At 39.5% G+C, this 85,812-nt stretch carries 67 protein-coding genes and 6 pseudogenes; 40 read left to right on the top strand and 33 right to left on the bottom strand.

From position 1 onward, the window contains the following. The coding region (locus ACWIX0_RS03570; protein WP_454171999.1) for a HaeII family restriction endonuclease at nucleotides 1–742 on the top strand (742 nt) is incomplete at its 5' end. Nucleotides 743–881: 139 nt separating this feature from the next. On the opposite strand, the gene ACWIX0_RS03565 is transcribed toward ACWIX0_RS03570, so the two are convergent. The 11 genes and pseudogenes from ACWIX0_RS03565 to fliW (ACWIX0_RS03515) form a co-directional block, all read right to left on the bottom strand. Next, complete coding sequence (locus ACWIX0_RS03565) at nucleotides 882–2,111, bottom strand: hypothetical protein (RefSeq protein WP_454171997.1); 1,230 nt, start codon at nucleotides 2,109–2,111, stop codon at nucleotides 882–884. Further along, nucleotides 2,111–4,162 carry a methionine--tRNA ligase gene (gene metG, locus ACWIX0_RS03560; protein WP_454171996.1) on the bottom strand — a complete coding sequence of 684 codons (2,052 nt, stop codon included), beginning with the start codon at nucleotides 4,160–4,162 and terminating at the stop codon, nucleotides 2,111–2,113. The genes ACWIX0_RS03565 and metG overlap by 1 nt, the downstream gene beginning before the upstream one ends. A 143-nt stretch (nucleotides 4,163–4,305) precedes the next feature. Next, complete coding sequence (gene alaS, locus ACWIX0_RS03555) at nucleotides 4,306–7,737, bottom strand: alanine--tRNA ligase (RefSeq protein ID WP_454171994.1); 3,432 nt, start codon at nucleotides 7,735–7,737, stop codon at nucleotides 4,306–4,308. A 112-nt stretch (nucleotides 7,738–7,849) separates the two neighbouring features. Continuing rightward, nucleotides 7,850–8,341 carry a phosphatidylglycerophosphatase A family protein gene (locus ACWIX0_RS03550; protein ID WP_454172008.1) on the bottom strand — a complete coding sequence of 164 codons (492 nt, stop codon included), beginning with the start codon at nucleotides 8,339–8,341 and terminating at the stop codon, nucleotides 7,850–7,852. Nucleotides 8,342–8,617: 276 nt separating this feature from the next. Further along, complete coding sequence (locus tag ACWIX0_RS03545; RefSeq protein WP_454171992.1) at nucleotides 8,618–9,943, bottom strand: glucose-6-phosphate isomerase; 1,326 nt, start codon at nucleotides 9,941–9,943, stop codon at nucleotides 8,618–8,620. Nucleotides 9,944–9,994: 51 nt separating this feature from the next. Further along, complete coding sequence (gene gap / locus ACWIX0_RS03540; RefSeq protein WP_454171990.1) at nucleotides 9,995–10,981, bottom strand: type I glyceraldehyde-3-phosphate dehydrogenase; 987 nt, start codon at nucleotides 10,979–10,981, stop codon at nucleotides 9,995–9,997. Between the two features lie 46 nt (nucleotides 10,982–11,027). Beyond that, nucleotides 11,028–12,893, bottom strand: a complete 1,866-nt coding sequence (locus ACWIX0_RS03535; protein ID WP_454171989.1) for a glucosyltransferase domain-containing protein — start codon at nucleotides 12,891–12,893, stop codon at nucleotides 11,028–11,030. Between the two features lie 37 nt (nucleotides 12,894–12,930). Continuing rightward, nucleotides 12,931–14,208 (bottom strand): glycosyltransferase family 2 protein, encoded by a 1,278-nt coding sequence (locus ACWIX0_RS03530; protein WP_454171987.1) that lies wholly within the window; start codon nucleotides 14,206–14,208, stop codon nucleotides 12,931–12,933. Between the two features lie 82 nt (nucleotides 14,209–14,290). Next, nucleotides 14,291–15,955, bottom strand: a complete 1,665-nt coding sequence (locus ACWIX0_RS03525) for a UDP-N-acetylglucosamine--N-acetylmuramyl-(pentapeptide) pyrophosphoryl-undecaprenol N-acetylglucosamine transferase (protein ID WP_454172007.1) — start codon at nucleotides 15,953–15,955, stop codon at nucleotides 14,291–14,293. 24 nt (nucleotides 15,956–15,979) lie between these two features. Then, nucleotides 15,980–16,126 (bottom strand): annotated as a pseudogene (locus tag ACWIX0_RS03520) (glycosyltransferase); the annotation flags it as partial. A gap of 55 nt (nucleotides 16,127–16,181) precedes the next feature. Then, a complete protein-coding gene (gene fliW / locus ACWIX0_RS03515; RefSeq protein WP_454171985.1) occupies nucleotides 16,182–16,610 on the bottom strand; it encodes a flagellar assembly protein FliW in 429 nt (142 codons plus the stop codon). A gap of 263 nt (nucleotides 16,611–16,873) precedes the next feature. Here fliW (ACWIX0_RS03515) and ACWIX0_RS03510 point away from each other — a divergent pair. The 7 genes and pseudogenes from ACWIX0_RS03510 to ACWIX0_RS03480 all read left to right on the top strand — a co-directional run. Beyond that, nucleotides 16,874–17,524 (top strand): annotated as a pseudogene (locus ACWIX0_RS03510) (lipid II flippase MurJ); the annotation flags it as partial. A gap of 36 nt (nucleotides 17,525–17,560) precedes the next feature. Continuing rightward, complete coding sequence (locus tag ACWIX0_RS03505) at nucleotides 17,561–18,769, top strand: lipid II flippase MurJ (protein ID WP_454172005.1); 1,209 nt, start codon at nucleotides 17,561–17,563, stop codon at nucleotides 18,767–18,769. A 51-nt stretch (nucleotides 18,770–18,820) separates the two neighbouring features. Beyond that, entirely contained in the window at nucleotides 18,821–20,329 is a 1,509-nt protein-coding gene (cysS, locus tag ACWIX0_RS03500; protein ID WP_454172003.1) for a cysteine--tRNA ligase, read from the top strand. A 413-nt stretch (nucleotides 20,330–20,742) separates the two neighbouring features. Further along, complete coding sequence (locus ACWIX0_RS03495) at nucleotides 20,743–20,982, top strand: AbrB/MazE/SpoVT family DNA-binding domain-containing protein (RefSeq protein ID WP_454171983.1); 240 nt, start codon at nucleotides 20,743–20,745, stop codon at nucleotides 20,980–20,982. Nucleotides 20,983–21,024: 42 nt separating this feature from the next. After that, on the top strand, nucleotides 21,025–21,420 hold the full coding sequence (locus ACWIX0_RS03490; protein ID WP_454171982.1) for a type II toxin-antitoxin system PemK/MazF family toxin: 396 nt from the start codon (nucleotides 21,025–21,027) through the stop codon (nucleotides 21,418–21,420). 276 nt (nucleotides 21,421–21,696) lie between these two features. Further along, nucleotides 21,697–23,010 carry a DUF1698 domain-containing protein gene (locus tag ACWIX0_RS03485; RefSeq protein ID WP_454171980.1) on the top strand — a complete coding sequence of 438 codons (1,314 nt, stop codon included), beginning with the start codon at nucleotides 21,697–21,699 and terminating at the stop codon, nucleotides 23,008–23,010. After that, nucleotides 23,011–23,469, top strand: coding sequence for a PaaI family thioesterase (locus tag ACWIX0_RS03480; RefSeq protein ID WP_454171979.1), 459 nt, complete (start codon nucleotides 23,011–23,013; stop codon nucleotides 23,467–23,469). A 216-nt stretch (nucleotides 23,470–23,685) separates the two neighbouring features. Here the strand turns inward: ACWIX0_RS03480 and fliW (ACWIX0_RS03475) are convergent, their stop codons facing one another. After that, a complete protein-coding gene (fliW, locus tag ACWIX0_RS03475) occupies nucleotides 23,686–24,168 on the bottom strand; it encodes a flagellar assembly protein FliW (protein ID WP_454171977.1) in 483 nt (160 codons plus the stop codon). Nucleotides 24,169–24,707: 539 nt separating this feature from the next. On the opposite strand from fliW (ACWIX0_RS03475), the gene ACWIX0_RS03470 reads away from it, so the two are divergent. The 9 genes and pseudogenes from ACWIX0_RS03470 to ACWIX0_RS03430 all read left to right on the top strand — a co-directional run bounded on the left by ACWIX0_RS03470 (nucleotide 24,708) and on the right by ACWIX0_RS03430 (nucleotide 38,509). Next, nucleotides 24,708–25,892, top strand: coding sequence for a NifS family cysteine desulfurase (locus ACWIX0_RS03470; protein ID WP_454171975.1), 1,185 nt, complete (start codon nucleotides 24,708–24,710; stop codon nucleotides 25,890–25,892). Between the two features lie 193 nt (nucleotides 25,893–26,085). Next, on the top strand, nucleotides 26,086–27,066 hold the full coding sequence (locus ACWIX0_RS03465; protein ID WP_454149705.1) for an iron-sulfur cluster assembly scaffold protein: 981 nt from the start codon (nucleotides 26,086–26,088) through the stop codon (nucleotides 27,064–27,066). A gap of 60 nt (nucleotides 27,067–27,126) precedes the next feature. Beyond that, nucleotides 27,127–28,047: a type II restriction enzyme gene (locus ACWIX0_RS03460; protein WP_454171973.1), complete on the top strand. Its 921-nt coding sequence runs from the start codon at nucleotides 27,127–27,129 to the stop codon at nucleotides 28,045–28,047. 1 nt (nucleotide 28,048) lies between these two features. Continuing rightward, nucleotides 28,049–28,861, top strand: a complete 813-nt coding sequence (locus ACWIX0_RS03455) for a DNA-methyltransferase (protein ID WP_454171972.1) — start codon at nucleotides 28,049–28,051, stop codon at nucleotides 28,859–28,861. 205 nt (nucleotides 28,862–29,066) lie between these two features. After that, nucleotides 29,067–29,636: pseudogene (locus ACWIX0_RS03450) on the top strand (site-specific DNA-methyltransferase); the annotation flags it as partial. Nucleotides 29,637–29,678: 42 nt separating this feature from the next. Next, nucleotides 29,679–32,483, top strand: a pseudogene (locus tag ACWIX0_RS03445) (DNA methyltransferase). After that, nucleotides 32,473–33,474: a virulence RhuM family protein gene (locus ACWIX0_RS03440; RefSeq protein ID WP_454171971.1), complete on the top strand. Its 1,002-nt coding sequence runs from the start codon at nucleotides 32,473–32,475 to the stop codon at nucleotides 33,472–33,474. Before ACWIX0_RS03445 ends, ACWIX0_RS03440 begins: the two are co-directional and overlap by 11 nt. Continuing rightward, entirely contained in the window at nucleotides 33,471–36,434 is a 2,964-nt protein-coding gene (locus tag ACWIX0_RS03435; RefSeq protein WP_454171969.1) for a DEAD/DEAH box helicase family protein, read from the top strand. Before ACWIX0_RS03440 ends, ACWIX0_RS03435 begins: the two co-directional genes overlap by 4 nt. A 125-nt stretch (nucleotides 36,435–36,559) precedes the next feature. Further along, nucleotides 36,560–38,509 (top strand): ArnT family glycosyltransferase, encoded by a 1,950-nt coding sequence (locus ACWIX0_RS03430; protein ID WP_454171967.1) that lies wholly within the window; start codon nucleotides 36,560–36,562, stop codon nucleotides 38,507–38,509. 49 nt (nucleotides 38,510–38,558) lie between these two features. On the opposite strand, the gene ACWIX0_RS03425 is transcribed toward ACWIX0_RS03430, so the two are convergent. Together ACWIX0_RS03425 and ACWIX0_RS03420 are read right to left on the bottom strand one after the other, a co-directional pair. Next, nucleotides 38,559–39,854, bottom strand: a complete 1,296-nt coding sequence (locus tag ACWIX0_RS03425) for a TRAP transporter large permease (RefSeq protein WP_454171965.1) — start codon at nucleotides 39,852–39,854, stop codon at nucleotides 38,559–38,561. Between the two features lie 55 nt (nucleotides 39,855–39,909). Continuing rightward, the gene (locus ACWIX0_RS03420) at nucleotides 39,910–40,530 is read right to left on the bottom strand and encodes a TRAP transporter small permease (protein WP_454171964.1); all 621 of its coding nucleotides are present in this window, start codon (nucleotides 40,528–40,530) and stop codon (nucleotides 39,910–39,912) included. A gap of 245 nt (nucleotides 40,531–40,775) precedes the next feature. On the opposite strand from ACWIX0_RS03420, the gene ACWIX0_RS03415 reads away from it, so the two are divergent. The 3 genes from ACWIX0_RS03415 (at nucleotide 40,776) to ACWIX0_RS03405 (ending at nucleotide 43,695) form a co-directional block, all read left to right on the top strand. Continuing rightward, a complete protein-coding gene (locus tag ACWIX0_RS03415; protein WP_454171962.1) occupies nucleotides 40,776–41,687 on the top strand; it encodes a spermine/spermidine synthase domain-containing protein in 912 nt (303 codons plus the stop codon). A gap of 20 nt (nucleotides 41,688–41,707) precedes the next feature. Beyond that, nucleotides 41,708–42,541: a dephospho-CoA kinase gene (coaE, locus tag ACWIX0_RS03410; RefSeq protein WP_454171960.1), complete on the top strand. Its 834-nt coding sequence runs from the start codon at nucleotides 41,708–41,710 to the stop codon at nucleotides 42,539–42,541. A 98-nt stretch (nucleotides 42,542–42,639) separates the two neighbouring features. Beyond that, the gene (locus ACWIX0_RS03405; protein WP_454171958.1) at nucleotides 42,640–43,695 is read left to right on the top strand and encodes an SPASM domain-containing protein; all 1,056 of its coding nucleotides are present in this window, start codon (nucleotides 42,640–42,642) and stop codon (nucleotides 43,693–43,695) included. A gap of 187 nt (nucleotides 43,696–43,882) precedes the next feature. Here ACWIX0_RS03405 and ACWIX0_RS03400 read toward each other — a convergent pair whose 3' ends face one another. Both ACWIX0_RS03400 and ACWIX0_RS03395 read right to left on the bottom strand, forming a co-directional pair. Further along, on the bottom strand, nucleotides 43,883–45,859 hold the full coding sequence (locus ACWIX0_RS03400) for a penicillin-binding protein 1A (RefSeq protein WP_454171956.1): 1,977 nt from the start codon (nucleotides 45,857–45,859) through the stop codon (nucleotides 43,883–43,885). Between the two features lie 197 nt (nucleotides 45,860–46,056). Continuing rightward, nucleotides 46,057–47,508, bottom strand: coding sequence for a methyl-accepting chemotaxis protein (locus ACWIX0_RS03395; protein WP_454171954.1), 1,452 nt, complete (start codon nucleotides 47,506–47,508; stop codon nucleotides 46,057–46,059). Between the two features lie 160 nt (nucleotides 47,509–47,668). Here ACWIX0_RS03395 and fur point away from each other — a divergent pair, with 160 nt between their 5' ends. From fur to ACWIX0_RS03365, 6 genes are all read left to right on the top strand, one after another. Further along, nucleotides 47,669–48,127 carry a ferric iron uptake transcriptional regulator gene (gene fur, locus ACWIX0_RS03390; protein ID WP_454171952.1) on the top strand — a complete coding sequence of 153 codons (459 nt, stop codon included), beginning with the start codon at nucleotides 47,669–47,671 and terminating at the stop codon, nucleotides 48,125–48,127. A 415-nt stretch (nucleotides 48,128–48,542) separates the two neighbouring features. After that, nucleotides 48,543–50,543, top strand: coding sequence for an RNA polymerase sigma factor RpoD (rpoD, locus tag ACWIX0_RS03385; RefSeq protein ID WP_454171950.1), 2,001 nt, complete (start codon nucleotides 48,543–48,545; stop codon nucleotides 50,541–50,543). A gap of 24 nt (nucleotides 50,544–50,567) precedes the next feature. Continuing rightward, complete coding sequence (locus tag ACWIX0_RS03380) at nucleotides 50,568–50,870, top strand: hypothetical protein (protein ID WP_454171948.1); 303 nt, start codon at nucleotides 50,568–50,570, stop codon at nucleotides 50,868–50,870. A gap of 14 nt (nucleotides 50,871–50,884) precedes the next feature. Further along, entirely contained in the window at nucleotides 50,885–52,453 is a 1,569-nt protein-coding gene (locus ACWIX0_RS03375; RefSeq protein WP_454171947.1) for a phosphoethanolamine transferase, read from the top strand. A 109-nt stretch (nucleotides 52,454–52,562) separates the two neighbouring features. Next, on the top strand, nucleotides 52,563–53,753 hold the full coding sequence (locus ACWIX0_RS03370; protein WP_454171945.1) for a hypothetical protein: 1,191 nt from the start codon (nucleotides 52,563–52,565) through the stop codon (nucleotides 53,751–53,753). Continuing rightward, nucleotides 53,734–53,940: a hypothetical protein gene (locus ACWIX0_RS03365; RefSeq protein ID WP_454171943.1), complete on the top strand. Its 207-nt coding sequence runs from the start codon at nucleotides 53,734–53,736 to the stop codon at nucleotides 53,938–53,940. The genes ACWIX0_RS03370 and ACWIX0_RS03365 overlap by 20 nt, the downstream gene beginning before the upstream one ends. Before the next feature lie 28 nt (nucleotides 53,941–53,968). Here ACWIX0_RS03365 and ACWIX0_RS03360 read toward each other — a convergent pair whose 3' ends face one another. Together ACWIX0_RS03360 and ACWIX0_RS03355 are read right to left on the bottom strand one after the other, a co-directional pair. Then, entirely contained in the window at nucleotides 53,969–54,226 is a 258-nt protein-coding gene (locus ACWIX0_RS03360; RefSeq protein ID WP_454171941.1) for a hypothetical protein, read from the bottom strand. Beyond that, nucleotides 54,114–55,319, bottom strand: a complete 1,206-nt coding sequence (locus ACWIX0_RS03355; protein ID WP_454171939.1) for a hypothetical protein — start codon at nucleotides 55,317–55,319, stop codon at nucleotides 54,114–54,116. The genes ACWIX0_RS03360 and ACWIX0_RS03355 overlap by 113 nt, the downstream gene beginning before the upstream one ends. Before the next feature lie 323 nt (nucleotides 55,320–55,642). Here ACWIX0_RS03355 and purM point away from each other — a divergent pair. The 10 genes and pseudogenes from purM to ACWIX0_RS03305 form a co-directional block, all read left to right on the top strand. Continuing rightward, nucleotides 55,643–56,743, top strand: a pseudogene (gene purM, locus ACWIX0_RS03350) (phosphoribosylformylglycinamidine cyclo-ligase); the annotation flags it as partial. 101 nt (nucleotides 56,744–56,844) lie between these two features. Beyond that, the gene (locus ACWIX0_RS03345) at nucleotides 56,845–57,744 is read left to right on the top strand and encodes an SH3 domain-containing protein (RefSeq protein ID WP_454171937.1); all 900 of its coding nucleotides are present in this window, start codon (nucleotides 56,845–56,847) and stop codon (nucleotides 57,742–57,744) included. A gap of 28 nt (nucleotides 57,745–57,772) precedes the next feature. Then, nucleotides 57,773–58,750 carry a shikimate dehydrogenase gene (locus ACWIX0_RS03340; RefSeq protein WP_454171936.1) on the top strand — a complete coding sequence of 326 codons (978 nt, stop codon included), beginning with the start codon at nucleotides 57,773–57,775 and terminating at the stop codon, nucleotides 58,748–58,750. Further along, the gene (locus ACWIX0_RS03335; RefSeq protein ID WP_454171934.1) at nucleotides 58,747–61,323 is read left to right on the top strand and encodes an RNB domain-containing ribonuclease; all 2,577 of its coding nucleotides are present in this window, start codon (nucleotides 58,747–58,749) and stop codon (nucleotides 61,321–61,323) included. Before ACWIX0_RS03340 ends, ACWIX0_RS03335 begins: the two co-directional genes overlap by 4 nt. Nucleotides 61,324–61,439: 116 nt before the next feature. Further along, nucleotides 61,440–62,378: a YihY family inner membrane protein gene (locus ACWIX0_RS03330; RefSeq protein ID WP_454171932.1), complete on the top strand. Its 939-nt coding sequence runs from the start codon at nucleotides 61,440–61,442 to the stop codon at nucleotides 62,376–62,378. Between the two features lie 75 nt (nucleotides 62,379–62,453). Then, the gene (locus tag ACWIX0_RS03325; protein ID WP_454172001.1) at nucleotides 62,454–63,116 is read left to right on the top strand and encodes a methylated-DNA--[protein]-cysteine S-methyltransferase; all 663 of its coding nucleotides are present in this window, start codon (nucleotides 62,454–62,456) and stop codon (nucleotides 63,114–63,116) included. A 131-nt stretch (nucleotides 63,117–63,247) separates the two neighbouring features. After that, nucleotides 63,248–64,222 (top strand): aldo/keto reductase, encoded by a 975-nt coding sequence (locus tag ACWIX0_RS03320; RefSeq protein WP_454171930.1) that lies wholly within the window; start codon nucleotides 63,248–63,250, stop codon nucleotides 64,220–64,222. A 150-nt stretch (nucleotides 64,223–64,372) separates the two neighbouring features. Then, nucleotides 64,373–64,912: a DMT family transporter gene (locus tag ACWIX0_RS03315; protein WP_454171928.1), complete on the top strand. Its 540-nt coding sequence runs from the start codon at nucleotides 64,373–64,375 to the stop codon at nucleotides 64,910–64,912. Continuing rightward, a complete protein-coding gene (locus ACWIX0_RS03310; RefSeq protein WP_454171926.1) occupies nucleotides 64,909–65,226 on the top strand; it encodes an SMR family transporter in 318 nt (105 codons plus the stop codon). Before ACWIX0_RS03315 ends, ACWIX0_RS03310 begins: the two co-directional genes overlap by 4 nt. Before the next feature lie 22 nt (nucleotides 65,227–65,248). Next, a complete protein-coding gene (locus ACWIX0_RS03305) occupies nucleotides 65,249–66,541 on the top strand; it encodes an NTP/NDP exchange transporter (protein ID WP_454171925.1) in 1,293 nt (430 codons plus the stop codon). A 132-nt stretch (nucleotides 66,542–66,673) separates the two neighbouring features. Here the strand turns inward: ACWIX0_RS03305 and ACWIX0_RS03300 are convergent, their stop codons facing one another. The 15 genes from ACWIX0_RS03300 to ACWIX0_RS03230 all read right to left on the bottom strand — a co-directional run bounded on the left by ACWIX0_RS03300 (nucleotide 66,674) and on the right by ACWIX0_RS03230 (nucleotide 80,798). Continuing rightward, on the bottom strand, nucleotides 66,674–68,563 hold the full coding sequence (locus ACWIX0_RS03300) for a hypothetical protein (RefSeq protein WP_454171923.1): 1,890 nt from the start codon (nucleotides 68,561–68,563) through the stop codon (nucleotides 66,674–66,676). A gap of 303 nt (nucleotides 68,564–68,866) precedes the next feature. Then, nucleotides 68,867–69,277 carry a hypothetical protein gene (locus ACWIX0_RS03295; RefSeq protein WP_454171921.1) on the bottom strand — a complete coding sequence of 137 codons (411 nt, stop codon included), beginning with the start codon at nucleotides 69,275–69,277 and terminating at the stop codon, nucleotides 68,867–68,869. Nucleotides 69,278–69,299: 22 nt separating this feature from the next. After that, a complete protein-coding gene (locus tag ACWIX0_RS03290) occupies nucleotides 69,300–69,959 on the bottom strand; it encodes a hypothetical protein (protein WP_454171919.1) in 660 nt (219 codons plus the stop codon). An 82-nt stretch (nucleotides 69,960–70,041) separates the two neighbouring features. After that, entirely contained in the window at nucleotides 70,042–70,419 is a 378-nt protein-coding gene (locus ACWIX0_RS03285; RefSeq protein WP_454171918.1) for a type II secretion system protein, read from the bottom strand. Between the two features lie 18 nt (nucleotides 70,420–70,437). Continuing rightward, complete coding sequence (locus tag ACWIX0_RS03280; protein WP_454171916.1) at nucleotides 70,438–70,899, bottom strand: coiled-coil domain-containing protein; 462 nt, start codon at nucleotides 70,897–70,899, stop codon at nucleotides 70,438–70,440. 126 nt (nucleotides 70,900–71,025) lie between these two features. Next, on the bottom strand, nucleotides 71,026–71,883 hold the full coding sequence (locus ACWIX0_RS03275) for a hypothetical protein (protein ID WP_454171915.1): 858 nt from the start codon (nucleotides 71,881–71,883) through the stop codon (nucleotides 71,026–71,028). A gap of 63 nt (nucleotides 71,884–71,946) precedes the next feature. Continuing rightward, nucleotides 71,947–72,978 carry a hypothetical protein gene (locus ACWIX0_RS03270; protein ID WP_454171913.1) on the bottom strand — a complete coding sequence of 344 codons (1,032 nt, stop codon included), beginning with the start codon at nucleotides 72,976–72,978 and terminating at the stop codon, nucleotides 71,947–71,949. A 126-nt stretch (nucleotides 72,979–73,104) separates the two neighbouring features. Beyond that, on the bottom strand, nucleotides 73,105–73,305 hold the full coding sequence (locus ACWIX0_RS03265) for a DUF4006 family protein (RefSeq protein WP_454171911.1): 201 nt from the start codon (nucleotides 73,303–73,305) through the stop codon (nucleotides 73,105–73,107). A 9-nt stretch (nucleotides 73,306–73,314) separates the two neighbouring features. Further along, nucleotides 73,315–74,190 (bottom strand): cytochrome-c oxidase, cbb3-type subunit III, encoded by an 876-nt coding sequence (gene ccoP / locus ACWIX0_RS03260; protein WP_454171909.1) that lies wholly within the window; start codon nucleotides 74,188–74,190, stop codon nucleotides 73,315–73,317. Nucleotides 74,191–74,193: 3 nt separating this feature from the next. Continuing rightward, nucleotides 74,194–74,403, bottom strand: coding sequence for a cytochrome c oxidase, cbb3-type, CcoQ subunit (locus ACWIX0_RS03255; RefSeq protein WP_454171908.1), 210 nt, complete (start codon nucleotides 74,401–74,403; stop codon nucleotides 74,194–74,196). A 13-nt stretch (nucleotides 74,404–74,416) separates the two neighbouring features. Continuing rightward, nucleotides 74,417–75,103, bottom strand: a complete 687-nt coding sequence (gene ccoO / locus ACWIX0_RS03250; protein ID WP_454171906.1) for a cytochrome-c oxidase, cbb3-type subunit II — start codon at nucleotides 75,101–75,103, stop codon at nucleotides 74,417–74,419. A gap of 12 nt (nucleotides 75,104–75,115) precedes the next feature. Beyond that, nucleotides 75,116–76,585, bottom strand: coding sequence for a cytochrome-c oxidase, cbb3-type subunit I (ccoN, locus tag ACWIX0_RS03245; RefSeq protein WP_454171904.1), 1,470 nt, complete (start codon nucleotides 76,583–76,585; stop codon nucleotides 75,116–75,118). Between the two features lie 128 nt (nucleotides 76,586–76,713). Next, nucleotides 76,714–79,302: a replication restart helicase PriA gene (gene priA / locus ACWIX0_RS03240; RefSeq protein ID WP_454171903.1), complete on the bottom strand. Its 2,589-nt coding sequence runs from the start codon at nucleotides 79,300–79,302 to the stop codon at nucleotides 76,714–76,716. A 16-nt stretch (nucleotides 79,303–79,318) separates the two neighbouring features. Beyond that, entirely contained in the window at nucleotides 79,319–80,368 is a 1,050-nt protein-coding gene (locus ACWIX0_RS03235; RefSeq protein WP_454171901.1) for a hypothetical protein, read from the bottom strand. A gap of 169 nt (nucleotides 80,369–80,537) precedes the next feature. Further along, nucleotides 80,538–80,798 carry a hypothetical protein gene (locus ACWIX0_RS03230; RefSeq protein WP_454171899.1) on the bottom strand — a complete coding sequence of 87 codons (261 nt, stop codon included), beginning with the start codon at nucleotides 80,796–80,798 and terminating at the stop codon, nucleotides 80,538–80,540. A gap of 92 nt (nucleotides 80,799–80,890) precedes the next feature. Between ACWIX0_RS03230 and ACWIX0_RS03225 the strand changes: the two are divergent. The 4 genes and pseudogenes from ACWIX0_RS03225 to uvrB form a co-directional block, all read left to right on the top strand. Then, nucleotides 80,891–81,091 (top strand): annotated as a pseudogene (locus ACWIX0_RS03225) (DEAD/DEAH box helicase family protein); the annotation flags it as partial. A 70-nt stretch (nucleotides 81,092–81,161) separates the two neighbouring features. After that, entirely contained in the window at nucleotides 81,162–82,748 is a 1,587-nt protein-coding gene (locus ACWIX0_RS03220) for a DNA methyltransferase (RefSeq protein ID WP_454171897.1), read from the top strand. 6 nt (nucleotides 82,749–82,754) lie between these two features. Then, on the top strand, nucleotides 82,755–83,531 hold the full coding sequence (locus ACWIX0_RS03215; RefSeq protein WP_454171895.1) for a TdeIII family type II restriction endonuclease: 777 nt from the start codon (nucleotides 82,755–82,757) through the stop codon (nucleotides 83,529–83,531). 9 nt (nucleotides 83,532–83,540) lie between these two features. Continuing rightward, on the top strand, nucleotides 83,541–85,553 hold the full coding sequence (uvrB, locus tag ACWIX0_RS03210; protein WP_454171894.1) for an excinuclease ABC subunit UvrB: 2,013 nt from the start codon (nucleotides 83,541–83,543) through the stop codon (nucleotides 85,551–85,553). Nucleotides 85,554–85,812 lie beyond the last annotated feature (259 nt).

Raw genomic sequence — 85,812 nt, 5'->3', positions numbered from 1 at the left:
TATTTATAATCAATTCACAAATAAATATACGCAACTTAAAAACGCGCTTGCTTATTGCATAAATGCCGATAAAGCGACATTTCAAATCAAAGAATTTATCGATTTATTTTGGCGCGAAGCAGGACTAAAGCGTAGCATTGATAAAATCTATGAAATCATTACTTACGCGTTATTTGAAAGCATAACACAGGCATTAGAATTACAAATCAACATAGGCATAAATCCACAAAAACTCCCTTTGTTAGATGAGTTTGCTGATTTTGCAAAATCTGTCATTGGCATTAGTAGGGCAAATTTTAATATTACGCAAAAAGCGCGTTTTTATCGCGTAGGCGTTACAAATGCGGCAGATAGAGGGCTTGATATGTATGCAAATTTTGGCATAGCAGTGCAAATCAAACATTTAAGCCTTGAAACTGAAATGGCGCACAATATCACGCAAGGCGTGCGAAGCGATAAAGTTGTCATCGTTTGCAAAGACGCGCAAAAAGACATTATCGCCTCGATTTTATCACAAATAGGCTATGGTGTTAAAATCGCTAGCATTATCACGCAATCGCATTTGGTTGAATGGTATGAAAAGGCGTTGCGAGGAAAATATAAAGACTTGCTAGGTGATGAAGTGTTGCGTAATTTGCAAGTAGAGATAATGGAGGAATTTCCACCTACAAAGGATTTGCCTAGTATGCTGACAAGCAGGGGATATGAAGCATTGCCACAAGATGAGATTTTTAAAATTTAAAGGGAAGTAAAAAATAAAAATCACAGATAATGCGATTTTTGTCTGTGAGGCGGGCTTAGATAATTTAAAAACAAAAAGATAAAATTTTAGATTCTAATAACGCATACAAAGCAATCAAACTTCAAATACCATAAATATCCTAAAATAACACAGGCGAAGTATCCTTGCTAGCTTCATTTAGCACAAAAATTAGCCCCTCCGTGCTAATCCCTAGCACAAGGGCGAAATTAAATCGCTCTAGCTTTAGCATTTTTGGCAATTCATTTGATGAGTCATAGCATATCGCTTCTAGCTTTTCTCTGTCATTTTCGTCTTTTTGACTACTATCATTTAGATTCTCTTCACAAAGATAAAATCCTACTTTTGAATACCCCCCATATTCATCATTTTCATCGCTATTTTCATCGATTGGAGCAAAGATTTTCATCTCTTTTTCGCCTAAGATTCTAGGGACAAAAAACGCCAACTCGCCAAACTTTGCATTTTCTTTTAGATATTTTGCATAGCGCAAAAATATCTCTACGCTATGAGTTGGAATAGCGACTTTATTGCTTTTGCCAAGCGGGAGGATTTTTGCCTCTGGGGATAGCGCAATAGGCAGTAATCTCTCTAGTGGCGCAAAATCTCGCAACTCAAAAGATAGCTCATCGCCCTCTCTTAGACACAGCTCCACCACCGCTCCAAGCTCGGGGAGAAATACCGCAGGCAATGGAATCTGATACGCACTCACTTTGTGATAAAACTTGCTTTCAAAGATTTGATGAGGGGTGATAATATCAAGCGGAGAATGCTTAGGGTTTATGCAGGTGGTGTATTCCTCGATGCTTAAATCTGCTATGCCTTGTAATGAAGTGATGATTTTGCGAGGATTTTGCTTTACGATACCATCAAGTAGCTCTTGGATAGGAAGTCTTGCTTGCGTGGTGCTACTTAGGGGGCTATCTTTATTGGTAGCGTAGTGGCTATATCTGTTTGGTTCGCCTGCAAAATTACTTAAACAATCATCAAAAAACAACACTTCTTTTGCGCGGATTATCTCTTTTGCAATGCTGTATTGAATCTCGCTAAGCAAGATAATCTCTATTTTTTTGCCAACGAGCAAGTATCGCACTAAGCGGATAAGAGAATGCTGAATATTATCGACTTTTATCCACGCTACTTCGACATTTCGCATTTGTGCTTGACTATCAAACACCACGCCAAATGCCCCCTTTTCTAACGCCAAATCAATCTCATCTCTATCTAGCGCAAAAAACAGCACGCCCCTTTTGACATCTTCGATTTTTGTAGCAAACCCCTCAAAAGAGCCTATTGATGGCTCATTGATGAGTTGCCCGCAAATGATTTCACTCGCTTCAGATACTCTCACTAGCTTACCTTACTTCCATTTTTGCGTTTTTTGTCGATGCCTAGCAAAGACAAGCCGTTTTCATCTTTGCTAGCAAGTATCATTCCATAGCTTAGCTCGCCCATAAGTTTGGCTGGTTTTAGGTTTGCCACCACGCAAACTTGCCTGCCGATAAGCTCTTGTGCGTCATAAAACTGCGCGATACCTGATAGCACTACTCTAGGGCTAGATTCTCCTAAATCGATATTTAAGCGCAAAAGTTTGCTAGATTTTGGCACAGGAGTGCAAGATATAATCTCGCCTATTTTGATTTCTACTTTGGCAAAATCATCTATGCTAATTTGATTTTGGCTAATTTGATTTTGTAAATCTTGCAAGGTGGCTACTCCATCGATTTGTTGCCCTGCTAGATTTTGCGCTTTTTGAGCGTTGGTAGAATCATTTGTGCTAGATTTTGTATTTGATGTTGTTGCGTAGTTTTCATCGATTAGGAGTTTGTCGATTTTGCTAAAAAGTGGTGGCACTTTTTGCACGGATAAATCCCTAAACACCACATTTTCTTTCATCAATGCCTTAAAATTATTAGGCGAAATCTCCACGCTAAACGCACTTGCTATGCTTTGCATAGTTTTTGGCATTATGGGATAAAGAGCAAACGCAACTTTTAATAACAAGTTAGCAAGCAATGCTAAAAGCCCGTTTAATGCGTCTTTATCGCCGTTTTTGTGTAGATTCCACGGCTCATACTTCGCCACACTTGCATTAGCAAGGTGCAACACACGCCAAATATCCTCAATATAGCCTTTGATATTCATCTCTTCCATCTTAGATTCTAGCTCGGCAAAAATCGCGTTTGCTTCCTGCCATTCGCTCTTATACAGCGATTCAAAATCCTGTGATTTTATGCGCAAATCTGTGTATTTATCCGCGATTCCTATTAAGCGATTTAACAAATTGCCTAAATCATTACCAAGTTCGCTATTTATGCGCTTTAGCAATGCTTTTTGACTAAAATCCCCATCTTGCCCAAATGGTGCTTCTCTTAGCAAGTAAAATCGTAGATTTTCAATCCCATAAGCGCGGGCAAATTCGCTAGGATTTATGACATTTCCAAGTGATTTGCTCATCTTTGCCCCATCTCGTAGCCACCACCCGTGCGCATAGATATGAGAGGGCAGGGGTAGCCCCAAACTCATCAAAAACGCAGGCCAATACACCGCGTGAAATCGCAAAATATCTTTGCCAACGATATGCGTGGCGTCTTGCCAATACTCTTGCTTAGCCACATTAGAAGTTGCTACAAAATCTTGCTGATAAAAACCAAGCGCACTAATGTAATTAAACAGCGCGTCAAGCCATACATACGCTATGTGTTGCTTTTTGGGTATGGCAAGAGTGCTAGAATCTAGCCCATTTGGCACAGCGATTTTTGGCAGTTTGATTCCCCACTCAAAGCTAGTGCGCGAAATGGATAAATCTTTCAATCCTCCCTCTACAAAGGCTATGACTTCATTGCGCTTGTGAATGGGCAAAATAGAGCCTTTTTGATACCATTCTAATAGCCGTTTTTCATAACGAGATAGCGCGAAAAAATAGCTCTCCTCTTTGATTTTGGTTAGCGGTTTATCGCCCGGGCACTCTGGGCATTTGCCGTTTTCTACCCCCGTGTAGTAGCTCTCACAGCTGACACAATAATCCCCCTCATATTCCCCCAAATACACATCTTTGCTAGCACACATCGCTTCAAATACCTTTGCGACCGCGTGTTTATGATTTTCATCAGTGGTGCGTATAAAATAATCATACCCAATGCCTAGTTTATCCCACAAATCACGGAATTTAGAGCTTATCTCATCGGCATATTGTTTTGGTGTTTTATGTCTTGCTTTGGCCGATTGCTCGATTTTTTGCCCGTGCTCATCTGTGCCTGTCAGCAAAAAAACATCTTGCCCATTTAGCCATTTGTATTTTTTTAGCATATCAGCGATGATGGTGGAGTAGGTATGCCCGATATGTGGGACATCATTGACATAGTAGATAGGCGTAGTGATAAGAGATTTTTTGTTTGACATTTTTGTCCTTAGTTTTGTGATTATTTGTGGTTAGATTCTGTGGTTTTAGCCTAAAGCGTTTTGCATAAGATTTTAGCTAATTTTGGCGTTTTGTGCGTAAATGTCTTTTTGCAAAAATTTTGTTTTTTAGCTACATTTACGCGCTAGGCTAATGCCTTTTTGGCTATTTCTGTTGCTTTTTGCAAGGCGTCTTTTATTTTGGATTCTATCGCGTGAGAATCTACCCCCTCCATTTTCACTCCCGCTTGGGCGAAGTCATCTCTGCCCCCGCCATTGCCTCCCAAACTCTGTGCCACACTCTTTACCCACTCGCCCGCTTTGATGTTCGCATTTTTCACGCCCGCGACAAGCAAGATTTTGCCATCATTATATGAGGCGAGCAAAACTGCCACGCCATTTGCGCCGTGCTGATTTTTGGCATTATCCACCGCCTCTTTGAGCTCGGCTATGTCTGCGCCCTCGATACTTTGCACGATGAGTGTTATGCCATTTACTTGCTTAGCTTGCAAGGTTTTGGTGCTTAGATTTCCGCTTGCACCGCCATTTAAAGCCCCGCCCTTTTTTGCCATTTTCGCGCTTTGCTTGAGTTTGGCGATGGCTTCTATTATGTTGTTGCTTTTTAGCTCTAAGCGCGCTTGTTTGCCCTCATTGAGCGCGTTTTTAGCGTATTCATAGCCCGCACGCCCGCATACCGCTTCGATTCTGCGCACTCCGCTTGAGACACCACTCTCTTTGACAATGTAAAAACTGCCGATTTGCGCGGTGTTTGGCGTGTGGATTCCCCCGCATAGCTCGATAGACTCCCCAAAAGTGATGACGCGCACTTCCTCGCCATACTTCTCGCCAAAGAGCGCGCACGCGCCCTTTGCTTTCGCCTGTGCGATTGGCATTATCTCGCATTGTTGGGAATCCCCCTGCCAAATCCGCGCATTGACACAATCTTGGATTTGCTCGATTTGCTCGGCTGTGAGGGCGTTTGGGTGGGAGAAGTCAAAGCGCAAGCGCGTAGATTCTACCAGACTTCCTGCTTGGGCGATATGAGAGCCCAAAATCTCTCGTAACGCAAGGTGGAGCAAATGTGTCGCGCTGTGGTGCTTGGCGATTTCTGCACGCGCATTAGAATCCACATTTGCACAAATTGCCTCGCTTGCTTTGAGTTCGCTTTTGACTTGCACTTGACTAAGATTAAGCCCAAAAAACTTCTTTGTATCCACCACTTCTGCGAGAATCTCGCCACACCCACCGCTTTTTTTAGAATCCAAATGGGAAGCCCCCTCCCTTGCGGAGGGGGTTTGGGGGTGGGTTTTAGAAATATCAAAACTTTTATTGCTAGAGGATTTTACCCTCCCCCCTAGCCCCCCTCCGCAAGGGAGGGGGGGATTTAGTGTGCCTTTATCGCCTATGGGGCCGCCACTTTCAGGATAAAATGGCGTCCTATCAAGCATCACCCAGCCACTCTCGCCACTTTTGAGAGATTCTACGCGCTTAAAGCTAGAATCAAGCAACGCCAAAATCTTAGATTCTGCGCTCACGCTCTCATAGCCCACAAACGCATTTTCGCCAAATTCGCTTAAAAGCGCGTTAAAATCGCCATTTTTCACCTCATCGCCACTGCCTTTCCAGCTTTTCTTGGAGCGCGATTTTTGCTCGTTCATACATTTGTCAAACGCCACCAAATCCACTTCGATTCCGCTTTCACGGAGCATATCTTGCGTCAAATCAAGCGGGAATCCGTAAGTGTCATAAAGTTTGAATGCCACTTCCCCGCTAAAAATGTGCTTTATGCGCGTTGTCTTTTCGGTGCTTTTGCGGGAGTCTTCGCGCTTAGCTTCGGTCATTACCCCTTTGGTAACTCCCTCGCTTCGCGCTTGACAACCCACAAAATCCCTCGAAAATACTTCCGCTCGAGAATCTTGCTTGCTTGATTTTAAATCAGATTCTGATTTTTTGTCCTTTTTCGTGGTTTGCATAAGTTTTTGCAATTCCTCATTAAAGAGTTCCATTCCCGCTTCGATGGTCTCAAAAAACCGCGCTTCTTCGTTTTTGCATTGCTCCATTATCGCGCTTTTGCGCTCGAGCAAGTAGCCATAATGCGCGCCCATACTCTCGCACACTTCGCCCACCACTTCGTATAAAAAGGGCTTTTTAAGCCCCAGCAAGTAGCCGTGTCGCACTGCTCGGCGCAAGATTCTGCGAAGCACATAGCCTCGCCCCTCTTTGTCGAAATTTACCCCTTGCGCAAGCAAAAATGCCACGCTCCGTGAATGGTCAGCGATGACGCGAAAAGACGCTTGGGCTTTGAGCAATTCAGCTTTTTGCGATAAATCTGCAATGTTGTCATTTTGAGCGGAGCGAAAAATTTCTTTATTGTGCTTTGAGATACTTCGGGCTTGCGCTGAAGTATGACAATTTGATTCTTGCTTGGATACTTCGGCTAACGCCTGAGGAAGACAATGTGCGTTTTTCTTGTCATATTGAGGCTTTGAAAAAACCGAAATATCTCTATTGTTAGATTTTTGGGATACTTCGGCTACTGCCTCAGTATGACAAACCATTTTGTCATTGCGAGAATCCGCGCTAGCGGATTCGTGGCAATCCACCAAATCTCCGCCATTTTTACAATCCGCCACCTCATCATCGCGCACATATTTACGCCCTGTGAGATTTTCGATACACGCCATTAAGGGCGCGAAAAGCGAAGTGTCGTAATTATTGATTTTGCCCTCTTTGAGCGCATACACGCGCTCTAGCCCCATTCCCGTATCGATACTTGGGCGAGGTAGGGGGGTTCGCACGCCGTCTTTTTGCTCATACTGCATAAAGACAAGATTCCAAATCTCTAAAAATCTATCGCCCTCCCCACCGAAATAATCCTCGCTTCCGTTGAAATACCGCTCCCCTTGGTCGATGTAAATCTCACTGCAAGGTCCGCAAGGTCCTGTGTCGCCCATTTGCCAAAAATTATCTTTATCGCCCATTTTTTTGATTCGTTCTGGCGCGATATGCTCCTGCCATAGCTCGTAAGCCTCATCATCGCTTGTATGCACCGTTACATACAGCAGGCTTTTATCAAATTTTAAAACCTCCGTTACAAACTCCCACGCAAATGCAATCGCCTCGCGCTTGAAATAATCCCCAAAGCTAAAGTTACCCAGCATTTCAAAAAGCGTGTGGTGGCGGGCGGTGTAGCCGACATTTTCTAAGTCATTGTGCTTGCCACCTGCACGGATACATAGCTGTGAGCTAGTCGCACGCGGAGGCGTGGGCGTGGGAATCTTGCCCGTAAAAATGTCTTTAAACTGCACCATTCCCGCGTTTGTGAAAAGCAAACTGCTATCATCAGGCACTAAAGGCATAGAATCATAGATTGTATGCCCGCCTTGCGTGCTAGATTTTGCGCTGTTTGGGGCTAGCGCGCTAGAATCCGTGCTCGCGTGTATCGTGTCGCTAGATTGTGCGTTTGTCTCGTGTGCTTGAGATTTTGTGCCTAGTTTGCCTTGCTTGCTCGCAAAAAATTCCAAAAACAACGCCCGAATGTCCATTATGTCAGCTTTATCATTGATGCTATGTCGCATTAAAAACCTCGTTAAAAAATTGCACTAAATAATCAATAATCGTTCCATTATCCCTAAAATACGCATTTTGCTATGCAAAATCTACAAATCTTAATCAAAATTTTCACAAAATCTATAACAATCGCGCTAAAAAATCATTCCCCACCTTTGCGCTTTGTAGCACTACAAGGCTAGCTATCCCTGCGATTAGCCCTGCTAGAGCATCATCGCCTACTACGCCTAGCCCGCCTTTTGCTTCTTTATCGATTTTGCCAATGAGTGAGGGCTTGCATATATCAAATACGCGAAAAAGCACAAACGCACTTGCCACACCAAGAATGCTAATCTCAGCAAAACACGCGATAGATAGGGCTATCCACACGCCCACCACTTCATCGATGACTATCCAGCTTTCATCGTGGCAAAAGCCCTCTTTGTGCGCGTTTTGAGCCTCATAGAGATTTACTTGCTTTATGGCTAGCAGTCCCACAAAAATAGCTAGCAAAAAAAGCGTCTGCGAGGAAAAATATAAAATCGGCAATCCAAAAGCCACACCCGCTATGCTACCCATAGTCCCGCTAGCTTTTTTGCATTTACCCACCCAAAAAACGCTTAAAAACGCGATTTGGGCAAGATTTGTGGTGTTTGATTTTGCTGTTTGGTTTGTGTTTTTTTGTGCGGATTTGTTAGACTCATTTGCAAAATCCTTACTAAAATCCCCCCTAAAATCCTCCACAAAATCTGCGTTATTTTTTTGGCTAGAATCTAGCTTAAAATCTGCGTTATTTGCATTTGTTTTATCCTTACAATCGTTGTTAGATTTTGCGTTGCTAGATTTTGCTCTGATGGCATTATTTTGATGATTTGTTTGCATTATATTTCTTTGTAGATTTTACATAGCTTATGGATTTATAAATCCATCTTTTAGTCGCTTTTTGCCTAGCTCTACGGCGGGCTGGTCATAAGTATTTATGCCTAAAGCAACGCCAACAGCAGAGGTAAGCAACTCAAAATAAACTATCAAAGCCCCTACACTAGCTTCATTTAGCTCATCTAACACAATAGAATCTAGCGGAATCTCTCTATCCTCTAGCCCCTCTAGCGTTTCAAAAGTCGCCACCCTCTGCCTATCTAGCAATTCACTAAAATCTATGCCATTTGCAAAATCGCTAGATTCTATGGAGTGTAGGCTAAGGTTTGGGATTTTGGGCGGATTTGTGATTAGATTTTGACTTTTTAGCGCGTTTTTTGATAGGGACAAAAAAGTTACGCTTTTATCGGCTCTGCCCTCGATGATTAGCTGTAAAAATGAATGCTGATCAATACTGCCTATAAGTCCCACAGGGCTTAGCCCCACAGCTTTGCCCTGCGAATTTATCTTGCCTAAACTCTCCCCCCAAAGCTGCACAAACCACGCGTTAAACTCCCTAAAAATGCTTGAATACGAAAAAACCGTAGTGATAGGGTATGTCTCATAATGTTTAGCAAAAAAGCTAGCCTTTGTCAAAATATGCTCTTCTTTGCGTGCAAAAAACCCCTCCATAAACTCCCTAGCACCGCGCAAAATCTCGCTAATATCAAACCCTAGCAATGCCAAAGGAGTAAGCCCCACCGCGCTAAGCACGGAGAATCTACCTCCTACACTTGGATTGATTGTAAGGCATTCTACCCCCTCATTGCTCGCAAAATCTTGCAATGCCGAACCCTCATCAGTGATACAAAGCAAATGCTCTTTGTTTTGATAAGAATCTAGCAAGTCAAATCTAGCAATGACATATTTTAGCAAGCTAGCAGTCTCAATAGTGCTACCTGATTTGGAAATAACCATAAACAGCGTGGAATCTAGCGAAATATTTGACAAATCCTGCGGGATACTAAGCGCGTCTGTATGCTCTAAAAATATGATTTTGGGTGGATTTTTGCGCGAAGTTTTTAAATCTTGCTTGCTATCTTTGTAATCTTTTGCATAACGCAACAAATGATAAATCGCCTTTGTCCCAAGCGAGCTTCCGCCTATGCCGACTAAAACGATATTTTCTATGCTTGCTAGTAGCTCTTTTTTGCGCTTGCAAAATCTAGCTATATCCTCACACGCCCTATTTTCAAAAGGCAGGGCATAATACCCACTTACGCCATTTTCTCTCTCTTTTAAGATTTTGGCAAAAATCTCATTATTTGTCTTTGTGTCTGCGTGATTGTCATAAAAATTATGCGAAAAAACTAACATTTAGATTTCCTATTTTATTTGATTTTGTAGCGTTTAGAGGATTTGCAAAATCTAATGCTCCAACGCCCATAAAGTCATATCTACAAGCCTCCTTGAATACCCCATTTCATTATCATACCACGCAAGCACTTTGATAGATTTGCCAATGGCTAGCGTTTTGTCTGGAATGATGATTGCGCTATAAGGAGAGCCGATAAAATCGCTTGATACGCATTTGTCCTCATCTACAAATATGATGCCTTTCATACTAGAATCTTGCGCCTGCCTAAAAGCATTGTTTATTTCCTCTATGCTTGCTTCTTTGCTTAGATTTGCGCTCAAATCTACAAGGCTTACATCGGGGGTTGGCACGCGCACGGCAAATCCATTAAACTTGCCTTTTAACTGCGGGATAACAAGCCCAACTGCTTTTGCAGCACCTGAACTAGTGGGGATAATATTTAGCGCACAAGCACGCGCACGGCGAATGTCTTTGTGCTTTACATCTAGCACATTTTGGTCATTTGTATAGCTATGCACCGTTGTCATAAGGGCTGATTGTATGTCAAATCTTTCGTGCAAGATTTTAGCTATGGGTGCTAGGGCATTTGTCGTGCAGGAGGCATTTGAGATGACTTGCTCGCCTTTGTAGTCGTTATGATTTACGCCATAGACAAAGGTTGGGGCATTATCTGCGGGGGCAGAGATAATCACGCGCTTTATGTTGTCGCGCAAATGCACACTAGATTTTTCTAATGAGTTAAATTTGCCCGTGCATTCAATCACGCCACTTGCGCCAAAAGCTGAAAAATCTACATTTTTTGGCTCTCTATCGCTTAGGATTTTTACCTTTTTTGATTTGCCGATGGCTAAATGTGTCTCATCGACTTTGCTAGCCTCATAACCCCTATGCACAGAATCGTATTTTAGCAAGTGCAAAAGCGTGTCAATATCTGCGGTGGTATTTAGCGCGACTAGCTCTATGTCATCTCGTTGCCCGATGATTCTAGCGGCACAAAGCCCGATTCTGCCTGTGCCATTTATGGCGATTTTTTTCATAATCAATTCTCCTTAATATTATCTTGCTACGCGTTTTATATGAGTTTTACTTGCGTTTTTGCTTATTTGATTGCTTAGATTTTGCTTCCTCTAGTCGCTGTTCTTCTAGTTTTTCTTCTTGTGCTTTTAGCTTTTCTTGCTCTAGTTCTTCTTGATAGTCGTGCAAATACCGCTCCTTGCCCTTAAACTCAATAATCGTGCAATGCGGATAGACATCGATTTGATGATAGATATTGCTTACGCGCTTTAGTAGCTTCCCTGCGCTCTGTGGGATACAGTGCGGATTTTCAGCTAGTTTTTGGTGATCTTCATTATCGGGCGTTACAAACACTTGAGATTCTGGCACATCGCCCCAGCCATAGTGTTTCATCGCCATTCGCACCCAATACTTGCTATCGGTAATATCCACAAGCCGTTTCATTATGCGATTGTCTTTGGAGGAGTTTTCTACCACAGGGGAAGCAGTAACCCACCCTTTTATGCGATAGAGGTAGTTTTGGTAATCCGCTGCTTTTTTTGGCACAGAATTTACCAAATCATCTAAAAGCAGTGTAAAACGAAAATCTAAATATTTATTTTGGGCTGAAAGCGCGTTGCCATAGGAGTTGGCAAAAACAATCAGCGACCAAGAAAAAAAGCCAGCCACCACAGCAGATAACACAAAAAATGTCCTTTGAGCTGCGTTTCTTGTGATTAGATTTTCGCTATTTGCCCGTGCGATTTCCTCTCTCCTATGCGCCCAGCCTCTCCACGCGCTCACTACATACACGCTAATAGTCGCACTAAATACGCCTATACCGATAAACGCACGCGGACGGGTAAGTGGCTCTACAAGCACTAAATAAGTCCCATAAGAAAACACAATCCCAATAGCAAGCATACATATCGCTAGCAGGGCTGAGATGGCTTTATCTACCCTTGCTTGATATATGCTAGATAGCACAAAAAATCCCAAAACACCAAAAAAGCAGATTTTTATCCCGCTCCACCCAAAATCATTCCACAAATATCCCACATACATTATGATATTTTTGATAAATCCGTTTGGAAGTTCAGCTAAATGATACATTTCTGTGCTTGCTTGATCGTGAGCAAATGGGTGCATAATAAATAGCTTAAATACACCTAATGCAAGCAAGTAACAACACATTGACACGCACACAAAAATCAGTGTTTTTTTAAGCCCTGCGTTTGTTTGGTTTAGCATCAAAAATGCAAAAAATGATACTAAAATGATTTCTATCCCGCTACTTGCTTGATAAGTCATACACATACCAAGCGAGCAAAGAAAACTCACAGGAATATAGGCTTTGATATGGTGGATAAATACAAATGGTATCACGCTAAAAAGCACGGATAATGCCATATATGGAGAATCAAAGCGGAAAGATAGCTCCTCTAAAAAATACGGGGATAGCCCGATAGGCACAGAAGCGATAATCCCCATAACGGTTAGTCGCTTTTTGTTTGGGATTTCGCTAGATTCCCACAATCTATCTTCATTTTTCCATATAATCTCACGCACACTCCACACAAGAATCACCGATGCAAAGCTAAGAAACGCAATGGCTACAAGCTGTGTAAGGGGGGCAATATCACTAAGAGTAGTGCTCATGTGCATAGGAGTGGAGAGAAACCAGCTAATATAGCGCGAGAAATTATCCCATTCTTTATACCCGATAGCCGCACGACCTAAATCATCGATATAATACACATCAGCGCGGATAATACTCATAATGCCTAAAAGATAGAGGCTAAAGGCGATTAAAAAATATTTCCAAAATCCCTGCGTCTGAAAAAGGGCTAGGCTAGCGGTGCGAAACTCGCTAAAGATTTCAGCAAAGATCTTAAATGTAGGCTTTGGGATGGGCGATAGAGTTTTGGTAGATTTGTTAGAATTTTGTGAATCCATTTGTATCCTTTTTTGTGTTTTTGATTGTTTTTAATGCTTAAAAAAGCGCGCTTTTAGAGCCATTAGATTTTGGGGTGGAGTTTGCTTTATGCGGTTTATTATTGTCTCTCAAGCCTGCATTATCATCATTATCATCGTGGCGATTTTGCAAATGTCGGTTTTCAAGTATAAAATGGGGGCGAGATTTTACCTGCTCATAGATTCTAGCGATGTATTCGCCTATGACACCTAGTATGATAAGCTCAATCCCGCCGATAAAACTAATGATAACAATAAGGCTAGGGTAGCCAGCTACGGCATTGCCATAGATAATCGTATCAATAATGCGATATATCCCAAACACCACCGCAAACGCAGAGATGATAAACCCAAATACAAATGCTAATCGCAAAGGCATCGTGCTAAAGCTTACGATTCCTTCCACTGCGTATTTAAATAGCTTCCAAAAACTCCAGCTAGAGGATTCTTTAATATGCGGGATATACTCATACTCTAGCTTCTCGCGCTTGTATCCTACCCACGCAAACATTGCTTTGCAAAAGCGATGATATTCATTCATCTGCAAAAGTGAAGTGATGACTTCTTTATCCATTAGGCGAAAATCCCTCACGCCAGATTCGATTTTGACTTCGCTGATAAAGTTTGAAACCTTGTAAAACAGCTCGCTTAAAAAAGCGCGGATTTTGGACTCTCCTGCGCGAGTGGTGCGACAGGCGTAGATGACTTTTGTCTCTCGTTTAGATTCTAGCCAGATGCGCACCATATCAGTGATTAGTCTTGGTGGGTCTTGCAAATCCGCATCAAGCAATATCACGCCTTGCCCACGCGCTTTTTGAAGTCCTGCTAGTATGGCGGCTTCTTTGCCAAAATTGCGCGAGAAAGAATGGATATGGATTTGTCTTTTTTGACTTTCGTCTTTTTGGGTGGATTCTTGGGCTTTGATACTATCTAGCACTTGGAGTGTTTTATCCCTGCTTCCGTCATTTACAAAAATAATCTCATAGGGTAAAAATGCGCTTGCATTCGCATTTGCGCTACTAGAATCAGCACTAAAATCCTCCCTACCAAAATCTGCTTTAATAAAATCTGCAAAATCCCCGCTTAAAAGCGTTAGATTTTGCTCTAATAACGGGACAATGCCATTCATCACTTTTGTGATTTCTGCCATAAAAGGTGGCAGGGATATTTCTTCATTGTAGCAGGGGACTACTATGGATAGCCCTACGATTTGATTTTGGTTATTTTGGCTACTTGGGCTAGCTTTAGAGGATTGTTTGGCAGGGTTTTTTAAAGTATTTGATACATTGGTATTCATAGCAAACTCACATATATAAAATAGCTTCAAAAGCTTAAAATCGTAGAATTGTAATCCGTAGAAATAAACTAATATTAAATCCCTAATTTAGCGTTTCTAAAATCTCATCAATGATTTTTTGTGCGCCATTTTCTTTTGCTAGGGCGATAAGTGCGGTGGATATAGATTCTAGCTTTTTATTGTTTTTGGCAAAAAAATCAATATGCGTTAGAATCTGTTTTTCCATAGATTCTAGTTTTTGTGCGCTTTTTTCGCCCTTATCTTCTAGGACTACAAATCCTAGCTCTTTTGAAGTGAAAAATTCTGCATTATGGGCTTGATGATTGCTTGCGGCGTAAGGGTATGGGATATATATCATTGGCAAGCCTAACGCTGCATTTTCCCACACAGAGCTAGCCCCAGCCCTGCCTATGCAAATATCAGCCCTATTTAGTTTAGAGATAATATCTTTGCTAAAGCCAAAAATATCTATGTTGTTGCTAGAATCATTAGCCTGCAAATGTCCTTCTAAACGATAAGTTATGCCTAATTTTTTATAGGCTTCTTGTGTGGATTTTAGCTCATTTTGTCCGCATTGGTGGATAATGCTAAATCCTCTCTCTAAAAGCGTTTTTGATAATTTTATGGCTAGGGCGTTTATCGTGCGTGCGCCTTGAGAGCCACCGATAAAGGCGATGGTTTTGACTTCATCTCGTATGCGGGCATTTGCTCTTGCTTGGGTTTTGGTAGGGTATGCTATGTGATTTGCCCCAAATGAGCTAAATACGCATCTTGCAAATGGCGATAAAAGCGCGTTTAGCCTGCCTTTTATGGCGTTTTGTTCGTGGATAAAAAGAGGCTTGCCAAAGATTATCGCGCCAAAGCTAGCAGGCGCAGCACTAAAGCCACCTACGCTGATTACGGCTTTTATGTCGTGTTTTTTGAAAATGTGATAAATCTTTTTTAGGTTTTTTAGGTGAGAAAAAAGCGATAGGATTTTGCCTATACCGCGTTTATCAACCACGCCTGAAGTTTGCAAAAAATAAGTAGCTACAAATAGGGGGTTTTGCTGTTTTGTGCTATTTTTAGATTCTATGACATTTTTTGCGCTGTCATTAAAGGCAAATGCGTCTGCATTTGCGTGGCAAGTTATTTTTGCGACATTTGTGTCGGATTTTGTGCATTGTGCGTTATTTGTCATATTGAGCGTTAGCAAAATATCTCTGTTTTGGTGCAGTAAAAAACTTTCACTTCGTGTGCTTTGAGATACTTCGGTCGCTTGCGCCCCCTCAGTATGACAAGGTTTTGTTTGTGGATTGCTACGAAAATCCTGCCGATTTTCTCGCAATGACAGATTATCGCTAGTTTTTACCAACCCCCCTTGCCCCCCTCCGCAAGGGAGGGGGGAATTTGGATTGCCACGCGGATTTTGCAAATCCGTTTCCAATGACGATTCTGCATTAGATTCTAGGCTAGATTTTGGGCTAGATTCTAAGGTGGGTTTTTCCCTCCCCTTAAGCCCTCTTTCCGCAAGGGAGGGGGGACTTTTTTTATCATTTGTAGCCCTCTCCGCCACATTTTGACAATTTGGGAAGGGGGGATTATTATTTTCACTAAAATCAATATTGTTTTGACTAAAATCTATGCCACTTTCCCTTACAATTCTAGCATTTGCGGTGTGGCTGTGTAAGTTTTTTGGATTTTTTGGAATGTTAGCGGACTGCTCGTCCGTGCATTCCAAAAAATCCAAAATCTTACCACATTGCATACCCAAATACGAATTGCCATTGCTATCAAAACTACCAAACCATTGCCTATCTTGCCCATTAACAGAGCCCACATACACCACTTCTACCCCCCTCCTATTTAGCTCCTCGCCAAGTGCCAAAGCAATGGCTAAATGCCCTCCCGTGCCTCCACCTGTGATAAGCAATGCCAAATCTTATACCTTAATGATATTTTTCAATATTTGTGCGATATTTATGAGATGTGGCTTACGCGCCTTGTCGCATAAAAGATTTTAGGCTTTCTTTAAATCCAAAATCTGGATATTCTATCATTGATAGAGCGATTTGCCCTGCGGTTTTATTTGCTGTGTTAAACACAAGGGGAGCTAGAAAATTTACCATAGAATCCTCCACATTTCGCTGAAGCACGACAATGCAATACACCTCCAAACTAGAATCGTTTTTGATGTCTAGCAGGCTTTCTATATATTTTGGGATTACAAAGCTGTATTCACGCAAGGCATAGGGATTTACAAGCATCATTTCTATGTTGTGGGCGATTTGGTTTGTGCCATACTCATTGGCGATATTTTGGTTTGTAGCGATGATTTTAGAGAAATACTCATCGATTTTGACAAGATCAACACTTGTTATGTATTCAAATCCTAAAATAGGGGCTTTTATAGCATAGCGCATACAATCTCCTTAGTTTTTGTGTGTTTTTTGCGTATTTTTGGGGCTTTTTGTCGGGTTTTATGGTCTTGCATTTAGCAAGCGTAAAGCAAACTTTGTGCCTAATTTTGTTACCTAAATTTGCTTCAAACTTCTCTCAATAGAAAATCTACCAAACTATGCTATAATCAAGGCTTTTTTGATTTATGTCTTGCAAATTTGTATCTCTTAAGTTTATATCTTGCAAAGCCTAAATATGCAAAATCTAATAAGCCTAAAGGAAATTTGTGCTAAAAAAAGCGTTTCTAACCAATAGTAGCGGAATCCTATGTTCTCGTATTTTTGGATTTTTGCGGGATTTGAGTATGGCAAATATTTTGGGGGCTGGGATTTATAGTGATATATTTTTTGTAGCGTTTAAATTCCCAAATCTATTTCGCAGAATCTTTGGGGAGGGGGCTTTTACTCAGAGTTTTTTGCCAAATTTTATTGCTTCTAGCAAAAAAGGTGCATTTAGTGTGCTAACACTTAGTATTTTTAGCGGGATTTTGATTGTTTTAAGCCTTTTTGTTATGGTATTTAGCGGGGGGGTTACGCGGATTTTGGCACTTGGCTTTGATGATTCTTTGATAGAGATTGCAAAGCCTATTGTGACGATACATTTTTGGTATTTGCTATTAGTATTTTGGGTAACATTTTTTAGCGCGCTTTTGCAGTATAAAGGGCATTTTTGGGTAAGCGCGTATAACACAGCGTTATTAAATATTGCAATGATTGTGGCGTTGTTTGTCGCAAGGGGCAAAGATGAGCTAGAAATCGTGTATTTTGTAAGCTATGGAGTGATAATAGGAGGGGTAGCACAAGTGTTGTTGCATTTTTATCCGTTGTGGAGTCTTGGGTTTTGGAGGTTGTTTGTATGCGGGGTATTAGAACTAAAAAAAGCCTTTTTTAGCGTGGGCAATTCGTCTTTGGGTATGCAATGTGGTAAGATTTTGGATTTTTTGGAATGCACGGACACCAAGTCCGCTAACATTCCAAAAAATCCAAAAAACTTACACAGCCACACCGCAAATACTAGAATTGTAGGGGAAAATGGCATAGATTTTAGTCAAAACAATATTGATTTTAGTGAAAATAATAATCCCCCCTCCCCAAATTGTCAAAATGTGGCGGAGGGGGCTACAAATGATAAAAAAAATCCCCCCTCCCTTGCGGAGAGAGGGCTTAAGGGGAGGGTAAAATCCACCTTAGAATCTAGCCCAAAATCTAGCCTAGATTCCAATGCAAAATCGTCATTGCAAGCGAGCAATAACGAGGAGTGCGACAACCCAAAATCTTGTCATACTGAGGGTTTTACGCCCGAAGTATCCAAAAATGGATTGCCACGCGCAACAAGTTGCGCTCGCAATGACGCCAAAAAACAATCCCTAGCAAACAAAATCAAATCCGAGCTAAAAGCTTTTTTTACGCAATTCCTCCCTGCGATGCTAGGTAGCTCTACTGCCCAAATCGCCTCTTTTATTGATACGATTTTAGCCTCTTTTCTTGCTAGTGGCTCTATCTCTTATCTTTACTATGCAAACCGCATTTTTCAGCTCCCACTTGCTATTTTTGCCATAGCGATTTCTACCGCGCTTTTTCCTATGGTGGCAAAATCTATCAAAGCAGGGCAGGAAGCAAGCGCCCTAAAATCAATGAAAAAGTCGTTTTGGTTTTTGTGCTTTATGCTCCTTGCTTGCGCTATTGGCGGGGCAATGCTAAATCAACATATCATTTGGCTACTTTATGAGCACGGCAAATTTAGCAGGGCTGATACGATAGAGTGCGCGCTGGTGTTTGCGGGCTATATGGTGGGGCTTGTGCCTTTTGGGCTAGCGCGTATTTTTTCGCTGTATTTGTATGCGACTATGAGGCAGGCTCTTGCTGCAAAGATTTCAGCGATTTCACTTGGGATAGGTGTGGGATTTTCGCTTATTTTTATGCAGTTTTTAGGGGCGTTTGGGCTTGCTTTAGCGGGTAGTTTGAGTGGGTTTGTGCTTTTTTTGCTTACGATAAAAGCCTTTGGGTTTGCTAAGTTTTGGGGTATAATTGCAGATTCTAAACTTAGCGCGTTTTTGGTAGTATTTATCGGGCTTGAAGTGGCATTTTTATGGATATTTATATCATTTGTGCAGATTCCATAATGCCAAAATAGTTTTTTAGTTTATTTCTTAAAGGAAGCAACTACGATGCAAATATATTTTTATGATAGCAGGCAAAAATCTAAACTCCCATTTGCCCCCATAAAAAAAGGCAAAGCTAGAATCTATGTATGCGGTCCTACGGTGTATGATGATGCGCATTTAGGGCACGCAAGAAGCTCGATTGCGTTTGATTTGCTCCGCCGTGTGCTACTGCTAAATGGCTATGAAGTGTTGTTTGTCAAAAATATCACCGATATAGATGACAAAATCATCAAAAAAGCCCACACTCAAGGCATATCCATACAATCCCTAGCGGATACATACACAAAATCGTATGAAAAAGATATGCTAGCCCTAAAAGTCCTGCCTGCAGATATTTCCCCAAAAGCAAGCGAAAATATCCCACAAATCTCTAGCCTTATAAAAACACTGCTAGATTCTAGTGTGGCTTACACGCTAGAAAATGGCGATATTTATCTAAGCGTGCAAAAAGACGCAAAATATGGCTCTATCAGCACTCGCGGAGGCGATGAGGACGAAAATCTAGCGAGAATCAAAAACGACACGCACAAAAAAGATGAGAGGGATTTTGCCCTGTGGAAAAGCTACAAAGGCACAGATGATGAGGGGTATGAAAGTCCGCTAGGGCTAGGGCGTCCGGGCTGGCATATCGAATGCTCTGCAATGATAGAATCTAGCCTTGCATATAGCCTGCAAGAAAGCGCGGATTTTGCCATAGATATTCACGGAGGGGGGGCGGATTTGCTTTTCCCTCATCACGAAAATGAAGCAAGTCAAACGCGCTGTGCCACAGGGCGAGAAATCGCTAAATATTGGGTGCATAATGGGTTTGTAAATATCAATGGCGAAAAAATGAGCAAATCACTTGGCAATAGTTTTTTTATCAAAGATGCCTTAAATGCGTATAGCGGCGAGGTATTAAGAAACTACTTGCTTGGCGTGCATTATCGGGCTGTGTTGCATTTTAGTGAGGAGGATTTATTGGCTAGTAAAAAACGGCTAGATAAAATCTATCGGCTAAAAAAGCGCGTAAATGGCGTTTCAAACATAAAATCTAATGAGGCAAAATCTAGCGAAACAAAATCTAAAAGTGCGCAGGATTTGAGAGAGTTTGCCACAAAATCTAGCACAAAATCAATGGGCGATAAACATAACGATTTTGCAAAAAATATACTAGAAGCGATGAGCGATGATTTAAACATCTCAAAGGCTCTAAGCGTGCTAGAAGAAATGCTAAATAACGCAAATTCAAGCCTAGATAAAAATCCGAAAGATAAAAATCTAAAAGAACAGATTTTAGCAAATATCGATTTTGTGGAATATTTGCTAGGGATTGGCGGGGGCGATGAGGTGGAGTATTTTCAACAAGGTGTAGATGAGGCACAAAAAGCGCAAATAGAATCCAAAATCGCTAAAAGAGCGCAGGCAAAAAAAGATAAAGATTTTGCTTTAGCTGATGCTTTGCGAGATGAGCTAGCAGGGGAGGGAATCATAGTGCTAGACACGCCACAAGGTAGCGTGTGGGAAAAAATAGAATAAAATCTAGCTAACAAAGAGACAAAATCTAACCAAAATCTAGCGAGGATCTAGCTAAAAAATAGGCAAAAAGCAAGACAAAAAGCAAGACAAAAAAAGCAAAAAATAGGCAAAATCTCTCTAGCCGTTTTTATAATGCTATTTTTGTATCTCTTGTCTTTGCTCCCGTTTGCGTTGCGATACATTTAGCCACGATTTTAGTTATGATTTAACCACGGACACAAAGACATAAATAAAGACATAACGCAGTTTTCTAAAGGCGTTGTATGTTTGACATATTTCATATAAATAAACAATAATTTTTATGATTTAGTTAAATTTTTTAGTGTAGAATCGCCTCCCTAGCTTTACAAAAGCTAAGTCTAAAAATCGCTTTAGCAAGACTAAAGTCATAACTCTTATGTAAGGATTTAACAATGAAGCGCGTAAAACTAAAAAAACTTAGCAATTTTCTAATCGTTCGTATCCCTGATGAAATCGCCCAAGAACTTCGCTTAAGCGAGGATAGCGAGCTAGATATGTTTGTGCTAGATAGCAATGGAATCATAATGCAAAAACACCGAAGTATCGAAGAGATTTGCAGGGGGATAAATGAGGCAAATCTAAATATCGCGGGCGAATGGAGCAACTACAATACGCAAGGCAAAGAATGGTAAAAATGCCAAACAAACATAAAAAACATATAGGAGCATAAATCTATGATAGCCAAAAAATATATACCAGAATTAGGCGATGTGGTATCGCTAGATTTTATACCAAATGATGAGGGACAAAATCTTAACGAAGCCAAAGATTTTCCACAAGCACATGAAATCAAACCAAGACAAAGACTAGCAGTCGTGCTAAGCCCACTAAGCTACAATAAAGCAAGCGGACTTTGCGTGTGCGTGCCTATCACAAGCCAGATTAGGGATTATCCATTTGAAGTGCCTATCACGCTAAAGCAAAAAATGATGATTTTAAGCGACCAAATAAAAAGCATAGATTTTGCGCAAAGAAACGCAAGACTAATTGCAAAAGTGCATATATCCAAAATCTACCAAATCAAAAAACTACTAGCTAGCCTTTTAGGATTACAATTCGCGCTAAATTAAGTCATTTTAATCTATATTTATTTGGTTTAATCCATATTTATGGCGCAGGGGTGGGGGTGCATAATTTTGGTTAGATTTTAGATTGATTTTGGATTTATTTTGGGCTACCAACACCCACCACCACAACAACTAAACACTTTAATTATCCCTAAATTTATGCAAATCTTTTATAATTGCAAATCATCGCTATTTAACGCAAAATCTAATACCACAAACGCAAACCTCCAAAATTGTAAAAAAATCTAAACAAAAATCTAAAAGGTAGCAAAATCTATAATGCAAATATATGATAAATATAACTTGCTTAATGCCAAACCTATCCCGCCACTTCTATCTAGGATTAGCGCGCTAAGCGAGATTTTCCCAGATGCGTATGAATACAGCTACCAAGATGGCATACGCATAAAAATCCCTGATATAAAATCTAATCTTGCAAAACCTACGCTACAAAAAACAAAATCTAGCATAAAATCTACTTCAAAAACCACCTCCAAAATGTCCTCAAAATCCACCCTCGTAGCAAAATCCTGCGACAAAAACACACAAAATCCATACTACGCGCTAGAATCCCTAGCCCTAGATTTGCGCTCGTGGCGAAAGGGACCATTTTTTTTGGGGGATTTGCATATCGATAGTGAATGGCAAAGCTTTATCAAATGGGATTTATTACTGCCACATATATTAAAAGAAAATCTCCTAGAAAACGCTATCGTAGGCGACATAGGGTGCAATAATGGATTTTACCTGTTTGCGATGAGTTTGCATAAACCGCGCTTATTAGTGGGGTTTGATCCTAGTGCGTTATTTTTTTGTCAATTCTGTTTTATCAATCATTTTTTGGGACTGCCAATTTTCTATGAGCTTTTGGGGGTGCAGGATTTGGGCGAATACCTAGCCGATCCAAAAAACGCGCTAAAATCCTGCGTCTCAAACACTGCAAATATCATAGCAAAATATGCTAGCAAGACTAGCAAAAAGCCTGTAACACAAAATCCTGCCACAAGGGCAAAAAATCCAAAATTTGATGTGCTTTTTTGTCTAGGTGTGCTATATCATAGGGCTGATGTTTTTAGCACGCTAAAATCACTATCAAACGCGCTAGATTCTGGTGGGGTGGCGTTTGTAGATACGCTTGTGGTGGAAATGCAGGATTTTTTGGGAGAGGGATTTTTGGAAAAATATATTGATGAATGTTTAGATGAGGTGTTTTTATGCGAGCGGGGGGGCAAATCCTCTAAGTCAAATAGCGCAAAAAAAATAGCGCAAAAAATCGCAAAAAATGCCACAAACAAGATTTTAGACAATCTCTCAAACACGGAATTTGTGCTTTGCCCTAAAAAAAGTTATGCTAAAATGCCTAATGTATTTTTTATCCCAAGTGTGAGGGCTTTTGAGGGGTGGGCGCAACGATGTGGGTTTGACAAAGTGGAGCTGCTAGCCATAGTGCCTACCACGACAGATGAGCAAAGGCACACCAAATGGATAACCTCTCTAAGCCTAGAATCTTTCCTTGATAAAGAGGATTTTACAAAGACGATTGAGGGCTATCCTGCGCCAAAAAGAGCGTATTTTAAGCTAAGGAGAAAATAAATGGCAGATGAAGAAAAAGAAGAGGAAAAAATCGATAGATTATTCCCTGATGAGCGCGTGATAGGCAATGCTATCAATGTGCATTTTTGTGGCGAAATGGAGGAAATCAGCAAGGACAAAGCCACAGTAGTGCTAACCACGCGTGAGGATATGGAGGTAGATGCGGGTATCACACACACAGGGTTTGTCCATAGCGCGGCGGGCTTTGCAGCACTATGTGCGATAAATAAGAAAAACTCTATCATCATAGGCTCTGATGTGAAGTTTTTAGCCCCTGTGGAAACCAATCAACGAGTCGAATTTAAGGCAAAAACGCTAGTGGGTGATATGCGCAAATGCGAAGTCAAAGTCGAAGGTTTTGTGCTAGATATTAAGATTTTTGATGGGCTTTTTTACATTGTTATTTTTGATAAAAAGTTATTTAAATTGAAGCTAAAAGAGAACGCGGAGCAACCGTAAGGTTGAACGGCAAGGATTTTGCAAAGCACGGGAATCGTAGATTTTAAGTAGTTTGTAGGATTTATTAGATTTTGCTAAATTGCTTTTTATCTGCGGAGTTTATATGGAAAGTTTGATATAGAAGTCTATGTAGATTTTGTATTTTATACGCTGTTTTTCGCTATTTTTTGATGCGCTTTTTTAGGTTTTTGTGGGCTTTATGGCGTGGGGGAGATTTTACTTATTTTTACTAGATTTCTTGCTAGATTCTTGTTTATCTTTGCTAGTTTTATTTTTTTGCGAATCGCTAGAATCATCATTTGATGGTTCTTCGTCCTCTTTATACCATTTTGAGATAGGCTCTGCTATGCCATAAGCTGGGTATTTGAAGCTATCTAGGACGATTTGTGCCATCGTTTTATTGTCAAAATTAAACACAAGTGGGGCAAGGAAATTTATCGTAGAATTTTGGATAGGCGTTTGCATTACCATAATATTGGCAATAAGGATATTTTTGGAATTTTTTAAATCTAGCAACAACTCCATAGCCACAGGTACTTCAAAATCATATTTGCGCAACGCAAAAGGATTTATCAGCACAAACACAGGAGCTGTGCCATTAGTATTGCTTAGTCTCATAAAAATATCATCAATCTTATCCAATGTCATTTGTGTAACATCTTCAAAACCTAAGATAGGAGATTTTATATCGAAATCCATATCACACCTTTTTATTGTAGTCATATTTTTGGGCTTAGATTCTAAATTTTAGAATCGCACAATTTTTCATTATGTAAAGTAAATTTGTCGTTTTTAAATCAAAGATTCTATCCAATTTTGGCTATAAAATCAATTTGTTAGGCAAAATTTTAGTGAATTTTTCCTGATTTTGTGTTTTTTGGCAGTGTTGTTATGGCTTGTGAGTTTCTCATAATCGCACCATTTATGGTAAAAAATCTTATTTTAAGGCACAAAATTTTGACTACACATTGCAAAATCTGTGCTACAATCCGCGCAAAATCAACTAAATATTAAAGTTTTCTTAAATTACGCCGTTATTTTTTGCGATATTTTTGGCTATCAAATGCTAAAAAAGTAGCAAGAGGGCATATTTTAAGATATGTTTTTTTTATCAAGTGGATTATCAATGATTATGGATATTTTGCAAAAACTAGCCTTTATCTATATGCCTAGCTTTGTGATGAGATGCCTTAAAAAGCCTTAAAAAGCTAGCAAACATTAAGCAACAAAGGAATGCAATGAAAAGAATCTACCTAGACAACAACGCAACAACAATGATTGACCCAAAAGTCAAAGAAGCTATGGAGCCATTTTTCCTCGAGCATTTTGGCAATCCAAATAGCCTGCATAAATTTGGCACAGAGACTCACCCAGCCATAGCCGATGGACTTGAAAAAATGTATGCAGGGCTAAATGCAAATGATGAAGATGATATTATTATCACTTCTTGTGCGACAGAGTCGAATAATTGGGCACTAAAAGGCGTGTATTTTGAGCTAATCCATAATGGTGGCGACATAAAAAATAGCCCAAAAAACCACATTATCACTACCGAAGTAGAGCACCCAGCAATCGGTGCGACTTGTGATTTTTTGGAATCATTGGGGGTAAAGATTACGCGCCTGCCTGTCAATAAGCACGGAGCAATCTTTGCAAGCCAAGTCGCAGACGCTATCAATGACAAAACCGCATTAGTTAGCGTAATGTGGGCAAATAACGAAACGGGGGCTATTTTTCCCATTGAGGAAATCGGCGCGATTTGCAAGCAAAAAGGAGTGCTTTTTCACACCGATGCGGTGCAGGCTATCGGCAAAATCCCTGTGGATGTCCAAAAAGCTAATGTAGATTTGCTAAGCCTTTCAGCACATAAATTTCACGGACCAAAGGGCATAGGTGCGCTATACATTCGTAGGGGTGTGAATCTCACGCCCCTACTTCACGGAGGAGAGCAAATGCGTGGACGCCGAAGTGGCACGCTAAATGTCCCATATATCGTGGGAATGGGCGAGGCTATGCAACTAGCAAATGATTATTTAGGATTTGAAGAGACTTATGTCAAATCCTTGCGTGATAAGCTAGAATCTGGTTTGCTAGAAATCCCTGATGTGCGCGTGATTGGCGATATTACTCATCGTGTGCCAAATACGATTTTAGTAAGCGTCAAAGGCATAGAGGGCGAGGCAATGCTATGGGATTTGAATAAAGCAGGAATTGCGTGTAGCACGGGTAGTGCGTGTGCTAGCGAGGATTTGGAGGCAAATCCCATAATGGTAGCCGTAGGTGCAGACAAGGAGCTGGCACATACTGCGATTAGAATCTCGCTTAGCAGGTTTAATACTGAAGAGGAGATAGTTTATACGCTGGAGGTGTTTAGGAGGGCAGTAGATAGACTACGCAATATTTCTAGCTCCTATGGGGCTTAGATTTTGTGCTTGTCTTTTTGTGATAAATTCGTCTTTGGGTAGTCATTTTCACAATCTACTCACTACGCTTCACTGCGGCGTATGTCTAATACGCCTCATTCGCGCAAGCGAGTAGATTGCAAAAAGCAATACCGCAAATGCTAGAATTTTGAATAAAACAAACAAAACTACCACAACAACAAAAGGATAAAAAATGGCAAAAAATGACTTAATCGGTGGTGCGTTATGGGACGCATATAGCAAAAAAGTAGCACAACGAATGGACAACCCCACACATTTGGGCGTCATCACGCAAGAAATGGCAGATGAAAAAGGTGCGAAGCTAATCGTTGCCGACTATGGCGCAGAATCTTGTGGCGATGCGGTGCGGCTCTATTGGCTCGTGGATAACGATGATACAATCATTGATGCGAAGTTTAAGAGCTTTGGCTGTGGGACGGCGATTGCAAGTAGCGATATGATGGTAGAGCTATGCCTAAACAAAAAAGTCCAAGACGCCGTGAAAATCACCAATATCGATGTGGAAAAGGCACTGCGTGATGACCCCGATACGCCCGCTGTGCCCGGGCAAAAAATGCACTGCTCGGTAATGGCGTATGATGTCATCAAAAAGGCTGCAGGAATGTATCTAGGCAAAGATGCGGAGGATTTTGAGGACGAAATCATCGTGTGTGAATGCGCGCGCGTTAGCCTCTCAACCATAAAAGAAGTCATCAAACTCAACGACTTAAAAACGGTAGAAGAAATCACGCAATACACCAAAGCAGGCGCGTTTTGCAAATCCTGCATAAAAGAGGGCGGACACGAGAAGAGAGAATATTATCTCGTGGATATTTTAAACGCCGTGCGCACTGAAATGGAGAGCGAAAAGCTCAAAAATCAATATGAAAAAAGCCAAAGTGATGGCGCGAAATTCTCCGATATGACAATGGTGCAAAAGGTAAAAATGGTGGATAAAGTCATCGATGAAAATATCCGCCCTATGCTAATGATGGACGGCGGAAATATGGAAATCCTCGATATTAAAGACACAAGCGATGGGCATATTGATATATACATTCGCTATATGGGGGCGTGCGATGGGTGCGCGAGTGCTGCCACAGGCACGCTCTATGCGATAGAATCTGTCTTGCAAGAGAATCTAGATTCTAGTATTCGCGTGATGCCGATATAATCGCGCATTTGTGAGAAACCACACCCAAACAAGCAAAAATACACGACTCTAAGAGCAAATATGCAATCTAGGACAAACAAAAAACACGCTGTCTTGCTTGATTTGTATAATCATTGCGAAGCACAAAATGATTTTGTCTTTCACAATGATTTGGTTAAAGATTACGCCAAAAAGCATAATTTTGGGAATCCATTTGACGCCACAAAGCTAGATTCTAGTGAGAAACTCCCGCGCTTTTTTAGAGAAAATGACATTTGTCTTTTGCATTTAGGTAGCGGGAATCATAAATTTATCAAAGGCATAGATAAACTCTACCACGCATTTGAGCCGATACAAGAAAACATAACTTGGGACTATCAAAAAGGGTTGCTAGATGAGTTCAATGATAGCGAAAGCAATGTTTTAAGTATGGCGAATAACTATCACATTTTGCATCATTTTTTATTTTTTGATGAGTATGAGCCAAAAAAATATTTTAAAATTGTAGAAAAATCAATAAATAATTACTATAACTCAATAAACAATAAAACAAGTATAAACCATATAAATGTCATAGTTGATACCAATGATAAATGGCATATTGAATATCATATATTTTGTGATGGCACAAGAACATATTTTCCTCATCGCACAAATACAGATTTAGAATATTATTTTGACAATGAAAAAATAGTTGCAAAAAATCAACAAATAGAAATCGACTTGACGCTAGAATATAATGGCACAATCGGCATTTTTGAAGCAAAAAATGGCGAACCAAAAGATTTTAATGTGTATCAAATTTATCACCCATTTTTGTATTACACAAACGCGAATCTGCCGATTAAAGAGATTATTTGTTGCTATCTTACGCGCAATGAAAATAGCCTAAAACTTTGGGCTTATACTTTTGAAAATCCGTTGCAACTTGATTCTATTAAGTTTATAAAGTCTAGGGAATATATTTTAAAATCACACAAATATATTCCAAAAAGGGGTTAATATGGAGTGGAATAAAATCTACAATGACGACACGATTAAAATCCTAAAATCCCTGCCAAATGATTGCTTGGATATGATTTGGGGGGATCCTGATTATAATGTCGGCATTGATTATAATGGGAGCAAATACACGCAAAAATGGGAGGATTATATCGCGTGGTATAGCGAGTTAGCGAGCGAATCTTTGCGCGTGCTAAAGCCTAGTGGCAATGCGTTTTTTATGAATTATCCCAAACAAAATGCGTATTTGCGTGTGAAATGCCTTGATAGTTTGGCTTATGATGTGAGCGAATATGTGTGGGTGTATAACACAAATGTCGGGCATAGCAAACGGCGTCTCACTACCGCGCACCGCTCGATTTTACACGCCACAAAATCTAAAGACAATCATTTTTACAAAGACAATATCGCCCTACCTTATCAAAACCCCACCGACAAACGCATAAAAGCGCGAATGGAGCGGGGCGAAAAGGGGCGAATGCCTTACTCGTGGTTTTATTTTGATTTAGTCAAAAATGTGAGTAAGGATAAAACCTTTCATTCCTGTCAAATTCCGAGTCCGCTAGTAGAAATGTTTATCAAATCTTGCACGAACGAGGGCGATAGTGTGTTTGTGCTATTTGGCGGGAGTGGAGGGGAGATTTTATTGTGTGAAAATCTCAAACGCAAATGGCTAAGCTGCGAGCTACATAAGCCCTACTTTGATATGATAAATGATAGGCTAAAATCAAATGGCGCGATTAAAAATGAATTTAGATTACCAAACTTTGTGCGCCAAATTCGCCCAAACAACGCAGAACTAAGTTTGTTTTAGGCGTTTGCATTATCCACAACTTCTAGCGCAAAATCGACCTAACAACGCATATTAGATGACTTAATCCCAAAAATCATAAAATAAATATTCAAAAATTTTTGCAAAATCTAAGTGTGTTTGTGCCTAGCCATTATAAAAATACAAGCAAAATTTAGCTATGATTTTGCGATATTTTATACTGATTTGGAAGTATTAAGGCGGGCAAATGGACTACAAAAAGGCGTTTTTTAGTAAGTTAGAGGATTGCTATCTAGGGGCAAAGATAAAGAGTGCACAAAATAGCATAACCCAAAATAGCACAAATGCAAGTAATGGCAAGGCAAATGCAAACAGCACAGCAAGTGGCGCAAACACAAGCACTGCGCAAAGTGGTTTTACAAACTTACTCCACATTAAAGCGCAGTATTTTGCGCATATCAAAGCGCATTTGCAATCGCGTATAAATGAGCTAGTGGGCGATGATAGCATAGAATCAAATGATATTTACAACAAACTCTACACATTTTTTGATAGCTACCTAAATGAGACAGGCACACCGTTTTTTACCGATACGCCGATTTACAAAAATATCTATGCCAAAATTTATAGCAACTCCAAAGACACAAGCCTTTTTTACAAAACCCAAAATCTCTACTATGTCAAAAGCGACACGCTCTATCAAAGCCTTACTTTGCAGGACAATGAGGGTAGATTTAGCATATTTTTTGACGCGAGTGAATATAGGCAAAATGCCGATAACAACAAAAGCAAGGTGATTTTTAAGCTAGATTCTATTGATACCCACCCCCTAACCCCCTCCGCACAGGGAGGGGGAATAATGGGCGAATCTTCCGCAAGGGATGGGGAAACCCAAAATCCTAGCGAATCTAGCACAAATGAAAATCAAATCCCCCAAATCGCCATAAAAGTAACCAACCAAAAAGATTTATTCCCCGATTTTCTTAATGTTTTCAAAGCAAATTCTAATGAATTTAGCGATGATTTCATAAAAGCACTAATTGACAAAAATCTATTGCCTAAAAAGCCCACCGATTCGCATTTAGAATCCCTAAAAAAGCTCTTTTCAAGTTACAAAAAGCAAAATGAGATAGATTTCTTTATCCACAAAGACGCGGGAGGATTTTTAAAAGAGCAGTTTGATTTGTGGATGTTTGGCTACCTTTACAAAGACAGCGCGTTTCAGCAGTGGAATAATGTCGCAATCAGTCGTTTGCAGCAAGTCAAAAACCTAGCTTATGAAATCATAGATTTTATCGCTAGATTTGAGGACGAGCTAAAAGCTATTTGGCTAAAACCAAAATTTGCCAAAAAGACGGAGTATGTGTTTAGCATTGAAGTGATTTTGGCAAATGCTTATAAAGATTCTCCATCTAATGCGGAGGATTCTCTCTTGTCCCCCTCCCTTGCGGAAGATTCGCCCATTATTCCCCCTCCCTGTGCGGAGAGAGGGCTTAAGGGGTGGGTATCTCGTAGCGAAAAACTAGACACGCTTTTGGAGCGCATTTTTAGCGATTCACATTTTGAATCACAGATTAAAGAATGGAAAGAGCTAAATTTAGTCGATGAGGATTTTAGTTTAAAATCATTAAAAGACTTTATCAAATATTGTCATACTGAGCGTAGCGAAGTATCTCATAAATCAGACAATAGAGATTCTTCGGTTGCTACGCAACCTCAGAATGACAAAAATTTGGATTGCCACGAATCTACTATCGCAGATTCTCGCAATGAATATAGCGTTTGTCATACTGAGGGCGAAGCCCGAAGTATCTCAAAAGATAGCAAAAATAGAGATATTTCGGCTTTTTCAAAGCCTCAATATGACAAAGATTTAAATGCGCAAAACGAAAAATACAAATTCCTACCCATTGACACAAAGCATTTAAGCAAAGAGACAAAATTTGCCTTGCTTAACGCCTTTGATGATGTAGAATCCTTGCTAAATGGCGAACTCATAAAAAGCGATAACTTCCAAGCCCTAAACTCCATAATGCCAAAATATCAAAATAAAATTGATTTGATTTATATCGACCCACCTTATAATACAGGCAATGATGATTTTATCTATGCCGATAAATTTAACCACGCTTCGTGGCTTTCTATGATAAGCAATCGCCTTGAATTAAGCAAAAATATCTTAAATGACAAGGGCAGTATTTTTGTAAGCATTGATGATAATGAACAAGCGAATTTAAAGCTTTTAATGGATAGTGTGTTTGGCAATGAAAATTTTGTATCTAATTTGATTTGGGAAAAAAAGTATTCACCCGCAAATGACTCAAAGTATTTTAGCGATAACCACGATTTTATTGTATGTTATGCAAGAGATAAGGATATTTGGAAACCCATTTTAATGCCAAGAACACAAGAAATGAATGCAAGATATACAAACCCTGATAACGACCCGAGAGGTGCTTGGAAAGCTGGTGGATTTTCAGCAAAAACTTACTCTGCAAACTATGATTATCCTATAACTACACCAAGCGGAAAAGTTGTATATCCACCAAGTGGAAGTTGTTGGCAGACTTCAAGAGATAATTACGAAAAACTATTAGAAGATAATAGAATTTATTTTGGAAAAAATAACGATTCAAAACCACAAATTAAGCAATTTTTGTCAGAAGTTCAGCAGGGTGTTGTTACAAAAACTCTTTGGCGATATGATGAAGTTGGACACAATCAAATAGCTAAACAAGAAATAAAAGCATTATTTAGTGATGAAATTTTTGATACCCCAAAACCAGAAAAACTGTTAAAACGCATTTTAGATATTGCAAGTAAATAAAATTCTACTATTTTAGATTTCTTTGCTGGAAGCGGGACAACTTGCGCGGTGGCTTTAAAATTGGGACGAAAATTTATAGGCGTGGAAATGGGCGAACATTTTTATAAAGTGGTTATTCCAAGACTTAAAAAAGTTGTAGCGGGATTTCAAAGCGGAATTAGTAAAGAAACCGAATATAAAGGCGGCGGAGCGTTTAGATATTACGAGTTAGAATCCTACGAAGAGGCGTTGGCAAATTGTGAATATGTTTTGAATAGTTCTGTCGTTTGTCATACTGAGCGAAGCGAAGTATCTCAAAAATACAACAATAGAGATTCTTCGCTTTCTGCGAAAGCTCAGAATGACAAAAATTTGGATTGCCACAAATCCGCTATCGCAGATTCTCGCAATGACGGCATTTCCCCCACCATTGCGGAGAGCGACATTGGGGGTGGGTATCATATCATCGACTACCGCAAATCCCGCAAACTCATAAAAGAGCTAAACAAAGAATGCGACAAGCCCATAACGCTAAATATGAGCGGATATAGGGCAGAATTTGACATATTTCAAAGCATTGCTAACCTTATGGGGTGGAAAATCAAGCGGTTATTTTTGGATAAATCTACCCACCCCCTAGCCCCCTCCGCAAAGGGAGGGGGAACAAAAGGCAAAAACTCCGCAAGTGAGGGGGAAGAAAAAGCCTCCATAAGTAAAGGGAAATCTGCAAACGCAGAATCTGTGGGCATAGAATCTTGCGAATATCATAACGGCGAAATTGTAAGCCTAGAATCTATCGACATAGCAAAATACCCAAAACTAAAAAATCTCATTTGGTGGGAAGCAAATGCAAAATAACATAATCCTCTACACTACCACTGATGGCAAGGCAAAAGTCGAGCTATATGAGTTTGGCGAAAATCTATATTTGGCACAAAGCGCAATCGCAGAACTTTTTGCCACCTCAAAGCAAAATGTGAGTTTGCATATCCAAAATATCCTAAAAGACGGGGAATTGAGCGAAGATTCAGTTGTCAAGGAATACTTGATAACTGCCAAAGACGGCAAGTCATACAATACGAAAATTTATTCATTAGAGATGATTTTGGCTATCGGCTTTCGTGTGCGAAGCAAACGCGGTGTGCAGTTTAGAATCTGGGCAAATGAGCATTTGCAAACATACTTGCAAAAAGGCTTTTTAATCGACAGCAAAAGGCTTAAAAATCCAAATGGTAGGACGGATTATTTTGATGAGCTATTAGAGCAAATCCGCGATATTCGCGCAAGTGAAAAAAGATTTTATCAAAAAGTGCGCGATTTATTTGCTTTGAGCGTGGATTATGACGCTAGCGATAAAGCCACGCAAATGTTTTTTGCCGATACGCAAAATAAACTACTTTATGCCGTTACCCACCAAACTGCCTCCGAGCTAATCTGTGCTCGTGCTAATGAAAATGCGCCAAATATAGGGCTAACTTCGTGGAGTGGCAATATCGTGCGCAAAGGCGACATAATCATCGCTAAAAATTATCTAAACAAAGATGAATTAGATAGCTTAAATCGCCTTGTAAATGTGTTTTTAGAATCTGCTGAATTGCGCGTTAAAGACAATCAAACGCTTACGATGGACTTTTGGAAAGAAAATGTGGATTCGTTGCTAAAATTTCAAGGCAAAGAGATTTTAAAAGATTTTGGCAAGATTTCAAATACACAAATGGAAAAAATCGTGCGCGAAAAATACGAAATTTTTAACGCCAAACGCAAAACAATAGAAGCTAAAAAGGCAGATGAAAACGACATAAAAGAACTTGAAACTAGCTATAAAGAATTACAAAAAGGCAAAAAATGAGCAAAAATCAAAAACCAAAATCTATGAGCGAGAGTGTCGCTAAAAAACTCGTGCTAAATGAAATCATCAAAGAAAATTATGCAGATTTTAGCGAGTTTTTGGGCGAGATAGATTTTGCCACATTTTCACATAGCATTACCTTGCAAGAATATCAGCAATCCGCGCTCAAACACGCCATAATCGCGCTAAAACTCTATATGGGCGACATAAACCAAAATCACAGCGATTATGCACAAATCGAAATTTTTAATGACAATGCAGATTCACTGCTACGCGCTTATCGTACATATCAAAGGCAAAATCTAATAACGCCAATCGAGCGAAGCGACATAAATCGCGCAAGTTTTTGGATGGCGACAGGCAGTGGCAAAACTATCGTAATGATAAAGCTAATCGCCCTGCTAAATAGCCTAAGCCAAAAAGGCGAGATTCCCAAAAAGCCTATAATGCTACTTGCGCCAAATGATAAGATTTTAGCGCAATTTAGGGAGCAGATAAACGCGTATAATGCCTACAATGCAAATGCAATCACGCTAAAAGAACTAAAAGATTTTGAGAGGGCAGAATCTAGCGCAAATCTCTTTGGCGAAGCGGTGGTGTATGTGGCTAGAAGTGATTTGCTAGACAGTGCTGAAAATGTCGGTAAAGATAGCAAGGCAAAAAGGCTAAATCATAAAAACTTTTTGACACAAAGCGGGTGGTATATCCTGCTAGATGAAGCGCACAAAGGCGATAGCAAGGATTCTGTGCGAAAGGGGTATTTTAATGTGCTATCTAGCGGAATGTTACCAAATGGCGAATCTTTGCGTCAAAATGACTTTTCGCGGGGATTTATCTTTAATTTTAGTGCGACATTTGAGGATAAGCTAGATTTAGATACCTGCGCGTTTAATTATAATTTGGAGCGGTTTAATACCGATGGATATGGCAAAAATATCGCTGTGCTTGATAGTGATTTGCGCGCTTTTAAAGATAGCGGGGGCGATACTCAAAAGATAGAAGCGACAAAGCGTGAGCGAATCATAGAGAGTTTTATCCTCTTTTGTGCGATAAGATTAAGCAAAGAGCGACTTTTTAGCAAATTTGGCGAGTTTCAAAATGTCGCTAAATCCTCTCCCTTGCTTTATCACAATCCTTTAATCATCGCTGTGAGTGATAAAGTCAATACGCAAGAAGCGGGGGTGAAGCTCTACTTTGAAGCGATTTTATCCATTTTGGCAAATGACATTGACATAACGCCTATCGCACAAAATCTAAAAGAAAAGCTAAAAAATGCGAATGTGTATTTTGGCACAAGTGAGATAAGGGCGGAGTTTTTAGAAATCGTGGGGAGCGTGGATTCTAATGCGCTTAGAAAAACCGTGTTTTATGCAAATGAAAAATCTAGCATTGAAGCGTGCAAAATCAAAGGCAACGATAAAGAGTTGGCATTTAAGAGTAAAAATGCAAATACGCCTTTTATGCTGCTAAATATCGGTAGCACAAAAGAGTGGGAAAAGCAGTATCTACAAACGCTCGGTGTGGAGAGTGGGGAGGATTTGGGCGTAAGCTATTTTGACAATATCAACTCTCAAACTTCGCCCATAAATATAATGATGGGTAGCAAGGTGTTTAATGAAGGCTGGGATAGCAACCGCGTGAATCTTATCTGCTTTATAAACATTGGCTCTAAAAACGCTAAAAAATATGTCTTGCAAACCATTGGGCGAGGGGTGCGAATCGAGCCTTTTGCAAATGTGCGCAAAAGGCTTGAAAAAGCACATATAGATTCTACCATAAAATCTAGCCTAACGCCTTTATGTGCGGGGCTAGAGAGCTTATTTATAATGGCAAGTGATTATAATGCGATTGATGGGATTTTGCAAGGGATTGAATCTTTTAAAACAAGTGGGAAAATCAGTGGTTTTAAGGTTAGGAAAGATTTTTCGCCATTGCTTGTGCCGACATATAAAGAGGGCAAAAAGCGTAACGAAGTCTATGCGATTTCTAAGGTAGATTTTGAGAATTTGCGTAAATTTGTGGAGAGCTATGATGAGGATATTTTACTGCTTAGTGGTGGGTGCAAGGCTGCGGATTTAGGGCTTAGCACAGCGCGCAAAATCCGCGAGAACAAAGGCTTTGAAGTGCGCGGAAATAGGCAAAATCTAAATCCTAGAAATGCTTTTGTAGTTGTCGATAGATTTTTCCATAGCAAAGCAAAAGAGTTGAGCGAATTTAAAAATTTAGATAATGAAATCTGTCATTTTGAAAAATTTAGTAGCACACTAGATGAAGTCATCATCGATGAAATCAACAAGAAAATAAAAGAGCTAGTAAGTAGCACAAATGCGGGACAAAAATCAGAATCCGAGCTAATCGAAGAGGTAAAAAGCGGCAAACTAAGCATAGAGGACTACACCAAAGCGATAAAATCTAGCACACGCAAAGCCACCGATGAAGTCTATGGCTACACGCTAGATTCTAGCTTGTCAAAACATTATTATAATCCGCTAATTATCGATGAAAAGGGCAAAGGTGGGGTAGTGTATGCGATAAAACACCCTAGCGAAGTGGAGTTTTTACGCGATTTAGGCGAGTATGTGGCGAGTGAATCTAACGCGCTCAAAAAATGTGAATGGTGCTTTTGTCGATTAGTAGAAAATGTCGATGAAATCTATCTGCCTTATTTTGATGAAGCTATGCAAGAAATGCGGAAATTTTACCCTGATTTTATCTTTTGGGTAAAGCGCGAAAGTGAATTTAGTATTATCTTTATCGACCCAAAGGGTGTAAATCTAGCTCCACAAAATGCGTTAGATAAAGCGCGGGGATTTAGCGATATTTTTGCAAATGCTATTTTAACTTATGATGGGCAAAAAGTGCGCGTAAAGCTCGTGTATTACAACAAAGAGCGCGTCTATAATGAGAATCTAAAAGGGTATATTTGTAGTGATGTGGCAGATATTTTAGGGAGTATTTAGGTTAGATTTTGTTTGTGTTTATCACGCGTAAAAACTCTTTGCCAAAATCCTAAGTAATATTCTTAGGCTACAATCTTAAGCTATAATTTTGGGTTATAATTTTTTGGATTTTGCCAAATGCTAATATGACGCTAATAAAGGAACATAATGCCACAAAACACGCAAACCACCCCCCCCCCCAAACTACATACTTCAAGCTATTTTACGCGCTTTTGGCGTTGTTTGTCTTTATTGTGTTTGTTCGCCTTGTTAGCCTCGCGCTATATCCGCTTATGGACCCCACAGAGGCGCGATATGCCGAAATGGCTCGCAAAATGCTCGAGTTGGGCGATTTTGTGGTGCTACACTACACTTATGAGTCGCCATTTTGGGGCAAGCCTCCGCTTAGCTTTTGGGGGAGTGCGCTAGGAATGAGCCTGTTTGGAGTCAATGAATTTGGTGCGAGAATCGCGCCTTTTGTCGCGGGATTGCTCGTATGTGCGCTGTTTTTTGCGTGGCGTTATGATATGCGCGATTTTGCCCCCTTACAAAGCCCTAAAGAAGCGCAAAATCTTTTGCAAACTCACAAAAAATGGCAACTGCAAAATCTCACACGCTCCCGATACACGCTTGCTTTAGCGAGTAGTATTATTATGCTTAGCACGGCTCTTGGGCTTGTCGCGTGTGGGGCTGTGATGACTGATGAGTTTTTGCTCTTCTGCGTTGGGCTGTGTATGGTGGGGTTTTGGAATTGCGTGGCAAGTAAAAATTTACACATACAAGATTCAGAATTTAAAGCCAAAAACGACACAAATACGGGCGATAAAGCAAGCAAAAGCGCGAGCCAAAGCACGCAAAAAGCACGATTTTGGGGATATGTGTTTTTTGTGGGGATTGGGCTAGGATTGCTTGCAAAAGGACCGCTTATTTTTGTGCTTTCACTCGTGCCACTTATGGGCTTTGCCGTGCTTATGTGGCTTTTTCATCGCATTTGTCAATCTCGCCAAATAACCCAAAATCTCACCCAAAATCCACAAAACACACCCGCACAAACCACCACAAACGCAAGCCAAAATCTCACACTGCATTACAGCAATTTGCCCCTTGTGAGCGGGACTCTCCTCGCCCTGCTTATCGCGCTTCCGTGGTATATTTTGTGCGAGATGAAAAGCGAAGGATTTTTGGAGTATTTTATCATCGGTGAGCATTTTAAGCGATTTTTAGTCAGTGGCTGGGAGGGGGATTTGTATGGGAGCGCGCATTCACGCACGCTTGGGAGCATTTGGATATTTTTCCTCGTGGCGTTTTTGCCCTGGAGCATTATTTTTGTAGGATTTTTCGCCCGCCACTTCGCCACGCTCTTTGCACATTTTACAATCTCCGCAAAAAGCCCTTTTATGAAAGCCTCTTTTTTCAATGCCACACGGGATTTGGCGGGGCAAATCGCGCAAAATCTCCTCACGCATAATGCAAAAACTCTCTACCTCACGCTTTGGATTCTTACCCCGCTAGCATTTTTTACCCTCTCGCGCAATGTGCTTTGGACTTATGTCCTGCCCTGCGTGATTCCATTTAGTATATTGCTCGCGCAGTGGATTTTCTCTACGCGCACAAAGGCGTTTGCGACATACATTTGGATTTTGCCTTTGGTGCTTGTGGGTGGGTTTGGTGTGTTTGTGCCTACGCAAAGTGCGCAAAACCTGCTCTCCCCCTATCATCACAAAGATATTTTTACGCGCTTTAGCGGGGATTCTAGGCTTGCTTTTATCGGGTTTAGCCCGTCTTATTCTGCGGAGTTTTATACCCACGCTAAAAATGACGCGCTTAGGGCTAAAAATCCCTCCATAACGCCATTGCGAGAGGAAATCTACACACGCAAAGAGTTGCAAGAATGCGTGGCATTAAATAGCGAGACAACCCGCAATCAAGGGCTTAAGGGTTGTGCTTTAAGCGAGATTTTGGGCACAAATGAGCGTGTAAGTATCGCTATAAAAACAAGCGATTTTGCTACCTTTGGCGAGTTTTTCGCGCTTTATGCTCCCGCATTTAGCCCAATCGTAGAATCTAAAGGCATAACGCTTTTGCAGAATTTTTAGGTAGCGAAATAGATTCCCACATTCTATGATTTTGCATTTGTATCAAATACTACACCAACGCAAGTGAAATCTGTGGAATGTAGCTAACAAGCATTAGCCCTACTAGCATCACAACTAGCCACGGAAGCACGGATATTACCACATCTTTTAGGCTTAGCCCTGTAAGCGAGCTAGCGACAAAAAGATTTAGCCCCACAGGTGGTGTTATCATTCCTAGCTCCATATTTACCACCATTATGATTCCAAAATGTATCGGGTCGATCCCAAGCGATACGGCGATAGGCAGGAGCAGAGGCGTCATTATCATCACCACTGAGCTAGGCTCCATAAACTGCCCCATCACAAAAAGCAAGATATTTACTACGATTAAAAACATCCACCAAGTCATTTCTTTTTGGATTAAAAATTCTGCTATTGTGTGGGGGATACGCTCGCTTGTGAGGAAATGTGCAAATACTACTGCGCAACCTATGATAAGAAATATCATCGCCGTAGTAATAGCTGCATCTAAACACACCGCATATAAATCTTTTAACTTCAAATCCCTATACACAAACACAGAAATGATAAACGCATATACAACGGCTATGCCTGCTGCCTCTGTGGCGGTAAATAGCCCTCCATAGATTCCCCCTATGACTACGGCGATGATTAGCAATGCCCAAAATGCACGCAAAAATTGCTTTAAGCGCACGCTAAAAGATTCTGCCTTGTTGGCTTTGTATCCTAGTCTTTTTGCGCCAAAGTAGGCATATATCATCATCATTCCACCTATCATTAGCCCGGGGATAATTCCTGCTTTAAACAACGCTTCGATAGACACTACGATTTCTTTGCCACTCAAATCACTAAGCCCACTTGCCGTTACGCCATAGACTATCATCACCACACTTGGTGGAATCAAAATCCCTAGACTCCCCGCTGTGGTTATCGCGCCTACGGCGTAGGATTTGGGATAGCCCGCTTCCCTTATAGCCACAAACATAACCGAGCCAATCGCCACTACTGTCGCAGGCGAGCTACCACTCACCGCCGCAAAGATAATACACGCCAAAATCGCGCTCATAGGAAGCCCGCCGGGCAAATGTCCTACAAGCGATTTTGCAAAATCTATGATACGATTTGCCGCACTTCCTTTGCTTAGAAGCGAACCCGCAAGGATAAACATAGGAATCGCCATAAGGGTTGGTTTAAATGCAGAGATAAAAATATCGGGGATTCCGCTTATGTCGTGGCTAGTAAATAACAGCATACACACAAGAGAGCTAATCCCAAGCGAAACTGCCACAGGCACACCCACCAAAAGCAGAGCAAACAATAAAACAAATAGCACGATGATACTCATTTAGATTCTCCTTAAATGTTGTTTAATGTGGTTTTGATTTTATAGATTTTGCTTGTTATTCTTTGATAGCCACATCGTGCATTATCTCATCTTGCGTGCGTTTGACTACCTTGCTAGATTCTAGCCAAGAGACTTCATAGATTTTTTCGATGACACGGTAAGTCGCCCCTAGAAATGACAATGGCAAGCACACTAAAAAAATCCACAAAGGCACATTATGAAATGCCTCGCTATATCGTCCCAAATCCATATAAAGTTCTACGGTTAAAAACCCTGCATACGCCATAAAAGCCAAAAATAGCGCACTTAAAATATGCGAGAAAATCACGCAGGATTTTGCTAGCGCAGGGGGGAATCGCTCCACAAGCACCATCACACTGATATGCACACCTTTGCGAAATCCATACGCCGCGCCAAAAAGCGCACTCCATATAAAACAATACCCCGCTAGCTCTTCGCCCCAAGTGAGCGAATGCACAGAAGGATAAATGCTTGCGATAAAGCGCGTGGTTACATTTAGGGCGATTATGATTACGCCAGCGACTAGCCCAAAGACAGCGATATTTTTGTTGATTCCAGCGATGATTATGTCAAGCACGCGAAAGATTTGATTTACTCTAGGGCTTAGATGCGCCCATTTGAAAGGCTTTTGTAGAAGTAAAAGCAGGGTTTTCATAGCGTTCCTTGTGTGGGTTTGAGTAGCTAAAGTCTTAAGATGAGTTTATATTGTAGTTTTTTATGGTAAATTTAATCTACTTTTTTGATGGGCTTTTTCTTTCATATTCACTAGATTCCAAATTTTAAGTGTGTTTAAGCGTTTTTATATTTTTAGTGTTTTATAATGCGTTTTTTACTGCTTTATGGCATTTAGACAAACAAACGCTACATAATCAACAACTATCACAACAACAAAGGAAAACAATGTGGCTTAATCGACAAATCGGGCAAAGCCTGCGCGAAGAATACGCAATCAAAGATAAGATTTTAGATGTGAGAAGCGAGCATATTTTGGAGCTTTTTCGCACAGAGGAGCTAGGGCAAATCGCCCTTTTTGATGAATGCGAAGTAATGGTAGAAAAGCATATCCATATAGAAAGCGAGATAGTCGCGCACATCGGGGCGTGTGTCTTGCAAGATAGGCTAGAGATTGAGCCAAATCCACTGCCACAAAATCCACAGGATTCACACAATTTGCAAAATCTGCAAACTCCACAAACTTCGCAAAATCTAAATGAGCAAAACACGCAACAAACCCCCGCTATTATCCCGCATAATGCGTTGATTTTGGGCGGGTTTAATCTAGAAATCCCATACCAGCTTTTCAAACACAATATGCCTACTTGCTTTGTCCAAAGCGATAGTAAGGTGCTTGATTCGCTAATTAGCTTTTTGCCTCATTTTAGCGAAGTGAGAGAAAATCCGCTTTTTTCTCATTATCAAAAAGCTATTGATTTGCCTTTGCAAAAATATTCGCTCATCATTCACGCACGCACGCCTAATTCACACGAGATAGATGGGCTAGCAAGGCTTATGAAAAAAGAGGGTGTGTTTATTGCTTCGTTGCCTCATCCGCTTTTTGAAGAGAGAGAGTTTGAAATCGCATTGAGAGAATTTGGTGGATTTTTTAGCATTGTTATGCCATTTTTTGTGCCTATTTTTAGCCACAAGGCATTTGTGTTTGCTTCAAAAGGCATTCACCCCTTAGCAGATTTTTGGCTACAAAAATGTGATATGCTAGAAAATCTAACCTATTATAATTCAAGCATACACGAAGCTGCATTTGCGCTAAGTGCGGATATGGAGCGCAAATATGCCACGCTTATCAAAAGCTAATCTACTAATAAAGTGTGTAAATGAAAACAACAAGTCAAAATCCTAAAAATCAATATTTTCAAAACATAGAGGATTTGCAAGATTATCCATATCATTCGCCATTTTTACCCCACGCAATCGTTTTGACAGGTGGGATAGCAAGTGGAAAATCTAGCTGTGCAAAAATGCTTGAAGGATTAGGATTTGCCGTAGTGTGCGCAGATAGGATTGCCCATAGCGTGCTAGAATCTAGCGCAGATTTGCTAGTAGAAGCATTTGGAGCAGAGATTTTGCTAGATAGCACCTGCCTAGAATCTAGCTCAAAATCTAGTGTAGATTCTAGTTTGGATTTGCCTAGCGATATGACAAAAAGCAACAAAATCCATAAAAAAATGGATAAAAAAAATAATCAAAAGATTAACCGAAAAATCTTAGGTAAAATCGTATTTGCAGATGAAAAAAAACGCAAACTTTTAGAATCCATAACCCACCCACAAATCCACTCCCAAATCTATACAAAAGCCCAAGAATTAGAACAACAAATCACACAAAATCCCCAAAAAGACGCTAAAAAATATTATTTCTTAGACATTCCGCTTTTTTTTGAGGGCGGTGGCAAGGCGCGGTATAATGCGCGATTTAGCCTAAGTATCATCACAAGCAAAGCCATTCAAATAAAGCGGATTTTAAGCCGTGATTCTCTCACTTTAGAGCAGGCACAAGCACGCATAGATACCCAAATGCTAAGTGCTACAAAAATGCAAAAAAGTGATTTTGTGCTGTTTAACAATACGACTTTAGAAGAGCTAGAATCTAGCCTAAAAGATTTTATAAAAATGCTTGAGCTATGCGAGGGCAAAATATCAAAATCTTAAAAAATTGTCGTTGATTTGTAGCCTCTCTTTGCAAAATTATTATCGCAAATCTATCATCGCAAGCCTATCATCAATAAAAAACCAAAAAAAAACCCAAAATGAAAAAAATCTACATTGAGTTAAGCGATATTTGCAACCTTGCTTGTAGCTTTTGCCCCGCTACTAAGGCAAAAAGGGGGATTATGGGGGTAAAAGATTTTGCGCATTGTCTAAAAGAGGCTTTGCATTTTAGCAGACATATTGCGTTGCATATTTTAGGCGATCCCTGTGCTTTAGAAAAACTAGATGAATATCTAAACATAGCTCGCAAAATCGGCTTAGAGCTAAATAAGACACCAAAAATTGACATTGTTACTTCGGGTGCGTTTTTTGGCAAACATACCGTTGATATGCTTTTGTCCCCGCCTATCTTTCAGCTATCTATCTCGCTAGAAGCAGGTGTGGATAATTTTTTCAAAAAAATCTTGCCTAAAAACGATTTTGCAAACATAGATTTTGGTAAAAATGGTGTGGCTAGCGGTGATTTTTGCGTTAGGCAAAATCCTAGTCAAAAAAGTAGCCTTAAAAGATTTAGTGCGTATTTGGATTCTATCATCGCGCTTTTATGCGCTCATAAAGCAAATCCGCAAATTTTTCTAAACCTTAGAATCCAAGATTTGCGCACATTGCGCGATAAACCCGCATTATGCGTGATTTGTGGTTATTTAGCTCCGTTAGTAGATTTTGATTTTTTATCTAGGCAGAGTGGCAAAAGCATAACTACAATCAAAGAGGCATTTTTGGGTGGAAATATTGATTTTCTGCTAGATATAAAGGGCAGAATCCGACTGTGGGAAAAAGCCCTTTTGGTGGTTAAGCGTAGCTTTGTGTGGGCTGGATTTGACAACAAAAATGGCACAACAAATGGAAGCAAAAATCCCAAACACCACAAATATCACAAATGCTATGCCCTAACACAGCAAGTAGGAATCCTAAGCAATGGCATAGTAGTCCCCTGCTGTATCGATGGAGGAGGAGAGATAAATCTAGGCAATGTTTTTGAAACTCCGCTAAAGCAGATTTTGGATTGTGCGCGGGCGCGAAATATCATCGATGGATTTAGGCTAGGGGAGGCAAGAGAGGAGCTATGCATGAGTTGTGGATTTTGGGAGTAAGGCTTTTTTGGGAGTGGGGTTTGTCGTGGCAAGATTTTAGTAGCAAATCTTTTTTTGAAAGTTAGCTTTGAAGTGAGCTTTGTGGGAGGGCTCACTAGGCTTTATAGTGCGCAAAAAGTGTTTTTTTAGGTAGATTTTACTAAGCCCAAAAAAACAAGCCAAACATTTGCAACAAAAGTGAGTAGGGCTAGTATAAATCCTGCTCGGTAACGACATTGCTGATATTTGGCAGTGGCGAAGTGCGCGTGTAGTAGTAAGTGTGCTTGTCGATGGTTTTTGAGCGCACAGCTTCTGGGCGTGGAAAAAATCGCCTTAAACTAGGGTCGATTCTAAGCAAGTTTGCCGTGATTTCGGCAAATACAGGGGCTGCTACTGCGGAGGCACTCTCATATCGTCCTATGGGGCTATTATCATCTCTGCCAAACCAAATGATAGCCTGCACATCGGGCGTGTAGCCACAAAACCAAAAATCTACATTGTTGTTTGTCGTCCCTGTCTTGCCCGCACTCTCTATGCCAACTACTGTGGCGCGTCTGCCTGTGCCTGCTCTCACTACTTCGCGCAGGACAGAAGTAGTGAGAAATGACTGCTCAGGCGAGATGATAGCCTCTGAAGCCGTGTCATAAGAAAATACATTGCCCTGCGGGTCTATCACGCTATCAATCAGCACGGGTTCATTTCGCACGCCATAGTTTGAGAATATAGAATATTCCTTTGCCACCATTATAGGAGTGGCATTTAGACTGCCAATAGCGATAGTCATATCCGCGCTAAAGTTGCTAAAGCCAAAGTTTAGCAAGCCATTATAGATATTATCAAAGCCTACGAGTTGGGCGACATTTATCGTGGCTAGATTGCGTGAATGCGTGAGGGCGTCTTGGAGGGTTACCATTCCTTGAAATTTACCGCCAGAATTTCTAGGATTCCACGATTGGAAGCTTCGCGCTGCATCGGGGACTTTTGTGGCGGTGGAGTAGCCTTTGTCAAAGGCGATTTGATAGATAAATGGCTTTATGCTACTGCCCATTTGGCGATAGGCATCTACGGCGCGATTATACGGACTTTTTTCGTGATTTACCCCGCCTACTAGGGCTAGGATTTTGCCTGTTTTGTTGTCTGTGATGATTACTGCGCCATTTAGTGTGTCATTTGCGGTTAATTCCTCTTCATTTAGCAAGACGGCGGATTCTGCGTTTTTGGGCTTTTGGGCTTGGAGGAGTTTTAGCTGTCTTGTTTGGAGGGCGCTATAGCCGTTTTTTAGTGCCTTTTGGGCGATTTCTTGGTAGTCTAAATCAATGTGGAGTTTTATAGTGTAGCCACCTGTTTTTATGTCTTCTATGGAGCTAAGCTGTCGCAAAGCATAATCCGTCACATAAGGAGCGACATTTTGAGTAAGCGTTTGATGATAGACTATGGGTTTTTCTGCTAGAGATGAGTCGCGATAGTCTTTGGAAATCCAGCCTAAATCATACATTCTGCGGATAATGTCATTTGCACGCGTAAGGGCTAAATCTAAGTTTTTTGTCGGGTCATAAGTGCTAGGGGATTGGGGCAATCCTACTAAAATAGCGATTTCTTTTAGGGTTAGTTGGTTTAGCGTCTTTTTAAAATAGCCTAGCGCAGCGGTTTTGACACCATAATATCCGTGCCCTAAAAACACTTCATTTAGATAAATCTCTAAAATCTGTTCCTTGCTTATGATTTCTTCTACTTGCACGGTTAGCAGGGCTTCTTTGATTTTGCGGCTTATGGTGCGCTCGCGTGTCAAAATGATATTTTTGACTACTTGTTGGGTAAGCGTGCTTCCTCCCTCGCCTAGTCGTCCTGTGCGGATATTTTTTAGCATTGCACGGATAATGCCATCATAGTTTATCCCGCCGTGCTCAAAAAAAAGCGTATCTTCAATGGCTAATAATGCCTCAATCATTCGCGGTGGAATCTCATCAAATTTCGCATAAAATCGAAATTCTGTGTCAAATACATTGGCGATTAGTCGGTTTTTTCTGTCATAGATTTGGCTAGCGACTTTTGGGGAGTAGTGGCGCACTTTGTCTAAATCCGCTCTTAGCTCAAAATATAGCGCGATAAGATATACGACAAACACGAGTCCTACTACAATGCAACTAGATAGCGCGACTTTTCTAAACATTTCATTTTTTATCATTTTGTGAGACTTCTTTGGTTTTGGATTTTAGATTTTATAAAGATTGCTTAGATTTGTAGAATCTAAATCGATTCTACAAATCTACAAAGTGGCGAATGTGGCAAATGATATTTTTACACACGCTAAGCCACCGCTAAATCGCTAAAAAAGCACAAACTCCCGCTCTTAGAGAATCTACAAAAAAGCATAGATTTTGGCTATTTTGCCTCATCTTTTTGGGCTTCTTTGTCCTCTTTTGATTCTGCTTTTGGCTCTACTTGCGGTTCTAGTTTTGGTTTTTCTGTGGGTTTTTCGGTAGGTTTTGGAGGGGTGGGGCTATCTTTGGATAGGCTTGCTCTAGTATTGTGTAGCTCTTTTCGCTCTTCGTGGATATTATCCATTTTTTCTAATAGCATTTTATCTAAGCAAGACATTACGCCCTCGCTTCCTTTTTCCATTCCTAGCACTTTTTCATCGATAAAGTTTTTTGGTGGATTTTGCTTAGACATTATGGCTTCTGCTAGGCTATTTGCTTGAGTATGCACTTGAGCGTGGAAAGGCTCTAAATCCCTATATGCCAAAGTGTTTGCAAAATGCTCCTTGCCATCGCCTTCATAATACCATTTGCCTAGTCGGCAATTTGTATGTGGGACTTGATTAAAGCTATCAGCTAGCCCAAAGACTAGGGCGTAGAGGTTGTTTTTAAACACCGTGTGGTCTAGCTTTGCTAGCGTGCAAAATACTTCGTTATTGCACGAGCGCAAGGCATTTTTGGCTAAATCAACCGTGTTTATCGCCTGCTTGCTTTTGGTGTAAATTTCCTCTACATTGGTTTTTACTTCGGCAGTGAAAGTAGAAGTCTCTTCAGTTGTGGTTTGAATATCGCTTGCTTCTTGCTGCATAGATTTTACGACTATGGCGATTTCTTTTGTGGCTTTTTGGGTTTTTTCTGCTAGTTTTCGCACTTCATCAGCGACTACGGCAAATCCGCGTCCGTGCTCACCCGCCCTAGCAGCTTCGATAGCGGCATTTAGAGCGAGTAAGTTTGTCTGCTCGGCAATATCATCAATTAGCGATACGACATTGGTGATTTCATTGCTTCTTTGAGCAAGTGAGTTTGCGATATTTGTTGCATTTTGCATACTTTCATATAATTCTTTTATGCTTTCTTCAGCTTTTTGACTTACTTCGCCTACGGCTTCTAGTTCTTCTTGATTATGCTCTGCGCCTTTTTGGATTTGTTTGGATTGCTCTAAAATATTTTGGAGTGCGGTTTGCACGCCTATGATTCCATCTTTTAGGCTTTTGTGATAAGTGGCTAGCAAATCTACTCCATCGCCTTTATCACGCTTAGAATCCGCATTTACAAAGCGATAAAAAGGCACACCATCAATCATTTCACTTTTTACTACAAAATTTTTGCCACTCACAGATATGGCTTCTTGTCCTGCTTGCAATCCACCTAATGCCATTATAAATTCAGCTAGATTGCCTAGATTTTGCGCTGCGGAGTTTAAAAAAACCGCTTCGCCGTTTTTTAAACCTACTAATGCTTCATCAAATCCAAAAGAAGCGATTTTTTTGTAATGCTCCACTTCTGCTTTTAGGGCTTGATTTTCTGCCACTTGCTTTTGTAATGCGATTTTTGTTTCATTAGAAGAACCAAACATAGCAAGACTCCTTTCAAACTTAAAATAATATTGCAAACCAAAAACCAAATTGCCAAGCCTTTTGTTTCGCTAAAGGCATTTTAACACAGATTTTGTTTCTTATTTATTAAAAATGTATTATAATTTCGCCAATTTTAATATTCTCATTTTGGAGGTCAAAATGAAAAACAGACTTGAGACTTTAGATGCTATCCTTGATAGACTACGACTTTTTGTTAGGCAAGACGGTTTAAAAAACTCCAAACAACGCGAGGAAATCATATCTGTGCTTTATAAAAGTGGCACGCACTTAACTCCTGAGGAAATTGCGAATAATTTGCGTTTGCGTGATAAAAATACGAGTATTTCTTCTGTATATAGAATCTTAGGATTCTTAGAAAAAGAGCGATTTGTAACTTCAATCGAGCCAGATAAAGGTGGCAAACGATATGAAATCGCTGCAAAAGAGCACCACGACCACATTATTTGCTTGCATTGTGGGGCGATTGAGGAGTTTGTAGATAATGAAATCGAGCACCGACAAATCGCCGTGGTAAATGCCCTAAAAGCAAAGCTAGTAAGCCACGATATGCGACTTTTTGTCATCTGTGAAAAATGCCAAAAACAGCTACGAGATTAGGATTTTATTTTTGCTTTTTTATGTTTTTTTTTGGAGGGGATTTTCTACTTCTTTACACTTAAAATTGCTTAAAACTTTGGTGTAGCATTCTTACTTGCATTGTGTTTTGACTACGACTTTACTGCGACTTCGCAAGGATTTTCTTAGTATGTTTTGTTTTTTTGCTTAATGGCTTAAAATTTGCTTATGGGAGTGCTTTTGTTTGCAAGTGTTTGTCTAGCTTCGCGCAATGCGCAGGTTTGCTAAAAAACATAGATTTACACACATAAGGCAAGCAAGACAAATATAAAAATTTCTAAAGATTTTAGAAACTAGCCGATAGTTTAGAGATGATTCTTTATTAGGTTTTGGCTTTTAGCCATTTTTGGTGCTTAAAGATGTAAGCAACACTATATCAAATCTACAAAGGGACATAATGTCAAGCACAAAACTTACCACTACACAAGAGTTAGAAAAGTTGTTTAAAACCGCAGAATCTAAAATGGTGTCTTATGAAGCCATAGCACAGATTCTAAAAAAACTACCAAACCAAGCCCAAGTCAAAAAAGTAAATGAACTTGCCAAAAAGTATAAATGCGCACTTTTAAGCTCTTCTGAGCTTGCAAAGACGCTAAATATAAAAGATGAGGAAAAATCTAGGCAGGAGAGGGAGGATTTTATCAACAACGAGCTAGAAAGTGATTTTGATTTTATGAAAGATAAGGAGCTACTTGAATGGAGTAGGAGCGATAGCCCTGTGAGAATGTATCTGCGCGAAATGGGGCAAATCGAGCTACTTACCAAAGAAGAAGAAGTAGAGCTAAGCAAGCAAATTGAGTTTGGGGAAAATATTATCCTTGATGCGATTTGCTCCGTGCCTTATCTTATAGATTTTATCTATGACTACAAAGACGCGCTTATCAACCGAGAGAGGCGAGTAAAAGAGCTTTTTAAAAGTTTTGATGATGAGGAGGATAGCAGTGATGGGGAATATGAAGATGATAGCGCAGAAGAGGGCGAATATGAAGACATAGATGAAAATAAACGCCCCGTAACCAAACGAGATAAAAAGCGCATCGAAAAAGTTATCCAAAGTTTTAAGGCATTAGATAAGGCAAAAAAAGAATGGCTAAAAGTGCTAGAATCTATGCCCGAGCAAGCCTCTATCGATGCTGGCGCGTCTAATGTAACTAGCAAAGAGCAACCTAAAGAGGAATCTAAAGAAAACAAATCTAGCAAATCCACCAAAACAACCAAAAAAACTACTAAGGCAAAAGAGCCAAGACACGAAGAAATCCCCGAAGATGAGCTAATGTGCATTTTGACTTTAGCGCATAAAAAAGAGTTGCTAAAAGATAAATTGCTTGATTTAGGACCTACAAGCAAGCTCATAAATGAAATCGTAAAAGCTATGGAAAATAGCCTAAAGAGTGGCGATGGGTTTGAAAGAGAGCTAAAACGGCTTGAATACAAACTCCCGCTTTTTAATGATATGCTTGTGGAAAATCATAAGAAAATCCTAAGCAATATTACCAATATGAGCAGAGAAGACATACTAAACGCATTGCCCGAAGCCACAATGCTAAGCGTGTATATGGAGCTAAAAAAGCTGTTTCAGACAAAAGAGGCAAGCAAGCAGGGGTTTAACCTAGAGCCAGAGAAGCTAAAAGAGATTTTAGAGCAAATCAAGCGAGGCAAAACCATAAGCGACAAAGCAAAAACAAAAATGGCAAAATCTAATCTGCGACTTGTGGTAAGTATCGCCAAACGCTACACTAATCGTGGCTTGCCGTTTTTGGACTTAATCCAAGAGGGAAATATCGGGCTTATGAAAGCGGTGGATAAATTTGAATATCAAAAAAATTTCAAATTCTCTACCTATGCGACTTGGTGGATAAGGCAGGCTATTTCACGGGCGATCGCCGATCAAGCACGCACCATTAGAATCCCAATCCACATGATTGAAACTATCAATAGAATCCACAAGATTATCCGCAAATATACACAAGAACACGGCAAAGAGCCAGATACTGAATATATCGCAAAAGAAGTGGGGCTACCTGTGGATAAAGTCAAAAATGTCATCAAAATCACCAAAGAACCCGTAAGTCTAGAAGCACCTATTGGCAATGATGATGATGGGAAGTTTGGGGATTTTGTGGAGGATAGAAGCACTATTAGCGCGGTGGATAATATCCTAAAAGATGATTTAAGAAAACAAATCGATGATGTGCTAAACCAGCTAAATGAGCGCGAACGGTCTGTGATAAGAATGCGCTTTGGGTTGCTAGATGATGAAAGTGATAGGACGCTAGAAGAAATCGGCAAAGAGTTAAATGTAACGCGTGAGCGCGTGCGACAAATCGAATCTAGCGCGATAAAAAAGCTAAAGCACCCAAAAGTAGGACGCAAGCTAAAAAACTATATCGAAGAATAATCAAAGAATCATTTAGGCTAGATTTTGCTAGATAGAATTTTGTGTTTTTTTTATTTTGCTAGACATTTTTTGCGCGCTGAGCGTGTGGCAAAATCTCGCAACGCAGTGTTTGGCAAAATATGTGGGAATTATCATTTTTTGCTAGGATTTAGCGCGTTTGTGTGGGTTTGGCTTTATAATGGCGAGTTTTGGCACAAAGTAAATGACTACGCAAAATCTACCCAAATCCATATCCAAGCACAAAATGCCACCACCACAAACAAACATTTGCCCCAAACAATCCAAAATCAGCTAAAAGCTGTCCCCCCCCCCTTAAAAATCCTATAAATTCTAGCGATGATTTGCAAAAATCACAGATTTTTGCAAAATCTAGCGCGGATTTTGCGCTTAAAGCAGAATCGATTGATTTTAGGGCAAACTTTTTATTAAAATCTAGCATTTTTATAGCGACATTTTTGCTGCTGTGGTTTATGTGTGAAATGCTTATTTTTGGAGCTTATGCCAAAATCTTTTTAGGCATTTTATTTGTCATAGCGGGGGTTTGTAGCTATTTTTTAGATTCTTTGCATATTAGTTTTTCGCCTGCGATTATTGATTCGTTTTTGCAGACAAATTGGCGTGAAGCAAGCGATTTTATGAGCCTAAGTTTTTTTGCCCATTTGGTAGTTTTTGTGCTATTGCCCCTTTTTGTGTTAATCCTTTTGCATTATTTCACACGGCAAAATCTCACATATTTTAAGTCATTCAAAGCAGAAATACTTAGCAAAAAATGGATTTTGCTAAGTCTAGCTATGCTACTAATTATGCTATATTTTGCGCAAGGCTCTAAAATTATCGAGGTTTTTAAAGCGCAACGATTGCTTTTTGTGCTAAATCCTTTTGCGCCCATTCGCGCTAGCATAGATTTTACTACGGATAAGATACAGCTTCCTAGCCGCTACACATTTTTGGGCGAAGATGCTAGCACAAGTGCAAAAAATAAAATCTTTGTCTTTGTCATTGGGGAATCCGCTAGAGTGGCAAATTTCCAACTAAATGGGTATGAAAGGCAGACAAACCCATACACAAGCAAAAGAGCAAATCTAATTTATTTTAGAGATTTTACTTCCTGTGGCGTGATTACGGCTATTTCTGTGCCCTGTATGTTTAGCCACTATCCACGCCAATCCTACACGAATAGAAATCTAAGTTTTTATAGCGATTCCCTGCTAGATGTGGCAAAAAAAGCGGGGTATAAAGTGTATTTTTTAAGCAATAATGGCGGGGAGTGCATAGGTGGGATTTGCAATCGTTTGGATAAAGACAAAGTGATTTATTTCAACCAAAATGGACAATTTGATGGCGATATGCTAGAAACGATAGAATCTATCATTGGCAATGCGAGCAAATACTTTAACAACAAAAATGACAAAAATAGCGCAAACAACACCTTGCTAGTGGTGCATTTGCAAGGTAGCCACGGGGCAAGATATGATTTGCGCTATCCAAAAGAGTTTGAGAGATTTTCCCCTGTGTGCGCAAATAGCGAGCTAAGTCAATGTGAGATTTCACATATTTATAACGCCTATGATAATTCGCTAATTTATAGCGATTTTGTGCTAGATTCTATGATTTCTATGCTAGAAAAAAGCAGGCTAAATGATGCGTCTTTGTGGTATGTGAGCGACCACGGCGAATCGCTAGGCGAATATGGGAACTATATGCACGGAGGGTTTCCCTACTTCCTTGCACCACAAACACAAAAGCAGATTCCATCTATGTTATGGTTTAAGCAAAAAAGCCACATATCACAAAATCTAGCTTCTAAAAAAGACAATCCATACTCGCACGATTTTGTTTTTCATACACTTTTAAGGCTTTTAGAAATCACTACCAAAGATTATGATAAAGATTTTGATATGGTTGAATAGTTATGTTAAATATTCACATTTAATTGACATTTTTTATATTTGTTTCACATTATTGGTTTATAGTTGCGTTTTTTTATTTGCAAAATTTACGCAAGAAAAAGGAGCGACAATGCAAAAATGTGTAAAACAAATATGTTTCGTTGGATTTTGCTTTTTAGGAATCTTTGGCGTGGCGTTTGGCGCAAAGGCAGAGAGCGAGCATCCGCCACTAAGTGAGAGCACCAAAAAAGCAATCGCGCAATATAAGAGAAATCCTAGCGAGGCAAATAAGCAAAACTTGCTAGATTCGCTAAATGCAAGCTATGATGCCGTAATCGCGCAGAAAAAAGAAAAACTTGCTACCCGCGAAAAAGAGCGCGAGAAAAATATTAGCGCGTGGCTAAATGGCATAAAGCGTGGCAAAAATCCGCCATTTATGAATTTGGAAACGGATAACAACAAAGGCAATGAGCGCGAAATCGTGGCAAAAGCGATAAGCGCGTATAATCAAAATAAGAGTGTGCATAATGAAAAGGCGTTAAAAGAGGCGTTAAGCGCGTATTATGAGGCGTTTTTGCAAGAGCAACGAGTGCATATCAAAGAAACAGAGGTTTTGCGCGAAGAGCGCATAAAGGCGAGTTTTGAGCGATTTAGTAGTGAGCGATTTATGCTCTCAAAGGGCGGGAAAAATAGCGCACAAAATCTAAGCAAAGATGAGATTTTAGCTGAAATCATCGCAAATTTTATCAATGTGGGCGCGGAGTTTGTCCCTGTAAATCCAGAATCTCGAGTGCGTGAGCGCAAGTTTAACGCGCTTATCAATGACGCACAAAAGGCGTATCTGCAAAATCCTAGCAAGGAAAATAAGGCAAAACTGCGCGAAGCGATAGCAGAAGCGTATAATGCGGCGTTACAAGCGCGAATCCAAAGCGTGAATCAATCAGCAAAAAAAGGCGTGAGTGGCGGGGTGAAGTTGCTTGAAAAAATGCAAGATAGCGCGTTTTTGGACGAGCAGTTTAGCGAGCTAACGCAGCAGCGCAATCTCTATGGGCGAATCGATAGGATTATCTCTTTTGGGGGCAACACAGCGGATAATTTCACGCCACGCGCAAAGCAGGATTCTATGCGACTTGCCACCGCGCTAAAAAATGGCGATAAAAATGCGATGTCGCGGGAGTTTAACGCGCTATATGGCAAAATGCTAGATTTACAAAAATCGCAGTTAGATTCTACAAAAGCGCGATTAAATTTGCTGATTGACACCACGCTAGATGAACTTACAAGAAGTATAAGGAGTGAAAATGCTAAACATTTTAGGTAGTATGCGCGGATTTTGTTTGGGGTTTTTATCTATTGTTATTTGGGGAGTGCTAGGGGTTGGTATTGGGAGCTGTTTTAGTGGCTGTGTAGGCGATGGAGTGCATATCACCACAAAAGAAAAGCCACATAAATCCCGCACTCATCATAAGCACCACAAACCACACAAACACCATAAAAAACACCATTAAGATTTGCAAAAATGCTGTGATGAAAATCTTATTTAATGCTAGATTCTAAAGATTCCAAATTTGATTCCCCCAAACTTGGCTTTATAAAATCCACAGAATCTTGCTGTGGCATTTGATTTTGGCTACTAGGATTTGGGCTATCTAGCGTGCTAGAATCTAGCGCAGATCCTATATCAATCGATTCGATTTTGGGTTTTTTGCTTGGTTGGTTGATTTTGCGTGTTTTGATTTTGTGGTAGATTTTGGTTTGGTTTATTTTGTGGGGTTTGGTTTGTGCTAGGCTCATTTGTGGGGCTAGATTTTGTGTTTTTTGGTTTAGATTTTGGGCTAGACTTATCGTTAGTTTTTTCCCTGCTTTGTTCTTTATTTTGCTCATTATTTTGTGTTTTGGTATTTTCTTTAGATTCTGCTTTGGTTTGGTTATTGGTTTTTTGGCGTTTGTTTTTGGTAGAATCAATGATTTTAGAATAATCCAACTCATCGCTAAAACTTTTGATTTTTTTAGATTTTGGTGGGACAAACCCACTACCTTGCAACGCCTTATTTGGCAAATCTTTGTTTAGATAATACGCGTTTTTGTATTCGCCGTTATTTAGATTTGATAGATAGATACAAGAATCCCCGTCTTTTTTTAGACAGCCTTTTTCCCAAAAATAGCGCATTTTTTCTTGTCGCACTTCCTCGCTTGGGACAAAGTTTGGCAATGGATATTGATAGATTACCCCAGATAATGCACAATAATACCCCACTCCTCTATCACACATCAAAGCCGTCATTTTTAGCCCCTCATTTGCCATTTTTAGCGCGTTTTGCAAGTCATTTTTTTGCAAAAAATCATAGCCTAGTCGGTAGCACCCCCAGCCCTCGCCCATTTCACAGGCTTTTTTATATAGCCATTCTACTTGGATATTTCGCCCGATAAGCTCCCAAATATGCACCTGCATTTGAGGATATTGCGATAGCATAATGCCTAAAAACGCGCAAGATTGCCCGCTTGCTATGCTTGGCTTCTCCGTAGCCATCACTAAGCAGGCATTTTTTAGCATAAGGGCTGCCCTCTCTAATGATTGATTCCACGCCTTTTTATCGCTATTTTCCTCATAGGCATATATCCAGCACGCTAGCCCTAAGCGATATTCGCACGCTTGATTTAGCAATGCCATTTGCGTCTTTGTATCGGCTTTTTTTGCTAGGGCATATCTAGCACTTGAGAGCTGCTCCATAAGCGCGAAAAAGCGCGTTTTTTCCTCCATAGAAAATGTATCTAGGCTAAATTTATCCGCACAGCCACCAAACAAACTAGCAACAAATAGCCATAAAATCATCAAAAATACATACTTTGTTTTTGTGCAAAAAGTAGTAGCAAAAAATCGCCTCAAAATACGCTCCTTATAAATCATTACGACATTAAACACTTTGTCAAAACAAACAAATTTTATGCCAAAAAGGCAACTAAAAAAGGGTAATAAAAATCGCGTGATAATATTGCTAAATCTAAAAGGCTTTTTAGCCATTTTAGGATTTTATGGATTTCTTGTTTGTTTTTTGCTTTTTTATGCAATTTTTAGGCAATGTAGCAATAAATTATTTATTCTGCGATAAAATCTCGCAAGTTTTTTGTTTAAATTTACATAAAATTTACAAAATTTATTTTTTTACTTAAAGTTTTTTGATGTGCAATATCTTATCTTAAGGATATACCTTGACTTACACGACTTACACAGATTCCAAACTTTCTAAAAAATCCAAATCAAATCATAGCAATCCACTCACATACCGCGATAGTGGCGTAAATATCGATGAGGGAAACGCGCTTGTGGATTCTCTAAAATCTGTGGTAAAAAGCACTTTTGATGATAATGTAATCGGCTCTATCGGTTCTTTTGCAGGGGCTTACGCGCTTCCTAGCGGGTATAAAGAGCCTATTTTGCTAGCTTCTACCGATGGCGTAGGGACAAAACTCCGCCTTGCCATAGAGGCAAAAAAGCTAGATTTTGTAGGCATTGATTTGGTGGCAATGTGCGTGAATGACTTAATTTGCAATTTTGGAGTGCCTTTGTTTTTTTTGGATTATTATGCGACAGGCAGGCTTGATAAACATAGCGCATTGCGCGTGATAAAAGGCATAGCACAGGGGTGCAAAATCGCTAATTGCGCGCTTATCGGTGGGGAGAGCGCAGAGATGCCCTCAATGTATGCTAATGGGGATTTTGATTTAGCGGGTTTTAGCGTGGGGATTGCAGAGAGGGAGGATTTAGAGAGAAGCAAAAGTGTAAAAGCGGGCGATATTTTGGTAGGATTTCCAAGTAGCGGTTTGCATTCAAATGGATTTTCTTTAGCGCGAAAAGTGCTTTTTGAAGTGGGGAAAATGGATTTTGACAAAAAAATCTCTACGCTAGATTTTAGTCAAACCTCTAGCCAAAATCACAAAAAACAAACAATAATCAAAAAATCTCTTATAGACGCTCTTTTAGAGCCTACAAGCATTTATGTGCCATTTTTTAGACAAAAAAAGAATCTAATAAAATCGCTAGCACATATCACAGGTGGAGGCATACTAGAAAATCTACCTCGCGCTTTGCCAAGCGGACTAGGTGCAAATATCAATGTAGATTCTATCCCTAGCCAAGAGATTTTTAGCATACTTTGTGAGAGCGTGGAGCTAAAAGAGGCGTATAGGGTGTTTAATATGGGTGTGGGGCTTATCGCGTGCGTGGATAAAGCAAGCGTGGATAAAATCTTGCAAGGAAGCAATGGATTTGCGCTAGGCGAAGTAGCAAGGCAAGATACTATCACGCTAAAAAGTCAATCGCGCATCGTTTTAGAGCATTTTATAAACCAAAATAGCACAAATCAAAAAGCCCAAAAACAAGCGCGACAACAAGTGCTACAAAAGGATAAAGCGTGAAATCGTTTTTTAAAGCATATACGCTACCTTTTTTGGTGCTAGTGCTAGGGCTAGTGATGTATTATGTGATGTTTATCAAAAGCAATGAACGATACAATCTAAAAGAATATTCTAGCAGGGATTATAATGCGAGGTTTTATAACGAGCGTAGCAAAGAATCTAACAAAGAGGATTCTAATTTTATAAGTGAATTTTTTGCCTCTATCAAGCAAATCTTTCTAAATAGTAATCCAAATGAATATCCAAAAGAGGAAAGTCAAGTCCATTTTACCCAAAGCACGACTAATCAATCACAAGAGGTTTCACAAGATGAGTTAAGCGACACTTTGCAAGAAAATCTAGCCCAATATAGCCAAAATCAACATAATGTAGCGCAAAATAACTTATCACAAGAACACAGCTTACACGAACATCAAATAAGTCAAAATCCACCGACTAATGATTTTGCTACTGATACAAATATAGCCATAAATGCGACAAATGACAATGCAAGCACTTCGCAGGGAATCACGCATTACGCTATTACAAGAGTAAATGTGCGAAGAGAGCCAAATATGAATGCACCTGTGATTGGCAGGCTATCAAGCGGGGAGAGCACCAAAGTCATCAAAATCAATGATGAATGGGCGCAGCTTGATAATGGTGGCTGGGTAAGTGTCAAACTGCTTACTTTGCAAAAAGAGAGCGAAATCTCTAGTAGATTTGGCACACAAATCCAAATATATATCGCCTCTGTAAATGCAAATATACGGCAAAAACCTGATAATGACGCCATACTTGTAGGCTCAATATTTAAAGGCGAGAGAGTGCGTGTGCTAAGCGTGGCAAATGGCTGGGCTAGATTAGAAAATGGCGGATATGTCGCGGCTAGATTGCTATCAAAAGATAGTGAGTAAATGCCTAGTTTTGTGCTAGATTTTAGAAATGAAATATCTTTGCGTGTTTGGAAATCCTATTTCACATTCTCTCTCCCCTCTTATTCATAACTATGCGCTTTGTAGTCTTAACTTGCCATTTGTATATGGTAGATTTTGCTTGCAAAATGGCGAAAATCTAAAAGAGAAATTTTATAGCCTAAATCTTAGCGGAGCAAATGTTACGATTCCATTTAAAGAGGACGCGTTTAAGCAAGCCGATGAGCTAGATAGCCTAGCCCAAAAAATCGGCGCGGTAAATACTCTTGTAAAAATAAAAAATGGCAAGCTAAAAGGCTATAATACCGATGCGAGCGGGTTTGTAGCAAGTCTAACAAATACTATGCTAGATATTAGGCACAAAATCTTAAATCCTACGCCTTTTGCTAATGCGCTAGTGCTAGGGGCTGGAGGGAGTGCTAAGGCTCTAGCGTGCATTTTAGATGAGATTGGGCTAGATGTGCTAGTGGCAAATCGCTCTGATTTAAAGAGGGGATTTTATGATTTGCAAAAGATTAGATACTGCAATTTTAGCGAGCTAGAGGCGATGCTAAAATCTAGCACAAAATCTAGTATTCCACCGCATTTTGACTTAGTCATAAACGCCACAAGTGCGAGCTTGCAAGGAAATCTGCCATTGCAAAAAGACATATTGCAACAGATTTTTTCACGCGCAAAACTTGCGTATGATTTGATGTATGGGGAAAATCTAACGCCATTTTTAGCCCTAGCAAAAAAATGCAATCTCACATATAAAGATGGCAAAGATATGCTTTTGTGGCAGGCTGCGGAGGCGTTAGCAATTTTTATTTCACAAGATTTTGCAAACAACGATTTGAGAAATGAAGCTAAAAAAAATGTGCAAGTGGATTTTGCAATTCGGGGGGATTTTGCAAACAATATTGCCACAGATGCTAAAGGCGATAAAAACAAAACAATCACGCATATTTACTCGCTAATGCTCCAAGCAATAAGGGATAAACATTGAGGGAATTTCTTATTAGTCTTTGTTTTGGCACAAAGCAGATTCCCAAAAAATATGCCTATCTTTATGAGCAAATAAAATCCTGCGGTGCGATACAGGACAATACAAAATCTAGCCACAAATCTTTTAAAAATCCTGCAAAATCTACCAACAATTTTTTTAAACTACTACCTACTTTTGGCATTTTTTGCGTGCATAAAACCACACCAAAAATCCCTATAAAAAACACCAAACATTTTTCCAAAAAAACCTCAAAACATACTGCAAAAAGTCTCGCTAAAAATCCACAACCCCTCTACAAAAATCAACTCATATTTTTACAAGATATTACCAAAATGCGTAATGATATAGCCCTAATGCGACAACATATCCCAACGCATTTCCAAGAGATTTTAAGTGAAAATGACATTGTTTTAGCCCTTTTGGTAGGCAAGATGGGCAAAGAATATGTGCGAATCATAAAGGTTTTATCTAGCGAGTGTAGCCACAATCAAAAACGGCTAGTGTATTTAGAAAAATACCAAGACAAAATCATCGGCATTGATATAAAAAGTGGCGAAAAAAATCCCCTGCCTTTTTCGCAAAAATCTTTATCGCAGTTGCCTTTTCATTGTGTTTTTAGCTATGAAAATGAGCGCAAAGACAAGCGCAAAAAACCACAAATACATAAGATTTTAGGCGTGCTAGAAGATGGGTTTATCGATGAAAAAATCGCATTGTTTTTGCACGGCAGAGAGGAGGATTTTAGCGCGGAGTGCATGGAGTTGTCGCGGAGTTTTGGGGATATAGTTGAGCCTAGTTTATACAAAAATCGAGTGGATTTAAGGGGGCTAGATTTTATTAGCATTGATCCAAGCGATGCAAAGGATTATGATGATGTGATTTTTTATGATGAGAAAAAGGGCGTTTTGTATGTGGGGATTGCTGATGTGAGTGAATATGTCCTGCCAAAAACAGCACTTGATACGGAGGCAAAATCTCGCGGTTTTAGTTTGTATTTTCCACACAAATGCTACCCTATGTTACCCAAAGAGCTAAGCGAGAATCTATGCTCGCTAAAAGCAGATGAAATAAAACTAGCTATGGTGTGTGAGATAGCATTTGAGCGCGATAAAAAACCAAAAACTACCAAGATAAAATCTTGCCAAACAAAATCTAAGCAAACAAATGCCTATAAACCAAAATCGTGCAAAATCTATGAAGCAATCATACAGCCAAAAGTAAATGTAAGCTATGAATATATCGATACGCTTTTAGACGCGCTAAAATCTAACAACGCATTTAAAAACCCGATAAAAAGCGTTGCAAAATCTAGCCTAAAATCTAGCGATATTTTTGCCCCGCTAAAAGTCCTTAAAAATCCAAAATGGATTTTAGATTTTAGTTTATTAGCACAGGGGCTAAAAAAAGAGCGATTAAAAAATGGATTTGATTTTTTTAGCAAAGAGCGCAAGATGATATTAGACAAAAATAACGAAATAGAATCCATAAAAGAGATTTATCCTACGCACTCTCATAGCCTAATCGAAGAAGCTATGCTGCTAGCAAATGTAATCGTGGCAACAATCCTAGATAATGTGCTTTGTGGCAGGGGAATCTATCGCGTGCATAACCCACCTACAAAAGATAGGCTAAATGCGCTTTTTGCCGAGCTAGCATTGCTTGGATATGAGATAAAAAAACAAGGCACAATCTATGAGCAAATCTCTGCTTTGCAATCCCAGCAAACAAACTTAAGGGAGAGAGAACATATCGACAAGCTAATCATCAAAGCCCAGCAAGAAGCAAGATATTCGCCTAGCAAGGAAGCGCATTTTGGGCTAGGGTTTGAAGCGTATAGTCATTTTACTTCGCCTATTCGTAGGTATAGCGATATTTTAGCCCATAGGCTTATTAAGCTATTGTTGCAAAGCTATGGCGGGGTGCTAGATTTCACACTAGAATCCAAAAATATTGCACCAAATATCACGCCCAAAATCACGCAAAAAAACGCTACAAACAATACGCAAAAAATCACGCAAGATTTCACAAGGCATATCAATTTTATTTTAGATTCTATCGCTGTGGCTACGCCATTGCTAAATGACGCAGAGAGAAAAATCACAAAATGTGAAATGGGATTTAAAGATAGAAAATATGCTAGAAGCGCGCTAAAAGTTTTAAGGGCAAATGAAAAAATTTGCATTAGAATCATTGATGAGCGATACCCTGCAATAGGCGTAGTAGAATCTAGCCCAAAATCTAATGACGCAAAATCTAGCCAAGATTTTAGCCCACAATCTAGCCAAAACGATAATTTTACAGAACCTAACCCAAAAACAAATCTTGCAAACAATATCTTGCAAGGTGCGCGGGTATTTGTGCTAGATAGTGATTTGGAGCTAGAAAAGTATGGATTATATCTTGCTAGTATTGCAGAAGTGGAGCTAGGGAGTGCGAAAATCTATGTCAAAATCCATTCTAAAATCACTATTTTGCAAAATCAACCTTTGCAAAATTCGCATTCCAAAAAACCATATTCCCAAAATCCACATTCCAAAAAAACAAAGCAATCCCCTCCAAAATCCACAAACTAAAAAACTCACGCAACAAAAAAACAAAAAAACACCAAAAACCACACGGCACGCACAAAAACTCTAGCAAATAAAAAGGCTAAATAATGTATAATTTGCCAAAAAATAAGGAGTGCCAAATGACACAACAAAGCGATAAAAAACCACAAAACTACTTTTACAAAGCATTTGTAAGGATTTGCCTGCCTATCAAAAATCTAATCATTTTTATAAACTCCATAAAAAACAATATTTTCAAAATCTTAAAAGAGGTTTATCATTTTTTGACTTACAAAGAAGAAATGTTTTATTATGCCTCATCGCTTAGTTTTTATACGATTTTTGCTCTTATCCCTATGCTTTTTATCACTTTTTCTGTCCTGCTTGCATTTTCGCATTTCCAAGACAAAATCAGCGATATTCAGCACCTTATCATTTCAAATATTTTGCCTGCAAATGCTGAAATTGTGATTAAGTTTATGAATACATTTTTAGAAAATGGCTCAAAAATGGGAATGGTAGGCGTGGTAAGCGTGTTTATCACTTCGCTACTTTTTTTTCGCAACTATGAATATATCACTTCTAAAATGTTTGATTCTAAGCCGCGCAAATTTTTTGATTCTCTTATAATGTATTGGACGATGATTACGCTTTTTCCTTTGGGTAGTGTGGTGATATTTTATTTTAGTGCAAGTGCGCAGGGGATATTTATGCAGGGGGGAAAATCGCTGATTTATAGTGATTTATTTTCGTGGCTTGCCACTTGCGTGCTGTTTTTGATTTTGTTTCGCATCTCGGCAAATAAGCCACTGCATAAACGCACGCTATTGTTTAGCTCTTTTGCCTCTGGCACCGTGTGGTTTGGGCTAAAAAATCTATTTGTATTTTATATCACTTACAACAAAACTTATACCACGCTTTATGGCTCTGTATCAATCATTCTTTTTCTTATGGTTTGGATTTATGTGTCGTGGCTTGTTATGCTATTTGGTATGCGCTCTTGTCAGGGGCTTTTAAGGTGGTTTAAAAACGATTCACGCCAAGCAAGCAATGAAATAAAAGAAAATGAAACCATATAAGATTTTGCTAGATTTGCAAGATTTAGCTCATTTTTAGCGAAGTTTGGGATAAAAAAGGCATAGATTTTGAAGTATATGATGAGCTTTTATACTCCGCCTAAAGAGTTTGCAAAACTAGGCAAAATCGTTATGTTTAGCCCAAACGATTTGACAGATTTTGGAGAATCTAGCGTATTTTTGTGCGATACAAAAAAATCAACCAAAAATGCACAATTTTTAAGCGGAATCTATTTTGAAAATCAACTAAACAATACGCCACAAAATCAAAAATCTACAAAACATAGCAAAAAAATCAAAAGCGCACATATTGATTTATCGCAATGTAAAGTTTGCCAAGAGGGACAAAAGGATAACAAAAAAGATGGCAAGGAATGGGATATTTTTACGCAAACAAAAGAATGGCTAGATTTGTATTTTGCAGGGGAGGTTTTGCCACCTTTGCCCCCGCTTGTGCTAAAAGGCTCTAGCTTTAGATTATCCGTGTGGCAAGAACTGCTTAAAATCCCTTATGCAAGCACGACTACTTATGGCAATCTAGCCACAAAAATCGCCACACTTAAAGGGCTATCAAAAATCTCTGCCCAAGCCATAGGCGGTGCAGTAGGGCAAAATCCTATCTCAATCCTTATCCCCTGTCATCGCGTAATAGGTGCAAATGGCGATTTGGTAGGCTATGCTAGCGGGTGTGAAAAAAAGAAAATCTTGCTAGATTTTGAAGCCAAAGACAAAAAATGCTAACAACGCATATTTGTTATATATTTCGCGCTTAAAATCTATTTGCAAAAATTGACTAAAATCCAAAATCTTAAATGCTTGCAAGCATAACAAACTACGCAAGCAACAAATAAAAATACATTAAAGGACGCACGATGAAAATAAACCAAACAAAATCCCTCGCAAATTCTCGTAGAGAATTTATCAAAACTTCTGCTAGCCTAGCATTAGGCTTAGCTCTGCCACCTCTAGCTTTTTGTAATATGGCTTACGCTAAAAAATCCGCGCAAAGCGATTTAAAAAACACCTTAAAATCTACTTTGCAAACCACCACGCTAAATAACGCAATCAAAATCCCGCTTGTTGGTTTTGGCACTTCTCGTATGGGAGGGAGCGAGTGTCAAAAAGCCGTAGAAAACGCGCTAGAAGTGGGCTACCGACTAATCGATACCGCACAAATGTATGGCAATGAGCTAGAAGTAGGCAATGCTATCAAAACCGCGCTAAAAGGTGGCAATATAAAGCGAAATGAGCTATTTATCACTACGAAATTATCAAGTGATATGAGCTATGATGAGACGATAAAATCTACGCTTGCTTCGCTAAAAAAACTCCAAATTGATTATGTGGATTTGCTACTTTTGCACAAAAACTATCCGCAATCACTCGCTATGTATAGGGCAATGGAAAAACTCCACAAAGATGGCAAAATCAAATCTCTTGGGATTTCAAATTTTGATGTGCAAAATTATGAAAATTTCATCAAAAAATGCGAGATAACCCCTGTGATAAACCAAATGGAGACACATATTTTTTATCAGCAAAAACCGCTAAGAGAAGCGATGAAGGGCTATGGGACAAAGCTAGAGGCGTGGAGTCCTTTTGCTAATGGTAAAAATGACTTTTTTGCAAATCCCACGCTTGCAGAAATCAGCAAAAAACATAGCAAGACGCCTGCTCAAATCGCACTTAGATTTTTGGTAGAGCAAGATATTATCGTCATACCAAAAACCTCCAAAATCGAGCGAATGAAAGAAAATATCGCTATTTTTGATTTTGCGCTAGATGATGCAGATAGAGAGGCACTAAACGCGCTAGATACTAATGAGCCGTTATTTAAGTGGTTTTAAGTGGCATAACAAAAGTGTAGATTTTGCGCTTAATGTTGCAAAGCAAACATTTTTAATGATTGAAAAAAATTTAGTCAAAAATGTGTATAAGTTTGCCAAAATCTAATTGAGCATCGCAAAAAACATAAAAAAATCTAAAAAAGAAAAAATATGCTAAAACTCTCTCGCACAAATGCGTGGATAATGCTTTTTGCCGCTATTGGCTTAGAAATCTGCGGGCTTAGCCTGCTAAAAGTCTTTGAGGCAAATCCTATCTTAGGCAAAGTCATTTTAATCGCACTAATGAATCTCTCGTATTTTTTAATGTCGCTTACACTGCGACAAATCGCTGTGGGCGTGGCTTATGCCACTTGGGAAATCATCGGTGGGATTGGCGTGCTACTTGTTAGCTTTGTGTTTTTTGACCCCGTTTTGACCACCGAGCAGTATTTTGGCATTGTCATAGGTTTTGTGGGGATTATTTGCATAATCTTAGGTGAAGAGCATAGTGAGGAATCACCGCAAGAATCACATAAAGATTCTAATCAAATGCAAGAATCTAGCCTAAAATCTAGCGTGGAGGCGAAATCTGTGGCGGATTTTGGTGTGGATTTAAATCCTGCTATGGAATCTAGAGCGGATTTTGGTGCAAAATCTAGCGCGGATTTTGCTGTGGATTCTAGAGTAGATTCTAAAGAGGGGCGCAAATGATAGCATTTTTGTTAGTTGTGTTCTCTGGCTTGTTAGATGTGTTTGCAAACCTCGCACTAGCAAAATCAAATGGCTTTAAGAATCTAAAATGGGGGATTTTGGCATTATTGCTTGTGGATAGCGTGTTTTTGTTTTTGGCGTTTGCGCTTGATTTGGGAATGGAGCTTCCTGTGGCTTATACTTTGTGGGGGGCGATAGGGATTTTAGGCACGGTGGTTGGGGGGTATTATTATTTTGGGCAAAAGCTAAAACCCATTGGCTTTGTAGGCATAGTCCTTGTGCTTATCGCAGTATATTTGCTTCATTTTGCGTAATGAAAATTCCAAAGAAATCTTAATGAAACTACTCTACAAACTCCTTAGCCTAAAACAAGGCGAGTTTAAGATTCTCTCCCTATCATTTGTTTTTATTTTTGCGATTTTTAGCTCTTATTCGTTGCTTCGCCCTATTCGTGATGCGCTGGGGCTTACAGGTGGTGTGTCGAATCTAAAATGGCTCTTTTTAGGGACATTTGGTGCGTGCATAGTTGCTTCATTTGCGCTTATGTGGCTATCTACGCGGATAAAACGGCGATTTTATATCGACTTTGTGTTAGTATTTTTTGGGCTCAATTTGCTTATTTTTTATGGTGCGATGAAGGGAATCGCCCCTAAATCAAGCGAATATGTGTGGCTTTGTCGGGTGTTTTATATTTGGGTGAGTGTGTTTAATCTCTTTGCATTTTCTAGCGCGTGGAGCTTGCTAAGTGATATTTTTAGCAAGGAAGCAAGTCAAAGGCTCTTTGGCATAATCGCGGCGGGAGCGAGTCTAGGCAGTATCGCTGGCTCTGCAAGTGTGAAGTTTTTAATCGACTACATTGGCGTTAATAACCTTATCTTTGTCTCAATGTTGCTTTTAGGGTTTGCGTTAATGCTAAAATATGCGATGATTGCCGAACTCAAACGCTTTGAGAGTGTCGAATCTTTAGCGCGATTTGACAAAACAATCGGCGCGAAAAATCCCTTTGTCGGATTCTCACTTATCATTAAATCGCGCTATTTGCTGGCACTTTGTGCCTTTGTCTTGCTACTTACAAGCGTATCGACTTTTCTTTATATGGAGCAAGGGCGAATCATAAGTGGGCTTTTTCCCACAAAAGAAGCGCGAATCGCCGCCTTTGCAAATATCGATTTAATCGTGCAGAGCCTCTCACTCTTTATCCAAATCTTTTTAACCGCCAAAATTGCGCAGTTTTTTAGGCTTACCACAATGTTAGGCGCACTTGGATTTATCGTGGGAGTAGGCTTTATTGTGCTAATATTCACGCACCCTGCGTTTTTGCCATTTATCATCGTAATGTGTGTGCGCAGAGTGGGCGAATACGCGCTAGTCAAACCCGCAAGGGAAATGCTCTTTGTCCCGCTAAGCAGCGATGAGAAGTATAAAGTCAAAAGTTTCATAGATACGGTGGTCTATCGCGGAGGAGACGCGCTCTCTGCGCAAGTGGAGGGGATTTTTGCAAGTTTTGGCATAATGGTGGTGCTCCTTGTAGGCGCGGTGATTAGCTTCGTGTGGGGGACTTTGGGAGTGTTTTTGGGTAAAAAATACCACACAAAAGATACCACAAAGACTAGATTTGATGTTGGCTAGCTAGTCTAAAATTTATCAAAGCATTGTTATTTATGTGGGGTAGTGGGATAAAATTTTGACTTTGGATTTTGCTAGCTAAAAAATCACACAAAATCCAAAAATCTCATAAAATCCCACCAAAACTACCAAAATCTAAAATCTCAAAATATCGATGGGTTGCAATATCTGCTCCTGCGTAGCGGGCGCAGATTCTTTAGAATCTTTAGATTTTCTTGTTTTTGCTTCTTGGTTTGTATCTTTTTCTTTTGGTTTAGATTCTTGTGCTGGTTTTAGGGTGTCTAGCTTGGCATTTATTGCTTCTTTGTAGTGGCTTTTGTCAATCAGCTCTTTATATGTTGTCTTATGCTCATCGCCTGTGCCTTTTCTTGGAGCGTTATTATTCCATACCACACCGCATTTTTTGCCGATGATTTTGCAGCCTGTTTTAAATTTCGCATTGCAGGTTTCCTCTATCGGCACGCACTTGGTATAAAAATCCTCCCCATCAACGATTTTTAAATCCTCCGTTTCAACACTCTCATAAATAGGCTCGATTTTTTCTTTTTTGATAAATGCTAAAATCTGCTCCTCTGTGTCTAATCTTGGCTTTTGGTAGGACTCTAGCATTTTTTGGTATTCTTTTTTGGTTTCCTCTTCTAGTTTTTGTTTGTAGTCTAGGACTTTATCATTCCATTCTTTTGAGATTTTCATCATTTGGGCTAGCTGTTTTTGGTATTTTTCCTCTTTTTGTTGGTAGGATTTTGCTTTTTTTTGTGTGTCATTATCGGGGGCATTTTTGGTTTTTCCTGCGTTGTAGCTTTGGACTTCTTGGTAGGCTTGCCATTCCTCATCGATGACTTTTTCTAGCGTGTTTTGAGCGACATTGCTCGGGTCAAACCCACTCAATGCCTGCTCTTTAAATTTTTCTAAATCTTTTTGTGCTTTATTTGGGGTGGGTGCTTTGATTTTTTGGACAGCTTTTTGATAGGCTTTGGCATAGAGATTTGTATTTTGTCCTACGGCGTTATATTCTTGCTCATCGATATACTTGCTAAGCGCGTATTTTTTCTTTATCAGCACGCCATTGTTTTGGGAATAATGCACGATTATGACATTTTCTTTTTCGACATTTTTTGTTTTTTCTTTTGTGATTTCTTTTTCTACACCATTTCTAAAAACCCCTCCAGCACAATTATATGCTTTTGATAATTTGTCTTTATTTATTGTGAAAGTATAAGCACCATTTGGGCAACCACCTTTTAGGGAATTATTTATCACTAGCCCTCTGCCATTATAATAGCTATCTATATCCGCTAGCATACTCGCTAGCGGGACAAAGTTAGAATTTAGATGAAAGATTTGCTCTTTTAGTCCAAATGCTATTAGCTCTAGGGATTTGTCATTAAACACTTTAGGTATGTAGCCTATGTCTGTCGTGGTGTATTTGACTTTATCCCCGCTATCAAACGCAAGCGTGATACCTCGCACCGAGCAAAGCATTATGTCCATTTTTTCAATATCAAATGATATATTTGCCTTGTGAAGCCTTTTGGCAAATGTCCCAAATTCTGCTTTTAGATTCTCATCTTTGATTTTGCTATGGAGGCATTGTGCCACTTCAGCGTAGCTATTTAGCTCACAGCCCATTTTGGTTGTTTTTAGTCGCTTGATTTTTAGCTCATCTCCGCTTGGCAAAGGTGCGTAGCCATTTTCTAGCAAATTGGCTACTTTTAGCTGCATAAGGTTATTTTTGATATTAGTCCTTATGTTATCTAGCAAATCTTTTTTGCCACAGATTCCAAGTCTGCTAGAATCTTTTGTGGCTTTTTTGTCGGTATCTTGTGCTTCTTGTAGGTTTTGTATATCTGTGTTTTGGGCATTTAGATATGTGGTAAATGCTATTGCTACTACACAGGCTAGTTTAAGCATTTGTCGTTGAAAGCGATTTTTGTGTTGCGAGTTTTTTGGCTGATTTGTCAAAAAATCTTTTGGCATTATTGTTATTGCCTTTGTTTGTTGTGTTGTTTGCATTATGTGTTTCATTATGTTTCCTTGCGTAAGATGTTGATTATATATAAGCATTTTCACTCATTTTTTGCATTTTCGCATTTTTTATGCGAACTTTTTAGATTAAAAAAACTATATTGTATCTTATATTTTTGTGATTAAAAGCAAAATTTTCTCTATTTAGAAACATTATTTTTGTTTATTATTTATATGATTTTAGGTGAAATAGAGGATTTATTTCTAAAAAAACACATTTTGATTTGTATGAAATCTGTCTGTTTTTATGGCGTTTGTATAATTTTTGTGGATTTTGTGAATCCTGCTTCATCGTATTTGATTTTATTTATTTGGTGTATTTGAGTTTGGCAAATACACTTCTTTGGTGCTACGCAGGATTTGCCCTGTGCGTAGATTTTTTGCCTCGACATAAAGATATGCTTTTGTCGATGTATCTGCCCCTATATTTTGTGTTTGCAAGGCAAATCCCCCCACATATCCATTACCAAAATCAAATCGCCCTTGATGAAAATGTGGCTTATTAGCACAAATAAGCGCAATATCCTCCAAACTGCGCAGATACAGGCTAGATTGAAACCTTAAATGAGAGTTTGTAATCCTATCTAGGCTAACTCCACTACTAGTGCGAATGCTTGCTAAAAATAACCCAACGATGACTAAAAACATTGTCGCATAAATAAGCCCAAAAGCCTTTTTGCTAGATGGTTTTTTGGAGCGGATATATGCTTTCATAGGCGATTTTTTAGGGCGATATTTAGTTTGCAAGATTTTGTGTGATATTTGTAGGGGGCAAAATGGGATTTGAAGTTTTTTGGTTTGAAGTTGGATTTTGATTTGTGCTATTTATGTTATTTGCTGGTTTGGATAAAAATCCCGCTCTATTTATGCAGGATTGTTTGTTGGCATTTTCAAAAACACATAGCAAAATACTAAAACTATCATTATTTGTCGTAGTGATAAAAAACCTGCTTACCCCGCGCAATATAGGGCTATCATCAAGCAAAAGATTGTTAGAATCTAGCCTAATAGTATGATTAGGAAGTCTTAGTGTGTCGTGGCTAAAATCTATGCTAGGCTCTATTTCGACTAGATTTCGGACTATATCAATGGCATTATTTGCTTCTAAATTTTTTAATTGTTTGGTGGATTTGCTAAGGCTATGTCGCTGAAAATAAAGCGTGGATTGGCTAAGGACTATGACAATGAGTGATAAAATCCCTATCGCTAGCACAAAATCAAGCAAAATAAATGCGTTTTTGAAGCTAGGTGTTTTGGGTTTGTTATGCGTGGATTTTATGCGTTGCTTGGGGTTTTTGTCGTGTGGGTAGGGCTGGCTAGATTTTGTAGTTTGGTGGGGTTTTAGATTTTGCAAATATGGAATCTGTGGTTTTTGTAAATGGTGTGAGTGTAGCATTGTGTGTTTTTATCGTTTTTTATTTTTTGTAAAGGGAGATAGTTTGCAGTTTGCAAAGATTTATGCTTATTTTTTGTTTTGCTTATTGCTCGCAGTTTTGAGGTTTAAATAGCTTAAATCCCTGCTTTGCGCTTTCAAACATTGTCCCCTCGCAAAACTCTCCATTTGTGCCGATGATTTTATGGGATTTGGGGGAGATTTTGGATTCTAGCTCGGATAAGATTTTTTCTTGTTGTATTTGCTCTACTTGTTCTACATTTTTAGTTAGCTCTTGGCTTTGCGTCCTTGCATAATAAAATCTACCCAAAATCCCAAACGCCATTCCCAAAATCAGCACCACAAATACCACTTCAAGCAATGCAAACGCATTGTGTGAGTAACTTGCCTTGCATTGTTTGTGGGGATTTATCAATAGGTGTTTTTGCTTAGGCATAGTTGGTTTTTGTAGTTTTTGTATCATTTTTATATATGCCTTAAATTAAAATTTGATAACAGCGATTAGCACACCAGCAGTGGCTACCTGAATACCAACTACCCATTTTATGATATTTATTTTTACCTCTGCGATTTCGTGCTTTAATTCTGCTTTGACGCCCGATACTTCTTGCTTGACTTCTGCTATTTCTTGCTTAAATTCTGCTCTCAAATCCGTAATATCTTGCTTAAATTCTGCCCTCAAATCTGCAATATCTTGCTTTAATTCTGCCTTGATTTCCGCCATTTCTTGTCGCATTTGGGCTTGATTGGCTTTAAACTCCGCTTGGAGTAAATCTTTGCTTACGATTTCGTGTTTTATCTCATCAATCACTTGTTGTTTTAGTCGCCTAGAATTTAGGCTAAAACTAGCTTCAAACGCTTTTTGAGCAATGTTTGCTTTTTCTTCTCCAAATGCTTGGATAAAAAATGTATTGACTTCATCTTTTGTTAGTTCTTCTACCATTTATGTCCTTTATTTGATTAAGTCGCAAGTTATCAAATGTTTTGCAATGTCGCAAAAAGTGGTTTATTATATCCAAAATCTTGTGCCTTGTTTGTCATTTTTGATTTATGAAAATATTTTAGCGACTTATTTAATTGGATTTTGTTTTGTCGTTTCACTCATATTTGGCAGGGCAAAAAATTCCTTTTCAAGCACTACGACTTTGCGAGGATCATCGTTATTTTGTGCCTTGTTGTGTTGCTTTGCGCGCTTGTCGCTTATCTGCAAAGATACTATCCATCTCCCCTCTAGCTCTAGCATAAAAAACGGGCTAGCATAGATAAAATCTACTTCTTTTGATTCTTTTGTGTTTTTTGAGGTTTTTGATTGCGTATCTTGCGTGTGTTGTTTTACTAGCTCGCCAATGGCGATTTGCGCGCCTTTTTTGCTAGGTTTAGCAGAGGTATAAGAGTTGTCTTTAGGATTGTAAATAAAAATCTCTTGTTCATAAAGATTGCCAATTTTTTGGATAAATGCCTCTATGTGCAAATCCTGTGGAATTTCTTTTTTGCTAATCACGCGCAAAAATAGCGTGTTTAACGACTTTGTATGCAGGGTGGTTTTGGTGTCATTAGTGGGTTTGTCTCTATGGGGTGGGCGCATATATGGCGAGTATGGACGTAGGGATTTATCATTTGTAGGTGTGGTATTTGCCTGTATAAAAAAATCAAAATTATCCTCTAATGCCTTAGTGGATTCTAGCAAGTCATTTATAGCAAAATCCATATCATCGTGCTTGATAAAAAATGGCACATCATCAACAACGGGATTTTGCACGGAAATACGGATAGACACGCTAATAAGCACTACACCTAGCAAAATCACTAGCAAGATTCCATAGGGCCAGAGATTTTTTGGCTGTGTGGGTTTTTTAGATTTTTGCGTGTTTGCCTGCTGTGCCGTTTTATTAGAATTGTCATTTGCAGAATCTAGCGATTTTGGCATATTTGTCCTTTTATACTTGTCTTTTTTTTGGATTTTGGCGTTTATGGATTTTGCTTTTATAGTTTAGGTAGTTTTTGTTTTTCTAGGAAAGTAGGCAAAAGCAAAAAGTCCCAAAAGAATAAAAAGCATCACATACAAAATAAACTTCACATAATTTCTAACCCCCTCCTCATCGCGTGGGAAGTTATTTTCTAGCTTGAATTGATACGCATCTGCAATTCTATCAGCAATTTCTGCATAGCCGTTTAATATCACGCCAGAAATGCGGTTTGGCGTGAAATCCTCCTCTTTGTGTGGCAAAAGTGGTGCCATATAATCAAAAAAGATAGAATCTAGCGTTTTTGGGCTAAGAAATTCTTTTGTGTTTTTTTGTGATTCTTGGGGGGTATTTATGTTTTTAGCGTGCGTTGAGGCATCGCTAGAGTTTGAGATATAGTGCAAATTGGGGCTTGATAAAATCTCTATTTTGTGTTCTTGGACAAAAAGAAAAATAATCACATAAGGGGCGTTTAGCTTAGATATGACTTGGGCTTGGTATTCTCTGCGGGATTGTTTGGTTGGGAAGCAAGAGGGGATAGCGATTTCATCGATGACATCTACAAAGAGTTTGATTCCGCTTTTGCTAAATACTTCGCTTGCGAGTGTGGATATAAAATCTTTAGATTTTGGGACAATGATATTTTTTGAATTTCCAAATATGTATGTAGAATTTGGAGTAATGCTATGAAGCAAAAATGAATCTAAATTATGGGTATTTTGGGTAGTATTTTTGGAGGATTTTGTTTTTTTAAATCCATCATTTAGCTTTTCATTTGAGTCGTTATTTGAGCTATTATTTAAGTTATTATTCAAGCAAGGAGAGGTTTTTAAATGCTCCTGTGAAGCAAGCGCGGTATTTATAAAAATTGCAAAACTAGCTAACAAATATAAAACAAAAATCCTTTTTAAGTTTTGTGTTAGATTTTGGCAAAAAAAATGATAGCCTTTAGGCAAGATGCCGTGTTTTAAGACTTCAAGCAACACATTTGCAAAATCAGCATTTTGATGATTTATCGTGCTGATTTTGCCTAAAATCACTTTGCCAAATCTGCGCAAAAGTCGCTCCCCTTACACGAGGTGCAAAAATCCATCAGGGATAAACACAATCGCAATAGAAGCAAGAGCCAAGACAACTATCATAAGTCCGAGTAATTTTTCTAGCGTTGTTAGCATTTTATCTCCTTATTTTGCATCTTCAAAGTGGTCTTTGTTGTCCGCGCTTTGCGCTTCGATATTTCCACTATCTTTGATGATATAGTAGTTTGTAGCGTTTTCGCTCTGAATCGTAGCTGCTGCCACACCAAAGCAAATCGCTAGCACCACTACAAGCACCACAGCCACAAGAAACCCAAAAAGTCCATTTATACCAAATAAACCATTCATATTGCCTCCTTAGTCTCGCACTTTGAGTGAGTTGATATATGCAGCAAGTGCTTGGATTTGAATGTCATTAAAGTTTGCATAGCTAAATGATGGCATTTTGCCAATAAAGCCTTTTTTGCCATCTCTTAAGATATGTTTGACAAACTCATAATTGCCATATTCTGTCAAGTCCGCAGCAAAGCCCTCGATTTCTGAGCCATTGCCCTTGCCATCTTCGCCGTGGCAAGTTACGCAAATCATTTCATATACAGCTTTACCTGCTTCGACATCTTCTTGAGAATATTTGGTAGCTTGAGCAGGAGAAAAAGTCTGCATCACATAGGCAGCGACTTGTCGCTTTTCGTTTTCATCTTCTAGCAAGCCAGGAGTCATCTCTCCACCTGCATAATTTAGCCCTTTACTTCCCTCTGTGATGACTTTTATGATCCCCTCTTCTTTGCCCCAAGAGCGCAAATCTTGTGCTTTGCCATCCATTCCTTCAGCGTTGATTCCGTGGCATTGAGAGCATTGCACCAAAAAAAGTCCTTCACCCATAGCCACTTTTTCGCTTTGACTAAGCCCCTGCCATTTTTGTTCAAATATTGCATTATTGCTTTGGACTTCTTCATTGTATTGCCCGATTTGAGAAAAAGTGCCTAATGGATAGCCTACAAAAATATACCAAAGTCCCCACACAATAAGCCCCATAAAGATAAGCACCCAGCCCACAGGAATGTCGTTTTTAAATTCGCCGATACCATCCCAATAATGCTCTGTTAGCTCTCCTTCTGCTTTTGCGTCTTTCATTTTTTTGAAATAAAAGCCCACCACATAAATCGTAATCAACAAGATTACCACTGCACCCAAAAGGGTGATTTTAATGACGCTGTCATTTGACCAATTCATTGCCTACTCCTTTTTTGATGTTGTGCGAGGTTCGACTAGCTCATCATTTAGACTATCATTGATAGCCAAATCGCCGTATTTTTCATAGTCGCGGATACCATTTTTTTGTCTGCGCCACATAGAAATCGCATACGAATACAAAAATATAATCAAAAGTATGGTAACGACAAAATACGCACCAACTCTTATGTATTCGATATGTTGAGCTGTCATACCTCTTTCCTTTTTATTTTGTTCGTCTGCTTTGCCCTAGACTATTTAGATAGGCGATTAGTGCTACGATTTCTTTGACTTCGCCTTTTTCTAAATAGTCTTTAATGTCTTGACTTTTCATATCTTCGACAAGTGCTTCTGCTTCTTTTAGATAGATTTCTTTTGCTTCTTCGATATTTTTGCCGATAGATACGCCACCTTGAGTGTTATAAGGCACATCAAAGACTTTCATTTGAGTGATTGCTTCTGCATACGCTGTCTCAAAATCTACATTTTTATCATAGAGATGTTTATATGCAGGCATAATAGAAGCTGGGACGACACTTTTTGGGTCAAACATATGATTTTCGTGCCAATCTGTGGAGCGAGAATCCCCTATCCTATGCAAGTCTGGTCCTGTCCGCTTAGAGCCCCACAAAAATGGTCTATCATAAGCATATTCACCGCTAATACTTGCCATACCATATCTATCAGTTTCAGACTGAAAAGGACGGATAAGCTGGGAGTGGCAATTATAGCAACCCTCTTTCATATACACTTGCCTACCCGCAGTCTCTAGCAAACTATATGGCTTTAGCCCATCAATAGGGCGAGATGACTTAGAAAAATCTGGCAAAATCTCTACAAGCCCTGCGATAGAAAACACTACCAAAAACGCCACTGTGAAAAAGAAAGGATTTTTTTCTAACCAACTAAACATTGTTACCTCCTTTTAAGCAGCCATAGGTGAGGCAGATTTTGGCTCACTCTCTAGTTCTTTTGCTGCAGTCATTGTCATTATGGCATTGTAAATAAACATTATAAAGCCTACCAAATACAATGTCCCGCCAATCGCACGGATAAGATAATATGGGAATAGCACGCTAACAGTGTCGATAAATTGATATGCTAGATTTCCGTATTGGTCCATATCTCTCCACATCATACCTTGTGTGATACCCGCAATCCACATACTAGAGAAGTAAAATACAATCCCAATAGTCATAATCCAAAATTGTATATCCATAATCTTTCTAGAGTAGATTTCGCGCTTAAACATTCTAGGCAACATATGATAACACGCCGCAATGAGCGTAAATCCTACCCAGCCTAGCACGCCATCGTGGACATGCCCTACAATCCAATCGGTAAAGTGTGCTAGCGCATTGACAGATTTGATAGATTGAATCGGTCCTTCTAGAGTGGAGAGCATATAAAATGTCGAAGCCAAAATCAAAAACTTAATAAGCGGGGATTCTTTTAGTTGATGCCATTGCCCGCGCATTGTGAGAAGCATATTTACCGCAGTCCCCCAAGAGGGCAAAATCAAAATCACGGAAAATACTGAACCAAGAGTTTGCACCCAATCAGGCACGGTAGAGTAGATGACATGGTGTCCGCCAGCCCAAATGTAAATAAACATCAAGCTCCAAAACGAAAATAGCGTGAGTTTGTAAGAAAATACGCTTTGCCCAGATTCTTTTGGCAAAAAGTAATAAATCACGCCGATAACCCCAGAAGTAAAGACAAATGCCACAGCATTGTGTCCCCACCACCATTGGATAAGGGCGTCATTACTACCAGCATATAGTGAGATAGAATGCAAGACACTCCCTGTGTTAGCGACAAGATAAGTAGGAATCGCAAGGTTGTTAAAAATAAATAGCACGGCAATCGCAGTAAAAGTCGCCATAAAATACCATAGCGAAATGTAAATCACATTTTCGCGTCTAACGCCCATAGAGCCAAACATACTCGCACCCCATAGCACCCATACGACTACGACTACCAAGTCCAAAATCCAAGGAAGTTCAGCGTATTCTTTTGATTGTGTAAAGCCTGCAAAAAGCAAAATCACTGCTGCAAGCATAAGCACGATATAAATCCAAAAATGCGCTAAGCCTATGAATTTTAGAAGTGGGTGTTGGTGGTAGGTGATTTTTAGCACTCTTTGCCCCAAATAATACCACGCAGCCCAAATCCCGCTAAGAGTGAAACCATAAATGATTCCGTTTGTGTGAAGTGGTCGAAGTCGTCCAAAGATTCCATACTCGCCAGCGATATAGTTTAAATCAGGGAACGCCAGCTGAAACGCCAAAACAACGCCGATAAGCATACCGATAAACCCGAATGCAAGCGTTGAGAACAAAAACAATTTTGCGATAGAATAATCATATTCTAAAGTTGCTGCATTGTCTTGCATTTACTCTCCTTTTCTCCTAAGAAATATAAATCAAGGCTATTCTAACCTTTTTTTGGTTTTTGTATCCTTAAATTTTTTGATTTTTTTCAAAATAGGCTATATTTTGCAAATAGATTTAGCTAGATTTTTTACAAAGTATCCAAACAATCAATATCAACTTCAAGTCTTTTGTCGATAACAAGGGCTTTTTGAGAATGAGTGTTTTTGTTTTGTGAATCTTGGTTAGATTTTTGTGTAGATTTTACCCATTTTTGTGGTTTGTCATTATGGATTTTTGCTTGATTTTGCAGGGCATTTAGTGCTTCTAATATATCACTGATTTTGTCGCCATTTAGCAGTATATGAAACCTCCATTTGCCAGCTATGCGCTCGATAGCATTGCTACCATAGCCGATGATATGAATCTTTTTTTGTGTTTTTAGTATGGGCAACATTTCTTGCATTTGCTCTTTTGCTTTTTCTTGTCGTTTATGAGCGCAATGAATCATCACAAGTTTTTTAAACGGCGGGTAGTTTTTGCTCCGTCTTTTTTCCTCCCATTCCAAAAATTCCTCATAATCCCCCAAAAATCCTTTTATCCATTGTGTTTGCAAACTTTGGATAAATACCTTGCCGCTGCTTTTTCGCCCCGCTCTCCCAGCGATTTGATGAAGTAGTGAAATCCCCCGCTCAAAGCTTCTAAAATCCCCTCCATTTAGCACATAGTCAATCCCTAACACCACCGCTAGCTCGACATTATGATAATCGTGTCCTTTTGAAAGCATTTGCGTGCCGACAAGTATGTCGATTTCGCCGTTTTTAAACGATTTTAGTGTTGTGTTTAGCTTACTACTTGTAGTGATATGGTCTTTGTCAAAAATCCCTATTTTTACATTATTAAATATTTCGCCTGCTTTTTTGGATTCTACAAAGGCATTTTGCAATTCATCTGCGATTTGTTGTGTGCCTACTCGCTTGGTGGCTAGGTGCTGACTACTGCATTTAGGGCAAGATTTTGGGATTATTTGTGCATAGCCACAATAATGGCAAACAAGGCAGTTTTTTTTGATATGCAAGCTCATATTTACACTGCAAAATGGACAGGCAAATCCATATCCGCATTCTTGGCATAATAATGCCTTAAAATTTGCCCTTGTAGGCACAAAAATGATTGCTTGTTTTTTGGATTTTATGGTGGATTTTATGTGGGAAAAAAGATTGCTTGTTAGGCTTGTGGGGGAATTTTCAAACATATATTGTTTTGTTGCATTTTCAAAAAACACCCCTTTTAAGCGGTAGAGATAGCCACCTTTTTTTGCTAGATAGTAGGTTGTTAGGCTTGGGGTAGCTGAACCTAGAGCTACTTGTATGCCACATTTTTTGACGAGATACATCGCGCAATCGCGGGCATTATATCGCGGATTTTGAAATGATTTATACGCATCATCGTGCTCTTCATCAATGATTATAAGCCCTAGATTTTGCAGTGGCAAAAAAAGCGCAGAGCGCGCTCCTGCGATGATTTTTAGCTCGCTAGATTCTAATTTAGCTAAAATCTCTTTTTTGGATTTTTGGCTTACTTTTGAATGCCAGATTCCAACCAAATTTCCAAATGCGTTTTTAAGCCTGCTTTCTATCTGTGGCGTTAGCGAGATTTCAGGCATTAAAAAAAGTGCGCTCTTTCCTTGATTTAGCATAGAGGCGATGAGGTGGAAATAGATTTCACTTTTGCCACTGCCCGTATCGCCAAAAAGCAGGCTTATAGGCTTATCACTTACAAAATCTAACGCGCTTTTTTGGGCATCGCTAAGAGGATTTAGGTTGAAAAAATATGGATTTTTTGATACTTTTGGCATAAAAACTTCAGTATGGCAAGCGGTGTTGTCATTGTTAGATTCTAGGATATTTTTTGCGCCGTCATTGCTAGAATTTGCAACCTGAACAAAAGTTGCAAATTCGTGGTAATCATTCGCCAACTCCGTCATTGCGAGTCCAACTTGTTGGGCGTGGCAATCTATTTTCGCGTCATTTTTGTCGGATTTTGCGCATTGTGCGTTATTTGTCATATTGAGCGTTAGCGAAATATCTCTATTTTTAAGCTGTGATTGAGATACGCTTGCTTGCGCTACCTCAATATGATAAATTTTTGTTTGTGGATTGCCACGACTTGCGCTTGGCAAGTTTAGCAATGACGATTTGGTGTTAGAATCTAGGCTAGATTCTAAAGAGGATTCTACCCTCCCCCTAGCCCCCTCCGCAATGGAGGGAGAATTATTGTTTTCTCTAAAATCTTTTCCACCATTTTTCGCCACAATTCTAGTATTTGAGGTGGTGCTTGTGGAGTTTTCGCTAGATTTTGGGGGTGAGCTAGACTTGAGTGTCTGCGAACCCTCAAAATCTAGCGAATCTATGCAATGATTGCCCAAAGACGAATTGCTAAAATTGCCATCGCTAAAATAATGCGGTTGCATTAGATTATACGCCTCCCCAATCCCCCCATAATAATAATACGCCACAAATTCTGCCAACTCCACTTGCCTACTATCAAAATACCCCTTTTGCCCCACCACTTCTTTGCATTCAAAGCTAGGTTTTGCCACCACGGCTAGCACCACGCCTAGCATTTTTTTTTCTCTCAAGTCAATCTCTACAAGAGCCCCTTTTTCATAATTAGATTTTGCCTTGTAAGTAAAAGGTGGGGATTTCACACCAAATGGCGAGATAAGATAATAAGTCATTGCCCTTGCCAAAACATTAGGATTTAAAAAACTTTGTGATAGCACCAAAGCGCGATTTTACGCCAGAATCTAGGCTAGAAGTTAAACCTTGCTTGGTAGTATCGAGTTTTTTTTTCTTAGGGCGTGATACGGGGTGCAATGTCGCGCTATCAGACAAAAAATCAAAATTAGACGGAGTTTTTGTATGTGTTTTTGATTGCGTATTGTTTTGCTCATTTGGCGTTGTTTGGTTTTGATTTGTATCCAAAATCTGCGTATAAAAATCCCCCAAATCAAATTGCGCTTGGTTTAATCTAGCAAAATCTACCCCCTCTTGTGCTGTTTTTTGCGTGGGTTTTTCATCGTTTTGTGTCTTGCTAGATTTTGCCTCACTAGATATGGATTTGCTAGATTCTGTGTCGCTAGATTTTGTTTCATCGCTTGTTTGTTGTGTCTTGTTATGCGTAGTATCTGCGTTATTATCATTGTTTGGTTGCTTATTTTCATCTATATCATCTGTATATTCATTTTCTTTTTGTGCCATTATCCTATCTAGCTCCTCCTCGCTTATGAGTTCATCTATCTCGCGCCTATGATGTAGGTTTATCCCACCTAGTGCCCCAAACTCTCCAAACCCGCCAAATTCTCCAAACGCGTCATAATCCTCGCTACTATGGCTTGAAAAATCGCTAAGATTATCATTTTGAGAATCTACCAAATTATCTTGCTTTGTGATTTTATCTAGTGTAAATGTGCTTTGGATAGAAGTCTGTGCTAGCGTGTGGCTAAGCCTTTGATGGATAGATTCTATCTTGGATTCTAGCTCGCATTTAGATTGCACAGAGTTTAGATACGCTCGTATCAAATCTAGCAAATCTAAGTTTTTTGATTGTAGCAATTCTTTGATTTCTGTTATGGCATTTGGCTCAAAGCCTTTTAGAGAAATGCTAAATTTACGCCCAGAAATGTTGATTTCTAGCTGTTCATCGACACCTTTTGGCAGTCCATTATCCGCGCTAGATTCTAGCTGTTTATCGATAGGCTTATGCCTTTTCTCCCACTCGTTAGTCGGGCTAGATTTTGGCATTACAAAAGCCTTTTTGCAATGATTTGTAATGATGTGTTATGCAAGTTTTGCATTCAATCTTTGCATTGCAAAATCTCATATCAATCCTTTTTAGCGCGACACGAGCGCGACTTAGATGTTACATTTGCTGTAATACAATTTTTGATTTAGATTTTAGATTATGTTAGTATTATTTTGGCGTAGTTTGATTTTGTGTATTTTCATTTGGCACGCTAGGGATTTTATCATTGATTTTATTATACAGCGATTCTAGTGCCTTATCTCGTTGGGCTATTTCCTCATATAGCCCAGATATTTGCAAATCTTTTTGTTGCGAGAGTGATTCTAGGCTTTTGATTTTAGATTTTAGCGCGTTTATCTCGCTTATTTGTTCCTCATAGCTTTGCAAGATAGAATCTATTTTTGCCTCCAGATTCTGTATCAAAGACATTGTTTTTCCTTAAAATAATTTTAAAAGCATTAAGAGTTTGAATATAATTGTATCGCAAAAATTTGCAAATCTCATAAGATTAGGATTATAAAATGTCGCAATTTCACCTCATATCGCCCTACTCCCCATCAGGCGACCAGCCACAAGCGATACGCAAAATTACGCAAAGTTTCGCGCAAGGCAATCGATATGCCACGCTACTAGGCGTTACAGGCAGTGGCAAGACATTCACTATGGCAAATATCATCGCCACACTCAATATGCCAACACTCATAATGACGCATAATTTCACGCAATACAAACCCCAAAAAAATACACAAAAAAATGATATAATCCGCAAAATATTTTACATAAGGCAAGATTATGCTACATTCACAAACACCATTAGATTTATTTGATTCTAAGCATATTTTCACACCCAAAAATGCGGCGCGTTGGGCAAGCGAGTATCTTGGTAAAAATGTAACGAGCAATAATATTATCTATCTTATCAATTATGGAAAAATCGCCAATCATGCCCAAAATCCAAAGGAAAATTTGATTGATAAAAATGAGCTAAAATCTTATTATGATACGCTATTAAAATCTAAAAATGAACTCTCTCACCCACTTTCTTTTTCACGCTACAAAGAAGCAGAGACGACAAAGCATATCCATAGATTGCACCCATACAAAGGCAAATTTATCCCTCAACTTGTGGAGTATTTTTTGGATTCGCACACTGACTTGCTAAAAAACGAAGTGTTTTTTCAGCAAGGCGATATTGTGCTAGACCCATTTTGTGGTAGCGGGACGACATTAGCTGTAGCAAACGAACTAGGGATAAATGCGCTAGGCATTGAAATTTCTAGCTTTAATACAATGCTTAGCAACGCAAAAATCAAAAATTACGATTTGGCGTTATTAAAAAAAGAGATAGATAGGCTTACGCAAATATTAGAATCTTTTAATGCCAAAAGCCACATTTTAGCATTTGAATCCGCACTAAATGAGGCTTTAAGCGCGTTTAATCAAATCCATTTCCCAAGCAAAGAATTTAAACGCAAAGTCGCATTAAAACAAATCGATGAAAAAACCTATGGAGCGCAAAAAGAGCGCGAATTTTTGGCAATTTTTCAAAAATATATCGCAGATTTTAGCATTGATTTACGCACAGATTCACAGGGCAATTTTTTGCAAAAATGGTATTTGCCACATATTAGAGATGAGATTTTGCTTATTAGAGATGAGATTGCAAAATCCCCACGCGAATTGCAAGATATGTTACGCATTATTTTAAGCCGTGTGGCACGCTCTTGTCGTGCGACTACGCATAGTGATTTAGCCACGCTAAATACGCCCGTTACACAAAGCTATTATTGTGCCAAACACGGCAGAATCTGTAAGCCACTTTTTAGTATATGTAAATGGTGGAAATCTTATGCAAACGATACATTAAAGCGTTTGATAGAATTTAATGGGCTAAAAACGCAAACACATCAACTTTGCATAAATGCAGATTCTACAAATTGCGATATTTTAGGCGAAGTAAAGAATCTAGATTCAAAGTTTGCAGATTTGATTGCACAGCAAAAAATCGCAGGGATTTTTAGCTCGCCGCCTTATGTTGGGCTTATTGATTATCACGAGCAACACGCTTATGCCTACGATATTTTTGGATTTTCACGCAAAGATGAGTGTGAAATCGGCTCACTAAAAGAAGGGCAAAGCAAAATCGCACAAGAAAAATACGCACAAAAAATCGCTTTAGTTTTGCACAATGCTAAGCCGTTTTTGGCTAAAAACTACAAAGTTTTTTTAGTGGCAAATGATAAATTTAATCTCTATCCAAAAATCGCAGAATTAGCAAATATGAAAATAATAAAGCGATATGAACGCCCAGTGCTAAATCGTAGCGAAAAAGACAAGAACAAATATAGTGAGAGTATATTTTTATTGCAGGAAATTTGAAAAATAATGCAAAATCTTAAAAATCAAATCAAAGCACGATTACAAAACGCGTTAAAACAAAAGTTTAGCACATATCAGCCAGAGAGTGCTTATATGCCATTTCACACGCGACTTTTAGGTAAGGATAGAATGGCATTATATAGTTTTATTCAAAGCCTAAATACCAACTTTGGCACGAGTATTTTTGAGCCTGTGGCAGAGGAATTAGCAAAATCAACATTTGATATTGCAAGACGCCAAACAATCGCAGGAAGCACTATCACAAAAGATGCACAAAGAGTAATCCAAGATATTATGGATAGCCTAGCAAGTGGCAAATCAAAACCAAATAAGCAAGATGAAATGGCACGAATTTTATCAGCAGTAAATAGCGGAGAGAATGCGAGTGTAAAGCCCACAAAAATAGATTTATTTTTACAAAAAGACAATGAAGTTTATCTAATAGACATAAAGACAGCAAAGCCAAATAAGGGCGGATTCAAAGAATTTAAACGAACACTTTTAGAATGGGTAGCAATATACGCAAAAGAACATTTAAATGAAAATCTAAAATTTTATAGCCTTATTGCTATTCCTTATAATCCTTATGAGCCAAAACCATATCAACGCTGGACAATGGCTGGAATGCTAGATTTGGAAAATGAGCTAAAAGTTGCAAGAGAATTTTGGGATTTTTTAGGTGGAAATGGAAGCTATGAGTTGCTTTTGCAATGTTTTGAGGAAGTGGGGTGTGAAATGCGCAATGAAATTGATGAGTATTTCAAAAGATTTAATGCAAACTAGGAATAATAAATGCCAAAACAAATTTTTGACCTACAATCCACCTACTCCCCATCAGGCGACCAGCCACAAGCTATTAGCAAAATCACACAAAGTTTCTCACAAGGGGCGCGATATGCCACGCTACTAGGCGTTACAGGCAGTGGCAAGACATTCACTATGGCAAATATCATCGCCACACTCAATATGCCAACACTCATAATGACGCATAACAAAACCCTTGCAGCCCAGCTTTACAGCGAGTTTAAGGGCTTTTTCCCGCGCAATAAAGTGGAGTATTTCATAAGCCATTTTGATTATTACCAGCCCGAAGCCTACATTCCGCGCAGAGACTTATTTATCGAAAAAGATTCGAGCATAAATGACGATTTGGAGCGATTGCGACTAAGTGCGACTACTTCGTTGCTCGCTTATGATGATGTGATTGTCGTGGCGAGTGTGAGCGCGAACTACGGGCTAGGCAACCCCGCTGAATACCTCACAATGATAGAAAAAATCGAGGTAGGCGAGTCGCGCAACCAAAAAGAGTTTCTCATCAAACTTGTCGATATGGGCTACACGCGCAATGACACGGCGTTTGAGCGCGGGGAGTTTCGCGTGAGCGGGGAGGTGGTGGATATTTTCCCAGCGTATAATGAGAGCGAGTTTATCCGCATAGAGTTTTTTGGCGATGAGGTGGAGCAAATCGCGGTGTATGAGGCGATAGAGCGACAAAAGTTAAAAGTGCTAGATTCCTTTGTGCTGTATGCGGCAAATCAATTTATAGTCGGGGCAAATCGGCTAAGCGAGGCGATACATAATATCGAAGTGGAGCTCGATTCTCGGCTTTCAGAATTTAAAGCGCAGGGCAAAGAAGTGGAATACCAGCGACTAAAAGGACGCACGGAGTTTGACTTAGAAATGATACGCGAATCAGGCATTTGCAAAGGCATCGAAAACTACGCAAGACACCTCACGGGGAAAAGGGCAGGGGAGACGCCTTATTGCCTACTAGATTATTTCGAGCAAAAAAATAAGCCCTATTTAGTCATAGTCGATGAGTCCCACGCGAGCCTGCCGCAATTTGGCGGAATGTATGCGGGGGATAGAAGTCGCAAAGAAGTGCTTGTGGAGTATGGATTTCGCCTGCCTAGCGCGCTAGATAATCGCCCGCTAATGTTTGAGGAATTTATCCACAAAGCCCCGCATTTTCTCTTTGTCTCTGCGACCCCTGCACAGCTTGAGATTGAGCTTAGCGGGGCAAATATCGCCGAGCAGATTATCCGCCCCACAGGACTGCTTGACCCGCTTTATGAAGTGCGCGATAGTGGCAATCAAGTGCTTGATTTGCTCGATGAAATCAAAATCCGTGTGGATAAAAAACAGCGCGTTTTGATTACCACGCTTACCAAAAAAATGGCAGAAGAGCTGACAAAATATTACAGCGAGTTAGGCATAAAAACGCGCTATATGCACAGCGACATAGACGCTATCGAGCGCAACCACTTGATACGAAGCCTTCGGCTTGGCGAATTTGATGTGCTTGTGGGGATAAATCTTTTGCGCGAGGGGCTTGATTTGCCCGAAGTTAGCTTAATTGCGATATTAGACGCGGATAAAGAGGGGTTTTTACGCAGTGAGACAAGCCTTATCCAAACGATGGGGCGGGCAGCGCGAAATGTGGAGGGCAAGGTGATTTTGTATTCAAGCAAGGATAAAAATGGCAAGCTAACTATCACAGGCTCGATGAAGCGGGCGTTTGAAATCACAGACTATCGCAGGGGTAAGCAAGAAGCCTACAACAAAGCGCATAATATCACGCCAAAGGGCGTCTCACGCAATGTCGAGCAGGAGCTAAAGATTGAGTCAAGCGGACTATCCCAACTCTATGAATCAGGGCGCAAAAAGGGCGTAAAAATCCCCAAAAGCGAGCGAGAATCTATCATAAAAGAGCTAAAAAAACAAATGCTACAAGCCGCTAAAAATTTAGAATTTGAAGAAGCCGCACGACTACGCGATGAGATTGCGAGGATTAAGGCGATGTGAGAGATTGCGTAGATATTTTGCTTAAACTATGACAAAGCATAGATTGCCACGAATCTACGCTTTGTGCAGATTCTCGCAATTACGATTGGGGGAGGGGTGTGGATTATCGCAATTACGGATTGTTTTTTGCTCGGATTGCTTTGATTTGGTAATGCAAAATCTCGCAATGGCGAAATTTCACCCACCCCCTGTGCCACCCTAGCGCAAGGGAGGGGGAACAAGAGAATGCCGAACCTGCAAGGGAGGGGAAATCAAAGGT

The sequence above is a fragment of the Helicobacter sp. T3_23-1059 genome, assembly GCF_053654515.1.
This window is presented reverse-complemented; position numbering and strand designations above follow the sequence as displayed.

Excerpts from the sequence above, each read along its gene's own strand:
- metG (WP_454171996.1), bottom strand. The coding sequence starts at position 4,162 with ATGTCAAACAAAAAATCTCTTATCACTACGCCTATCTACTATGTCAAT.
- alaS (WP_454171994.1), bottom strand. The coding sequence starts at position 7,737 with ATGCGACATAGCATCAATGATAAAGCTGACATAATGGACATTCGGGCG.
- ACWIX0_RS03545 (WP_454171992.1), bottom strand. The coding sequence starts at position 9,943 with ATGTTAGTTTTTTCGCATAATTTTTATGACAATCACGCAGACACAAAG.
- gap (WP_454171990.1), bottom strand. The coding sequence starts at position 10,981 with ATGAAAAAAATCGCCATAAATGGCACAGGCAGAATCGGGCTTTGTGCC.
- ACWIX0_RS03535 (WP_454171989.1), bottom strand. The coding sequence starts at position 12,893 with ATGGATTCACAAAATTCTAACAAATCTACCAAAACTCTATCGCCCATC.
- ACWIX0_RS03530 (WP_454171987.1), bottom strand. The coding sequence starts at position 14,208 with ATGAATACCAATGTATCAAATACTTTAAAAAACCCTGCCAAACAATCC.
- ACWIX0_RS03525 (WP_454172007.1), bottom strand. The coding sequence starts at position 15,955 with ATGCAATGTGGTAAGATTTTGGATTTTTTGGAATGCACGGACGAGCAG.
- fliW (WP_454171985.1), bottom strand. The coding sequence starts at position 16,610 with ATGCGCTATGCTATAAAAGCCCCTATTTTAGGATTTGAATACATAACA.
- ACWIX0_RS03505 (WP_454172005.1), top strand. The coding sequence starts at position 17,561 with ATGCAATGTGGTAAGATTTTGGATTTTTTGGAATGCACGGACACCAAG.
- ACWIX0_RS03495 (WP_454171983.1), top strand. The coding sequence starts at position 20,743 with ATGAAGCGCGTAAAACTAAAAAAACTTAGCAATTTTCTAATCGTTCGT.
- ACWIX0_RS03490 (WP_454171982.1), top strand. The coding sequence starts at position 21,025 with ATGATAGCCAAAAAATATATACCAGAATTAGGCGATGTGGTATCGCTA.
- ACWIX0_RS03485 (WP_454171980.1), top strand. The coding sequence starts at position 21,697 with ATGCAAATATATGATAAATATAACTTGCTTAATGCCAAACCTATCCCG.
- ACWIX0_RS03480 (WP_454171979.1), top strand. The coding sequence starts at position 23,011 with ATGGCAGATGAAGAAAAAGAAGAGGAAAAAATCGATAGATTATTCCCT.
- fliW (WP_454171977.1), bottom strand. The coding sequence starts at position 24,168 with ATGGATTTCGATATAAAATCTCCTATCTTAGGTTTTGAAGATGTTACA.
- ACWIX0_RS03470 (WP_454171975.1), top strand. The coding sequence starts at position 24,708 with ATGAAAAGAATCTACCTAGACAACAACGCAACAACAATGATTGACCCA.
- ACWIX0_RS03465 (WP_454149705.1), top strand. The coding sequence starts at position 26,086 with ATGGCAAAAAATGACTTAATCGGTGGTGCGTTATGGGACGCATATAGC.
- ACWIX0_RS03460 (WP_454171973.1), top strand. The coding sequence starts at position 27,127 with ATGCAATCTAGGACAAACAAAAAACACGCTGTCTTGCTTGATTTGTAT.
- ACWIX0_RS03455 (WP_454171972.1), top strand. The coding sequence starts at position 28,049 with ATGGAGTGGAATAAAATCTACAATGACGACACGATTAAAATCCTAAAA.
- ACWIX0_RS03440 (WP_454171971.1), top strand. The coding sequence starts at position 32,473 with ATGCAAAATAACATAATCCTCTACACTACCACTGATGGCAAGGCAAAA.
- ACWIX0_RS03435 (WP_454171969.1), top strand. The coding sequence starts at position 33,471 with ATGAGCAAAAATCAAAAACCAAAATCTATGAGCGAGAGTGTCGCTAAA.
- ACWIX0_RS03430 (WP_454171967.1), top strand. The coding sequence starts at position 36,560 with ATGACGCTAATAAAGGAACATAATGCCACAAAACACGCAAACCACCCC.
- ACWIX0_RS03425 (WP_454171965.1), bottom strand. The coding sequence starts at position 39,854 with ATGAGTATCATCGTGCTATTTGTTTTATTGTTTGCTCTGCTTTTGGTG.
- ACWIX0_RS03420 (WP_454171964.1), bottom strand. The coding sequence starts at position 40,530 with ATGAAAACCCTGCTTTTACTTCTACAAAAGCCTTTCAAATGGGCGCAT.
- ACWIX0_RS03415 (WP_454171962.1), top strand. The coding sequence starts at position 40,776 with ATGTGGCTTAATCGACAAATCGGGCAAAGCCTGCGCGAAGAATACGCA.
- coaE (WP_454171960.1), top strand. The coding sequence starts at position 41,708 with ATGAAAACAACAAGTCAAAATCCTAAAAATCAATATTTTCAAAACATA.
- ACWIX0_RS03405 (WP_454171958.1), top strand. The coding sequence starts at position 42,640 with ATGAAAAAAATCTACATTGAGTTAAGCGATATTTGCAACCTTGCTTGT.
- ACWIX0_RS03400 (WP_454171956.1), bottom strand. The coding sequence starts at position 45,859 with ATGATAAAAAATGAAATGTTTAGAAAAGTCGCGCTATCTAGTTGCATT.
- ACWIX0_RS03395 (WP_454171954.1), bottom strand. The coding sequence starts at position 47,508 with ATGTTTGGTTCTTCTAATGAAACAAAAATCGCATTACAAAAGCAAGTG.
- fur (WP_454171952.1), top strand. The coding sequence starts at position 47,669 with ATGAAAAACAGACTTGAGACTTTAGATGCTATCCTTGATAGACTACGA.
- rpoD (WP_454171950.1), top strand. The coding sequence starts at position 48,543 with ATGTCAAGCACAAAACTTACCACTACACAAGAGTTAGAAAAGTTGTTT.
- ACWIX0_RS03370 (WP_454171945.1), top strand. The coding sequence starts at position 52,563 with ATGCAAAAATGTGTAAAACAAATATGTTTCGTTGGATTTTGCTTTTTA.
- ACWIX0_RS03365 (WP_454171943.1), top strand. The coding sequence starts at position 53,734 with ATGCTAAACATTTTAGGTAGTATGCGCGGATTTTGTTTGGGGTTTTTA.
- ACWIX0_RS03360 (WP_454171941.1), bottom strand. The coding sequence starts at position 54,226 with ATGAGCCTAGCACAAACCAAACCCCACAAAATAAACCAAACCAAAATC.
- ACWIX0_RS03340 (WP_454171936.1), top strand. The coding sequence starts at position 57,773 with ATGAAATATCTTTGCGTGTTTGGAAATCCTATTTCACATTCTCTCTCC.
- ACWIX0_RS03330 (WP_454171932.1), top strand. The coding sequence starts at position 61,440 with ATGACACAACAAAGCGATAAAAAACCACAAAACTACTTTTACAAAGCA.
- ACWIX0_RS03325 (WP_454172001.1), top strand. The coding sequence starts at position 62,454 with ATGATGAGCTTTTATACTCCGCCTAAAGAGTTTGCAAAACTAGGCAAA.
- ACWIX0_RS03320 (WP_454171930.1), top strand. The coding sequence starts at position 63,248 with ATGAAAATAAACCAAACAAAATCCCTCGCAAATTCTCGTAGAGAATTT.
- ACWIX0_RS03315 (WP_454171928.1), top strand. The coding sequence starts at position 64,373 with ATGCTAAAACTCTCTCGCACAAATGCGTGGATAATGCTTTTTGCCGCT.
- ACWIX0_RS03310 (WP_454171926.1), top strand. The coding sequence starts at position 64,909 with ATGATAGCATTTTTGTTAGTTGTGTTCTCTGGCTTGTTAGATGTGTTT.
- ACWIX0_RS03305 (WP_454171925.1), top strand. The coding sequence starts at position 65,249 with ATGAAACTACTCTACAAACTCCTTAGCCTAAAACAAGGCGAGTTTAAG.
- ACWIX0_RS03300 (WP_454171923.1), bottom strand. The coding sequence starts at position 68,563 with ATGAAACACATAATGCAAACAACACAACAAACAAAGGCAATAACAATA.
- ACWIX0_RS03295 (WP_454171921.1), bottom strand. The coding sequence starts at position 69,277 with ATGAAAGCATATATCCGCTCCAAAAAACCATCTAGCAAAAAGGCTTTT.
- ACWIX0_RS03290 (WP_454171919.1), bottom strand. The coding sequence starts at position 69,959 with ATGCTACACTCACACCATTTACAAAAACCACAGATTCCATATTTGCAA.
- ACWIX0_RS03285 (WP_454171918.1), bottom strand. The coding sequence starts at position 70,419 with ATGATACAAAAACTACAAAAACCAACTATGCCTAAGCAAAAACACCTA.
- ACWIX0_RS03280 (WP_454171916.1), bottom strand. The coding sequence starts at position 70,899 with ATGGTAGAAGAACTAACAAAAGATGAAGTCAATACATTTTTTATCCAA.
- ACWIX0_RS03275 (WP_454171915.1), bottom strand. The coding sequence starts at position 71,883 with ATGCCAAAATCGCTAGATTCTGCAAATGACAATTCTAATAAAACGGCA.
- ACWIX0_RS03265 (WP_454171911.1), bottom strand. The coding sequence starts at position 73,305 with ATGAATGGTTTATTTGGTATAAATGGACTTTTTGGGTTTCTTGTGGCT.
- ccoP (WP_454171909.1), bottom strand. The coding sequence starts at position 74,190 with ATGAATTGGTCAAATGACAGCGTCATTAAAATCACCCTTTTGGGTGCA.
- ACWIX0_RS03255 (WP_454171908.1), bottom strand. The coding sequence starts at position 74,403 with ATGACAGCTCAACATATCGAATACATAAGAGTTGGTGCGTATTTTGTC.
- ccoO (WP_454171906.1), bottom strand. The coding sequence starts at position 75,103 with ATGTTTAGTTGGTTAGAAAAAAATCCTTTCTTTTTCACAGTGGCGTTT.
- ccoN (WP_454171904.1), bottom strand. The coding sequence starts at position 76,585 with ATGCAAGACAATGCAGCAACTTTAGAATATGATTATTCTATCGCAAAA.
- priA (WP_454171903.1), bottom strand. The coding sequence starts at position 79,302 with ATGACTTATTATCTTATCTCGCCATTTGGTGTGAAATCCCCACCTTTT.
- ACWIX0_RS03235 (WP_454171901.1), bottom strand. The coding sequence starts at position 80,368 with ATGCCAAAATCTAGCCCGACTAACGAGTGGGAGAAAAGGCATAAGCCT.
- ACWIX0_RS03230 (WP_454171899.1), bottom strand. The coding sequence starts at position 80,798 with ATGTCTTTGATACAGAATCTGGAGGCAAAAATAGATTCTATCTTGCAA.
- ACWIX0_RS03220 (WP_454171897.1), top strand. The coding sequence starts at position 81,162 with ATGCTACATTCACAAACACCATTAGATTTATTTGATTCTAAGCATATT.
- ACWIX0_RS03215 (WP_454171895.1), top strand. The coding sequence starts at position 82,755 with ATGCAAAATCTTAAAAATCAAATCAAAGCACGATTACAAAACGCGTTA.
- uvrB (WP_454171894.1), top strand. The coding sequence starts at position 83,541 with ATGCCAAAACAAATTTTTGACCTACAATCCACCTACTCCCCATCAGGC.